This window comes from Thermoactinomyces sp. CICC 10522, assembly GCF_016055075.1.
Taxonomy (GTDB): Bacteria; Bacillota; Bacilli; order Thermoactinomycetales; family Thermoactinomycetaceae; genus Thermoactinomyces_A; species Thermoactinomyces_A daqus.
In genome coordinates this window covers 115344-210917 of the sequence record NZ_JAECVY010000005.1, presented here as the reverse complement: position 1 = coordinate 210917, position 95574 = coordinate 115344, and the positions used below count along the sequence as shown (strand labels likewise).

Genomic DNA, 95574 nt, shown 5'->3' with positions numbered 1-95574 from the left:
CCATCATCTTTTGAATCTTTCAAAAACAGGTGATGCAAAATCTCTGAATCTACGGTAATCTGGTATTGAGCCATTGTGAAACCCTCCTTGTTTGGGAATATTTGCCAACTACTATTCTAACCGAAGAATTTCACCATGGCTCAATTATTTTTCGCAGCTTCCATTTTTACACAATTATACGGACTTAACTGGGGATTTTGCACGATTGGAGGTTCACAGACTCTTTCCACTTTAGTTATAATGAAAAATAATTGATATTACTGATGTTCACACACGGGTTTAGTTGCATCCATACTGGGATTGAAACTTCGTAATTGCTGTACACGATGGCTGTCCTGAAAACGTTTAGTTGCATCCATACTGGGATTGAAACTCGGTCATTGACTTGGTATGTTGGGTTTGTGTAATCGTTTAGTTGCATCCATATTGGTATTGAAACACTACGATGATGATCAGACACGAAGAGATGAGCCACGTGTTGAATCGATATCAGGATTAAAAAGGCATCCGTACCTTATTATTCCAAATATATCAAAAGAATAAGACTGATATTCTTACGTGGCTGATTTCGCCCCGGCCAATCTAACAAACCAGGGTATTGCGCCCTGGACTCTTCATTCAGCCTCTTGGTTGATCATTAAGTGTCCAAGTATACCAAAGCTGCTCGTTTATTTCCGTTGTAGAACGGATGAACTTGTACAAGTGATTGCACTAATGCTCCATCATTCCTTGTATGATTGCGAATATTTCGACTTGAATGTCGTTCGTACAGCTACAGGGAACAGGCGATCATCAAACATGCCCCCGCTTGCTCTCCTTCCCCGAAATCTCACAAAAAGACCAGGGAAACAGATCACCCCTGGTCTTTTTATCATGCAAGAATCTGCATAACTATAATGCAATCTCTGTTTTACTTGATCTTCTGCCTAGAGAAGGTCTTGCATGCACCGATATTTCAGTTATGTACATAGAGATCTTACGATCAAGCGTGATCGTTCATAATCTTGGTCACACTCTATTTCACCCTAAAAGGCAAATCTGAGCAGCAATCCAATCAGCCCCTCGTCGGGTGCCTGTTTTCTTTAATAATACCTGTTTGTCGGTTGTACATAACGCACTTTATAGTGATCCAGATTATCCAGATCAACCTTCGTTAAATCTCCCGATATATCGTATCTTTCCAACAGATATTTATATTGACGTTCCGAATCAGACGTTATTTCCGGGTAATGCTTTAGTTCGTCAGTATAAACAAATACCTGTATCGAAGCATTATGAAAGGTTTTCTTTAGCTCTCTCAAAAGATTACTTATATCTTCCGGTGCCTTTCCTCCATGCTGATAAACTTCCAAAACCAAATTCAGCGTAAAATGCTCCCCTTTCTTGCTACTTAAGACATGATAGAAAGAGGGGATGTGCTTCCCATACTTCTGGCCAATATTCCCTTCCAAATCGTCATAATCAATCTTCTCTGTGTCTATACTCCTCAAGCTCACATTCTTCTCCAGCAATTTCTGTATATCTGGCTGCACTTGATTTAACCATATCGTCTGTACATAATCATCTCTAAACTCACCGGGAGGGTCATAAATAACCGTTATTTTGGTGCCATCCTGTACTGCACCTTTTATCTGATAATAAGCCCCAAAGATTTCATCTTTCCATACTTCATCTACCCTAAATGCCTTATGATATGTTTTCTCTACATAATCCATAGCCAATTTTCCTACTCTTTTCTCTTCTGAAGGGCTCATCTTCGAAAGATCCACATACTGCTTCTCTTCCATTTCATATTCTGAGTAAGAAGAACAAGCTATCAAAAAGCTGCAAACAAGTACCATAACAACCAACATTACACCCAACTTCTTATATAATCCCATCACAGTTTACTCCAACCTCGTCTTATCTTGATAACTTTGCGGATCTAAAGTCTGTAAGTACCAAAATGTGGTCTCCACATCATAAGAAACCTTATCCATAGAAATCGTATATGAGTTCTTCCCATACTCAACATTCAATCTAAACAACTTGAGTTGATCTTCAGTTATCCCTTTGGCCAGGAGCTTTTTCTTCAGACTTACCAAGGTTTCCGCTTCTTGCCTCCACCGTTCCGGGGTTAAGGGATGCTTTGGTGCCGCATCCATCTTATTCACATTCCCATTCTTGGTTACATAGATTCCTACATCTTCAACCCAGTGATCCAGCTCATCTCTATAAGATGGAAATGTCTTAGGGTCTTTGAACGGAGTGCCTTTATTGAAAACCTCGATAGATACCTGATCCCGAGTGCTCAAGCCCATTGCCAGTTCTACATCTCTGGATAAGTCATCATCTGCCTGACTATCCCAAACTCGCTCAAGATAATCGTCGTTACAAAACTTGTCTTTAATCCCATAAAAGACTGTAAACGTCACTCTCGGGTAGTCTTTATCGTAGGGAGTAACACTCACATGAAGACTGTCGCACGGCCCCGCCTCAGAGCATTTGGGTCTCTCAATCTCTTCAAACATAACATCTTTGATCCCATACTTCTTGCTCAAGTAATTCGAGACATCATGTTTCACGACATCTGGATCGTAGGGCGGAATCCAGATCTGGACACAAGAATAAACCAGGAATGAAATTAGTGAAGCAGATGCCAGAGCAGGTAGTAACAAGAGTATAAACTTTTTCTTCTTAGACAATTTCTATCCTCTCTTTCCTTATTAAATATAACTTCTCAGTAAAGATATAACTTACACCCCCGGAAAAGAATCCCGGACGATTCAGGAAATCGACTAGGCTGGGTATATCATATCGGATCCGGCACTGAAATTGCCTCCAACATCGGACAAATCAGCCGGATCCATTAATAGTATTGGTTTGATCATCGTTAGTCAGCAATGCCAGGATCTTCTTCATTACGCCATCCCATGATACCAGCCAAAAGCTGAAGTTTACCGGGAGTACCATTTTGCTTTCATCCCTGCCGGAGATGTATTTACTGATTCGTCAAAACCGTTTGCTATGTACTCCCTGTTTCAATTCTCTTACCAAAGAATTGATCCTCGAAGATGTCGTATTGCCGAATTTTCGCAGGCAGTTTCAATCCTTCTGCCTGAGGTGTATTGATTGAGACCCCGAAGTCGAAGAACATGTGGTAAATCTCGCAAGTTTCAATCCTCTTGCTTGAGGTGTATTGATTGAGACGTGTTAGATGCCTCATTAGGTACCTTGTTAGTAGTCAGTTTCAATCCTCCTGCTTGAGGTGTATTGATTGAGACTCCGCTAATTCCTCTGCTGATTTGTAAAACCATCCATGTTTCAATCCTCCTGCTTGAGGTGTATTGATTGAGACGGCGTTCGCTGAAACCTTCAACGTCTTTATCTCCCTCCGGGTCTTTCCGAACATCTCCTCGATTCGGCTGAGTTTCGGGCTTTGTTGACTGGATTACCTCCGACCTAAAAGTCAGATCCCCCTTTGTTTTTGCGGACTTTGGCGTTTCCGAACACCCCTCGGGTCTTTTTCGAAGCTTCCGGTGTTCGCAAATGCCGAAATACGCAAATCTTCTTTTATACGAAGATCATTTTTTCGAATATAAATTTTTTCATATTTTTATCTTCAATTATAGGTTATCTATCTTATATTTTTCAACATAACTTGCTACCGATTGATAGGCTGGGGCTGATTGGCCGATTTTCTGACAGAACCCGGCGGTACATTCCCCCCTTTACTTTCACGCAGCGTCAACGTTTATGATGAAACGGGAGGGATCTCCGTGAGAAAAATGCAGATCAAGGAGATGGCGGAGCGGCTGGGAATCACGCCACGCGCCATCCGCTACTACGAGGAAAAGGGTCTGATCGCGCCACCCAAAGAACCGGACAACCGATACCGCACCTTTAGTGAGGAGGAGGCATGGCGTCTGCAAACGATCGTGACGTTGCGCCGCATCGGCATGCCGGTAAGTGAGATCAAAAAAGTGCTGGCGGAGGTGGACCGCGGCCACGAACATGTCGTCACACGCTACCTGGAACTGCAACGGGCCGCCACATTCACCGAGTGGGTTCGACTCAAACATCAATTAGAGATCATTGAGCAGATGATTCAAAACGGGGAACAAAACAGCGCCCCTTCCTGGGATGATTGGTACCGTCTTACACGCCATTGGCAAGAGCGGGAACAATGGAGGTTAAAGTGGCGAGACCTTTGGGCGTTTGATCAGCAGGCGGAAACGTTTGACCAGCGTGTGGAGCGAAATGATCCGCTGGACCTGTATGCGGAGTATGACCACGCCTTGCAAACGCTGACCGAGTGGATTGATGCCCGTCCGGAGGAAACCGGCTTGGATCTGGGAGCGGGAACAGGCAATCTAGCCGGACGGTTTTTCGCAAACGGAATCCGGATGGCAGCCGTGGAACAGTCGGCGGAAATGCTGAGACGCTGCCGGGAGAAATTTCCCGCAATGACGACCAAACTGGGCAATTTTTTAGCCATCCCCTTTCCTGATGATGCTTTCGACTTTATCGTCACCAGCTTTGCATTTCATCACTTGCGCGAGGAACAAAAACCGCTGGCACTGGAGGAGATGCACCGGGTTTTGCGTCCGGGTGGCAGAATCGGTATTGTCGATTGGATGATCGAGAGCAACGAGACGTTTCACGCCTGGAAAGAGAAGATCCGCCGGGCAGGCAGAACGGATGTGCTGAAGGAGATGGCGTCGGAATACTATGTTCACCTGGAATGGCTGTGCCAATGGTGGATATCCCGGGGATATGACGTTCAATACCGGTCGTTGACACCCATGTTGCACGTATGGATGGCGAGACCGCGCGACGATGTGAGGAGGATACCATGAAAATTTTTATTAAGGATCCGTTGATTTTAGATTATAAGGATCAGGAAAAACAATTTCATCCATATCGAGCCAATATCGTTATCGAAGATGATCAAATTGCCGATATCACCAACGATCTTCCCGCTGATTTGTCTGTTTTTGATGAAATCATTCATGCGTCTCATTGCGTGGCGCTACCGGGATTGATTAATGCGCACAACCATTCCCCCATGAGTTTACTGCGCTCCTTCAGCGATGATTTGCGGCTGATGGAATGGCTCAACCGAAAAATGTTGCCTGCCGAAGCAAACATGAATCAGGAGGATATTTATTGGGGGGCGTTATTGGGAATTGCCGAGATGATTAAATCGGGAACCACCGCTTATGCGGACATGTATATACATATGGATCAAATTGCCCAAGCTGTACATGATTCCGGCATCAGGGCATCTTTGACCCGCGGTCTGGTGTTTCTCGATGATGATGGCGGACAGCGTTTGAGAGAGGGGATTGATTTGGTTAAATCCTGGTCCGGAACAGCGGATGGCCGTATCACGACGATGATGGGCCCCCATGCTCCGTATACATGTCCCCCGGACCAATTGAAAGAAGTGATGGAGATTGCCAAAGAGCTACAGGTTCCGATTCACATCCATTTAGCGGAAACGCAGGAAGAGGCGGAAAAAATCAATCACAAATACGGAAAGAGCCCAACCGAATACCTATACGATTTAGGCTTGTTTGACGGTGATTATCATGTGCTCTTGGCCCATGCCGTTCACCTTGATGACCATGACATTGCATTATTGCAGAATATGAAAGGCGGCTTGGCACACAATCCTTTCAGCAATATGAAGTTGGGTTGTGGTATCGCCCCTGTTTATTCATTTTTGGAAAAAGGGATTTTGGTCGGATTGGGTACCGATGGTGCAGGAAGCGCCACTTCCCTCGATTTGTTCAAAGAAATGAAGATGGCATCCGGGCTACAGAAATTAGATCGGTTTGATCCCGCGATCATCGATGCACATACGATTCTCCAAATGGCCACGATAAATGGTTCTACACTCTTGCAAATGGATCATCAGGTTGGAAGGATTGAGGTTGGGAAGAAGGCTGACTTAATTCTGGTGAATATCCATCAACCACACTTGGTGCCGCATCATGATTTGGTCTCGCTGCTGGTATATTCCGCTTTCGGTCAAGATGTGGTGACAACGATTGTGAATGGAAAGATCCTGATGAAAAACAGAGAACTGTTGACGATTGACGAAGAGAGACTGTTGTACGAGGCGCATCAACGGGCAAAACGGATTGTGGAAGGAATTTAATGCTTAAATCAACAGAGGCAGAGCCAGCATCCGGCGACTCGGTTCTTTCCAATAAACAGAAATGTTTTTGGATTTTTCGACTTATATGCCCTAGGTTAGAGAGGCGATGGACGCCTCTTTTTTTTGGCAAAGGCAGGCAACAATTCTCAAATATGGAGCCATTTTCCCTTCGTATCGGAAACAAACTGAACAAAAGTCTGTCAACCCCCGGGTTTTTACGGTGCTGGAAGTTGACAGACTTTTTTGTTTTAGTGACTAACGCAGTACGATGGTCTCCTGAAGTTTATTTATTGATTCGGTGTTACCAGAAGCAACGTCAGCCGATTCTCGACACGTTTCAATCCTCCTACCGGAGGTGTATTTATTAATTCGAAACCGGAAATCCCGAAAGGAGACGAAGCGGAAACGTTTCAATCCTCCTACCGGAGGTGTACTTGTTGATTCTCTGGAAGTCGTCCGCAAGAGCTACAATCCTGACTTGTTTCAATCCTCCTACCGGAGGTGTACTTGTTGATTCCTCAATGCGGTTCCAGACCGGATGCCCCGGCGCTGGCGTTTCAATCCTCCTACCGGAGGTGTACTTGTTGATTCTCCAAGAGGAAAGCGGGATAATCGAGTTTCAGGCGGGCGTTTCAATCCTCCTACCGGAGGTGTACTTGTTGATTCAGCGTTCACTGTACCCTTTGATTTTATTGAGTTTGTATGCGATTTTCCGAACATCTCCCCGATTTGGACAAGTTTCGGGCTTTATTGATTGGATAACCTCCATCCAAAAAGTAGTGTTCCCTCTTATCTTATGCGGGCTTTGGCGTTTCCGAACACCCCCTGGGTCTTTTTCGAAGCTTCCGGTGTTCGCAAATGCCGGCGAAAATTTTTCATATTTTATCTTCAATTATAAGTAATCCATTTTGTTGTTTGCAATACAGCCTGGTAACTAGTTAGTGAGACGAACCGCCCATGTATACTCCAGGATTGATATATATGACAGCAGCAGGACAACCGGCACCTGTATTAGAAGAAATACAAGAGATTCACACTGTCTATACTAAAGGAGGGTATAACATGGTCAAACCAATTCATATCGATCCTGCTTTGTCAGATGCGGCCCCACAACTAAAACTGGGTATTTTGACCGCTACAGTTCAGAACACAGAATATGATGAAGAACTGTGGGGCAAGATCACCAATCAAATTTCTATAATCAAAAAAACTTATACGGGGGCTAACATCACCGGCCTCTCTCCGATTGCATCGTTACGAAACGTCTATAAAATCCTTGGAAAAGACCCATCCCGTTATCGAGGTTCTTCGGAAGCCTTGCTGCGCCGTGTACTTCAAGGCAAGGGATTGTACCAGGTCAATACTATCGTTGACATCAATAATTTAATCTCGCTGAAAACGCTGCACCCGGTTGGTACTTATGACTTATCCAAATTAGTGCCACCCTTTACGTTTCGTGTCGGTGAACCAGGACAGTCATACAAAGGTATAGGCAAGTCGAACATCAACCTTGAGAACCTCCCGGTTTTCGAAGATGAACACGGGCCTTTCGGCTCCCCGACCAGCGACTCGGAAAGGGCCATGATTTCGCTTCACACAAGGCAGATCATGATGGTGATTATCAGCTTTTCAGGTGATGGTCTCTCACCTGCACTTACTGAAGCGGAAGCCTTACTTAGAACCCATGTAAAAGCGACCGGGATCTCTTCAGTAATTGCTGAGGGAAAAAAAGAGGGAGGGCGTTGATCTATAACTCATTTTGGAGACAGTCTACCAGCAGTAACATAAAACCACTCTTTTACAGAGTGGTCCCTTATTCCTCACATCAAGATCGTCCTTTCCATATGGATTCGCATGATGATAAATAAGCGGGGTTAAACAACGGAAATCTTCGGATCATATTATCCATCCATGCGTCATTTTTGATGAGGTTTAGGATCTTGAAAAAGACGAAAAGGACGATTCCTCAGTCCATGCAAAGAAAATGAGAAGAAACGCGTGGATTTGGCGTAACGATCAGACCATTATGCATAAACCAGTGGTTGACATGACAAGGAGACTCTTTTTTGTGGAAGGTGAAAACCATCCCCTGCTTTAACTTTCATCTCCTGGGTTTTGTTTACCGGGATCTGAAGGTGTTTTCTTTCACTCCGCTCTGGTTTATAATACAAACTGGTTAAACAGATAGATCAATTAAGGGAGGCGATCACCGATGATGCCGTTTAAAGAGATGACCCGCTTGGACAAATTGATTCACGAACCAGCCCGGCTGGCGATCATGAGTGCGCTGGATGCCTGTACCATGGCCGAATTCCTCTTCTTGCAGGAATTGACCGGATTGACGAAAGGGAATTTGTCTTCCCATCTTTCCAAATTGGAAAAAGCGGGCTATGTCGCTATCAGCAAGCAGTTTGTACGCAAAAAAATCCCTCACACGACAATCCGGATCTCCCATGAAGGAAAAACTGCGCTTCACAATTACTGGGAACAGTTGGACCGCATTCGCGAAGTGACCAAGCAGTGGCAAAAGAAAGGAATCTAATTAATCCCCCGGCCCCAGTCCAAGATTTTTTGGTAATCTTCCGGCGTATTGACATTTTCCGCAAACTGAACGGGGAGTGACCGGTTCTCAAAAAAAGTTTCCTCTACATAACAACAATGAATTGAATCCAAAAAATGCTTTACCTGCCGCATTCCCTTTTGCAGCAGGCGGGAAATCCCTTTTCCGCTGTCCCGGTGGTAAATGGCATGCAGGGGTTGGATTTTTCCCTTTATGACAGGGATCACGGCGTCATATGATGACCGTGTGCGCAATTCAGCCAATGCTTGCGCCACTTCCCCGGACAGGAAAGGCATGTCGCACCCGACAATCCAGACGTCACGTTGGCGAACCTCGTCAAATGCGGCCTCCATCCCTCCCAGCGGCCCCAATCCCGGAGTGCGATCCCAGATGACCCGCACCTGTTCATCCAGGGCAAAAGAAAACAAATCCGGCTGATTGGTCACCACCAAAACTTCCGCACACACTTTTTTCATTTCCCTCAGCTGCACCTGCAAAAAGGTACTGTCCTCAAAAGGCAGAAGCGCTTTTACTCTCCCGTTCATCCTCCGGTTTTCCCCTCCTGCCAAAATGACACCCGAGAGCAATCAACCCACCTCCTGATTTGCTTCTCAGCAGATTGACGATTTCGATTTTATTCATTAATATGATCAAGAAACTTCTATCATATGGAAAGGCTGATGCATCATTCGATCGGCTCATGACTTCATGATTCGTATGTTCGCGTTTTTCATGCTGCTCAGCGGTCTTGTTACAGGATGCAGCCCTTCCTCCGGCAAAGCAACCCTGATTGTTTCCGCACCGGCAAGCATGAGCGATGCCGTTTCGGAAATCACACGCAAATTTGAAGCATCGCATCCGCAAGTGGACGTAAAGGTCAACTTCGGCGCTTCGGGTTCTCTGAAACAGCAGATTGAAAAAGGGGCACCGGTTGATGTTTATCTGTCTGCCGGCAAAAAAGAGATGGATGCCCTGACCGGCAAAAATCTGATTCTGAAGCAAACGGTCCATTCTTTCGCCGGCAACTCCCTCGTATTAATTGAGCCGAAAACAGGCAGCGATCATCTCCAGTCGCTGAATGACCTTACGGCCTCCCGTGTCAAATGGGTGGCCATCGGCGAACCCAAATTCGTCCCCGCCGGCAGGTATGCTGATCAGGCATTGCATTCTTTTCATCTGTGGGACGATCTGAAACACAAATTCGTGTTCGGCAAAGATGTGCGACAAGTTTTGACCTATGTGGAACAAGGACAGGTCAATGCCGGAATCGTGTATAAAACCGATGCGCTGACATCGAAAAAAGTGCGGATCGTCCAAACCTTGCCCGAAAACAGCCACCAACCGATCCAATACTTTGTCGGCACGGTCAAACAGACCAAACAGGCCGGAATTGCCGCGGAATATGAAAAGTTTTTATTATCAAAACGATCCATTCTTATTTTACACAAGTATGGCTTCGTGACAAAGCAGCAGTAGAGGTGTTTTTCATTGGTTGAGTCATTCTGGAGTCCGATCATTATCTCGATCCGCATCGCCTTATTGGCCACACTGATCGAGATTTTGACGGGCATTTTATTTGCCTGGATCATGGCCCGAACATCTTTTCGCGGCAAAAGTCTGCTCGAAACCTGTCTCCTGCTTCCGCTCGTCCTTCCTCCCACGGCCGTCGGTCTGTTTTTGCTGGCCGTGCTGGGCAAGGACGGACTGGAACGTTTCCTGCCGATCCCGTTTATCTTTACTTATTGGGGAGCTGTTGCAGCGGCCGTGGTCGTCTCATTCCCGCTCGTCTATCAAACATTTAAAACCGCATTTTCCTCCCTCGACCCGGAACTTGAATTTGCAGCCAAGTGTGACGGAGCGAATGACTGGCAGGTGTTCCTCCATATTTATCTCCCGTTGTCCAGGCGCGCCATGATCACTGCGGTGATCCTCGGTTTTGCACGCAGTTTGGGAGAATTCGGCGCTACGCTGCTCGTCGCCGGAAATATTCCCGGTCGGACCCAGACCTTGCCGATGGCGATGTACATGGCGATCGAATCGGGGCAAAACCGGCTTGCCCTTTTGTGGGCACTGTGTTCTGCCGCGCTTTCTTTTGCCTTGCTGCTCTTCGTTCAACACCTGCCGGGCAGGCAAAAATGATGAAGCCCTTATCGTCCTCTCCAGATCCCATTGCGCCCCCGTCCCCTGGTCAATGGGATTTTCCGTATTCATCCTCTGCCTCCTCTTCCTTTTTAATGCAAAGGATATACTTTACTTTGATGATCGGTTAACTATATCCTTAAAAAGAGACGGGAGCTCAAGAAAAATTGATCCGGCCCGCGCCACGCTTGAGAGGCCGGTTTTATCCGCAGCCCGAAGGAGGTTAAGCATGCTCACCCATTTCAACGAACAAAACCGGGCGAAAATGGTTGATGTTTCTCATAAGAAAGCGACAGAACGAATTGCGGTGGCGAAAAGCAAGGTTACCATGAAACCGGAGACACTGCAAATAATTAAACAAGGAAAAATGGCAAAAGGAGATGTCTTGGCCGTCGCCCAAGTCGCAGGAATCATGGCTGCCAAGAAAACGGCGGAACTGATTCCGATGTGCCACCCCATTTTTACGACCGGAATCGACCTCCGGTTTGATTTTCTCTCCGAGCAGGAAATTGAGATTATCGCGACAGTCAAAACGGTCGGCGTGACGGGTGTGGAAATGGAAGCCTTAACGGCTGCCAGCATCGCCGCCTTGACCATTTATGATATGTGCAAAGCGATTGATCCTGAGATGGTGATCGGTCCGACTCATCTGGCGGAAAAACAAGGCGGAAAAAGCGGGCATTTTCAATTTGACGGAAAGACAGGTGACGGCAGATGAGCATTCGCGTGGGGATCGTCACTGTCAGCGACCGGTGCGCCAGAGGAGAACAAGACGACAAAAGCGGCGCATTGTTGAAAGAGTTATGCCGGGATTGGGATTTGTGTGCTTATGAAATCGTCCCTGATGAACAAGCTCAAATCGAACAAACATTGAAAAAATTGGCGGATGAAACCGGATGCCAGCTCGTCTTCACCACCGGCGGTACCGGGTTTGCCCCACGGGACGTCACACCGGAAGCCACCCGGGCCGTCATTCATAAAGAAGCGCCCGGACTGTGCGAAGCGATGCGCATGGAGACGCTGAAACAGACGAAATTCGCCATCCTGTCCCGCGCTGTTGCCGGAATCCGCAATCAGACCCTGATCATCAATCTACCCGGAAGTCCCAAAGGCGTGGAAGAATGCTTTGCAATCATCCGGCCCGTACTCCCCCATGCCCTTGCCCTGTTGGCCGGCAACACCAATCACGATTGAAAAAGGAGGGGTTTTGTGCGTTTTCAGCGTGAAATTGTCAAAGTAAAAGAAGCCAGGGCCCGGCTGCTTCCGCATATCAACGAACTGGACACGGAAATTCTCCCCTTGTCCCAGTGTCACGGACGCACCCTGGCCGAGGAGATCACCGCACCGATTCCGCTTCCCCATTTCCGCCGCTCGAGTATGGACGGATTCGCCATCCAGGCGCGGGCCACGAAAGGGGCCACCAAAGAAAATCCCGTCTGGCTGAAAGTATTGGAAACAATCCCTTGCGGCAACGTTCCGCGCTGTGAAATCACCGACACCACCGCATCGAGAATTATGACGGGGGCAGCTGTTCCGGACAGCGCCGATGCGGTCGTCATGCTGGAGATGACACAAACGGCCGTAAAAAACGGCGAAACCTATGTCGGTGTCGAACGGGAAATCGCCCCGGGCACCAATGTGGCTGCGATCGGGGAAGAACTGGAGCAAGGAACCCTTCTGTTACATAAAGGCCGGCGGATCGGACCAGGTGAAATCGCCTTGCTCGCGACGTTTGGCCATGCGCAAGTAAAAGTTTACCGCAAACCCAGAGTTGCCATTTTTGCCACCGGTTCGGAACTTTTGGAAGCAGATGCGCCCCTCGAACCCGGGAAGATCCGCAACAGCAACAGTTACATGTTGTACAGCCTGCTCCTTGACTGCGGCGCCGAACCTCTCATGCAGCCGATTTTGCCTGACGATGTCTCCCAAGCGCAAACCGCCATTTTACAGGCGACGGAAACAGCGGATCTCGTGATCACCACCGGCGGGGTGTCTGTCGGTGATTACGATATCCTCGTCGACATTTTTGAACGCTGGGACGGACAGATGCTTTTCAATAAATTGGCCATGCGCCCGGGAAGTCCCACGACTGTCGGCGTGAGAAATAATCGGTTCCTGTTCGCGCTTTCCGGAAACCCGGGTGCCTGCTTCGTCGGGTTTGAGCTTTTTGTTCGTCCGGTGATCCTGGGGATGATGGGGAAAACGGAGTTCGACTTGCCGCTGATCACAGCATCCATGGCTGTCGATTTTACCAAGCCTTCCGGCTTTGAGCGGTATGTCCGGGGAATTTATCAGATCGAAGACGGCCGGGTTTACGTGCGACCAGCCGGGTTGGAAAAATCAAGCGTTACGCTGACCATCCGCGACACCAACTGCCTGATCATCGTTCCGCCCGGCGGGCGCGGTGTCAAAAAAGGGGATCAAGTGCAAGTGCTGATGCTTAAAAAACTGGAGTGATATTGTGACGAAGCGAATCATCCAAGTTGTCGGTTTCAAGAACGCCGGCAAAACCACTTTTTGTTGCCGCCTGATTCAGGAATGGACCAAACGCGGCCTTCGTGTCGGCGCAATCAAACATGACGGGCATGACTTCACTTTCGACCGGGAGGGCACCGATTCGTGGAAATTGAGCCAGGCCGGTGCAGACCCGGTCAGCATCACTTCCGCATCGCAAACGGCTGTGTTTTCAAGGCGGCCGTCTGCCCTTGCCGACCTGATATCCTCTATGGGTGAAGTGGATCTCATCCTGGTTGAAGGTTTTAAACATGAAAATCATCCCAAAGTTGTATTGATTAACACAAAGGAAGAATGGGAGCAATTGAAAGAACTGAACCGGATTATCGCTGTGCTCACCCGCGTTCCGTTGGATGGGGCCATCCCGTGCCCGTATTGGTTCGTCCATGATCAGGAAAAGTGCATTGAATATTTGCTCAGGATTATGGGAGTGGAAGCAACATGAAAAATTTTTCGGTCACCCGCGAAAAAATCGAACTTTCTCCTTTGATTGAATGGGTTCAGGATCGCAATTGCGGCGCGATCACCACCTTCATGGGAACGGTGCGCGAACTGACAAACGGAAAAAAAACGATCTTTCTCGAGTATGAAGCTTATCAGGAGATGGCAGAAAAAATGCTGCAAAAAATCGGTGAAGAAACACTGGAGAAGTTTGACTGCAGCAAAATCGCGATCGTCCACCGCATCGGACGGCTGGAAATCGGCGACGTGGCTGTGGCCATTGCCGTTTCCTCTCCCCATCGCGATGCTTCGTTCAAAGGTTGCCGGTACGCCATCGAAAAAATAAAAGAACTGGTACCGATCTGGAAAAAAGAGCACGGTGAAGATGGCTCCTTCTGGGTTAGCAGCCAATCAGGGGCCAGGGGGGAAGAGAGGAAATGATCCGCATTTTGTGTTTTGCTGAAATCGGGGAGAAACTGGGGAACTCGATCAGTATTACCGCCGTGGAAAACATGACGGTCTCTGCCCTTCGCCGCGAGCTGGGCCGGCAGTATCCCGAATGCCGGGAACTGATTGAGACTTGCATGATTGCCGTCAATCAGGAATACGCCCGTGAAGAGACAATCATCGGAACGAAGGATGAAGTGGCCTTGATTCCGCCGATCAGCGGCGGGTGAGCCGCTCAGGTAAAAGGAGATGAAAAAATTGAAACCCATCGTCGATTCGCTGGGTCGCCCTCTGCGGGATTTGCGTATTTCCGTGACCGACCGTTGCAATTTCCGCTGTCGCTATTGCATGCCGGAAGAATTGTTCGGTTCGGGATTTTCGTTTCTTCCGAAAGAAAAATTGTTAACGTTTGAGGAAATCGTCCGCTTGGCACACATCTTCACGGAACTGGGCGTTTCCAAAATCCGGATCACCGGAGGCGAACCCTTGCTCAGGCAGGGAATTGTCCACCTCATCGAAATGCTCGCCGACATAAAACCGCTGCAAGATCTCGCCATGACCACCAATGGCGTTTTACTGACGAAATTCGCTGCCCCGCTGAAACAGGCCGGTCTCAAGCGAATCAATGTCAGTCTCGACACATTGCGCGATGATACCTTTCATCGGCTGAACTCCCGAAATTACAGTGTACGCGACGTATTGCAAGGAATCGAAGCCGCACAGAAGGCAGGGCTTTCGGTGAAAGTGAACATGGTGGTGATCAAAGGAGTGAATGACACGGAAATCGTTGAGGTGGCCCGATATTTCCGCGAACGGGAATTGGTTGTCCGCTTTATTGAATTTATGGATGTCGGCAACAGCAACGGTTGGAATGCAGACCAGGTAATCTCCAAGCAGGAAATCATCAGTCGCATTCATGCCGAAATGCCGCTTGAAGCGATCAACCCCGCTTATTTTGGCGAAGTTGCCACGCGTTACCGCTATCAGGGAACCGAAACCGAAGTCGGAATGATCCCTTCGATCACCCAGCCTTTTTGTTCCTCCTGCACCCGACTGCGCCTCTCTTCCGACGGTTTTTTATACACGTGCCTCTTTGCGACGGAGGGCTTCAACCTGCGGGATTTCATGCGGCAAGGTGCAGACGACGAAAAACTTCGCCGGTTTATCGAAAAACTGTGGGCAAAACGGGCAGACCGCTACTCTGAAGAACGATTCCTGACCGGTGATGGGAAAAACAGAAAAAAAATCGAAATGTCCTATATCGGCGGCTGAACCGGGAAGACGCGATTTCCGGATCACCAGACCAGCCCGCAGCCTGTACGGAGCGGGCTTTTTTCTTTGCTTCATGCCTTGCCATTGTCACATCCGACCGGGGTGACCGGATTCCGGAAAAGCCGCTTTTCACTTGCTTTCCTGTTTTCGATAAAATTCTTTTAAAAAATCCTTTATTTTCGAGAAAATCCACTCTCTTTTTTCTTTGGTCAAACGCTCTCTGACATAGTCCTCCGGAACATTCAAAAATTTCGAAATCACCTTGGTTGTCCCTGTATCCCGTTTCTTTTTTTCTCTGTTGTCATACGACATGACGCTATTCCCCTCCCGGCTGCGAATTTCCGTTTTATTTACATTTTATACAAAATAAGTAAAATTCCTGCCGGGATGGAGAAATAGCCTGACCACATTTTAAGCCTCCTGATCTTCCGCTTTCTGCCGGTTGATGAAGATGGGGAGCAGAAACGATTCACTTCTGCTCCTTTCATTTCTCTTTTCATTTTACGATTTCATTTCCCGCAGTTGCTTCACTTCTTTTAGCAGCGCCTGGTACCGCTGTTCGAGCTGTTCCACGTCATCCTCCTTTTGCGGCATGGACAAGCGGCCCAGGATCTGCGTCAACTCCGTTTCCACCTTTAGCAGACGCTCTTTCAGGCTTTGTTCGGAATGGAGTGACTTCCGGTTCAGACGGGTTTGATATTCGTCGTATCCCTCGGCAACGTACATCGCTTTTCCATTGCGCAGAATCAGCATGTGGTCGGCCAGCTTCCGGATCAATTGACGGTCGTGGGAGGCAAAGAGGATGGTTCCCGGATAAGCCTGCAAAACCGTTTCCAGCTGTTCACGGGTGAAGATATCCAAAAAGTTGGTCGGTTCATCGAGCAACAACAGATTTGCATCGCTTAAAAACACCTTGGCCAGTGCCACTTTTACCTTTTCTCCCCCGCTCAGCACACCAACCGTTTTATAAACTGCTTCGCGCTGAAACAAAAGACGTGCCAGAACAGTGCGAATCAGCTGTTCAGAATAAGGGCTGCTCTCTCTCACATTGTCGAGAATTGACTTCGTTTCATCGAGATTGGCCAATTGTTGATGGAAGTAGCCGATTTTCGCCGAAGGAGGAAGGTGAACCCCGTCTGCCCCAGATGCAATCATCTGAAGCAGGGTGGATTTGCCAACCCCGTTTTTGCCCAAAACAGCCACTTTCTTGCCGTTGGGAATGGTACAGGTAAGCTGGTGAAACAACACTTTTTTCTCAAAGCGTTTGCTCATGTTTTCAATCCTGAGCGCATTTTTCCCTTTAATGGGACGATAAACATTTAAATCGAACTGAACCGTCGGCAGTTCCACCGGCTTTTCCTTTTTGGCAAGTTTCTCGATCCGGGACTCGATCGCTTTCGCTTGTTTTTCCATCTTTGCCCTGGCTGAATTCGCCTTTCCTTTGTTGGATATCAATCTTGCCTCAGACGCGCTCATTCCCTTGGGCGGCTTTTCCATCGAACGGGCTTTCTGCTTCTTCTCAGCAACCACCTTCGTCAGCCTCTTTTTTTCTGCCACATACTGTTCATATTCAAAACGGGCACGTTCCAGCTCCTCTTCCTTCTGCCGACGATATTCGCTGTAGTTTCCGTGATACAGACGAACCTTTCCGTTTTCCACCTCGATGATTTTGGTGCAAACCGCATCCAGCAAAGCGCGGTCGTGGGAAATCAGGAGAACGGCTCCCGGATATTTGATCAGTTCTTTTTCCAGCCATTCCACCGACTCTGTATCCAGATGGCTGGTCGGTTCATCGGCAAAAAGGAGCTCCGGTTTCTCCGCCAGTGCACGGATCACCTTTCGCCTTGTCCGTTCCCCGCCGCTCAAAGCAGATGGGCCATCCTCCAAACGCTCCTGTTCCTCCATTTGCCGAATCCAGCCCGTCGTCCCCTGGGACAACACCTTGCCCTCGTCGGGTGGCAACTCCCCGGACAAAACCCGGAGCAAAGTGGTTTTGCCCGCACCATTGACCCCGACAACCCCTATTTTTTGCCCTGCTTTAATCTGCAAGCGCTCCAGGGAGAAAAGCAAACGATCCGCCACCCACTTTTTCAGTTGATAAGTCTCCAATACAAACACAAAAAAACCTCCCTATTTCCAGAGAGGCATTCGTATCCCAAATACGCCAAAAAACACAAGGTTTTAAGGCGTTGACATATGGCACAAAAAAAGGCACATCGAACTATGGGCATACGAATCCTGCTCCGGAAAGCAAATTTCTGCAAATGAAATTTCGCTTCAACCAAGCAGAATTAGTTGTCCATCGCTCGAAGTACCGTTCCTTTCCACATTATTTATTGCTTTTATTCTAAATTCGATTGCATCAATTGTCAAATCGGAAACGTCTCAGATGAAAAGCGGATCGCTATGTAATCTCCAGGTCCAATTCTTTGATCCGCTTTTTGATATACTTTCGGTCTTTATGCGCATGGAACGTTTCCGCCTTTTCCAAAACAGCGGCCGCGTTGTATTCGGGGATGCCGGCAAACTTTTCGTAAACGCCCTTGGGAAAAAGCACATTTCCTTCAGGCCAGTGCACTTCAAGATTTCCCGCCTTGATTCGCGCAAATTTGGCCCGTCCGTGAAATATTCCATACGCGTTGTGGACGACAACCGCTTCTCCCTCCGCAATGCCAAGGCTTCCGGCATCGTCGGGGTTCATCAAAACATCGTAGCGATCAGCATCGTTAAAAGGATCCCTCGTGTTATAAATCATGGAGTTAAACTGTTTCCCCCGGCGTGAAGTGACATAAAACTGTCCCTCCTCCTTTCTACGCTCCGGCAATTCGATCGGAATCAATCGGCCGCGTCCGTCGGGGGTGGGACATTCTCCTCCCTCGCACAGCCAGGCTCCGCCCCACTGAAAGACATCGCCCTGCTTCCGGAGGTTTTGAATCCCCTCATAATCGGGCGCCGCCTTGGCGATCTCCTCCCGAATCTGCGAAGTCGTCTCAAACCAAATCAGCCGCTTCTGCTCCGGACGGACAAGCGCCGCCAGATCCCGGTAAATTTCCCACTCCGGCCTCGCTTCTTCAATTCGGGGCCCTTCAATTTCCGGAGAAAAATAAACCATCCGTTCCGTCGATGTAGATGTCACCCCGCCCGGAATCTCATACCGGGTCATCGCCGGCAAAACAAGAACCGCTTCTTTGGCATCGGTCAAAGTGGAGGTGTTCAAAATAATATCATGATGCACGCGGACTTCGATATTCTCCAAACACTTTCTCATAAAATCGGGGTCCGGCATCGTTTCCAGGAAATTGCCACCGGAGGTATAAAAAAGCTTCAGCTTTCGCTGATGATCCTCCGGCAACAGCGCATTTTCCAATGATATCCCCACGATATCCCCCTGCCAGCGAGGGAGCGGAAACCCCCAGATCCGTTCGATTCTGGCCACGTTTTCATCGGAGAAATCGCCGCCGGGCAAACTGAAGGGATCGGCTCCCATCTCACCTGACCCCTGCACGCCGGAATGGCCCCGGATCGGCATCACCCCGCAGTGTTCCCGGCCGATAAACCCGCGCAGCAGAGCCAAATTGACGACTTGGGAAACATTATCGGTACCGAAGCGGTGTTGCGTCAGTCCCATCGACCAGACAAAAACAGCGGAGTCCGCTTTGGCCAACAATTCGGCAAACTCTTTCATCCGTTCGCGCGTCAATCCGGACGACTCCTCCAGCACTTCCCAGCTGTATTGCTGTACATGCTGTTTCAATTCCGGCAGACCGTTCACATGCTCGCGCACAAAATCATGCCGGATCGCAGAGCCGGGATTTTTTTCTTCCATTTCAAACCAATGCTTTATCACGCCGTTCATAAAGGCAATATCGCCGCCGATGTTGACCTGGTAAAAATCATCCGCAATTTTTGTCCCAAACAGGGCGGAATCAGGAATCGACGGAATCCAGTATTGATCCATCGCCGGTTCGTGATAAGGGTTAATCACGATGATTTTGGTCCCTTTTCGTTTGGCAGCGTACATGTATTTGGTTGAGACCGGTTGATTATTGGCCGCAACGCTCCCCCAGAAGACGAGCACATCCGTCCCGATCCAATCCTTGTAGCTGCAGCTGGATGCCCCGATTCCGAGTGACCGCTTCAGGGCTGTCTTGGAAGGAGAGTGACAAATCCGAGAAGCGTTGTCAATGTTGTTGGTGCCCAAAAAACGGGCGACTTTGGCGGCAACATAATAAGTTTCGTTGGGAATCCCCCGTGAGGTCAAATAAAACGCCATCTGCTTCGGATCAATCGCCTTCACCTTCGCCGCGATGTACCGTAATGCTTCATCCCAGCTGATCCTCCGAAACGAACGCTCCCCTTTTAAACGGAGCAGCGGATAAGGAATTCTTCCCAGCTTTCGCAGCGCCGTACTGTCCAACTTACGTAGTTCGTCAATATCGCGATGAAGGACATCGGGCCGGATCGCCGGCATCGTATTGAGTCGCAGCAGATTTAAACGCGTTGTACACAGATGCATGCCGGTCAATGTCTGATCTCTCAAGCCGGCCACTCCCAGCGCACACCCGTCGCAGACGCCCTTGGTCAAAATGCGCGCCGCAAACTCCAGCTGGTCGCGATTTTCCCAAACCACTTTCAGCGTATCCCGCAAATGGTGCGGTTTCAGCTTTCCCAATCCAAAAGGCATCGGGCTGACCCACAATTTGGGATCAGGCCATTTCGGCAGCTTGACCGGCCCGGTATGTTTTGTCTCCCCCACTGTTCTCCCCTCTTTTTCCTGAAATGTCTCATCATTTAATTTCCGGTTGTCAAAAGACTAAGGTTTTTCCCAACTGAAAAATTTCATTAGAGATACGATATAATCATTATAAAATGAGATATTTTATTTCTCAAATGATTCAACTTTTATAAAGGGGCGTATGGTTATGGAGCAATCGATCCGCCGTCCGGTGATTCGCTGCCATGAATCAGAGCTGGAACCTGTGGAAGATGATATTGTCGTGGAATATCCGCTGACCATCATGCTGAATGGAATTGAATTTGCCACCATCGTCTGCAGTCCGGTCGATGTGGAAGATCTCGTGTACGGATTCCTCGCCGCCGAGGGTGTGATTCGGGCTTCATCCGATCTCAAAGCACTTTCACTCGATTACAAAGGCGGGTTTGCTTATGCGGAAACGAGGAATCCATCCCCTCAAGCCCGAGAATTTTATTCCAAACGCTTTATCGGCTCCTGTTGCGGCAAGAGCAGACAATCCTTTTATTTTCACAACGACGTGAAAACGGCAAAAACCGTAACCAGCCGGGCGGTCGTTACGCTGGACGAATGCTTTCAGCTGATGGAGATGATGCACAGCCGGTCCAATTGCTTTCGACAGACCGGCGGAGTTCATAATGCCGCATTGTGCGACCGCAGTCAGATTCTTGCCATGCGTACGGACATCGGGCGGCACAATGCACTGGATAAACTTTACGGCCACTGGCTGCGCTCCCCGATTCCGCTTCATGATAAGCTGGTGGCTTTCAGCGGGCGCATTTCATCGGAAATCCTGTTAAAAGCAGCCAAAATCGGCGTCGGCATCCTGTTGTCCAAATCCGCCCCCACCGATTTGGCGCTCACCCTGGCTGATGAGCTAGGAATTACGACCGTCGGATTTATGCGAAACCGCAAATGCAATATTTATACTCATCCTGACCGGATTTTGCCTCATTAATATTCCAAATCGCCCTCTTCCCCTGCTGATCCTATCTGCTTGAAACGGAGGCGGCACCAAAAGGCAGAGCGGGCATAATCCCAATGGTAGCGGCTGAATTCGCCGTTCGGGTGGAAATATTGCCAGACTTCAGGAAAATGTTGCTTCAGTTCCATTAATATCTCCCGCCTGCGCTTCTCAATCAAATGCTGGTCATGCCTGAATCTGGCCCCGACCGCCTCCAGCGCTTCCGTCACTTTAAGCGGAACCTGCCGCCAGTTCTGCTTCCATTCCTCATAGGAATCAATCAGATAATGGATCGTCATCTCCGCATCATCGTACAAATCGTACAATAAATGTCCCGGAAGCGCTTCTCTCATTTTTACCGTCATGTTCCATTTTCCTTTCCTTTTCAGAAGATTACGGTTTAATCTTCAAAACAGCCGGGTATTGCCATATGTAATGCGAGTTGGCCTGAGCTTGGGCCAACCGTTTCTGTTTTGAAAAAGATTCCAGCAAAGTAAATATTTTTCGCCCGTGATAAAAACACCTTCTTTTTTCTTTCGGAAGTTGATTTGCATCAACATACCTGTTTTCCTTTGGCCTATACCCTTCCATTTCATTTCCATATAATGCATTAATCCACGCAAGGGAGTTTTGACAATGAAGATCCTGAATGATTTGCCATTGGGAACTTTTGATCTGCATATTCATACCACCGCATCAGACGGGCGTTACCGGCCGGCAGAAATCCTTGATCTCGCGACCAAAGTCGGGTTAAAAACGATTTCCATCACCGATCACGATACGCTGGACGGCCTCCGTGAAGCGATCAGCCTGGCTCCGGCTTATGATTTGACGGTAATTCCCGGGGTGGAGATATCCACCCGCTGGCAAAGCCTGAGCATCGATATTTTAGGTTATAACATCCGCGATCTGGATCTGCTTCACTCGCGTTTGGCCGAATTTCGCGAAAACCGGGAAGAACGCGCCAAGAAAATCATCGAAAAGTTTTGCCGTCTGGGCATGCCGATCACCCTGGAAGATGTAAAAAAAATCAGCGGGAACGGCATCATCGCCAGACCGCACATCGCCCAAGCCATCGTGGTCAAAGGTTATGCCTATGATACAAAAGAAGTGTTTAATCACTATCTTGGCGATGGCAAACCCGCCGATGTCAGCAAAAAAGAACTCCCGCTCCCCGAAGGCATCCGAATGATCCGCGAAGCAGGAGGGGTCGCCGTTCTGGCTCATCCTGGATACCTGAAAAACCATGAGCTCATTGAAGAAATTATCTTGATGGGGATCGACGGGATCGAAGTATGGCACCGCCAGCATGGCAAAAGAGAAGCCAAAAAATTTTTGCAAATGGCAGAGCAACATGATTTAATCGTGACGGGCGGTTCCGACTTCCACCATGACGAACACGCTTTGGGCCATTTCAGATAAGCCCAGCAAGAGCGATGCAGCGGGTAAACCCCGTGCAAATGAAGGGATTTACCCGCTGCATCGACAAGCGCTGTATTATTTTTCTCCCCTTTTATACCCTCCGAACAAAGCATGTCCGGCTTTCACCCAAAAAGCATCGACTCCCGTAAAACCGGCCTCTTGCAGCCAACCGAGCTGTTCCGGCAACGTGGATGGTTTATCCACCGCCGGATCCGGATAATGAAATAAATTCCACTTCTCTTTCTGAAACTGGTTAAATGCCTGCAAATTCCCCTCAAAATCCAGGGAGCGGCGGGCGGTCTCCTCATCCCAAGCCCGTCCCATATGAATCCGCGCATATTCACTTGTTTCTTTCATGATGTCGGCTATGAGCAAAGCGCCGCCCGGCTCCAAAACCGAATATAACCCTTTAAATAACGCTCGCTTTTGCTCTCCGTCCAGATGATGGATCACCAAGCTGCTGACAAAACAATGGATCTTTTCATCAAACATCCGGTACCACTCGTAATCAAAGAGATTAAAGAGCCGGAATTCAACGCGATCCCCGAAAGATTGCAAACGCCGGCGGGCATGCCGGATCATCTGCTGAGAACCGTCGAGGGCTATCACTTTGCTGTTCGGGTACTGAGTCAGAATGGTTTCACTTAACCATCCGCCTCCGGCCCCGATCTCCACCGCGACGAAAGATTCATCTCTTTCGAAGGGAATCAGGTCCGTGAAAGTACGGCCCCATTCTTCACGCTCGGGAACAAAAATATGCCCGTATCGCAGAAATAACGCTGTATCACGATCTTGCCATTCTCCCCGCTGCTTTTCCTGTTTCATGCTCCCAGCTCCTTTGCATATGAAAAACTTTTATTTTATATCCATCATATTTTCTATTAAACTATTTTTATAAGAAATTCCATTTGGAAACAGAAAGGTTCGAGCGACTATGAATTGGCGAAATCTGTCCCTTTTATTCTCTCTGGCCGCTTTGTGGGGGGCTTCCTTTTTATTCATGCGGATTGCTGCACCGGTGATCGGCCCGATATTCCTTGTTGCCCTCCGCCTTGGATTCGCTTTTCTGGCCCTGTTCCTCTACGGTCTGGTCATTAAAAAAGGGCTTGGATTTATCGGCAGCTGGAAAAAATATATTGCTCTGGGAGCGGTAAATGCGGCGATTCCGTTTGTGCTGATTTCGTTTTCTGAAGTATACCTGCCCGCTTCGTTCGCGGCCATTCTCAATGCAACCACCCCGTTGTTTTCTGCGGTGATCGCCCGCATCTGGATTAAAGAACCGTTAAACGCAAGAAAAATCCTCGGCCTTATTACCGGTTTTATCGGCGTCATCGTTTTGGTGGGCTGGACAACGATCCAGCTTCACTGGCAAACCGTTGTCGCGATCGTCAGTTCCTTGATGGCCGCTTGTTTTTACGGGATCGGTTCCATTTATGCCAAGAAAAATTTCAACGCCACCCCTCTGGAACTCTCCATCGGCCAGATGTTCGGTTCTGCCGTGGCCATCTTGCCTTTTGCCTGTTTTACCATACCCGGGCAGATTCCATCGATGGCCGTCATCTGGTCCGTCCTGGGATTGGCCCTCCTTTCCACTGCCTTTGCGTACTTGCTCTATTTCCGGCTGTTAAAAGAGGTTGGTCCGACCCAGACCTTGTATGTTACCTTTCTCGTTCCGATCTTCGGCTGCATCTGGGGAGCGATCTTCCTCCGGGAACGAATCGGACTGGCCACCTGCTTCGGACTTTGTTTGATTATTTTCAGCATTCTTCTCTTGACGAACCTGCCGCTTGGAAGAAAGAAAAAAGTGCAGGCCTGACTTCTGGCAAACCTCCGTCCTTTCGGGGAGACGGGGGTTTTTGTTTTTATGCCAATCAATCCATCTCCTCCGCTTCGACAAGTTCGGTGAGAGCATTCAGATCCGCATCGTCCGGAATCCCCGGGTACGGATTCATGGCGTTGGCCGCGGCACAAGCAACCCCCAGTTGCAAAGAAGGCCTGATTCTCTTTGTTTGCACATACCGCGAAACAAATCCGCCCAACAACGTATCGCCGCAGGCAATGGGGTTAACGGCCGCGACCCGCGGGGATTTCAGGAAAAAGCACTCCGTTTGACCGGCGTAGAGCAGACCTTCTTTTCCCAATGTCACTACCATGTGTTTCACGCCTTGATTTATCCAGTTTTTCATTTCCTGCAATATCGTCCGGCGATCCGCATTTTCAGCCACTCCCGTCAGTTCTTGAAACTCTTCCAAATTGGGCTTGACGAACCACGGATTTACCCGCATCGCCTCTTGAAGCGCCTTTCCGCTCGTATCCACAATAATTTTTACGGATTTTTCCGTCAATTGTCTGGCCAGTTCGGCATAAAAGGAACTGGAAACACCGCCGGGAAGGCTTCCGGAAAAGATCACGATGTCACCTTCGCGGATGTCGGAATAAAGCTTCTGTTTCAAGTCGCTTTGTTCCTCCCCGCTCACTTCCGGCCCGGGTTCATTGACGACGGTAACCCGGCCGTTTTTCTTTTCTACGAAGATGCTGCAAATTCTCGTTTCCCCTTTGATTTTGGTCAAACGGTTGAAAATTCCCGGGATCCAGCAACCTTCCTGCACCAGCTCTCCCGCCATTCCCCCAACAAATCCGTAGATCGCCACAGCCATCTGAAAATGGCGGCAGGCACGGGCCACATTTACCCCTTTTCCTCCGGGAACAACACGGAAATCGGTGGCCCGGTTTACCTCATCATAGCACAATTCCGGCAACAGAATCGTCCGATCGAGAGCGGGATTTGGACAGACGATGCGAATCAATGCATTCACCTCGCAAGGATGGATATCTTTGCAAAATTTTCCTCTGTATATTACATTAATAATATATTGATAATTAACGATCAATTCTTAATTTATTGAATAATAGCCCGATCGGGAGGGAACGCGATGGGTCGCCTGATGACCGAAGAAAAGTTTTCCTTGCTCTGCTCACTGGCCAATGAACGGGGAATTATTACGGCTACGGCGATGGATCAACGCGGATCACTGAAAAAGGCACTGGCTCAGTACAGTCAAAACGAGGTAACGGAAAAACAGCTCATTGCCTTTAAAACCTTGGTCTCGGAAATCCTTTCTCCCCATGCGAGCAGCATCCTGCTCGATCCCGAATACGGATGGCCGGCCGCGAAACAGCGCGCTGACAATGCAGGACTGATCATGGCTTACGAGCAAACCGGGTACAGCGCAGAAGACGAAAACCGCATGCCCGATCTGCTCCCCGAGTGGTCGGTTCTGCGCTTAAAACAGAGAGGAGCACAGGCGGTAAAACTGCTCGTTTACTATGATCCCGATGACCGGGAAGAAATCAACACCGTCAAGCAGGCGCTGATTGAACGGGTGGGCCTGGAGTGCAAAGCGTTAAATCTTCCGTTCTTTTTGGAACCGTTATGTTACTCCCGGCACATTCCCGACAGCAAGGGCATCGAATTTGCCAAAGTCCGCCCGCACAATGTAAGGAAAATGATGAAGGAATTTTCACGGCCGGCATACCATATCGATGTCTTGAAAGTGGAAGTGCCCGTAAATGTCCACTATGTGAAAGGACTGAAAGCGAACGAAGGCCATCCCGTCGCATACACTCTGGAAGAAGCGAAAACACTGATGCAGGAAGCCGCCGCAGCCGCCGAAGTGCCTTTTATCTTTTTAAGCGGCGGGGTGACGGATGAAGTTTTTATCGAAACCCTTGAGTTCGCCGGTGAAGCACAGATTCCCTTCTCCGGTGTTCTCTGCGGCCGCGCCTCCTGGCAAGACGGCATTCCCGTCTACGCCCGCCATGGGGAAGCAGCCCTGCGGGAATGGCTGTTAAACGTGGGAGTAAAAAGAGTGCAGAAGCTGAATGACGTGTTGCAAAAAAATGCCGTCGCCTGGTGGAATGTTTACGGAGGAAAAGAACGGTTAAACATTGTTGCCGGTTAATCCGTTGAAGAAGAGATGACCTGTGAGCGGCTTCCGTCAAAGATGCACCGGTGCCGGTATATTTTTTCTCACTTCGGCCATCATAGTACAACGGAAAACTTAAGGTTCAGCTGTCACGTAATTTCTCACCCCTTGAAAAAATCAAAATCGGCTAAAGTGAGGGTGTTTTTCCTGTGAAAAATGAGATCGAACTTCACGGCACCGTCTTTTTTGAACCGGCCACAGGAACATGGACCAGCTCCGGAACGGGATGGTGGATCGAAAAAACTTCGGGGCCTCACGCCAAAATCAGATTTGAAGAACGAATCAAATTTGCAAAAAATTTGGCCGACCCGCTGAAAACAAACAGCTACAGCCTATCTCTCAGCAACATCAGCCAAAACGGTCAGGTTGATGCTTACAATATCGATGAAGACGGATTTATTCTCAGATGGAAAGATTATTCCGCGGCCCCGTGCATCGCTTCTTTCTCTGTCGCCGGCAGCAAAGTCTCCTATGTGCCCAATGACCGTGCCCTGAGCAATGAAGACAGCGTGGCGGATATCTATGCCGCCGGGCTGTTGTTTGATTACGAGGCCAAGTACGGGGTTGTGACTGTCATGGGATCGGCCAGCATTTCATCTCACGAAAAAATCGACACCAGTCTGGAGATCCTGGGCCAGCACGGGAACAACTGGAAATCGGCGCTGGAAAATGAGCAGGACGAATTCAGCCGGCAACTTCTGCAAGACAAACTGGATCGGCTGCAAGTCAGAATGGACCGGCATCGGAAGATCAAGGAAAAAAGCGCCTCCTATTGGTATTCGGCCAAAAAGTTCGGCGAATTGTGGGGCAGGTATGCGGCGACGGAACAAGAGAAAGCGTTAGGTGGTTGCTATGTGCCTGTCTGTACGGGAGGAGGCCCCGGCATCATGCAGGCTGTCGCAGAGGGAGCGAGAAGCCAGAACGCGCATGTCATCGGGATTGACTGTCAGTTTGGCTATGACAATTTTTTCAACCTGCGCGACAGTTATTCCATTTACTCCAATCAACGGCTCAGAATGAACAATTTCTCCATCCGCGAAGGGGTCCTGATCAATTACTCCCACGTGATCCTGTTCTGGCCAGGCGGCTACGGCACTGCTTGGGAAGTGTTTGAAACCTTGTCCAAAATCTCCACCAAACATCTGAGAAGACACCGGACAAAAGTGATTTTTGTCCACCGGGAATATTGGGAACCGCTCTTCCGTTTAGTCGACCACATGCGGGAGTTCGGCACAATAAACAGCTATGGTGACCGAATCAAAATCCCCGGTGTGGATGACCGGTTGCCGGATGAAGCTTATATCGCCGAAGTCGTCGATACGCCCGAAGAAGCCTTTGCCAAAACGCGGGCATTTGTCGAAGAGCTTTACCGGCGGAATCAGCTGAGCTTGCGCAGTTATTAGGATAAAAAACAAAAAACGAAACACAGGGGTGCACCTGCGTTTCGCCTTTTTATCGCGATTAATTGTTTTCCGCTTTCCTGCGGCTGGCCAAAGCGAGGTAAATTCCCGCCAGAATGGAAATGAGAATGACGATGGCCGCCGTCCATTGCGCCGCTGTCCAGTGAAAAAGATAGCGCGGCGAATCCCCCCGCAGCATTTCCAGACAAAAACGGCCGGCATTGTACAAGATGCTGTATAGGAGGAAAAGATAACCTTTGGGCATCTTCTTCTGCATGAGGATGAGAAGCAGGGCGAAGATGATCACATCCATCTGCCCTTCCCACACTTCGGCCGGCCATAGCGGCTGATCCCCGTAAGTAGCCCGGGCCACGGTCCCCTCGGGATAAACCAGCCCGAAGTCTCCCCCGGTCGGGTCGCCAAAGGCATCTCCATTCATCAGGTTGGCGTCCCGGCCGATGCTCTGGCCCAGAATGAGCCCCGGAGCGCACAAATCAGCCAATTCCCAGAAAGAAAGCTGATGCTTGCGCACATACCAGAGGCCGACCAGAAGCGCCCCGACAACACCGCCCTGAATCGACAAGCCTCCATGCCAGATGGCCGGAATCTCCCATAAATTATTTTTATAATAGCCCCAGTCAAACAGGAAAACATGCCAAAATCGCGACCCGATGATCGCGCCGAACAGAACCGGAACAATCATATCAAGCAATGGCTCGATTAGATGATCCTTTTTTTGCAGTTTGGCCAGGGTCACCGTCACGCCGAGGCCGAGCAAAATCGCCAGCAAAAACAGGATGCTGTAGGAACGGATCGGAAAGGAACCGATGTGCCCCAAATATTGGTGCAATGTTTTCTCCTCCTTCTTTTACCTGGATCAAGGTGCCACGATTGCCTCGTTTCCCATATTAACACAGTGCCGGTCCCATTCTCATCCTTATTATTTGATCTGCCCGCCACAAACGGCTTCCGGCTGCAATCACAACTTATGTTCAAGCCGATTTCACAGACGCGCCGGCTTCGAACGGATCCCTTTTAATTGCGGATGGTTTCGCAACAGATGGAGCAGGAATTTCAACCGCATCACATAGGTGTGATCCTTCAGTGTACGGCGGTATGCGTTGGCCGCCATCTCCTCTCTCTCTTCATCATGGTGCAGGTAATAGCGGATTTTTTTCCGTAAATCATTTAATCCGCGGAATGTAGCCATTTCCGTTTGGGGATCGTATAACCTCTGCATGTCCTCGCGCCATGTGGCCAGTTGGAAGGCCCGGCAGGCCGCGATTTCAAACGTGCGGTTGTTGGGAGTGTGCGCCGGGATGTTTAACGGATTATCCTGACGGTCATTGGATGTGCGATGTATATTAAGTACAATTTTTGCACCATTGTAATATTTGACGACTTCCGAAGGGGGAATCGGCCGGTTATGGATACAGGCTTTCAGTTTGTCGTAGTTTTTTAATTTCTCCCACCACTGTCCGATGATCACCGTTTTGTGCCGCAGCAACAGCGGTGTCAATGTATCGAAAAAGTGGATGCGGACAGGGAAAGCGCTGCCGACAAAACAGATGTCGGACCGATATTTTTCCGGGACTTCCTGCGGGCAATATTTGTCCGGATTTACGGCCAGCGGGAGGTGAACTGCCGGTTTCCCCCTGTTTCGATAAAACCGGACGCTGTTGCTGTCCTGAGTCACCACAAAATGATAAGGCTTTACCAACTGTTCATGTGTCTTTAACCGGTAGGGATCATCCACCACCCAGACTCCGATCGGAATGCGGTATGAGCGCAACCGGGTGACTACTGACGCAGGCAGATTCGCTCCCCGGAAGGATAAAATCACATCAGGCCGGAAATTGCGAATCCGTGAAAAAAGCAATGAAGGATGCTCACGACGCAGCAAAAAGGAAGAGAAACGGAAATTGGGGAGGCTTTTTTCCATCTGGCGAAAAGCTTGAATGATGTTTTGATCCTCATCGGACAAATGATTCTGGAATGAAAACCCACATCCCGAAGAAATATAGAAAAGGCGCATTCATCTTCGTCCCTTTCCTTTCTATCTCATAAGCTAACATCATTTTATTTTCCCGCCACTCAAAAAGTGCGCTCCATCCTTGAAAATCCTCTTTTGTCCAGGGGTTCCCCTTCTTGCTTGTAATTCGCGGCCGGGGCAGAGATCCAGAAATCTCTCTTGGTGTCTCCTATCATCTTATGCTAATATTCACAAGTATCCTATAATAAAGAGAAGAAATTCAATATATAAAAAAGACGCCCAACTTGTGAAGGAGGTCAACATGATCAGCATGAAACAGCTCATTACCGCGATGGCCGCCTTTCTGGCACTTGGTCTGACCGCCTGCAACTCTTCCCTTCCTGCACAATCCGCAACTCCCCCCAAGGCTAAACCGGCGGCGACAATCAGCAGCCAACAGTTGTTATCCGACCTGTGGTTTCAGACTTCCGGGGAAGCAAAAGCGCTGTATTACCAGGGTTACAATATCGGAACGATGAGATTGGATCAGGCTCTGGACAAAGGGACAGAGAAAAAGCCGGCTGTCGTCCTGGATTTGGACGAGACGGTATTCGACAACAGCCCCTACCAGGCGTATACGGCAAAAGAGAATAAAGAATATCCCGACCAATGGGACAAATGGGTTGCCAGTGCCAAAGCAAAAGCACTGCCGGGTGCAATTGATTTTCTCAACCATGCCGACAAAAAAGGCGTTGATATTTACTATATTTCCAACCGGAAAGAATCGCAGAAAGAGGCGACGATCAAAAATCTTCAACTCATCGGCGCCCCGCAAGCGACGCCTGATCACGTTCTGTTGCAACAGCCGGAAGAGAAAGGGAAAGAAAACAGACGGCAGCAAGTTGCCAAAAATCATCAGATCCTGTTGTTCTTTGGCGACAACCTGAGCGATTTCAGCGGTTTTGAAGGAAAGGAGCTGACCGAAAGAAACGCGATGGTGGAGCAAATGAAAAGCCAGTTTGGCGACAAGTTGATCATCTTCCCCAATCCGATGTATGGCGATTGGGAAGGCGCCATCTATCATTTTGACTATAGTAAATCGGACGAAGAAAAAGATCAGCTCCGACGCAATCATTTAAGCGAGTTCCAACCTTAACTTTCCTCGTCCGGCCCGCAATGCATTTCCACAGAAAACCAGCCGATTTCCTTCGGGACTGTCCGGCTGGTTTTCGTTTTTAAAACACGCTGCCACCCGGATGCCTGATACGATCCCACCTGAATCCAAGGATTACCTGTATCGCGAATTGTCGCATTCTTAATATATATAATTTTATTAACAAAATGAATTTCGCTGACAAATTTTTTACTATTTAGAAAATCGAGTCGCAAAATTATATATTTTTCAAACAGTTTATGTATAATGTAGAGGTGTAAGCTATTTAAGAAAAAGGTGATGCCATTTGGAAGGAAAGCAGTTGGGTGGAAGGTATGAAATCCTTCAACACCTGGGCGACGGTGGCATGGCAAGTGTTTACAAAGCTAAGGACGTGCTTTTGAACCGGCACGTGGCCGTTAAAGTATTAAATGACCAATTAAGCAAAGATGAAGGATTTGTGAACCGTTTTTTACGCGAGGCGCAAATGGCCGGAAAAATGTCCCATCCCAATATTGTCAATGTCTACGACGTGGGACAGGAGGCACAAACTTATTACATCGTCATGGAATTTGTCGAAGGGCTTACCTTGGACGAGCTCCTGCGGATGCGCGGCCCTCTTCCCTCTGCCGAAGCGATGAAAATCGCCATGCAGATCTGTGACGGATTATCTCATGCGCACAAACACGGGATCATCCATCGTGACATAAAACCTCACAATATCATGAGCACACCGGACGGCCGCTATAAGATCATGGATTTTGGCATCTCCCGCCTGCTCGGTGCAACGACGCACTATACAAAAACGGGAACGGTTCTCGGCTCCGTCCATTATCTTTCTCCGGAACAGGCATCCGGTCATAAGGTAAGTTATATGTCCGACTTGTATTCGCTGGGCGTGGTTTTGTATGAACTGGTGACCGGACAAGTTCCGTTTGATGCCGATGAAATTGTGGCCATTGCATTGAAGCATATACAGCAGCCTGTTCCTGATCCAAAATCAACCAATCCACAGTTGCCCGACCCATTGTGCCACATCATACATAAAGCGCTGTCCAAAAAGCCGCAGCACCGTTTTCAATCAGCCGACCAAATGAAAAACGCCCTCCGGGAAGCTTTGCATGGCACATACCAGCCGGAAATTCCTTCGACAGACCGTGCAGGGGTGCAACGGCCGGCCAAAGCGAAGAATAAGAGAAAAGTGTTGCTGAGCGGTTCTCTCCTGTTTGTCATCATCCTGCTGTTCTGTTTGGGGTTCAACTTTGTAAACACCGATAACAACCCCCGTAAGCTCGGGGTAATCGCCGCTCCGTTTATCAATAATGAGGACACACAAAAAGTGGCAGAAGCCGCTCATAAAAAAATAAAATTTTCCGAAGAAAAGCCAAAGCACAAAACAATTGATGATCCAAACGAGACCAAACCGCAGCCGAAACAAGACGATGTGGATCCCCCTTTTTCGGACAAAGAGCCGCAAGCCCCCAAACCGCCTGAGGCCTCGCCACCCAAAAATCCGGACAACGACCAGGAACAAGATCCGCCACCTGCCCCGCCGCCGGAGGAACAAATTCCTGCGGTCAAGTATGTCGTGATCGCCGGCAAATTTGATAAACAGGAAGATGCGCAAAACCGGGTTAATCAGTTGAAGGAAAAAGGAATCGACTCCCGACTCTATCAGAAGAAGGAAAATGGACAAATCGTTTATTATGTAAACGCCGGCATATATGACAAACGGCCCGATGCGGATGCGAAAGCAGAACAAATCCATCAAGCCGGCTTCAGCGATGCCTACGTGAAAGAGATACGGACGCGTTCGGGTCATCCCCCGGCAAACAGATCTTGACACACGGATCAACACCTTGCGAAAGGAAACTTTCTTCACCATGTACAAGGAACCCACCTGATCTTGCAGATGGGTTCCTTCCCTTTAATACCCGAGTTCGCTTAAACGCTGTTTCACTTTCTCTTCATCCGCCACTGTCGCGCGGTGCAGTTTGACCTTTACCCCTTGTGCCAACGGATCTTTGCGCCTGTATTTTTGCAGCATTTGCTTCACCCATCGCTCCATCTGTCCCCTCAATTGTTTCGCCACCTGGGGATGTTGTGCGATCACATTTTTTGTTTCACCCCGGTCTTTTTTCAAATCATACAATTCCCATTTCGGATTTCCGTAAACATCCTTCTCATAGGAGCGGATCAGTTTCCAGCGCAAGGTTCGGATCGAGCGCTTCAGCTGCCAGTTGGCCTCACAGGAAACGACAAAGGGGCGAATCTGCTTCACTTTTCCCTGAATCAACGGCAACAGTGAACGCCCGTCAATCCTGCCGATCCCTTTCGGCTTCCTGATCCCGGCCAGATGCAAAACAGTGGGGAATATATCCGCATGCTGACAAAGAGGAGTAATGCGTTTATTCTTGGGCAGCCGTTTCGGGTAAGAAATGATGCAGGGAACATGAATTGTCGGTTCGTACAATCCGTGATGATCAAAGTAGATCCGGTGTTCCCCCAAACTTTCCCCATGGTCAGCGACTGCGATCAGCAACGTCTCTTCCAGCGTCCCCGTCTCTGACAACACCTTGATAATATCTCCGATCGAGTCATCCACCTGCTTCACGCTGCCATCATAGCGCTGGCGAATGCTGCTGGCCGGGAGACCGCTTTTATTGTATTTGTTTATAAAACTCCACAGTGGTTCCCGCATCACGGCTTTCAGGGAAGGTTCCTTCCGCACTTCCGAGACCGTGGCAGCATGCTTTTCAGCCCATTTGGCATAAGGCGGTTCCGGCATATAGGGGTAGTGCGGGTCCCAATAATGTAAAAACAGGAAAAAATCCGGTTCATGTGCGTGTTTTTTCAACCATGCGACCGCTTTTTGGCTGACCTCCCGCGCGGGCAAAGTCAAATGCGTTTCCTTATCCTCCGCCGGATCGATATACGTTTGGTATCCTTTTTTAAACCAGGCGCTGTTTTTGCCGGTGATGCGGTGATTGCAATCAACTGCGGCGGTCGTATAACCGTGTTTTTGCAAGATTTGCGCCAACGGAACCAACCGCGCGGGAATCGGAACGTGCTTCATATTGACAATCCCGTGCTGATGCGGATTTTTTCCCGTCATGATCGTGACGAACGAACTGCGGGTTACATTGTTTTCCGCGATCATGTTCTCAAACAAAACTCCCTGTTTCGCCAGGGAATCCAGATGAGGAGTGAGAGACGGTTTCCGGTTGTTGTAGCATCCCAAACGATCAGCTCTAAGCGTATCGATGGCAATCAAGACGATTTTCATCATCTCACCTGCCTTTAAGGTCGTTTCCCTTTTCTTAGCATATGAGTAACTGTCCAATTCGGTGTCGTTCCACGGGAATAGGCATTGGTTAGTTTTGCAGGCCGGCTAAACCGTCACGGCTTTTCCGCGCATTCCCGGCAGCGGCTTCAGACCGAATTGGGCGAGCAGGGTAGGCGCCACATCGGTAATGCGGATCGTTTCCAATCTGCCAGCCGAACCCGTTCCATTCCCTTTTTGTGTCATGATAAAAATGCCTTCATAATCATGGTTGGCTCCATCCGGTCCCGTATCATTTTCATAGATATAAACCTTGCCCAATCCAATTTTGCCGACGGAACGCCAGTAAAGGTCACCAAAATAGATGAGCAGATCGGGAGGAATATTTTTGGTGGCAACATAGCGTTTTTCCGGCCGGATCACTTTGGTGTGAAGCGGATTTCCTTCTTCATCAGTCAATTTTTTCAACTTTTGCACGATTTCTTTTCGCAGGGAGGGCAATTTTCCCGGAGGAATGATGCCTTGCGGCTCCCGGCCTTTGACGTTGAAACACAACCGGCCGTAATAGCCGCCGTAACCCCAGGCAACCGTCCTGCTCCAGTCGACGAGATCCGCAGAAAGCTCAGCCGGTCTGTGCACGGGTTTCCTTAATGTCAAATAGCCTTCCCGGATCAGCCATTCATTGATGCAAAAGCCGCCGTCCATCCGTTTCGCCCCATGGTCAGAGACGACAAAAATCCGCGTCCCTTCCGGAACCTGGTCAAGAAGTTCCCCGATCTTTTGATCGACAAAACGATAGTAATCCAATATCGCATTTTGATAAGGGGACTCTTGATAAAGCACATGGCGATCGTCCATGTATTGCCAAAAAGCGTGATGGATACGGTCGACCCCCATTTCGACCATCATCATAAAATCCCAGGGTTTATTGTTGATAAGCCAGCGGGCAGTATTGAAACGGGTGTCCGTCATCTGGTAGATCTGTTCAAGCAAGTCATCTCGCGGGCTGGTGCGAAAATTTTTCACATCGAAGCGATATTCTCCCACTTGTTCCTCGATCTCCCGTGCCAGTGAGGCCGGATAAGTGTAGGTTTCTGCATTTTCCGGTGTTAAAAAACAACTGATCAAATGACCGTGGATCGGTTTTGGCGGATACGACGGCGGAACTCCGATGACAATCGATTGATACCCGTTCTTCCCCAATATATCCCAGACACACGGCTCCTTTAACGAACTGCTGTCCACAATATGGATATCGTCATAGTCATGGCTGTTGCGGTTGCGAAAACCGTAAAACCCCAATTGCCCCGGATCTTTTCCCGTCATCATCACCGCCCACGCCGGCACGGTGATCGGCGGGTCGCTGCTTCTCATGCGTGCGAAAACGCCGGTATTGATCAATCGTTTCAAATGAGGAAGCACATTGAAATACCGGTCAAATACCAACGACGGCTCAGCGCAATCAAGTCCGATGACGAGAACTTTGGGCCGGGCCGTCATCCTCTCTCACCCGCCATCCGCGCCAGCAATCCTTTCTGCTCCAAAAAAGCAAGGACGCGATGCTTGCTTTCTTCCGGCGATTCCCGATCTGTTTCCAAAACCAGATCCGGATTGTCCGGTTCCTCAAAGGGATCATCCACTCCGGTGAAATGCTTGATTTCCCCGGCCAGCGCCCGTTTGTACAATCCTTTGACATCCCGGCTGATACAACGGGAAAGGGGGCACTTCACATAAACCTCCAGATATTCGGCAATGTTTTGGCGGCAATAATCCCGCATTTCCTGATATGGCGTGATAAAGGATGCCAGTACGATCACGCCATGTGTATTTAACAGATGGGCGATAAAAGCAGCCCGCTCGACATTGCGGAAACGGTCCTCCCGTGAAAAGCCCAAATCTTTGTTGATCACTTCTCTGAGCAAATCCCCGTCCAACAGTTGCACTTTCATCTGTTCCATTTGTTGCAAATGATTGGCAACCAGTCGGGCAACAGTCGTTTTTCCTGCCCCGGAGAGGCCCGTCAGCCACAAGGTAAAGCCTGTCTGTCTCATCCCTTCACCTCCGTTTCGGACTAATATATGAAAAAAACCTCCCTTCTGAAACGCCCTTCGCCCAGAATGGAGGAAGTTTAAGGAATGAAAACGGCCAGCCGATTCAAAGCAAATTTCACCTCACCAGTTTCAGTATTTGTCGCAGGCGGTGTTCATACTGATGCTCTTTTCGCGTTCGTTCAAAAGCACGGTGGGCAATCTTTTGACACAAGTGCGGCCGAGGGAGGTAAAAAGCGATTTTTTCCTTCAGCTCTTCCAGCGTCCGGTACGTAATGATTTCCTTTCCGGGCTGAAATAGCCGGCCCAGATCTTTTCTTTCATCCACCAATTGAAACGCCCGGCATGCCGCAATCTCAAACACCCGGTTATTCGGCGTGTCTGCCTTCACCTGATGCGTATTTTTTTGCAAATACGGATCATCATACGAGCGATGAATATTGAGAACGATCTTCGCGCCGTTGTAATATCTTCGTACTTCGTCCGCTTCCACCCATCCCCGGCGGACGGAAATGTTGGGCAGGTGCTGAAGGCGATACCATCCCGGACCGACCAGTCTGGTTTTGTAACGGAAAAGAAACGGAGACAGCTTGCGCACATCCTGCAATCGATTTTGAAATGCAGAGCCCACCAGCGCCAGATCACTGCGATAGCCTGAGGGAACCGTCTTTTCGGGATAATAGAGTTGGAGCGGTGCGGCCAGCGGCAAGTGAAATACCTGTGCCCTGGTTTTCTGTTTATACAGGGGGACAGCCTGGCTCTCATTGGTAAAAATCAGGTCAAATGCACCGGCTGTTTGCAAAGAGGAATCAATCGCATAAGGATCGTCTGTATACCAGATCGCCTTGGGAACGGGCAGATCCTGAATCCAGGCGGTTTCTTCCGGGCCCAGCCTTTCACCGAGCATGGCCAGTACCAGCCGGGGATCAAAGGGGCGCCGCTTCCAATCTTTTGTCAAACTTCCCGGCTTCAGCCAAAACAGCTGGTGTTCCATTTTTTTTAAAGCAGAGACAATGGCTTGATCAATCACGGAAAAAGGCTTTTTGACCGCGGACGGAATATAAGCGATCTTCACCCCGTCATCCCTCCCCCTCGGGAATCCGCTGCCACTTATCAATATAATAGCGCCGGTTTTGCGCCAGAATTTTGCGAAACTCATCATAGCCGTTTTTTCTGAAACTGGTGCTTCCGAAATGGTGAACATACGTATCCCCTGCCACCACCAGCCGGTAACCTGCCTGGCGCACGCGGTAACAATAATCATCATCCTCATAGGTTCCCAGACCAAAGCGCTCATCGAGCAAACCCACTTTTTGCAGGACTTCCCGCGGATAAACCAGGCAGAAACCAGATAAGCGAAGCGTGTCCCGCCAGCGATCAGGGTCAGTCCGATTAAACTGCCGGGAAAAGCGGAGAATTTTATCCACCGATCGCAGCGAAACGGCAATTTTTTGTTCAGGGATCACGCGGTTGGACACCGGGCCCACCAAACCGATCGATGAATCGCTCCGCAAAACATGGAGCAATTGAGTCAGCCAGCGGTACGACGGAAGCGTATCGTTATTGAGCCAAACCAAATACTCCCCCTTCGCCCTTTCCAGCCCCTGATTGATGGCGGCTGCAAAACCACGATTCCAATTATTTCGGATCAGGCGCAGAAACGGATACTGCCGGATCACCTCAGGGACTTTGGATGAACCGTTATCCACCAGAATCACTTCGCAGCTCTCCCTGGTAAACTTGCGGATCGCCTCAAGACAGCGGCAAGTCATTTTCCATTCATCTTTGTTCGGAATAATGATACTCGCGGTCGGTTTTTGTGCTTGCATCCCACTTCGCTCCAATTGTTTTTTGCACCAAATCATGCCCGTTTTGCCGAAATTGCTCCAGCAGCCCCGGATTGCGTGCCAGTTGGCAAAAGTAGTGGCGCAATTCCCTGAAAATGTTTTTTTTATCAAGCAATATTCCTGAATGAAGATGTTTTACCCATTCGCCGTGATCCCCGGTGTCATCCGTCATGACGGGAATCCGTTGGTACAAGGATTGAATATGGAGCGGTGCCAGGGACTGGCCAAATCCGCCAACCGTCAGCAACAGATCGGCAGCCAGCCATAATGCTTTCTCCTTCACCCGGCCGGAATGGACGGAAACAATCCGGTTCTTGGCAAATGAAGTGCGATCAGTGACCCATATCGCCTTAAACCGGCCATTCTCCTTTAATGCTGCCTGCAGTGCCTGAAATAACGACAAGCGGAAAGAAGCGGGAACCAGATTTTCGTCCACCCAGACACAAAGACGTTCACCGGTGCGGAGCAGTTTGCGCGCCGCCTTTCTGCCGGTCTTTCCCCTTTGCATCGCACGAGGCAGCGGATGAACCACCTTCGCTTGAACCCCGTTCCGGCGAAATATCGTGCCAAACGAAAGCGACGGGACTTGAACTTCATAAAGTTTAAGCAGGGGGAAAACCTTGCGTGCGGGCAGGCGATCAAAGGAAATCGTTACAGGAGATGATTGTTCCCGGCAGAGCTGCAAAACAGATTCGGGCGGGTTGTGCAAATGGAAACAGCCCGCTTCGGATTCCCTGAAGCGCATCGCCATCTCTTCGGCGGTATGCACGGAGAAGTGAACGGTTTTATCTCCCGACGGCGGGATAACTGGAAAACGGGCGGGCTGAAACGAGGGCGCAATGGATGATAAAAGGATCAAAACCGTTTGTTTAGCCTCCTCCATCTTCCCCACCCTCAGCGAAACTTGGTTTTCCAATCAAAGCCGATCGCAGGATCATCATACGGCAAGCGATATTCATCGGGATGATCGGGACAATATGCTTTGGTCGTAAAGTAAACGATAATGGCCGGTTTCGTTCCCAGCACGCGATAACCGTGAGCAACGCCGGATGGAATCAACAAAATCGACGGATTTTCCTCTCCCATGTAGAAAACGGCCGTCTCCCTGTAGGTCGGGGAATCCTCCCGCAAATCGTGCAAAACCACTTGTGCGTTTCCACTGGGAAAGAACCAAAGATCATCCTGCTCTTTATGATAATGAAACGCTTTCACCACTCCGGGATAGGTCATGGACATCGATGCTTGACCAAACCTCCGCAGCAGGCCCTCATCCTCGCGCACGATTTCCATAAATGTTCCCCTGTCGTCGCAATATTTATTTAACTTTTTCGACACAACCCCTTCAATCACGGCTTTAATTCCCTCCATTCCTCGAAGAATTGTGCCAGCCCTTCTTTCCAGTGAGGCATCGGGAGCATCCCCCATTTTTCCATTTTCTCTGACCGAAGTACCGAACAGGCAGGGCGAATCGCCTTGCGCGCTAACTGTTCGGAGGATATCGGTTCGATTTTGACATCGTATCCGCCCAACCGGCAGATCTCCACGGCAAAGTCAAACCAGGAGCATTGGCCGCGATTGGCCACATGAAAAATCCCCCGGGCTGAAGAAAACAGAAACTGTTTGATCCTCTCCGCCAGATGACCTGCATAGGTGGGACTACCCACCTGGTCGCAAACCACGGCCAACGACTGTTTTGCTTCCGCTTTTTGGATGATTGCAAGAGGAAAGTTGGCCCCGCCGATGCCGTAGAGCCAGGATGTGCGCAAAATAAGATGGTCAGGGCAATACTCCATCGTCCATTTTTCGCCCAACCGCTTGCTTTTTCCATAATGATTGAGCGGGTTGGGCAAATCGGATTCGGTATACCCCTCTTCTCGATTCCCGTCAAAAACGTAATCGGTGCTGATGTAAATGAGACGAATTCCTCTTCTGCCGCACTCCGCGGCGAGATTGCGCGTGGCTTCTCCATTGATTGCATAGGCCACATCCGGATGGATCTCACTCTCATCCACCCGGGTGTAAGCGGCACAATGGATGATGACATCCGGCATCTCCCGATTTAACAGACGTTCGGTCTGATCCGGCTCGGTCACATCCCATTCCTGTCGGGTAAAGCCGGCAACGTGAATCCGGCTGTCATTTTCCAGGCACCGAATCACCTCCTGTCCCAGCTGCCCGCCGGCTCCGGTCACCACCGCTTTCACCCTTAATCCCCCCTTTCGCTTCTCCGCCGTTCAATCGACTCCCACCATTCGGGATGAGAAAGATACCAGTTGACGGTTTTTTCCAATCCTTCCCGAAACGGGACAGAAGGCTCCCAATTCAATTCACGCCTGATTTTATCGGTATCAAGCGAGTATCTGAAATCGTGGCCGGGACGATCTTCCACAAATTGAATCAATGAAGTGGATTTGCCCATCAGCTCGCATAAGCGCCGGGCCACCTCCAGATTGGCTACGGTATGTTCCGCGCCGATATGATAAATCTCCCCGCATTTTCCCGCTTTTCGCACCTTCTCAATCGCCCGGCAATGATCGCCGACATAAAGCCAGTCCCGTTCCTGCCTGCCGTCACCGTAGAGGAGGAGCGGTTCTGAGCGAAGCAAGCGCCGGATAAAACAGGGAATCAATTTTTCCGGATATTGATTCGGCCCGTAATTATTGGTGCATCGGGTGATGACCACCGGAAAGTGGTAGGTATGAAAATAAGACAAGCAAAGCAGATCCGAGGAAGCTTTGGAGGCCGAATAGGGATTGGAAGGGGCCAGCGGGGCATCTTCACCCGCTTTTCCCGCAGGGATGCTGCCATACACTTCGTCCGTGGAAATGTGCACGAATTTTTGAACGCCGGCGCGCCTCGCTTCCTCCAATAAATTAAAAGTGCCCAGCACATTGGATCGGATAAAAGGTTCAGCACTTTTTATGCTTTGATCTACATGGGTTTCCGCCGCAAAATGCACAATAAAATCAATCTTGTATCCAAACAGCTCCCGCACTTGCCGGCGATCTGTCAAATCAGCTCGCACAAACCGGTAGCGGGGATCTTTTTCCACTTCTTTCAGATTCAACGGATTGCCCGAATATGTGAGTGCATCGGCATTGATCACCTCGATAGCCTCTTCCCGATGCAAGAGATGGCGAATATAATGACTTCCGATAAAACCGGCTCCTCCCGTCACCAAAACCGTTTGCTTCATGGTTCCCGATTCCTTTCACCAAAAGACGTTTTAAAGTTCATAGCGGACATTGGCCGCAAACTGATTTGCACGAAGCAATGATTCCTGTGTCCCTGCATCCGTCCACCATCCCTCCAGCACATCAAAGGTAAGCGCTCTTTGCCGGATATAAAGATTGTTCACATCCGTGATCTCATACTCCCCGCGGCCGGAAGGAGTCAAGGTGCGGATAAAGGAAAAGACTTGCGGATCATACATATAAATCCCGGTCACACACAGGGAACTTTTCGGCCTCTGCGGTTTTTCCTCGATGGAGACAATCTGATCCCCGCAAATTTCGGCCACGCCAAACCGCTCCGGGTTGTTCACTTTTTTCAGCAAAATCTTGGCTCCCGAACCCTGACTGGCATAAGCTTCAACATAAGGCTTTAAGGAATCTTCAAAGACATTATCCCCCAGCAAAACCACCATGCGGTCTTCCCCGGCAAAATCTTCGGCCAGCGACAGCGCTTGCGCAATCCCGCCGGGCTCATCCTGCACCTTATAGGTAAACCGGGTGGAAAATTGTTTTCCGCTGCCGAGCAATCTCACCACATCCCCCATATGTTCGACACCGGTCACGATGAGAATATCGCGGATGCCGCATTCGACGAGTTTATAAACAGGATGATAGATCATCGGATAACGCCCGACGGGCAATAAATGCTTATTGGTGATCTTTGTCAGCGGAAATAATCTTGAACCCGTTCCACCAGCTAAAATGATTCCTTTCATCCGTTCCACGTCCTCAACTTGTAATGTTCTCCCCTGTAAATTATTCGCCTGCCCGTCAAAACGTCACATAACAAAAAACACCGGGCCGCTTTTCGCCCGGTGTTCGGTTTCTTATTCAGATCAGGCATGAAGCTTTTCCTGCGCAACATCCCTTTACTCCTGCCTGGACAGAACATGCCCCTGTTTTTCCAATTCCAGCTGCTCCCGCTCATCCTTCTCGCGCTCCAATCGAATCCACTTGACAAATACGAGCCCGATGGCAAAGATATACACGATTTCCTGGACCACTTTCATGATCACGCCGCCAAGCTGCTGGTCATGGAGGGGGGACATGAGCGGCAACATGTGCGACATCTGGGAATACGTCGGGTACAGGATGCTGTCCGTAAAGGTGATCATGGCGCACGGAGGTGTCAACAAAACGCCGTTTCCAAAGATCAGCGCCAGCTTTAACAGCGGCTTGAGGCGATCCATCCCGGGCACCGGTCCGATGATCGGCCACCACATGCACAGGGAAGCAAACAGAATCAGCGCATGGGCAGCGTTATGTCCGGCGTGGGATGACATGATTGCTTCAAAGATGGGCGGCACATGATAAATCCACATCAGCCCATTAAAGAAAAACATCGAGATGACCGGTCGGGTAAAAAAGGCTATCAGCCCGTGAACCCCCGGAAGGCGGACGACCGGATCAAGCAAATACGCCGGAATTCCCAGGAGCAACAATGGCGGTGCGACAAAAAACATGAGCGACATCTGGAGCATGTGCATGCTGAAAAGCTCATGTGTCAACAGATCCAGCGGACTTCCCAGCGAAAAATAAGTAACGATCAGCCCCAGCAAAAAGCAGATCTTTTTCCAGACCGGAACCGCTTCTTCTCCTTTCAGCCTGTTCCGGAAAGGGCCTGTCAGCAATAAATAAGCCACGGCGATCAGCAAAAAGATGAGGTTTAATGTATAATCCCAGTTTTCGGGATAAAGAAATATTTGAAAAAAAGTCTCCTCAGCCGTCATCGCTCCCACTCCGTTTCAACGATGCTATAACCTATCTTACCACAAATTCTTTTTCTTCACCCCGCTTTCCTCATTCCTCTGCCAGCTTGCCGCTCAGCCAAAACTCCCCGCAGACGATGCCCTCCTCAACGGGCACACCCGCCATCAGTTCCGGATCTGCCACAACATCGATGGTTCCGCCCAACGTTTTGACGAGCAGATACCAAAACTCTGCTCCCGTCTCGGGATTTTGTTTTTTCTCAGCCTCAAGCACTTTTCCGCTGAAAAAGGCAATCGCTTCCGGGTCCTTGTCATTTTCGACAAACATCCCGATCGGAACGAATGATTCCGCTGCATACATCAGCCCACCGCTTTCCTGGGCAAGAAGATAATCTTCTTCATCGATAAAACATTGCAACCGATGGGCAAATGCAGCAATTTGTAGATTGACCGACCTCGGAAACGGTTTCAGAGCCAAAAACGAACCATATTCCGGCGGATCAAACACAAAGGGAAAATCGCCGGTCATCTCGCCGAAATGGCTGATTTCATGTTTCACCCAGGCGAGCAAAGTAATATCGAGCGGGTATTTCGACCCCGGATAAAAATGTTCCAGTGTCGCCTTCATGCGTCCTTTCCCCGCAAAATGCGGATGGCAGGCGAATACCTTTCCTTCCTCATCCAGGGGCAAAATCAGCTCAATCTCTTCCGACACCTTCCATAAAAGATAGCGGCTCTGTTCATTTTCCCTGCTTTCCGCCATTTCATTACAACGCTCCAAAAGCTGAACCCATTCTTCATCACTTTCCACACAAAAACCGATACTGCTGTAATGGCTGGCCATTCTTATTCTCCCTCTAGTAATGTAAAAATATAAAGTCCGATTCTATTTTAACATGGAAATGGCATAATAAGGTCATTATTTGCAAAATTTATCTTGAATTCTTTGCGACTTTAAGAGGATCCGGGTTAGCCGGAGAACCCCATTGACCAGAGAGCGGTTCTGACTCACTCGGAACCAGCCGGGCAATGGGGTTCGAAACCTGTTTCACATCAATCCCGGGCAGCGGTAAGCCTATTTGTTTTTTTCAGCTCTGTCACATCGGCCACACCGATCCCAAACATGGCCAGTTTCAACTCCAATTCGATCTTTTCCAGACGGGCAACCATGGCATCAGCCGATTTCCGTGCTGCTGCCGGCAAAAGCGACCGGCCGAATCCGGCCAGATCTGCTCCCAGCGCGATCGCTTTGGCCGCATCCACCCCGGAAGAGAGTCCGCCGCTGGCAATGAGGAAACCTTGCGGGACTTTTTTTCTGATTCCGATCAGACAATCGGCTGTGGGAATGCCCCAATCAAGAAAGGATTCTGCCGCTTCTTTTAACAGCGGTTTTTTAGAGCGGTATTTCTCCACCTGGATCCATGAGGTTCCCCCCGCGCCTGCAACATCGATAAACGCCGCGCCCGCATTATAAAGCTTAACGGCCAGATCTCCATCAATGCCGCTCCCTACTTCTTTGATTCCCACCGGCACCTCAAGCGCCCGGCAAACCTTTTCGATTTTGGAGAGCAAGCCGCGAAAGCGGGTATTTCCCTCAGGCTGAAACACTTCCTGCATCGGGTTAAGGTGGAGAATCAGCGCGTCGGCTTCAACGATCTCCACCAACCGCCGGCAATCGTCAACACTGACGCCATAATTCAGCTGAACCGCACCCAAATTGGCCAGCAGCGGAATATCCGGCGCGACCGAACGCACCTGAAACGTCTCCGCCACCTCGGGATATTCAATGGCCGCCCGTCCGGAGCCGAGCCCCACCGCCCATCCCCTCTGCTGGGCGGCCACAGCCAATCTCTTGTTGATTTCGCCTGTCTCTTTGGTTCCTCCGGTCATGGAACTGATCAGCAGCGGCGCCTTCATCCGTTTGCCGAGGAAGCGGGTCGAGAGGGAGATTTCGGAAAAATCGATTTCCGGCAACGCCTGATGCAGAAAGCGGTACCTCTCAAATCCGGAAGTCACCTTTTTCCCGGTTACGTCCTTATTTAAAGCGATTTCGATATGTTCATTTTTGCGTTTTGGCGTTTGTTTCTGCTCCAACATGAGAATAATCCTTTCTAAACAACCTTGTATTTCTTTGCTATTGTACGTCAATTTTCGGGGCAAAACAAAATATGTACCCGCCTGGCCTCCCGCCTTTCTGCAAAATCTCATCCTTGGAGGAAGAAACATGGAAAAACAAGGACAACATACACTGCCGGATATTCAGCATACTTCCGTTTTCAATGCTCCGATCAATAAAGTATGGAATGCCGTCGCTACATCGGAAGGCCTTGCCGCGTGGTTTATGCCAAATGACTTCCAGCCCGTGTCAGGCCATGAATTTCACCTGAATGCAGGGCATTTTGGCATGTCCCCTTGCCAAGTGACGGAAGTGGATCCTCCTCACCGCCTTTCTTTCAACTGGGGCAAAGACTGGAACATTACTTTTGAATTAAAAGATCTTGACGGTCAAACCGAAGTGACGTTGATCCATTCCGGCTGGGATGCCGATCAGGTGACCGAATTCGGGGAACCGCACACGATTGTGCGCAAACGTATGGATCAGGGGTGGGCCCGGCTGTGCCAAAAATTGGGTTCGTATGTTGAGGGGTGAAATCACGATTTCCCCCGTGTCTGCGCTGAGGGGCGCGCTTCATCTCCTCCACTTGAAGTGAAGCCCCGGAACAATGCGAAAAAGCCGGGGCAACCAAATCACATTGGAATATGACGAAAATTCAGGTCTTAATCTTGATTGATATTTAGGGAAATGCCCGGCAAATGTAAAGGTAACTTTACATAAAGGCTGCTTTGTAATATCATGTTTAATAACGGGAAAGCAGTTAGGTGATGTTATGAAAAACCGACTTAGGGAACTGAGGAAGAAGCATAATCTTTCGCAAGAAAAACTGGCACAGTTAGTCAATGTTTCAAGACAAACAATTATTTCGATTGAAAATGGAAAATATAATCCATCGCTGTCTTTAGCCTTTTCACTTTCTAAGGTGTTTGGTTGCTTGATTGAAGAAGTATTTATCATGGAGGAGGATAAATTTGGATAACAGAAAAACTTATCAGTTCCTCTTTGGTTTATTCGCAATTATCATTATCTTCGGGGGGAATTTTAGAGGCCATAAACGAGATTCGGGCTTCTATTTTACCGCTTTCTTTGGGATTCTCTCTTTTGTTTTATACGTTTGCCAATGTTAATCTGGCTCATAACGATGAAAGAACTCAATTCATTAAGGTTAAAAGCGGACACCTGTCTTATATTATCGGGCTGATTTGTGTCGGACTGATCTACCTGATTTCTTTGAAACTGCATTTGATCAATCTCGATCTCAGTATCTTAATCGCTTTTTCGATCCTCATCATTTCTTACCCCTTGCTCCTTTTCGTGTACAGTCGCTTGTTTTAGACTCCGAATACTGAATTATATATGTTGAATAATCAGCACAGCATCTCACAAGATTTTGAAGGCTCAAATGACCGAACACTTGCTGCGGAGCCATACGAGCCTCAGAGCACCGCCAAGGCTACGGGAACAGCTCAACCAACCACCCAAGCAGGAACGATCACACTTCATGTGCCCCAGATCAGGAGCGGAAAGTTACGGATTGAGCTGTTTCCCTGCCGGAGTGTCTGAAAAAACCACAATTGCCCCCCCTTCCCCGGATCGAGTCCAACCGCTTCCACTTTAAATCCAAGTGTATCATTGGCAAATGTTTGGCTTTTTCAGCCATGAAGAACCCCTGCCGGTATGGACGCACTAGCCTGACCCTCCTCGCCTCAGCTTACCGAGATGGCCTGCCGTGAGAAAAGATACCGGCCGGATCCCGAACTGCCCGGAACTAAAGCGGCGGAAACTTGTTTTGAAATCGGGAAAACAAGCGATCTGCACTCTCTTCCATATTTCTCCTCTCTCCCGGGGTAGATACCCATTCCTCTTTTACCCATTTGGAATAAGATAAAGCAACACATGGCCTGGGTGGCTATTGATCAGTGATGAAACCAGCCTAGGGAGGAAACGGGAATGAAAACAATCTCGCTCGGCAAAATGGCACAAGTGATGGACGGAACACTCATCCAAGCCAATCCCGCCAAACTTGTTCAATCCGTTAATTTTGGCAATCCCAAATCATTAAAACCCCATCAAGTTTACTTTTTCAGCCGGAAGGTCAATTGGGAAAAAAAGCAGCTGCCCGCCATTCAAAGGATCAAACCGATAGCTGTCGTGCTTCCGCCATATGTTTCCAGCCATGCTTTGCCAAAGGAAGTCGGTCTGATCCGCACGCGTGATGCTTTCGCCGCCTTCTGGAAAATCGCAAAATGGAACTGGGAACAATGCAAACCGCTCCGCGTGATCGGCATTACCGGAAGCGCCGGCAAATCGACAACGACTGAGATGGTCGCTTCCATCCTGAAAAATCACGGTCCGATGGTAAAAACGAAGGACAACCTGAACACATTCGTGTTCCTGCCTTCATATTTGACTCGGCTGAACCCGAACACAAAACTCCTCTTATTGGAAATGGGCATGAAATCGCTGAACAACATCATTCGCCAGTGTAAGATAGTCAAACCCGAAATCGGTGTCATCACCAATGTAGGGGAGGCACACGCCGGCGCCTTGGGCGGGATCGACCTGGTTGTGAAAGCGAAACAGGAAATGGTAGACGGAGTGCGCCCGGGCGGAGTGTTGTTTTTAAATGCTGACAATGCCCGTTCCCGCAAACTGAATCTCAGCCGTTTCAAAGGAACCGTCTATACATTCGGTATTGAAAACCCCGCCGACATCAGAGGAAGCAACATCCACTACACCCGAACCGGCATGAACTTTGTGGCTTCGATCGGCAACGAGTCGTTTCCCGTTTGGATTCCCACCTTCGGAACCCACAATGTCTATAATGCCCTGGCCGCCATCGGAGTCGCATGGGCTTACGGCGCGAGCAAAAGCGAAATTCAAAAAGGACTTGCCACTTTCCAGGCTCCCAAGATGCGTTTGCAATTTATCCGCGGCCGGTATGGGCGCATCTTGATCAATGACGCTTGGAATGCAAATCCGACGGCGATGAAAGCAGGATTGGAAGTATTAAAAAATGTAGGGGGAACAAGGCCGAAGATCGCTGTCCTCGGCAATATGCTGGAGCTGGGGAAATATACCCGGGCGGCGCATGAACTGGTGGGCCGATATGCAGCCACCATGGAACTGGATCAATTGATCACGGTCGGCAAATACGGACGATTCATCGCAAAGGCCGCCGTGGAAAGCGGGATGAACAAAAACAAGGTATTTAACTTTACAAAGTCGAGTCAATTGCTCCGTCACTTGGCCCGTTCTCCCAAAAACGCAATCATCTATTTCAAAGCCTCGCGAAATCTGCATTTGGAAAAGATCGTGAAGAGATTGAAATAACTCCGCAGATGCAGGCCATTCTTAAGAATACAGGGGGATGAATTGAAGGATTGGTGGAACCGGCTGTTTATCCGCATGTTTCGGCCGGGACACTTGCCCGTTTCAGCCATCCGTGGCAAAAGTCGCTGCCGGTCTGAGGAATTTCCACTCCAATTCCTTCGTCGCGTTCAAGCGGTTGTGAGAAAATCCCCCTGTTGAGAGTGGTCCTTTTTGTGGTTTTTCGTTTGCGTAGCAAACTTGTTTATAACCATGCACATTATTGACAACAATGCCTTCTTCTTTCTATAATGAATGAATTAAAAATCGCTTTTGACGATTTTGGGTTGGGAGAGGGGCTACAATGAGGAAGGAAATGAAGTGGAGGCGTTACAAGCACGTTTAAATAAAAACAAATGGAAAACAACGGCCAAACAAGAGATCATGGCCGGGGTTCTTTCGTTTTTTACCGCTGCTTATATTATCGTTGTCAATTCTTCGATCCTGGCCGATGCCGGCATTCCGCTTGAAGGCGCCATCATCGCAACGGCGCTTTCCAGCTTTGTCGGCTGTTTGCTCATGGGCTTCTGGAGCAATACGCCGATTTTGCTCGCCCCCGGCTTGGGGATCAATGCCTTGTTTACCTATACGTTGGTCAAATCGATGGGATTGTCTTGGCAGGCGGCACTGGCATCCGTGGTGGCCGCCGGGTTGATGTTTGCCCTGATTGCGTTCAGCAAGCTGGCCGATCTGGTCACAAAAGCAATCCCCGATACGCTGAAAAATGCGATTACTGTCGGGATCGGACTGCTGCTTACGTTTATCGGCCTGCAAAAAGGCGGCGTGATTCATCCCGGTAAAACCACGTTTATCGAATTGGCCGACTTTCGCTCACCAGCCTTGTTGGTCACCCTTCTGACCCTGGTGATCACAATTTTCCTGTTTGTCAAAAACGTTCCCGGCAACCTGCTGATCAGTATCGTGGCCGGCACGATTTTGTCCTATGCCTTTGGTGCGGCGAAAGTGGAACATTTCTCCTGGGAGGGGCTCAACTTAAACAGTTTTACTTCCGTTTTTATGGCACCATCCTGGTCCGGGGTTTTGTCCGTTCCCTTCTGGGCAGCCGCTTTTTCGTTGGCATTGGTGCTGGTGTTTGAAAATATCGGCTTGATTCACGGACACTTGCACATGCTGGGCCAAACGGACGCCCATCTCTTTAAAAAAGCGTTTCAGGCCAACGCCCTTTCGGTGATCACCTGCGGTTTTTTGGGAACCAGTCCCACCGTCGCGACCGTCGAGAGCGCAGCCGGGATTGCTGCCGGCGGGAAAACAGGCTTGACGGCGATCACAACCGGAAGCTTATTTCTGCTTTCGCTCTTTTTCATCCCGGTGATCAAGTTGATTCCCGATCCGGCGATCGCCCCGATTTTGATCCTGATTGGCGGGCTGATGCTGGAAAACATCAAAAATATTCCCTTGAATGATCTGACTGAAGGTTTTCCCGCTTATATCATCATCGCGTTTATTCCGCTGACGTTCAGCATCGAAAACGGGATTGCCTTCGGATTCATCGTTTATCCGGTGATGAAACTGTTTACGGGGCGGGCAAAGGAAGTGGCTTTTCCGCTCTATATCATTGCCGGGCTGTTCCTGCTGCACTTTGTCAGCCAGGCATTCCAGTAAAAATGCAAACAGAAGGCTTTTACTTTGCAAAGCAACCTGCAGGGTAAAAGCCTTTTTTACTTCCGCCGTCTTCGGATGAATTGCAATTGAAACGCGAAACCGCGGGTTTGGTGCGAAACCGGTTGGGCAAATGCCCCGTCCTTCCACCTTGAAGCGATTTGTTTTCCCTTCCTCCGGGAAAATAAGAAAAAGATCCTGCTACAAGGGGGCAGATGAAATCTGATGAAAAGTGTTCAGGAGCTGGAGCGAAAGTTGTCCGAACCTTCCGTAAAATTGACGGAGACTCTGGCTAAGTTGGATGGAGATCTTCTCATCCTCGGCGCCGGAGGCAAAATGGGACCCAGCCTGGCAAGATTGGCAAAAAACGCCATTGATGAGGCTGGCGCAAAGAAAAAAGTATTTGCCGTTTCCCGCTTCTCATCGGGAAATCTGCGGGAGGAATTGGAAGCATCCGGAATTGAAACCATCGCCGCCGACCTCTTGAACGAAGAGCAATTGCAATCATTGCCGGACGTAAAAAACGTCATTTTTATGGCGGGAAACAAATTTGGCACAACGGGTCGGGAATATTACAGCTGGGCGATGAATGCTTATCTCCCCGGGCGGGTCGCCGAGAAGTACCGCCATTCCCGGATTGTCTCCTTTTCCACCGGAAATGTATATCCGCTTACTCCCGTTTCCATGCAGGGCGTCACCGAAGATCATCCCACGGCCCCTGTCGGGGAGTACGCGCAATCCTGTTTGGGACGGGAACGGGTTTTTGAGTATTTCTCCCGTCTCCACAAAATCCCGATGGTGCACTTTCGCCTGAATTACGCAAATGATCTGCGGTATGGGGTGCTCCTGGAAATCGCCCGGTCTGTCTATGAAAGAAAACCCATTGATCTGCGCATGGGTCATGTCAATGTAATCTGGCAGGGGGATGCCAATGAATTCGCTCTGCGTTCCCTGGCCATTTGCGAATGTCCTCCCCGCATTTTAAATGTAACCGGCCCGGAAACCGTCTCCATCCACTGGCTGGCGAAAGAATTTGCCAAGCGTTTCAATGTCGAACCGGAATTTCATCATGATGAAGAAAATACGGCTTTGTTAAGCAATGCATCAGAGTCCCATAAGCTGTTTGGTTATCCCCGGGTTACTCTGAAGCAAATGATCGACTGGACGGCCGACTGGGTTGCCTCCGGCGGTGAAACGCTGGATAAACCCACCCACTTTCAGGAACGAAAAGGAGCTTTTTGACCATGAACAGCGGAAAAGAATGCAGACCGGAAATCAAAGATGCCTTGCATGAAGGTGTGGTGATTCCGGCCCATCCGCTGGCATTGAATCGTTCAAGACAGTTGGATGAACAGCGGCAGCGGGCCTTGACGCGATATTACATGGCGGCGGGAGCAGGAGGAATTGCCGTTGCCGTCCATACAACGCAGTTTGAGATCAGGGAGCATCATCTGCTGGAACCGGTATTGCGCCTGGCTGCCGAGGAAGTGGAACATGCCGGGCTGAACCGGCCTTTCATCAAAGTAGCCGGCATCTGCGGGCCGGACGATCAGGCCCTGCGGGAAGCCGAATTGGCAGCCGGACTCGGTTATGATCTGGGTCTGCTCAGTGTGAACGGTTTGCAGGAACTGTCCGAAGAAAAACTGATTCAACGGGCGGAAAAAGTGGCAGAAATCATTCCTGTATTCGGCTTCTACCTTCAGCCTTCGGTCGGCGGAAGATACCTCAGTTTCGACTTCTGGAAAGCATTCGCGGACATCCCCGGTGTGATGGCAATCAAAATCGCCCCCTTCAACCGTTACCAAACGCTGGATGTAGTCAGGGCAGTCTGCCATGCGAAGCGATGTGAGGAAATCGCCCTTTACACCGGCAATGATGACAATATCGTCGCAGACCTGCTGACCACTTATCGCTTCCGGGTCAACGGGAAGTGGACAGAAAAGAAAATCGCCGGCGGCCTGCTCGGACACTGGGCCATCTGGACCAAGAAAGCCGTCGAACTCTTTGAAGAAATCAAATCGATCCGCGACAACCGGCAACCGATTCCGCCCCGTCTTCTGGAGCTTGCAGTGCAGATAACCGACTGCAATGCCGCCTTTTTTGACTCCGCCAACCGCTTTGCCGGATGCATCGCCGGAATTCATGAAGTCCTCCGCCGCCAGGGACTGCTGGAGGGCCGCTGGTGCCTCAACCCCGATGAAGTCTTGTCACCGGGGCAACTGGAGGAAATTGACCGGGTCTACCGCGAGTATCCGCACTTGAATGACGATGCATTTATCGCCCGGCACAAAGAGCAATGGTTATCTCCAAGGAGCAGGAATAACGGAAGCGGGGCATAGAGATTGACAGTGACGCGGGAAAGGTAAGGGTGTAAAGATGAAAATCAGCAAAATCGAAGTTTTTCCGTTAACATTGCCGATGAAACAAAATTTCTTTATCTCCGGCGGGAAAGTCGGGGATCTGGGACAAGGTGCACCCCATGTTTATGTCAAAATCACCGATGATGAAGGGGCGGAAGGTTGGGGGGAAGCCCGGCCCAGCCACCGCTGGAGCTATGAAACCCTTGAATCGGTCACCACGACAATTGAACATTATTTAAAACCGGTTCTGCTCGGCGAATCCGTCCGCGATTTGAACCGGATTCACCGGTTGATGGACCGGAGTATCGCCGCCGGATTCAGCAAAGGAATGCCGATCGCCAAAGCAGCCGTCGACATGGCCATTCATGATCTGCTCGCCAAACACCATGGAACCCACCTCCCCGGGCTCTGGATGGGCACCTTTAAAGACACGATCCGCCTTTCTTACCTGATCAGCACCAACGATCCTGACCAGGCCTGCAAAAAAGCACGAGAGGCCAAGGAAAACGGATACCTGGCCATTGACGTCAAAATCGGGTTGAATCCAAAACTGGACGTCCAAATCCTGGAGGCGGTTAAACAAGCGGCACCCGAACTCTATTTTCGGGCAGATGCCAATCAGGCCTACACTTTGACAGAGGCCGTGCGCTTATCCCGGGAAATGGAACGAATCGGCGTTGACGTGTTTGAACAGCCCCTCAAGGCAAACGATCTGACCGGACACGCCGAATTGCGCAGAAAAACCGGTACCCCGATCGCCTTGGATGAAAGCATTTGGTCAGCTGGCGATCTGATCCAGGCGATCCGCACCGAAGCATGTGATATGGTCGTAATCAAAGTGACAAAAACGGGCGGGCTCAAAGAAGCAAGGTTATGCGGGGAAATTGCCAAAGAAGCCAACTTGGGTTTGCTGGGAGGAGGACTGACGGAATCGACGCTGGGCTTGACCGCCAGCGCCCATCTGTTCAATTATCTCGATCTGCAAATCCCGGTGGATTTAAACGGGCCGTTCTTTCTTGCCGATGATCCGGCAGCGGACGGATTGCAGGTGCGGGATGGAACCGTCCATTTGTCCGGCCGGGAGGGGATCGGGTGTACAATCGCGGAGGAAAAAATTCAGAAATATGCGTTTAAACGTGAATAGACCACAAGCGAGACAGCGGGGAGAAAGGTTGGGCAATCCGCCATTCTCCCCCGATCCTTTTTTGATCACAGTGCCGGTGGACAAAACCCGTATCAATAAGGACTGAACAATAGAGATAAAAGCAGCTTCCCCATATCCGGATTCCGTGAAATGAGAGAAATGACTCGTTTCATTTTAAAATCCACGATAGGAAGCGCCTTGATTCTTGACTGATCTGCGTGATGAGTAAAAATTTCGGGCAGAATCGATACTCCTAAATTTGCCGAGATAAAGCCGATGATACTCTGTCCGAAATCAATTTCAGAAGAGATTTTCAGATCAGCGTTATGAATTTTAAATGCTTTTTCCAACAATATCCGAACGTCACAGGAAGGGGGCAGCACCACGAGAGATTCATCCTTAACATCATTAAAATAAATGTGATCCCGTTTAGCCAGGGGGTGTTGACGGTGAACAAATAAATAAAAAGGTTCGCTAAAGAGTTGTTTCGACCAATAAGGGTGTTGTATTTCCCTGTCATCCAATAATGCGACATCGATGATTCCTTCACGCAAAAAACGCAAAATCTCCTTATAGCTATAAGAAACTTTAATGCTGATTTCCCGATCCTTATGGCTTTTTTTAGCCGCGGCCAGCCGATCCGGAAGATAAAAAGCAGCAATACTCGGCCAAGTGCCTATCTTGATCCCCGTTATTCCTTTCGTCATTAAAATATCCTTACGGATCGAATGGATTTTACGCAAGACAGGCTCGATCTCTTCAAACAAAATTTTTCCGGCTTCTGTTAATTCCACTCCCGTTGCAGAACGTATAAACAAAGTTGCGCCCAGATCCTCTTCCAATTTTCTCATTTGCTTGCTCAATGCCGGTTGAGTCATGTGAAGTTGTTCGCTTGCCTTTGTCAAGCTCTTAGCTTTGGCCGTTATTAAAAAGGCTTCAAGCCATTCTACATTCATTCCGATCACCCATAACCATTTGTTATACCCTTAAGAGAGAAAGGAAGTACTTAATCAATTAAATCCATGATAATCTAGGGGTATCTTCAGAGCAACAAAGTCATCTTGGATCAAAAGGAGGCCATTCCATGCATCCTGATAAAATGTACATCAACGGTCGATGGATTGATGCCATCAATAAAATCGACGTCATAAACCCGGCTACAAAGAAGATCATAGGATCTGTTCCCAATGGAGGGGCAACAGAGGCCAAAATGGCAGTAGAAGCTGCTTACCCAGCTTTTCAAAAATGGTCCAAGCAACCTGCCGGAGAACGCGGCAAATTACTTATGAAATGGTTTGATTTAATCGAGAAGCATAAAGATGAACTGGCGGAAATCATGACACTGGAACAAGGGAAACCTCTGCAGGAAGCAAGAGGAGAAATCACCTATGCGAATAGTTTTATTTCTTGGTACGCAGAAGAAGGAAAACGAATTTACGGTGAAACGATTCCGGCTTCTTCTCCTGATAAACGGATCTTTGTCCAGAAACAGCCCGTTGGTGTCATCGCCGCTATCACTCCTTGGAATTTCCCCGCGGCAATGATTACAAGAAAAGTGGCACCAGCCCTCGCCGCCGGGTGTACCGTTGTATTAAAACCTTCTGAAGAAACCCCTTTTACAGCATTGAAACTGGCCGAACTGGCTGACCAAGCCGGCATCCCAAACGGGGTGCTCAATGTCGTAACGGGAGATGCAGAATCGATTGCAAATGCTTGGCAAAAAGACAGCCGGGTCCGCAAACTAACTTTTACCGGTTCGACACCAGTGGGAAAAATCCTCATGCGGGGAGCAGCGGATACGGTAAAAAAAATATCTCTTGAATTGGGCGGACACGCTCCCCTGATTGTCACAGCCCAGGCTGATATAGATAAAGCCGTGGATGGTGCCATTGCTTCCAAATTCCGCAATGCCGGACAAACTTGTATCTGTACCAATCGAATCTTGGCAGATGAATCAATCGCTGAAGAATTTACGGTGAAATTGGCAGAGAAAGCAGCAAAACTGAAAGTGGGTAATGGATTGGAAGAAAGCACCGACATTGGGCCGTTAATTAATGAAGAAGCGGTTAAAAAAGTCATAAAGCATATTGAAGATGCGAAACAAAAAGGCGGCCGGGTCTTGACCGGCGGAAACAGATTAACGAATCAAAAGGGATATTTTATCGAACCAACCGTGATTGCCAATGCCAAAGATGACATGCTTTGCATGGTTGAAGAAACATTTGGTCCGCTCATTCCCGTCGCAACGTTCAAAACCATCGATGAAGCAATCGAACGCGCCAATAACAGTTCTTATGGTCTGGCGGCCTATGTGTATACAGAAAATCTCAGGGAAGCCGTTTATATCTCAGAAGCATTAGAATATGGCATTGTTGGGGTGAATGATGGCGCACCTTCAGCAGCACAAGCACCGTTTGGCGGATTTAAAGAGAGTGGATTGGGCCGTGAAGGAAGTCGTTATGGCATCGAAGAATTTTTGGAGATAAAATACATTTCACTCGGTTTATAAGGCATTCCGTTACAATCAGCCCCTTCAAAAACGCGGGGCTTTTTTTGTGAAGCAAATCAGCAAAGGGGGAGCACTGATGAATATCAAAGCGAAAATCGAAAAGACAGGATCACTGCTCACCTCGATCGGAGTTACGTTACCCATATTCAAGACAGCTCTCGCAGCGGGAATATCGTGGTGGTTAGCGACTTTATTTCTGCCTCATTTTTTTCCTTATTTGGCACCTTTAGCTGCTGTATTGGTGTCCAATGCCACCGCAGCTGAATCCCTTGAAAAAGCGAAAAATCGCATATCCGGGGTAATTGGCGGAGTCATGCTAAGCATTTTGATCGCACACTGGATTCCGGTTTCGGGAGTTGCTGTTTTCCTCAGTGTTTTGATCGGGCTGGCACTTGCAACACTTTTGAAACTGAATCAAGAGATTGCAAATCAGATCGGCGTGAGTGTGATCATGGTTTTGGCCTTTATAAATTCTCCGGGATATGAATGGGCGCGAATTTTGGAAACGATATTCGGTTCGATCATCGCCATCTTCATCAATGTAATTTTGATACCACCAAAAACCTTATCCAGCAAAATAAAAAAGATGCATCGGATGAAGAGAAAAAAGAGAAGCCTGATCACTGATTCTCCACACGGCTGAATCCATGGAATTCCCGTTCTTCCGCCGCAAAGGCCACTGCAGAAAAGACCTCTTGCAGGGTTTGAAAATGAGGTTTGTCGACCGTCTGAAACCCGGCAATTCATACGCCGGGTTCAGCTTGTTGACCAAGTCCGTTTTTCTCCGGTCGGCAAGCTTCTGTTTTGATAACGCCTCTTGCCGCCATGATCCTGAAGAGGTTGATCAATCGCGCACCACCCGGTCCCCTTTGCTCGTCGGTTGGGAAATCACCAAAAATTCGATCTCCTGTCCAGACTTATTCATCATGTGATGGGGCACTCGCGGCGGAATCTCGATCCCTTCCTGCTCATGCAACTGAATCACTTCCCCTTCAACCTCGATGGTGGCCACTCCCTTCAAGACAAAGAAAAACTGCCGCGCCTGTTCATGATAATGCCTGACTTCTTCCGTACCGGCCGGCATTCGCTCATGGATCACGCTCAATTCTTCCCGTTTCACCAGATGCCATCCGTCACATTGCTGTCCCCAAATATAATGTTCTGCCGTATTTTTGCTGATCTTCATCGGTTTGCTCCTTTCCCGTCAAGTTTTCGGCCAATATCACGATTCCTCCGTTTTTTGTCCCTTTGCTCGCATGAGGCCCATTCATCAGCCGCCATCATGTTGGATCAATTCGGGAACGGTAAAAAACCCCTGCGACCCATCACAGTGCAGGGGTTTTTTCGTCCTCCGGCTTTACAGGGACATTTTCAGGATTTCGTAGACGTCTTGTTTGGTCAGTTCTCTGAAACGGCCAACCGTACCGTTGGGGCTGACCGCTTTTTCCGCCATGAGCTCCAGTTTGGCGTCGTCGATCCCGTAGTCGGCCAGACGATTGGGGGCGCCGATCGAATTCCAGAAACCGCGCAAACGGTCAATTCCTTCCTCGGCAACCTGACGGTCCGTTTTCCCGGTCGGATCAACGCCAAAGACGCGAACAGCCAACTGCTTCATTTTCGGCGTGGCCACATCCAGGTTGTAACGAATCAGGTTCGGGAAAATGATGGCCAACCCGCCGCCGTGCGGAATGTCATAGACAGCGGAAACAGCGTGTTCGATGCCGTGTGTTGCCCAATCTCCCTGCATCCCCTGATTGATCACGCCGTTCAGAGCCATCGTTCCGCAGAACAGGATCGTTTCCCTGCTTTCGTAATCCTCCAGGTTTTCAAGGAGTTTGGGGGCTGTTTCCATCACTGTGGTCAAAAGCGACTCGACCATGCGCTCATTATAGGGCACATTGGGTGCATGGCTGAAATAGTGTTCCAGCGCGTGGGACATCATGTCCACGATCCCGTAAACGGTTTGGTCGCGTGGCACGGTAAAGGTGTGAACCGGATCGAGAATGGAGAAACGCGGGAAAGAGTATGGGCTGCCCCAGCCGATTTTCTCTTGCGTTTCCCAGTTGGTGATGACGGAACCGGCGTTCATTTCCGAACCGGTTGCAGCGAGGGTGAGCACCGTGCCCAGAGGAAGCGCGCCCTTTGCCTCCGCCTTCTTGGTAATGATATCCCAGACATCTCCGTCATATTCAGCCCCGACAGCAATCGCTTTGGTCGCATCAATCACGCTTCCGCCGCCGACGGCAAGCAGGAAATCGATCTTCTCTTTTTTGCAGATTTCAATTCCCTTGTTCACAGTGGACAAGCGGGGATTTGGTTCCACTCCCGGCAGTTCAAACACTTCTGCGCCGATTTCATCCAGGAATTTACGGATGTTATCATAAATCCCGTTTCGCTTGATACTGCCGCCGCCATACACCAGAAGCACTTTTTTTCCGTACTTTGGCACTTCGTCTTTTAAAGCGGCCAGTGTCCCTTTACCAAAGATCAATTTGGTCGGATTATGAAAAACGAAATTCTGCAAAGAAAACACCTCTTTTATTATGTAAAATGGAATCCGCCTTTCTATTATAAGCGAAACAAAATCATTTCGCGACCCGAAAGAACGGCAATTTTTGCCGCTGTCTCTTACGTAGTCAGATAAGGCTTTAATCGGTCTATCACTTTTTCCAGTTTGGCGGCACATTCTCCGTACATCGCTTTGACGTCTTCCCGCTCGGTTGACAGAGCGAACATTTCCAAATCGGCTTCGCATTTTTTTAGAGTCGCCAGGAGCGCCGGTTTTTCTTGCGGTTTCGCCAGTTGGAGCTTGTCATCATACACATCGAGATACAGCTCGCCGCTGGAGTCGACTTGCCCGACAAATACATTTTCCAACTGCACCCCCTGCTTTTCCAGCTGTTCCTTGAGCCAGCGCCGATTACGGCCCAAGCGGAACAACGCTTCATCCAAAATGCTGCCATCCATAATCACGATTTCCGGTTCCCGTTCCTCCGCAACCTTCAGCCCCAGCATCTTGGGCGTCAGCGGAAGGCATTCCTTTTTCAGCATGACATCGATAATCCCGTTCGGTTCCATCACCGCAAACTCGACATCGGACAGCTTGAACACATTTTTCTTGCGCAGCTGGGACATCAACTCATCGATGGTGATTCTCTCTTTTTTCAGGTTATCCTCGAGCACTTTTCCCTCTTTGATCAAGACAGTGTCTTTGCCGTCCAGCCAGTCGCGGGCCGTCTTGCTCTTCAGCTGCAAGAAATGAATAAACAAAATGACCGCCACCCAGACGAGCAGGGAAATAAAACCCAAATATCCCTCTTTCATTTCCAGAGACATGTGGGCCGCCAGATTCCCGATGGTGATCCCGGTGATGTACTCAAACAGGGAGAGTTGGATAATCTGTCTTTTTCCCATCAACCGGGTCAACACAAACAAGACGACCACGGTTATCAATGTTTGTACAATCACTTGAATCCAATCCGCCATGTCGCAATCCCCACTAACTTTCAGTAATTTTTCTCTGTATAGTATGGAAGCATCCCAATCGGCCTATTCATCCCGATTTTTGCGCATATTAACAGCAGAAAGGAGTTTTGCTTATGACTGTTGCAGCCAAAGTAAAAACCTGCCTGGCTTCCCTTCGCAGTGCACAAGCAGGTTTGGAGCAGTTTTCCGTGGAATCGCAAACGCAGGACGCCAAAAAAGTCTTCTCTGAAGCAGCACAGACGGTGCTTGAGATCATTGAACAGGTAGAGCGTCGCGTCGGAGAGCTGGAACGGGAAGAACCGGAGTACAAAGGGTTTTGAGGAAACAATCGTCTCTTTTCAGCGCGTCACGGGAAGGAAGACTAAAAATCATTCAAAAAAGGGGCGAGGTCACCTTCCGAAGAGAACCCCGCCCCTATTTCCATTCCTTTCTGCTCAAAGCACTTTTTGCCCCGATTCCCAAACGGTTTCACGACGATCCGGTGCTTCAACCCGGTTTACGGGAAACGGCAGACTGATATATCCGTAACGGCCGTGCTCGCTTAAATCCAACCCGTTCCGTTCTTCATGTTCGGATACGCGCAATCCGATCACCTTCTCCAGAACCCACAATGCCGCAAAGGAGGCTGCAGCCACAAATGCCATCGTGACAACAATCCCGAGCGCCTGGACAGCAAGCTGTTCCCATCCTCCGCCATAAAAGAGACCGGCTCTCCCAATTCCAACATTTTTCACCAGGTCGGGAGCAGCAAAAATCCCGCAGGATAACGTTCCCCAGACTCCTGCCGCCCCGTGGACAGAAGCGGCCGAGACCGGGTCATCGATTCCTTTTCGTTCAAACCATTTTCCTGAATAATATCCGACGGTTCCGGCAACCGCTCCGATCACCACCGCCGCCCATGGCCGGACAAAGGCGCAGGGGGCGGTAATGGCCACCAATGCAGACAGCGCTCCGTTTAAAGTCGCGGAAATATCGGCTTTACCGGTAGTGATGCGCGAGATGAAGTACATGGTCAAGGCTCCGGCGGCAGCAGCGAGGTTGGTCGTCAAGGCCGCATAGGCAAACAGTCCGTCCTGAACATGTGTGGCGCTGCCCGGATTAAAGCCGAACCATCCAAACCAGATGACAAAAACCCCCAACACCGTGTAAACCTGGTTATGACCGGGAATTTCAACGGACATTCCGCGTTTGTCAAATTTGCCCAGTCGCGGCTTCAACATCATCGTGGCCACCAGCGCCGCGACTCCGCCTTGGAGATGGACGACGGTGGAACCGGCAAAGTCTTGTTTTCCCAACAGATGGAGCCAGCCGTGTTCCCCCCAAACCCAATGCCCCACGACAGGGTAAATGAAGATGGAGTAAATGGCTCCAAAGACAATATAAATCCCCAGTTTTCCTCTCTCAGCAAATCCACCCCAGGCGATGGCCAACGAAACGGCCAAAAAAGCAAACTGGAACAAGTAGGAAACCGAAATCGGCAATGCCCCCGAATCCTGGGGCAAATGCAAAAACCAACCCGTTGTGCCAATCCACTTGCCCTCACCAAAGGCAACCGCATAGCCGGCAACCCAGAAAGCGAGAGCGGCGACCGAAAAACCGATCACCTGTTTCACGGCGATATGCCCGGCATTTTTCGCTCTTGTCGAACCGACCTCCAGCAAAACAAATCCAACCTGCATCAGCATGACTAAAACGGCCGCCAGCATCATCCACATTGAGTCAAGTGCTTGATCCAGCCTCATGGTGATCCCCCGATTCCTCAATTATGTTATAATACCTTACATTTGTTTTGTATATTATCATACAGAGAGATCACCAACCACAATGATGTCAGATTTTTTTACAATAAAAAACTTGAGCAGATCGCTCAAGCCAACCGGTGATAAATTTCGCTTAATTCTTTGGCTCCTTTACTCCAGCCAAAATAGTTTTCCGCTCTTATGCGCGATTTTTTCCCCATTTCCTTCAGCTGATCCGGCCGGTTCAACCACTCGACCAATACTTTGGCAATGCGCTTGCTCAAACCCGGCCCCGGTGAGACCAAACGTCCATTCACCCCGTTTTCAACCAGTTCGCCAATCCCCCCGGTCTGCGTCGCCAAGATCGGCAGCCCGGTCGCCATCCCTTCCACTGTCACCAATCCAAATGCCTCTTTGCCAACTGACGGAACGACCAAAACATCAGCCAGTTGATAAACCTCAGGTAACCCCTGGTGCGGAATATGAGGCCACCAACGGATCTGTTCACCGTGCTCGCGCCCCAGCTGGCGGCATTTTCGCAAATAGCCGGTCTCCACGTTCCGCCCGTAAAAGCTGCTGCCGACGATTAACAGAACGGCAGCGGGATGCACCTCCCGCACTTGTTTAAAGGCTTCGATCAGCAAGTGCAACCCTTTTTGCGGAATAATCCTTCCGACATAGAGAATGACCGGGCGTCCGTTTAATTGATGCCGGATTCGCTCTTCAATCCTTCGCCGGCGAACGGCAGGATCGTGAATGGAAGCAAATTGGTGCAGATCCACCCCGAGCCAGATTTCTTTCAGCTTATGCATAATCTGGGGATACTCTTTTTTCAGGCAATCGGCCATGTATCGGCTGTTGGTCAAAATGAAATCATAGCGGGGCAGCAACTTTCTCAGCGCTTTGCGATTGGCGTACGGAGGGTTAAGGTAAGTGTGCGAATGCACAAAGAGGACTTTTTTGGCATTCGGAGCTGCTTTGGCCAGACGGTTTAAAAGGAGAGGCCGGTTTTCCACCTGGATGATATCCGGTTTCAGAAACTTGAGCGACTGTTCCACCCTTTTGTAATATTGCTGCGTCACGGGAGCTTTCAAGTCGAGCGCCGTCGCATCCGCCATCTCTTCCACCTGATTTCCCAGCAGCAACACATGATGGTTTTTTCCCAATTCCTTGGCCCAGGACCGGGCCACAATCTCAACAGAGCCGCTTTTTCCACCGTGAACAGGCAAATTTCCGGGGGTGATCAGGGCCACGGTCGGTTTTCCCGGCTTTTCTGCCGGCGGCTGGCGGTAAAGATAAGCGGCATATTCCATCGGTGCGGCAAAAGTGCGCCGCCACGATTCCAGATCACCGGCTTGATGGAAGGTAATGCGCAAATCACGTCCGTTGATTTCGATGATCCAGATATCTCCTTTTTCATCAATCGCCAAATCGAGACCCAAATCAGCCATCCCGGGAATGCTTTTTTCCAGCGCTTTGGCTGCCATCACCGCAACCCGCTCCATCTTTTCCCGCACCGATGCCGGTTTGGTAAATCCAGCTTCGACCATTACTTCGTCAAACCTGCGCGCTTTGCCGCCGACCGCCACATTGGTGGCCACGGCATTCTCTTTTCCTACCTTGGCTACGATACCGGTAACCAGCCACTGACCCGTTCCGTCTTTTTGAACAGAAACACGAAAATCGACGGGCCGCCGGTTGATCGTGAGCAGAGAAATCGGTTGCTGGACAATCACAGGAGCGTGAATATGTTTGTGAATCCAGGCCGGAAGCTGATTAAACGGAACTTCTCCCTTTGCCCCTTTGGCATCCTCAATCCAGATGGCCCCGTTTTTGTGCATCAGGCGGCAAACGCCGATCCCCAAACTTTTGTTCCGCGGCTTTATATAACAAGCACCGAAGCGGTCAAACATCTTCTGCAAAACGGGCTGTTGATAGAGAAAGGTTTCCGGGAGGTGCGGCTTTAACTCCGGTTCCCGCTCAAGAATCTGCGCCACTCTCCACTTATCCATGCGGTTATCCCTATTAAAGATGATCAATCCGGGCAGGGCTCGGAGAAGTTGATACTTCATCTGAAAGACGGCGGGTTTGATCCGGTTATGAATCACTTTGGGAAGAGGGTGGCGTTGTTGATGGTAACGCCCGTCAGGTTCTCTGGTAAATCCGTCTACGGTACGATCAGCCAATCTCACATGCTCAATCGTAAAGAAGATTGGTTTTAATCCCACTTGGCGTGCGGCCTGATCGTAATGGGGAAATACTTCGTACGGCGTGCGATCCCGGATGCAGTCGGAAAAAATATGGCGGCTTACCAAAACCCCTACCGTATCAGCCACAAACGATCCCCCCTTTCTCTCTAAGTGTATGCAACAAACAAATGCCTTAAAGAGGATAGCTGTCCCGGCGACAAAAAAATAGACGAAAGATTTCGCTCTTCCGTCATTCTTGATTCACCCAGTTATAAAAAGAGAAGCCGCTGGCCCGATGTTGTTTTTCTCTGATTCCGGACTGGTATAACATACCTTTTTGTCTGAATTTGCGCGAATACTCCACTGCTTCCTCCGCTGTCCGCACATTATTGCGCTGCCATTCAAACAAAATCCGGTCGATGTACCGGAAATTCAGCTTGCTGCAAAAGACCGCTTCCCGCAAGGCGGATTCAATCAATTCTTGCGAATATCCGTCTTCATCAATCCATCTCGCCAGCATTTGGCATTCCATCGGTGACAAAGGCCGGCCAAACTCTTGTTCAAACAGCTGGAAAACTCGATCGTATGTCTCCCCATCCAACTCTTCCTCCGCCGAATCCCGGTCAATAAATGAGGAAACCAGCTGTTGCATCAGCGGTACAAGGGAATAGCGTTCACTGCGGACTCCGTACTCGTTCACCTCATGTTCAATCCGCAAATAACCGCCGCGCACCAGCCGCTGAATCATATCGACGATCTGTTCCTGTGTGAGATTCATCCTCATCTCCAATTCACTAACCGTCGGAAACAGCTTTTGTTCCTTCTCCTGAAAGAAAAGAATATGAATCAATAACATAACTTCCGTTTCAGATAATCCGACCCGTTTATACTCCGTCAATAAGAGAACGGGCAAAGAGAGGGAGCCCTGCTGCAGGAGTTGAACCAGAGCCGTCTGCACTGATCCTTTTCCATCCATGCTTATCCACCTCGCTTGTCTTTCTACTATACCACAGGAATTTTGGCGTAAAATAGACTTGAAAAATGGAAAAGCATCGGTTTGAACCGATGCCCCTCACTTGATCCCGATTCTCCTTACGGGTATAAACGGTTAAGCATACGCGGAAACGGAATGGTTTCGCGAACATGATCCAAGCCGCAGATCCACGCCACCGTCCGCTCCAGTCCGAGACCAAATCCCGAATGGGGAACAGTCCCGTATTTTCTGAGATCCAGGTACCATTGGTAAGCTTCGCGCGGAAGATTGTGAGCTTCATATCGCTTTTCCAGCAATTCGGGGTCGTCGATGCGCTGACTGCCCCCGATGATCTCCCCATATCCTTCCGGTGCAATCAGATCGGCGCATAACACCACTTCAGGGCGGTTGGGATCCGGCTTCATATAAAACGCCTTTACTTCAGTCGGGTAATGGGTGATAAATACCGGCCGGTCAAAGCTTTCCGCGATTTTAGTCTCATGCGGCGCCCCAAAGTCGTCCCCCCATTTAAAATCGGCAAAGCCTTCTTTATGCAGCAGTTCAACCGCTTCGTCATAGGTGATGCGCGGGAAAGGCGCCTTTACTTTTTCAAGGGCGGAGATGTCACGATCCAATGTTTTAAGCTCTGCCTGACAATGATCCAAAACGGATTGCACCACGTGGGCAAGCAGTTGTTCTTGGATCTTCAGGCTCTCCTCGTGATCGACAAAAGCCATTTCCGGTTCAATCATCCAAAACTCGATCAGATGGCGGCGCGTTTTCGATTTTTCGGCGCGAAACGTCGGGCCGAACGAGTACACTTTGCGCAGGGCCATCGCCGCCGCTTCCATGTACAGCTGACCGCTTTGCGTCAAATAAGCATCTTCATCGAAATACTTCGTGTGAAACAGATTGGTGGTTCCTTCACAGGAAGAAGGAGTCAGAATCGGCGGATCCACCCGCGTAAAGCCGTGTTTGTCCAAAAACGCCTGCACCGCCCGGATAATTTCCGCGCGGATGTTGAGGATGGCCCGCTGTTTCGGGGAACGAATCCACAGATGGCGGTGATCCATCAGAAAGTCGACACCGTGCTCCTTTTTGGCAATCGGATACTCGTCGGCAACCTGAATCACCTCGATCTTGGTCACGTCCAACTCAAAACCGCTCGGAGCGCGTTCATCCTGCCGGACAACGCCCCAAACATACAAGGAACTCTCTTGGGTCAACTTTTTTGCATCTTCCCAGATCTCGGGAGATACTTGATTTTTCAGCAAAACTCCCTGGATAAAACCAGTTCCGTCACGCAACTGCAAAAACATGATTTTTCCGCTCGAGCGTTTATTGTAAAGCCATGCGCCCAGTTTTACCTCTTGTCCGACATGCGCGGCTGCCTCTTTAATCGTCGTTAACACCTATGTACCCTCCATCCGAAATTATGACACTGAATTTTATTATACAACCGCGTATTTTAAACAGTCAACGAATCAGCGTCATTCCGTGTTCCGGAGTGAAACAAGCAAAAGACCCGGGCATCTCTTCCCGGGCCGAAAATCTGCTGAAACCCAAGCACTTCCGCAAAAGAAAGATCACAACGCGGCCTGATCAACGATCTACAGCTTTTTGATCCGTCCTTTGAAGCGATCAATAAACCGCGCATTGGCCTCGTCGCCGCCAGGGGCGTTTCCGCTCATCCAGATCGGCGGTGTCACTCCCTCCAGAACCAAAAGCTGTACCGCTTCCGCCATCAGACTGTTCAACAGGTAAGCATTGGCAAAAGTGGAAATCGCCGCGACACGCTGCTCCAGACCGGGAATGCTGACAACCGCATCTCCCACTTCCACCTTGCAGTCCAAAACAACATCGACGAGTTCATACAGATTTTTCTTTGTCGGATGGCGGGCCGGATGGTTTTCCGGGGTCATGGCGGCATGTTGCACCGAGGTTACGCCGATCGTGGTCACCCCCCGCCGTTTTGCTTCCAGTGCCGCGTCGATGGTCGCCGCATTGATTCCGTAAGCATTGACGATGATGAGCAGATCACCGGCCCCGAGCTGGTAATCATCGATGACGATCGCTCCGTATCCCGGGGTGCGTTCGATCGCCATCGAGCGCAGGGCCCCCCCGCTTAAAAGCGTGCCTTCATCGAGAATCGCGCTGATGTGCATAAGCCCTCCGGCCCGGAAAAAGATTTCCTGCGCCCCCAGATTTGAATGGCCTCCGGGTCCGTAAACGTACACGATCTTGTCCTGTTTGACATGATCCGCGATCAATCGCGCGGCACGTTTGACCGCGTCCGCTTCTTCCCGCAACCTTTCCAGATGAGCCACGATTTTGCGAAAGTACTGCTCCATGACCGTTTCCGCCACGCACCACTCCTCCTTTTCCGGTTGTCACCCAGTTTCATGCAGGACGCAACCTCGTTTAATCGTCCGGAAAATGCGGATTTCCCCGGCTGTCTGTTTAAAGACGGCCAGATCTGCCGGGGCTCCGGCCGCCAACCCCCGCAGCGCCGGCAACCCGAGGTAAGCAGCAGGCCTGACTGAGGCCATATCCCAAGCTTGGGGCAACTTGCAGAGTTGTTTCCGGATCAAATAGGACACACTCTGACGCAAAGTCTGCACCGAACCGGCCAACAGCTGCGGCTGCTCTTTCAGATGCAGTTTTCCCTCCGGCGTCAACACCACTTTCCCGCCGATATGCGTTTCATACTCCCCCGGTTCGCGTCCCCCGAGACTGACGACATCGCTGACCAGCATCGCCTTTTCCTTTTTCATGGCAAGAAAGACCTTCAACACGGAATCGGGCAAGTGAAATCCGTCACCGATCATCGTTGCCAGCAATTGATCTTCGGCGAGCTGATCCCAAATGTAGTTGGGGTGTCTCGGCAACATCGCATGTGCTCCATTGCCGAGGTGCGTGGACAGGCTCGCCCCCGCACGAACGGCAGCAGCGATCTGTTCTGTACCGGCTGCCGTGTGTCCGATCGCGACGCGTACACCGGTTCGGACACATTTTTCGATAAAATCGATGGCATCCGGCCACTCCGGCGAAAGCGTAACCAGGCGGATACGCCCGGCAGCCGCGTTTTGCCAGCGTTGGAACAGCGCCCAATCCGGGGGTTTTACATAAGCCGGATCATGGGCTCCGCGCGGTCCGTCTTCCGGCGAGATAAATGGCCCTTCCAGGTGAATGCCCGGAATGATCCGTTCGAGCAGAGGCTCTTCGCGGATTGCCGCCGCAATCACCCGCAGCGCTTCCTCAATGGCTTCATCGCTGTTGGTAATGACGGTTGGCAAATAAGCCGTCACTCCTTCCGCCCATAACATCCGGGTCAAGGAAAACAGCGCTTCAGCGGACAGCGGCAACGCATTCAGATCGATTCCGGCAAATCCATTCACTTGCAGATCGACGAAGCCCGGTGCCAGCCACGGTAAATCGTCACTTCTCTTGATATTGCGAATGTCGCGGATCCTGCCGTCCTCAATCTCAACGGCAACGGGAGATCCGGTTCGATAGTCCACCCCTTCAACCAGCCGGAGCTCAGTTTCCTGCATGCTGACTCCCCCCGTAAGACTCCCCGTCCAAATACAGAATACAATCCCCGTGTGTCCGCAGGATTGATGCCGGACAATCCGGAGAAACCGGACCCGTGAGCGTCCTGTGCACCGCCTGGCGTTTTGTGGGCCCCGGGACAACACAAATGAGATGACGGGCTGAGACGAGCGCTGGTACAGTCAGGGTCAATGCCGTTTTCGGAACAGAGGCAAGATCGGGAAAACATCCGTCGTGAACCTGCTGCTTCCTGCATGCCTCATCAAGCTCGACGGTTTTCACCACAACAGGATCGGCAAAATCGGCGACACCGGGATCGTTGAAAGCAATATGTCCGTTCTCTCCGATTCCGAGGCAGACAATATCAATCGGCGCTTCATTCAGCAAGCGGGCATAGCGGATGCATTCCTGCTCCGGATCATTACCCGGGTTCATCAGGTGAACCGTGCCCGGTTGAACATGGCGAAACAAATGTTCCTGAAGGTATCGGGAAAACCGTTGCGGCGCATCCTCCGGCAGTCCGATGTACTCGTCCATGTGAAAGGCCGTCACACGCGTCCAGTCCACTCCGTCCGCACGGCAAAGGTGCTCAAGAAATTCATTTTGCGAGGGCGCCGCGGCAAAAACCATGCGCACTCTGCCCTGCCAGAACAATGTTTCCTTCATCTTCTCCACCGTCTTTGCCGCAGCGGCCATTCCCATCGCATTCCGATTCTCGAACACATGTACCTGCAAAGTATCCACCGTTTTCTTGATCATCGGTTCCAATCCCCGACTCACGGAAGCCTCCTCCTTCCTGTTTTTCCGTTTGCCGGCCATCATCCGGGCGATTCTGAATCCCCGGAATCCCCGCTGAGGACTTCCATCATTTGCTCCACTTCCGGGCGGCGGTTGCGGGTACACCAGCCCGTCACCGCAAAAACGATGGCCGATACCAGCACCGGCAACCCTTGTTGTGCCGCTTCACTGACGTCAAAGACGGTTTTGTCGAGCGCAAATGTGAACACTCCGGCCATGAGCGAGACGATGGCGGCTGCCGGTCCGCTGTTGCGAAACGCGGGCAACAACCCAAACAGCATGGCGACTGAGACCGGCCCGACCAAGGCCCCAAACCAGGAGACCAGGAGTCCCAGCACCCCGCCAAATGCTCTCTGTTCCACAGCCACGATCATGGTCAGCAAAACAAGCACCAGCGTCGTCGTGCGGGCGACGATCAACTCGCCCCGGCTGCTCAGCATGGTCCACTTGCCGCGCAGCCTCGGAAAAATATCGCGTGTGAAAACTGAGGAAATGGCATTCGCATCAGACGTGGTCATGGCCATCGTGTGGCTGAACATCCCGGCGAGAACCAATCCGGTCAGACCGTGCGGCAAAAACTTCGTCGCCAGCAAAGCATAAGATTGGTCGGGCTGCTTCAGATGCGGGAAGAAAATCGGCGCGGCCCACATCGGATAAAACAGAACCAGGGGCCAGAAGAGATAGAGGATACCGGAGAGAAGCGCAGCCTTACGGGCTTCGGAACCGGACGGTGCTGCAATATATCGTTGGGCCAGGTTCCACGTGCCACCGTTGTAGCTGAAAAAATCGATCAGCAGAAACGCCAGCGCAAACCAGAGCGTATACGGCCCGGCAAACAAGTCCGAATGCCCCGCCGGCAACCGGCTCCACATCCCGGCAATCGCGCCGATCCCTCCTAGATTGGCCAGCACGATCACAAACATGGCAATCCCGGCGGCCAACTGGATGAGGAATTGTGCGAAGTCGGTCAAGGCATCAGCCCACAGCCCGCCGATCGTCGAGTAAATGAGCGATACACCACCTGAGAGCAGAATGCCGGCAGAGAGCGGAAGACCGGTAAACACTTGCAGGAGAATGGCAATCGCCGCCCACTTGGCACCGATATCGAAAACTTTTAACAAAATGCCGCTCCATGCCATGAGCTGGTGCGTCGGGACATTGTAACGAGTGGACAGGTATTCCAGCGGCGATCCGATTTGGTAATGCTCCCTTAAGCGCGTCCAGCGCGGAGCAATCGTAAAAGCCCCGGCAAAAACGGCAATCGACACCGGAACAGCCCACCACACGTAGATCGTGAACCCGTACTGGTAGGCAACGGCCGCATATGCCACAAACACGGCAGCACTGTAGCCGGACATGTGGTGAGACACTCCGGCGAGCCACCATGGCATTTTTCCGCCGGCCGTAAAATAATCCTCCGCATTTCCTACCCGGCGATATGACCAGACACCGATTCCAATCATCAACAGGAAATAGAGAATCAGGACGAGCCAGTCAATTGCCGCCATATATTGGCCCCCTTTTTTCAGTGATTTGATCCGCATGTCCGGTCGGATGGGTGCCGCGACCCTCCCCATTTTCAGGGCTTCACCCCCGGTGGCTTGCCGAATTTTCGCTCTTTGTACCCGCCGTCTCCAGTCCAGATAAGCTAGTTTTTCAACAAGACCACTTTATCCAGATTTCTCGGCCTGTCGGGATTCAGCCCCAAATCCAGCGTTCGGTAATAAGCCAGCAGCTGCAAAAACGGCAGATAAAGGACACCCCGGGCGAGATCTGTGAGGCCGCTGTTCAGTTCAATTTTGATATCGCATTGAAAATCTTCCAGCCGATCGCCGATGACCAATGCATTGGCACCAAATTTCCGCACATCATCGACAACATCCCGTTCGTAAGGCCGGATCGACTGGCTGCTCAGCAGGATGACCCGGCATTTTTCATCTAACACGGAAATCGGGCCATGCCGGAATTCGAGCGGATTAAATGTCTCGGAAAAAAGTTGCGTCATCTCTTTCAACTTCAACATTCCCTCATTGGCCAAGCCGAACTGTGCCCCCATCCCCAAATAAATATAATGGCTGAAATTCCGGTCTTTTCCGATATCCTTCGCCAGCGGCTCCACCCTGGCGATCACGTCTTCCCCGATTTCCGGCAACCGTTTTAATTCCCCCAGATATGCTTCATCTCCCGGCAGAATCCCCGCCAGCAGCTGTGCTGCCAGCAACATATTGGTAAAAGAACCAGTCATCACCACGCTGTTTTCCTGCACGTGCGACAAATGAAACACCGTATCCGCCTTATCGGCCAATTGGCTGGAAGGCCGGGTGGTGATGGCGAAACAATGGGCCAGCTTGTTCTGCCGTGCAAATTCAATTGCCCGGACAACTTCGGTAGTATTGCCCGAGCGGGAGCAGCCGACCAGTATCGTTTTTCTTTTTTTGGAAAATACGGAACCCGGGTTGAGAAACACTTCCGAAGCAGGCACCGACCAGGCGGGAAGTCCGGTTTTTTCCTGAAAAGCAGCCGCGGCGGCGATCGAAACATAGTAGGAGGTTCCGCAACCGGTAAAAATCACTTCCTCGGGCTGAAGTGCGGCAAATGTTTGTTTTACCTCATCCGCCCGGGACAATGCCATCCCGATTGTCTGCCTCCACGTCTCCGGTTGCCGTTTAATCTCTTGATAAGTGTGTGTTTGCACCATCATTTCTCCTCCCTATTTCCATTTCGGTGATGCTGATGCAGCTGAGCGGGTGATGCCTCCTCCAATCTTTGCCTGGCAAGAAGCCCGCTGCCGATCACCCCGGCATCATCCAGCAATGTGGCCGTCCGTATGGTTAGACGCGCCCAATATCCTTTGTAAACAAAGCGCTTCAACTCCTCCCGGGCCGGGTGCAACAACCGTTCTCCCGCCCGGGCAACTCCCCCGCCGATCACGATCACATCCGGACTGAACAACGACACGGCATACGAAAGCGCCTTGCCCAATAACTTCCCGGTATGCTGCAGTACCTCGACTGCCACGGCATCACCGGCATCGTATGCTTTGGACACATCGGCCGCCGTGATTTTGCACAGATTTTCACCCGGAAACCACGACTGCAAAAGGCTTGATTTTCCATTGGCAATCGCCTCGCGAACCTGTCTGACGATGCCGGTGGCCGACGCAACGGTCTCCAGGCATCCGTACATGCCGCAAGCACAGGGAGCCTGTTCTCCGTCCATGCGAATATGACCGATTTCGCCTGCCATAAACCCGCTGCCGTAATACATCTGCCCCTGGTTGACCATCGCTGCGCCGATCCCGGTTCCGAGGGTAATGGCCAGCACATGATCATAACCCCTTCCGGCGCCTCTGATCGCTTCACCAAATGCGTACATTCTCACATCATTGTCTGCGAAAACCGGAATATTCAGTCTGTTTTGAAGCAACTTCACCACTTCGACATCCCGCCATCCCAGATTGCCGGCGAACCGCACCAGCCCGCGATCCGGATCGACCAGGCCGGGATTGCCAATGCCAACGGCCAGCACCTGTCCGGGAGCGATTTGTTCCGATGCCAGAAGCGACTTCACCATCCGGGCGATCTTGTCAATCACCTGTTCATAACCCAGATGCGCTTCGGTAGGCTCCTGGATTTTGTGAAGAAGATTGCCTCTGCCGTCCAACAGGCCACAGACGGTATTTGTGCCGCCTGCATCGATCCCCACCAGAAATTTCACGGTTTTATCCTCCTGCCCGGAATCCTTTACAGGAAATGAACTCCCCCGTTTATTTTTCTTCTATCAGATTGAGAATGGCCGAATAAATCTCCTCTTCGATCGAAGGGGCAAACGGAGCGGGCAACCCGAAGTACAACAGCGAATCCCGCGCTTCATAGCCCCCTTCCGCCACCTGCCCGGCTGTCGGCACATAACCGATCATCCCGTTACTGTATGGAACAGGCAGCACAGAACCGCCTAACTGCCGTTTGACAAACAGCCCGTATTCCACTACGATCTCCGCGTTCATCGTCAACAGTGACAATCCTTCCACAAGCTTCAGCCAATTGATCTTCAGCGGGATGCCGGGGCGAATCCGTTCCGGTTCCTGCAACAGCAATCTCGCCCATTCCCCTATCACGGTCGGCTGATCTTTCACCTGCTCCAACTCGGCCGTTGTCGGTAACTTCTGAAAAGGCAAAGAAATGCTGGCCGTTCTTCCCGTCAACCGGCAAGGCCGAAGCGATTCCATCGGTTGCTGCAAAAGGCGGATCGCCTCATTGGCAAGTGTGTTCCCCAGCATGGCGACTTCTTTCCTGCTTCCCCGATAAAATCGCCCTGACCTGACCAACACGGGACGGATATCCCCGCAACATCCCTGCAAAAAAGCGGCCACTGCCTCCGCGTCCAAACTGCGCTCGATTTTTTCCATGGCCACGCCGGGATACTCGGGAGAAACGAAATTCTCTTCCGTTGTGGTCGGATGACAGGTAAAGTGAACAAGCACCGCTTTCGTCTGCCCTGACCGGGTATAAAAGCGCACCACATTCACTTCGGGATCAGCCGGCCCGTCCGGATTGGGGGCCATTTCCATCCTGCCGCCGATCCGTTTGCGGCGATGAATGCCGAAATGACACTCCCCTCTTCCCCGTTCCGCCATCACGGGTTCGACCCTGCCGGCTGCCGCTTCAATTCCCGCGAAGACCCGTTCTTCCAGCCTTTCCATATACCCGGAATCAGGTTTGCCCAACGAAGGGGTAAAGCGATAAGTGGTCTGCGGGGCGGAATGGGTATGAGTGGCATGCAGGATCACAAACGGTTCCCGGATTCCCCACCTTTCTGCCAACCGGTGTTGCAACCTTGCCGTCAATTCCTGGCCCCACCAGATAATGTCCGCCGATACGAGCACTGCAGCCCGTTTCCGGCCCAGGATCTCCTCTTGTTCAAAAAACAAAATTCTGGCGTAGAGGGGCTGCGATATTCCGTCAAAAGGCCCGGCCCGTTTCATAAAACCGGCCAAAGGAACCGGTTTGAGCGGAGTGATGTCCACTTTGGCCGTTCCCAGTGCCAGCATCGCCCTCATTCCGTTTCTCCCGCGCCGACGTTCCCGCCGCCCCTCATCCTCTTGATCGGCGCAGCCCCCTTGCATTCATTTCCCATGGCGCTACAATTCAGAATCATTCCGCTCCCCCTCAATGCGCGTACCAAGATGCCACTTTCCCAACCGCCTCAATCATCTCCTCGATATCCTGTTCGCTGAAAAACTCACTGATGCCAACGCGAATCGCCGTTTGCAAAATCTGCTCCGCCGTCGGACAGAGCCCCCTAGGGTAAGCAACATCGGACAGGTCAAACGGGAAATGACTGTTCAGGTAAGCCTGCCTCTTTTGAAATAGCGGCTGTAAATAAATCACTTCGGGAATATAGCCCGGCTGGTTGGGAATCCCTTCCGCTGCCAATGCCCGGGAAAACTCTTCGCGGCTGCAGGAGAGAGCTGACAGATCGAGGCGGAACATGTAAAACCAATAGCTGGACCAGCCGCCTTCGTAAACCCGGGGAGCCTGCACCCCCGGCAAACTGCGGATGCCTTTGCTGAGACGCTCCCCATATTGATGCCTTCTCTCACAAATCCAGGGAAGTTTCCTGAGTTGGGCGACACCGACCGCGCCTTGCAATTCGGTCATCCGGTAATTGGGGGCCAGATAGGACAGATCCCGCTGCACCTGTCCGGCGAAACGCTGATAATTCTTGTCGGCAAAAGCGTGAACGACGCGATACTCCTCCTCATCTCCCGAGTTGACCGTCACGATTCCCCCGTCTCCCGTTGAGATATGTTTGAAATCGTTCGTGCTGAAACATCCGTAATCCCCGATCGTGCCGACCAGCCGCCCTTTGTACCGGCTCAGATAGCTTTGTGCGCAGTCTTCAATCACCTTCAAATGGTTTTTGCGGGCAATTTCCATAATCGGATCCATATCGCAGGGATTGCCGGCCAGATGGACGACCAGAATCGCCTTGGTCCGTGAAGTGATGCGGGACTCGATTGATTGCGGATCCATGTTGTACGTATGAGGATCGACATCGGCAAACACCGGAATCGCATTCTGATAAAGAATCCCGATTATCGTGCCCTGGTCGGTAATCGGGCTCGTGATCACCTCATCTCCCACGCTTACTCCGGCCGCTCCCAGCGCCACGTGGATGGCAGCCGTACCGGAAGAGGTGGCCACACTGTATTTCACGCCGTACAATTTATTAAAATCGCGCAAAAACTGCTTTACTTTTTTTCCGTGATGGTAAAACAGCGTATTTTGTTCCAGCGCCTCCATCAGCTCTTTCTCTTCTTCCACGCCAAAACGTTTGCCTGTGCCAAACGGCGATGTCTTCACTTTCGGTCCGCCGTGCAACGCCAACCTGCGTTTATTCATCGCGGATCTCTCCCATCTTTTTTCGTTGTCTCACCGGCTTTGATTTCTGCCCCCCGCTTTGACAGTCACCACTCTCCTGACGCAGGGTACCCCGAATTTCATTACCGCAGATCCGTCTGAACGGCGTAGATGAGAGCGGGGAAGAGGAACCCATATCACCAGATCGTCCAGGTCGGTGTCACTGGACAGGCAAACAGAACCGTCTGCGTTCATGCCCTCGATCCGGACTCTGCGGCGGGCCCGTTCCCAATCGTTGATCTGTTTGCCGGTCAAGAAGACGAATCCCCGTTGTTTTGCCTCGGCGACCACTTTGCGCAAGGCCTCGCGCACCAGCGGCTGCCGGTAAATATGAACCTGATGGAACAGAAAATGGGCCACCCCCTGCACACGTCGCACCTGCTCGAGAAACGGGACGATCAGGCTGCTGTCAGCCAAACGGAAATGATCGAGATCCTGTGTCAGGAAGCCGATTTCCAGCACGTCATAGATGCGGTTTCTCTCATCTGACCAGGCGATCGGAAAATAAGGATGGCATGTGCCAAACAAGAAACCGACGTTTCCTTTTTTGCTGGGCCCCCTCGTCTGATCGGACATAATGCCGCAGGCTTCGCACCAGCGAAACAATTCTCCCCAGCCTTCAAAACGGGTATAGTGATTCTTATTGGAAGTGACCGTCTCAAGACCCGTCTCCTCTTTCAACCAGCGGAGCTGACGCCGGAATTCCGCTTGATCCCACTTGCCACCGTCCTGCTCCAGCGCGTTGTAATGAAAGGCCAATTCATGATCGGCCGCCCGCACCTTTTGATAAATACGAGGGCTGTATCCCGGTTCGAGCATGCACCATGTGGATTTCACCCCACACTCCTCAAGCACGGAAAGGGTGACTTCGGCCGACTCATCCACATTCAGGTCACTGTCATGGGAAAGCATCGCCACATGCGAGATTCCGGCGGGCCAGTACCCGAGAAAAGGCAATGTCATCCCCCGGCCAGTCACTCTCCTCAACAAATGGCTGATCAGGACTTCTCTCCACCAATCGGCATACGGCCAAGCAAAATAAGGAGTTCCGGATTCCGTTCTCCGGCGGTCCAACTCCCAGTCCATTTCACTGCGGTCGTCCGCTTTCAGGATTCCGTCATCAACAGAACCGGTTCCGTCCGGGGCGGGAATTCCGTCTTCGATCACCGGCCCTCTCCCCTGCTGAAGCCCGACAACCGTCTCTCCGATCTCCACGGCCCAGCGATCGATCACACCTTTGCCCACCCGAAATTGGAGCAAAGCGGCCCCGCTTTCCTCTCCATGCGGCTCATCCCTGAAAACCCGGCCGATCCCGCGGCAAAAATGCTCATTTTTTTCCACAGCGATCCAGGGAGCAGCCTGCAAAAACCTCAGCGGCCTCATGGCCCCCCATTCCGCCGGCAACTGCACATAACCCGGGCCCAGCGTCCTTCCTTCGGAAAACCCAAGCCGTCCGGCAAGGCAGGAAAGCCTCCCGCAGGCTATCACCGTCCCTCCCCGTTCGGCAAAATTCCAGATCCCGGAAGCAGTTTCTGCATCTTTGCGTTCCAGGGCGACAATCAAAACATCGAGAGATTGTTCAGACAGCTGTTCCACCCCGTCCACCCATTTGAACGGGATCCCCGCATGAGCCAAAATTTCGCCGATATAGGCCTGAAAAACATTCAACCCGTATTCCCACCGGCGCACAGCCGCCTTCCGGTCCAGTAACACTCCTACACGCGCCATGTTCATCGCCAAATCCACCTTTTGCATGAAATTAACATCGGCAAGCCGAACCGGGCCCCTCTTCCCGTCCGAGGCTCCCGACAGTTGATCCGGTTCCTTTTCTCTCCTGATTTTGTTTGTCTTTCCGTGAGTTATATCATTCTGTAAATATCGATTTTATACAATAAATTAATACATGTATTATACTTGTATTATAAAATTAAGAAAATAAATTGTCAATTTATTCAGAATTATAAAGATTCCAAATCCACCTGTCGTGACAAATTCTGCAAAAGAGAGACTTCTAAAATTCGGTAAGTTTTCCCGGCTTCCGTGAAAAGCGGCATGAGCGGCCTGGGACTGAAACATCTCCTTCCGCGCCTGATCTCATGTACGCTCTTTTCCGCCGATTCCTACACATAGTTCAGCCCGCCGGCATAGGGAAACGGAACCGGGAACAATTTCTGCACGGCCGATCGAAAACCCGGCTTGCCCGTATCATGCGGTTCGGGGTCAAACAACAGCGACGCGAACGAGCGGATATCGAGAACATCATCCTGACCGTTGCAGCTGATCCTGATCCGGCCGTCCGGCTGCTGCCAAACCCGCAAACTTTCACCTGAGCGCCGGTCTTTCTCACACAAATAAGGCCGGAGCTGACTGATCAGCCTTTCCGGATTGATGATGCGGACGGTTCCCAAATTTTGCTCGGATTGATGCTGCGCGGGAGACAAGGCCTCAAGCAGCTCCGTTTCGTACCATGGAACCGGTACATCCAACCGGCCGATTTGTTCAGACCGGAACACATGAGCAAGCGTTCCTGCAATCAGACGGGGGTGACCCGCCCATTCGATGGCAAGCGCCGGCTGCTCCGGATTTGGTTGATCAGGAACGCCCACTGTGACAAAAGCGTCCGCCCGCCCTTCCCGCTCTGCGACCCACACCTTGTGATGTAGCTTCAGGCAATCGGCCATCGCCCGGGCCTGGATCAGGTTGGCTATATCCCAAAGGCTCTGCTCGTAACAAACTTCGCGCAGCCCGGCCAATCTTGCCAACGAAAACCAATCCGCCGGTTCCAGTTCCCTGAACCGGACATTTGCCATCTCCGGTTTCCTGGCGATGACAGCTGCGGAATCCGGGTCGATGGTAAAACGGGAAACCGCTCCGAAGCGAACACAATCCATTCGCCTGTACAACGGGCCATAGCCGGACACCAGCAACAGGGAAGCTCCCGCTTTGTCTACATGAGACAAAAGGCAATGCAAAACCGCACCGGCATAGCCTTTCCCGCGATATTCCGGGTGCGTGCAAACCGAACCGGCAGAATACACGGACAATCGCGCCGAACCGATCCGGACTACGGAAGGAACCAGCCCCACAAATGATACCAGTTTCCCCTCCGCAAACGCACCGAACGACTGCCGGAGGCTGGAAGAAAACACCTGGGGAAACGATTCAACCATCGACCTCCGGCCGGATTTGCGGAAGATCCGGTCGGAAAGTTGAACAGCCTCTTTCAGTTCATCCGTTTGGAGCAAACGAATATCCGGCATGGAAACACTCTGCTGCTCCTCCGCCTTTGGCAGCAGATTTTCACCTCTTTTCCGAAAAATTTGCAGGTCAGTATGCGGGATTTTTTTCCCGAGATTCAATGTCAGAGATCGCCGATCAGGCGGTCATAATCGGCCGGCTCCAAACTGTACAGCTCCGTGTTTTTCTTTCGGGCTTCCGGGTGCAGCTCGCCGGCATCCCGAAAACGGAACACCCGGTTCAACAAATTTTCCACTTTTTCCGACTGTCCGGAGCGCTTCAAAAGCTGCATCAATTCATAATCCCGAATGCCTCTTTGCAGCCATTTGTAGCGAAGTGAAAGCAACGGTTTTCCGGCAGCACCGGGATAGACGAAGTTCATGTCGCCGGCTTTCCAGCCCGGAGCGCGATAGGAGAGTTTCTCCAGTGGACTTTCCGGCCAAACCGTGTAATTCCAGCGCAAAAAGCCGTCCAGCTGCAATTTCTCCACCAACCAGGGGATCACTCTGCTTTCCAGTGGCGGAGAGGAGAGAAAGGTGTTGGGAAAATCAGGGTAACAGCAAACGTAGAAAAGTATCTTTCCCGGAAGTTGCCGCTTCAGATCCAGCAGACGGGTGTATTCGGCAGCGACACAATTCAAGATCGGGACATAATCATGAATGGGTCCCGGATTTTTTTGAATAAACTCGGTGCGATGAATGGCCAACTTATAGCGAAAAGACGGAGCTGCTTCCTGCAACGCGGCCAATTGCTTCTGAAAGAGGGCAAAATCTTTTGGCTCGTCGGCCAGGACACGAACCCGTTCGATCCACCCCTTGTCGATCAAATGGTGATGCAGGGCCTGAACATATGCGTCAAAATCGGCCCGTTTGCGGATAAAGCGGAAGGTGCACGAGCTTTGGTCATAATAACGGATCCGCACTCCATCCGGGTGATCCGCCATCACCGACCCGTAGCCCGCCTCCTCGTCCTGCCAAATGCCCAGCAACCCGAACAGTTCGATCTCCGCGGCAATGCCGTGTTGTTCCGCCATTTGCACATAACGATCCAACGCGGAAAAATCATAAGAAAACCGACCATTGGTCTCCCGAGTGATCCGCACCATGCTGTACTCGAACAAATCGGCGGGTTCCCGATCCCGAAAACTGTATTGCCCCGACCATGGGATTTCCGAAACGACCGCCGTGACCGCCTTCTGTCCCAGCTGGGCCAGGCTGTGCAAATAACGATCCAAAATGGCAAAATGTTCGTCCGACCAAAGAGGCACCTGATACCTTCTGGCAATGTTTGCATTATGTTGCCACAGGTCAAGATAAAATTGGTATTCCTTCGGTTCAGGCAACATCCAATCTTTCACAGTGAGGGAAAAGGAACATTCACCGGCCGTCCTTTCATCTTCAAACAGAGTGTGGCTGTACAAACGGATCTTCCCATGATAAATTCCGGGCCGGGTATCCTCCGTCGCGTGGCACTCCACCCACACAGCCTGAATTTTTCGCCGCTCCACAAATAACGAACTTTTCTCCAGCAACACGTCAGATTTTAAACAGCGGTCATCATCTTCGACCAGGCCGATCAATTTAACTTCCAGTTGCAACGGGGCATCCAGTTCGACATCAAGCCGGATGACCGGCAGCGGTCCTCCTTTCCAAAACTGGGGATCTGTGCTGACGGTAAGAAGAAACGGCTCATCTGCGGCGACCAAAACCTGAAAAGCCGCGCTGTCCCTCCGGCAGCAGGCAAGATCCACGTGCCGGACGGCCGTATCCCGTTGCGCTTCCAGCCAATCATTATGCCCCCAACTGTATCGGTAGAACATCGAAGCCAGACCAAAATTCAACAACACTACACCGCCTCCCCTTTGCCGCCATGGATCAGGTGTCCGTTATAATGACACCTTTCTTCCTGTCTGCCGGCTTTCATTCACTGCCTCAATAAAGCGGATTATCTGCCACGTCTCCTCCGGGTCGACAGGCGGCTTCCCCGTCACAAACATCTCCATGATCCGCTCAAGCAGACTGGCATAATAAGGTTTTGCGCCGGAGTTCACATCGACGTACTGCGTTCCCGTCTGACGGTGAAGCAAGGCGCCAAATCCGTTGTTTCCCTTGCGGTTGCCGCGAACGGTGCCGATGCGGCCGTCCTTCCAGAGTCCCACCGCCATCTCTTGCCCGTCATTGCTGATCGCGGTGACATCGAGGCAACCTTTTCCCAGGATGGCAAACAGCATCTCAACCGGATGAATGCCGTACCAGAAGAGTCCCGGCTGTGTCGGTTCCAGCGGCATCGGCCCATAGCAATCCGCTCCGAAAACGGCTTCTTGCCCGCCGTCAGCGAGCGCAGTCGTCAACGCTTCCGCGTAGCGCAGGGCAGAACAGCTCATCAGTGGGACGCGATGTTCTGCGGCCAGTTCAAGCATGGCACGGGCATCAGCAGAATTGAGGGCCAAAGGCTTATCAATGAAAACCGGTTTCCCGAATGGCACGATTTTTTTGAACTGCTGCAAGTGCACCCGCCCATCGACAGACTCCAGCAAAATGGCATCGCACTGCTCGGCTGTGGCTTCCGGCGTGGCGGTGATGCGAACGCCAAACTGATCGCGAAGTTGACGTGTGTAACCCCCGACGCGCGAAAAACTGAGTTCAAAATCGGGCGAACCGCCCGGAAAAGCTGCGACCACCCGGCCTCCCGGCACATGATGCGGATGATCCGGATCATTCAGCAATTGGGTGAAGGCCGTAACATGTGAAGTATCGAGGCCGATGATGCCGATTTTGATTTCAGGCATGACCTTTCCCCTCCCCGGAATCGTGCGCGCGAACTCCCCCTGGCCAGAGAATCGGCTGAAACGTATTGGTCCGCGCAGACTCCCGTGCTTTCAGGCACATCCATGCGCTGAGCAAACCCGCATCTAGCGGGGCGCTCGACTTCGCCTTTCCCTTCATCACCTCGATGAAATTGCGGGCCAGTACCGCATCGCCGCCAAAATGACCTGCCTCTTCGGTCAATTCATAAGTTTCAACCCGCGGTGAATGGTGCATGTAAACCTTAATCGCATTGGCATAAAAATCAAACTCCAGCGTCCCTTTATAGCCAAGCAGACGGGCACCCCGGCTGGCAGCCTTTCGCCGGGCATAGAAATTTTGCGTATAGACTGCGTGCATCCCCGTCTCATACCGGATCAGCGCGCTTCCGGAATCCTCGTTTCCCGTATCGACGGCAAAACAGCAGTATTCGCCTGCCGGCGTTTCGTGCGGCAACTTGCGGATATGGACCGTACTGTCCGGGCAAATCTCCCGTTCATCGCATTCGGCACATTTCAAACCGGCCGGTTTGTTCCCCTTGAAAACCTGTTTGGACGTCATGGCGCAAACCATCGTCGGCTGCAACCCCAGCAGATAGTTGATATAATCAAAATCGTGGGTGGCCTTCTGCAAAAAGAGCCCGCCCGTTTCCTGCTCGTCACGATACCAGTGGTGATAATAGACACCGCCGTACGGGACATTGTTCACCGCCTGCACGTGTTCGACCGTACCGATTTTTCCCGAATCGACAATCTCCTTCACCAACTTGAGCAAAGGCGCTGCCCGCAGCGGAAAAGAGACGACCACTTCGGTTGCCGAAGACTCAAACCCCTGCTTGAGCCGGAGCAAATCCTGCTCATTGGTGGCCACCGGCTTCTCCAGAAACAAGGGAATTCCCTTCGGCAAAACGCGCAAGGCCATCTCCGCATGACGGGAACAGCGGGTCCCGATCAGGATTCCGTCCAGCTCCGCCTCCTCTGCCATCGCTTCCGGGCTGTCAAAAAAAGCAATGCCTTCCGCCCGGTCTCCCATCTGCTGTTTGATTTCACCGTTGCGAATATCGTTGATGGCCACAACGCGGCAGCGTGGATCGATTTTGCCGATTTCGGCCAAGATGTTTTGAATTCTCCTTCCGTACCCGATCACTCCCAACCGCAAGCTGATTCCCTCCTATTGTTTGATCGCACCCTGCATTCCGGAAACGAAATAGCGCTGCATAAGCAGATAGAAGACGATAATCGGAACCAGGGAAATCACCGTTCCAGCAGCCATCGCCCGCACATCATCGCCAAAGGTGCCGGAGAGGTAAGCGAGTCCCAACGCCAGCGGATACAAATGATCATTCTTCAGAACGATCAACGGCCAGATGAACGAGTTCCAAACAGAAATAAAGGAGAAGACGCTCAATGCCGCCAGCGTCGGTTTGGTCAGGGGCAACATGATGCTCCACCACAGGCGCAACGGTCCGCAGCCGTCCAAAATGGCCGCTTCCTCCAGCTCTTTCGGAATGGTGAGATAGGCTTGCCGCATGAGAAAAACGGAAAATCCCCCGACCAGTCCCGGAATGATCAACCCCCACCACGAATCAATCAGTCCCAATTTTTGCACAATGATAAACAACGGCACCAATTTTCCCTCTTCCGGAAAAAACATGGTCCCGATGATTGCGTAAAATATCAGGTTCCGGCCCGGGAATGTCATCCTCGCCAGCGGATAGGCCGTCAGAGAGGTCAGAAACAGATGGGCGGGCACCATGATCACAATCAGGATGAAGGTGTTCAGCAAATATCTCGGGAACGGAATGACCGTCAACGCTTCCACAAACTGATCCCAAACCGGCGGCTTCGGAATCAGGTCGGGCGGAAAGGTGAAGACATCCTGGCCATTCGATTTGAACGCGGTTGAAAGAAGCCACAAAAAAGGCCCGATAAAAATAACCGCGATGACGGTCAGCAGAAGATACATCAACGTCATTTTCACGGCACGCAGCCAACCGCGCCTGCGTTTCACACTCATCAGACCTGCCCCCCTCTTGACAGTTTGAAATTGATAAATGTCAAAATCATCAAAATCAGCCAGAGCACCATGCCCATTGCGGTCGCATAGCCCATATCCAGTTCGACAAACGCTTTTTGATAAATGTAGAGCGGAAGCGACAGGGTGCTGTCAAGCGGCCCGCCACCGGTCATGATGTAAATACTGGTAAACATCTGCACACTGCCCAATGTGGCCAGCACCAGAGTGACGGCGATGGTGGGCCTCAGCTGGGGCAAATACACATGCCACAAAACGCGCAACCGGTTGGCGCCGTCGATCCTCGCGGCCTCAACCAGTTCCTGAGCGATCGACTGCAACCCGGCAAGGTAAATCACCATGTAAAACCCCATCGATTTCCAACCTTCAAGCAAAGCGACGGCAGGCAGGGACGTGCGGGGGTTTAACAGCCAGTTGACCGCTTCTTTTTGCAGGCCGAGCTCCTGAAGAATGGCATTTAACAACCCCGCCGGGTGGTATAAATATTTCCAGACGATCGCCACGGCCACCATCGAGGTGATCACCGGCAAATAATAAATCACCCGAAACAGTTGAATCCCCCGCAATTTCTGGTTGACGAGAATCGCCAGGAACAAGGGAAGCGTGATCAGCATGGGAACGATGATGAGAAAATAGGTCATTGAATTTTTGGCTGCGGTCCAAAACCGCGGGTCGTGCAGCAGCGTCCGGTAATTTTCCAAGCCCACCCATTCAGCGGGGGAGATCACGTGAAATTCGGTGAAGGAATAGTAAAAAGCACTGAAAATGGGCAAATAGTCAAAAGTGAAAAACAAAGCGAGTGCCGGCAACAAAAACAGGTAAGGAAGCAGAGGGATTTTCTTTCTCTTTTTTTTCGAGCCTGAATATTCAGGAGGCGGAACAGTTTCAACGGCCACTTTATATCCCCCTTTCATGGAATCAGGCAGCAGATCGACCTATTCTGCTGCCTGTTCTCTGTTGCAAGGTTATTGCTTGGCCAGGGCTTCATTCCAGTGTCTGACTGCGGCGTCCAGCGCATCTTTCACTGATTTCTTTCCGAGCATGGCCGCCCGGATTTGTTCCAGGTAAAATTCGCGCAATTCTTCCCCTTTGGGAACACCCGAATAGGACAGTGTCATGTTCGGGGCGTATTGAACCATCATTTTGCGGGCCTGGTCCTGGATGGTTTTCACCTCAAAATCAGTGAAAAAGGGATCCTGCAGCGTCGCTTTGGTTGACGGAAAGATCGGCACCATCTTGCAAAACTCCAATTGCTTCTTCGCACTGGTCATAAACAGGGCAAAGTCGGCCGCTTCTTTGGGATGCTCTGATTTTTTGGGAATGACGAAGAGCTGGATATCTTTTACTGCCACCTTGCCTGTTTTGGTCACTGGCGGAACCACTTTCAGTTTGGGAATGACGCCGGGCGCGTTTTTCTCATAATTGTTCAACTGGAAAGACCCCGCCAAACCAACTTGTGCCGTCAGCTGATTGTCGATGGTTTGTTGCAACTGGCGATCATCCTTTACAATCGCTCCCGGGGCAATGGCTCCGTCTTTGTACGCACGGACAAATTTTTCCACAAAGGCCACGTGCTCCGGGGAATTGAACACCGCCCTTTTCCCGTCAGGGCTTAAAATCGGCAGCCCTTCGGTGACCATTGCCTCAAACACGGGCAAGTCGTTCGATCCGTAGACATTCGGCAGTTTTTGGTGAATCTGTTTGCCGTATGCAAACAGTTCATCCCAGGTTTTCGCCGGTTTGTCCGGATCGAGTCCTGCTTTTTTATACAGTTCGGTATTGATCAAGCCGATCGGCGGGCCCGCATGGTACCAGGGAATAGCCATTACCTTTCCGTCTCGGTTGGTCACGCTTTTGACCAGACCGTCAATGTACGGAGTCAATTTCTCTTTCCCCACCAAATCGGAAATTGGTTCCAATGCGTTATAACCTTGCAACATGGACATCCCGTCTGTTGTCTCATTGACCACATCGGGGGCTTTCCCGCTTGACAACGCCGTAAACAATTTTTCCGTCACATCCGCACCGGGAACATCCACCCATTTGATTTTGACTCCGGGGTGAGCTTTTTCGTATTCCTGAATGGAGCTTTCAATATAGCCGGAGAAATTTTTCTTCAGATTGATCGTCCAGAATTCCAGCTCAACCGTCCCCGACTTGCCGGCAGGTGCGGCAGAGTTTGAACACCCTGCAACCGTTCCCAGGCATAACAACAAAATCAGCATCCAAGCGGCCACCTTGCCTGTTCTCATCTTCATCCCTCCTGATCCGCTCATTCCAATTTCAATCGGTAAAGCTGCTTCAGCCGTTCGATCTTGTCGATCCAGCTTTCCGCTGTTTTCCTTGGAATCTGTCTGCCGGCCAGAGCATGTATCTCATTGGACAAAGCGTGGAGCATCAGGATCGCCGTTTGGTTATACTCGGCAAAATAGGCATCAATCGCCTTGTCTGCCTGGACGAGCAGGCTCTGCCTGATCCCGATGTTGAGATTGGAACGGGCGACTTCATCATACAAAGCGCTGGAAACGTAAGCCGCTTCCACAGCCTCAAACGCCTTCTGCCGACGGTTCGGGTCGTAAATGAGGATTTCGCCGATCATCCCGTGATAATTGCTGGAAATGTCCCAGCCGCCTTTCCATTCAAAATCCCCGTTCTCCAGCGTGAACCCATTCGGCTCAAAACGGTCGAACCCGACGTTGTCCCAGTAATTGGTGACACCGTTTTTCTCATAAAGACGAATCGTCAGCTTGGCCCATTTCTTGCCTTTGAGATAAGGAGTGAGATCGAGCTTCACGTTGTCCCACTGACCGTTGACCGGGTTTTGCGCCACATCCTGCTCCCAGACCACCTGGTCATCCACCAGCACTTGTCTGAAATGATAGCCGGCCAGCTTCGGGCCTTCCGCCATCGTCCGAAACGACAGCTCATACTTGCCGGAACCGTCCGGATGGATGATTTGCGAAGCAGAGACGCTGTTTCCCGCGCTCGTGCGAACCGCTGCGGGCACGAAAAAACTCATGTACCCGTCACCGTTGAAAGCTTTGTGGTCAGCCAGTTCCTGAACAAACTCCTTCTCCAGTTCGTACGTGATCACTCCCGCCAGCTTGCCCGTCCGCAGATTTTTCGCCGCCGTCTGCACCGTTTCGCGGACATATTTTACCGACGGATTGGACGGGGTGCTGGTCAGATAAGAAGTATAGACCATCCAGATCAGCGGCATATGATAAGGTTTCAACACGTTGTACGCCGCGTCGATTTGTTCCTGCTCCGTCGACCAGATGGAGGTGTTGCGGTACGGATCATCCCGGTAAGCGATGATCACCCCGTCAATGTAATCCCCCCGCGTTTGCATAAAATCCTCCGTCAGGGCCGGGAAATACATCACCGGCATAAACGACGGCATAAACCAAAGGTTGGGATTGATGATTTTGGAGGCTTCCCGCATTTGCGCCATATATTCAGGAGTGAAAGTGTCCAGGTTTTGGTTAAAATCATCGATGCTCCACCCGATGAGATTGGGGTACTTCAGGGAAAGTTCGGCAATCGCCCTTGCCCATGCCACATAGTCGGTGGTATAGGGATACGATTTCCGGCTGCCTGTCGACTCCGAAGGGGGAACCAGGTACAAAACAACGTTGATGCCGGCATCTTTGGCAGCTGGCAAAAACTCATCTTTGAAGTCGTCCCAATCGGTCGGTTGATACCAAAGAAGGTAGTAATACGTATTCACATTTAATACTTTCAGTTTTTCAATCATCGCCGGAGTATCCACGTGCCGGATCCCATCGGCCCGGGGCTGGGCTTCCCGTATAAACCCGGAATAATCAGCCAATTTAAAAGGCTGATTGCTGCTGGCCGGCGGGGTTTTCGCTGCTGCTTTCAAGGGCGGACGAATGTTCACCACCATCCCGAGAATGACAGCCATTATAAACAGCCAATAAAGTCCTTTCCTCATTCTGCTCTCCCCTGTCCGTAAATTTTATCTTGCAACCTGGTAACGACAGAAGATCAGAACAAACATGAGAGGAATCCCCCCGAAGCAACAAACAGTGTTTCCATGGCAACAACATCGCCGGCCCCGGAGACTGAAAGGATGAAGCGCCAGCCTTTGCATGGGTCAAGACAGAGTCGGAAACCACGACTCTTCCGCCTTGGTTCAGCGAGATTAGCTCTGTGAAACAACGACGTATTGCGTCTTTCAAACAACCGGCACCGTACTGGAAACAGGGCGGATTTGGGCAGGAATATCACATCATGAAAGGGCTTGCAAAGTTCATAACACAGTATTTTCTTCCTGATCAGTAAAACTTGTATGCTACTTGTATCTATATATAATTCAAAATATCATGAATTTTTATGTTAGTCAAGATAATTGTCTTGATCAATCTGTCCCCTCCCAATGAATCAATCCCGGCAAGATCCGCTTACTGTCCTGAACTCCCTCCGTTTCATGCCCCGTCGAAATTACTCCGGAAAAAGAAGAAGCGTCATCATACAAGAGAATCGATTTCCGCAGAGAATGATAAATTTTCAAAACCTTGTTTGCATTTCAGGTGCAGGAATGATACAACTATGATAGCAGTATCATAGCTGTATTATTTCTTTTACCCAGACTTTTTCAGAAAGAAGAATTGGCATGCGCAGAGAAAAAGAATTTCGTTACCTGAAACTCGCAAACATTTTGCGGGAACAAATTTTGTCCGGATACATCAAACCCGGTGAATTTCTGCTCTCCGAAAATGAATTGTGCAAATTTTATGGATTAAGCCGTACTTCGGTACGGAAATCTCTCGATGAACTGCTGAAAGAAGGACTGATTGTCAAAAAACCCGGCCAGGGAACCATGGTCTCCCCTGATCTGGAAATTACGGAAAAACAGCGGAGAATTCTTCGTATTTTGGCTCCTTCCCCCTCTTTTTTTGTCGATAACGGGTTGCCGGTCATTATCGAACGTTTTTTGCAGGAACATCCTCATGTTGATGTGAAAGTGCTCAGCCTGCCTTCCTTTTATTTCTGGGAATCGTTGCGGACAAGCAGGGAAATGGGGCTTGACCCCGACCTCGTTTTCGTTTCCGACCGGCAGTTCGCCGAGATGGACAATCTAGATTCCTTCGCTGATCTGGAGCCTCTCCTGGCCAATCGAATACCGGCCATGTATCCCAAAGTGATTCAGGCGTTTCGCCGTCAAAAAGAGATCAAAGCCGCCCCGGTCACCTTTTCGACCGTCTATTTGGCATACAACCCGGAATTGTTCAGACGCTACGGAGTACCCGAACCGGCATCCGCCTGGACACAATCCGAATTTGTAAATGCGGCAAAAAAAATGACACGGGACACCAATGGTGACGGAATTATCGATTTATACGGAATTTCCCTCTCTTCCTCGTTCAGCCGCTGGCCGGTGTTCGCCCTGCAAAAAGGAATCAGCCCGACAAACCCGGCGGAGCATCCAGAGCGTCTGGTCGAAACCTTCGACTTTCTGCACGACTTGTTGTATCGCGACCGGGTGGCGACCATTCATCAGACGGAAACACACCATCCCAACTCAGATGCGTTTGTGCGCGGAAAAACGGCGATGGTTTTGACCACCACCCTGGAGATGGCCGGCTGGCGCAGCGAACAAATGGATTTTGAACCGCAAGTGGCTCCTTTGCCTTTCGGTGACAATCAGGCGACTCTGCTTTTGGCCAACATGTTGATCGTCCCCACCGCCTGCAAATCGGCCGACCTGGCAAAAGAGTTCATCTCGACTGCACTCCGGTCCGATGTACAGGAGAAGATGAGCCGCACTGCCCATTTTCTGTCCGTGTTGAAACATGTAAACGAACAGGTCTGGGACCGTCCGTTTCTGGAATCGATCAATATCACCAACCGTCAGGTGGAAAACAGCTACTTCCTGCATGAACTCTTTCCGGATGCCGGTGTGATGGAAGAGCTGGAAACGGAGATGAAACTGTTTTGGGCCGGGCTGGAGTCGGCCGCTTCGTTTGCACAGACGCTGCAGCGGATGATCCGGGTAAAAAGTAAGTCTTAGGTCTGAGATTGAATCCTACTTTGGCAGGTTCCAGCAGGGTTCCCGTTCCTTTATGATGGATTGCAGAACCTTGTTACGGGAATCAGAAGTACAAAAAACGGAGGATTCAATCATGGCTTATCGACTTAATCTGCGGAAAAAGAACTTACTGGTCACGATCCATGTCCTTTCCGTCATAGCCTGGTTCGGCGGGGCGATCTGCATGCTTTTGCTGGGACTGTACATGCAGAAGGCGGAAGACGGAGAACAGCTTTATTATACGCTGGCCAACATGCATCTCATCGATGCCACACTGATTCGCTATCCGGCTCTGGTGGCCTTCATCTCCGGCATTCTGCTGTCAGTCTGGACGCAATGGGGCCTGTTCAAACACTATTGGGTTGTGATCAAGTTTGCCTTGACCCTTTTTATCATTCTGATCGGCATCTTTTTTTTGAATAATTGGCTCTCTTTTCTCCTGGAACATGCAGCCCTCTTCGGTCTGGGCTCCTTTCATCATCATCAATTTCAAACGACAAGTTTGTCGCTGATCAATGTTTCCCTGTTCAATATTCTGGCGATGGCCCTCATGACCTTGATCACGTATTTTAAGCCTTTAGGCAAGATCAGAAAACGGTCATGACCCAAAAAACCGGCCCGGAGATGAAAGTGTCGGGATACTCGGGAGAGACGGTGTCCCTTTGACCGGCCAATTCACAATAAGCGAAAGGGCTCGGTGACAACCGCCAACTTTGCCAAAAGCATTATTTTGACCGCGATCATGCGGTCTTTTTCATTGCTGCAGTCGGACACCTGATAATTTTCGACAACAAAAATATTAGAAAATCGAAGTAATCGCGGGTTAATTATGCTGATACTATAAATACAGTCTATTTTTGAGAAATAGTTTACTTTGACGTGAACGTTAAAAATCGATATAGTAGGAGAATGTTGAGGGGGCTGGACATGAATTGGTACAAAATTGACGATGTCGCAAAAATCACCGGTTTGACCAAACGCACCTTGCGCTATTATGAGGAAATAGGGTTAATCCCCCCACCCGAACGGAGCGATGGCAAGATCCGCCTATATACGGATGAAGATATCGAACAAATCCGCAGAGTACTCATCGCCAAAGAGGTTTTGGGTTTTTCTTTGCAGGAGTTGCAGCAGTTTCTCCATCTGAAGAAAATGATTGAACAAAATCATACGGAGTATGGCAGCTTTGGCCCCGAGGAACTGCTGGAGATCAAAAAACATTTGTCCGGGCAAATCCACATGCTCCACGCCAAAATCGAGCGCATGCAAAAGTTCACTCAGGAACTCACTGAGTTGCAGCAAAAAATCAAAGTCCAATTAAATCAATTTGCAAAGGAAGATGAGTGATATGGAGTTATCGGAGCAAAAACGAAAGCGGGCGAGAAACATCACCGTGTTCGGCACGTTTCTCGCCTTTATGGGAATTGGCGTCGTCGACCCACTGTTGCCGGTGATTGCCGACCAGATTGGAGCAAGTCACTGGCAGGTCGAAATGCTTTTCACCGCATATATTTTTACAATGGCTTTCATTATGATTCCTGCCGGGCTTTTGACCGGAAAACTGGGCGACAAAAAAATGATGATCATCGGGTTGGCCATTGTGACCGTCTTCTCTTTGGGTTGCGCCCTTTCCGGCACCATCACGCAATTATCCATTTTTCGTGCCGGCTGGGGATTGGGGAACTCTTTCTTTTTCGCCACAGCCATGACTTTGCTCATCGCATTGTCCAGCGACGTAAGCAAAGCAGTCGGATTATATGAAGCCGCAATCGGACTTGGCATGGCCGGCGGTCCCCTGGTCGGGGGAATTCTCGGTGGTTTCGGCTGGCGGTTTCCCTTTTTTGCCACCAGTATCCTGATCTTTTTAGCCTTTTTGCTCGTCTCTTTTTTCGTTTATGAACCGTCGAACATGGAACGCCGCGGAAAAGCCGGCTTAAAAGAGCTGGCCCACCTGCTTTCCTTCCGTCCGTTTTTGCAAGCCGGCATCTCAGCCATGCTCTATTACTACGGTTTCTTTGTCGTTTTGGCCTATTCCCCGCTGGTGCTGAACCTTTCTGCGATCCAGTTGGGACTGGTCTTCTTCGGATGGGGGCTGTGCTTGGCTTATGGATCTGCCGTACTGGCTCACAAATTGGAAGCAAAATACTCTTACAAGTTTCTTCTCCGTTACAGCTTAATCGCGTTTGCAGTCTTCTTGCTTTTGCTCTTTTTCATCAAAAATATCTGGATTGAAATCATTCTCGTCATTCTCTCCGGTTTGGCTTCGGGACTGAACAACGCGTTATTCACCAGTTATGCCATGGAAGTTTCTCCTTATGAACGGGGTGTGACTTCCGGGGTGTACAACTTCGTGCGCTGGCTCGGTGCAGGCGTCGCTCCGGTCTTGTCCGGTGTACTTCACGCCATCAGCCCGACATTCCCCTTCGGAGTCGCGTTCATTCTCGCCGTGATCGCGTTCGTCATCATTCTGCTTCCGAGCCCCGGCCGGCAAAGCAGCACCGCGCAGCAACAATAATCATAGATGGTAAAAAGCCGGTTCCATGGGTTTGGAGCCGGCTTTTTCTGCAAGTGTATACTCTTCCTTTCCTCGTTTCCCCGACACCCCTGTCTGATAAACCACATATAAATCGAACAAAACGGATCACTCCTGCCACAAAGGAGGCAACGTAATGCTCATGCTCCTGTTTCAATTTGTCACCATTCTGCTCTCCGTGTTTTGGGGAAACATTTTTAATTTTTTCTGATCTGTTTGATCATCCTCTTTTACGGCATGCACTTTGTTCCCGCCCTTATTGGGCCGTATAGCCTCCGTCGATGACGACTGCTTGTCCAGTTACTCCTTTGGCCCGCTCGCCGGCTAAAAAGAGCGCGTAATCGGCAATTTCCTCCGGGTCAAGCAAGCGCTGCTGCGGAACAAGCGGAAACAGCACTTCTGCCATTACCTTGTCCAACGGAACGTTTCTTGTCTTGGCCAGATCCTTAAGCTGATTTTGTACCAGCGGCGTATCGACATAACCCGGGCATAGTGCATTTACCGTGATCCCATGCGTGGCCCCCTCCAACGCAGCCACTTTGGTAAGGCCGATCACGCCGTGTTTGGCGCTGTTGTATGCCGCTTTTCCGGCAAACCCCACCAGGCCGTTAATCGAGGCCATGTTGATGATGCGGCCGAATTTCTGCTCCTTCATGATGGGAAACACTTTTTTCGTGGCGATAAACGGCCCGATTAACATGATCCGGATCAATTGTTCAAACTTATCCGTCGGGAAATCTTCCAGATTGGAAACAAATTGAATGCCGGCGTTATTGACCAGGATATCCAGACGGCCAAAACGGCTGACAGCGCGCGAGATCATCGTTTCCACCTGGCTTTCATCCGTCACATCGCAGGGAACCGCCACTGCTGTAAAGCCTTGTGCCGCGAGATTGTCCGCCGCCTTTTCCGCGGCTTTTTCATTAATGTCGGCAATCACCACTTTCGCTCCGGCCCCGGCAAATTTCCGGGCAATCGCCCAACCAATTCCACTGCCTGCCCCCGTTACAATTGCTGTTTTCTGATCCAATTCTTTTCGCAAAATTCATCCGCTCCTCACCAAAACCTTTTGCAATCCGTTTTCCATCGGTAAAATAGGTTCAATAAGACATGAACGATAACAACCAGGAGGATCGATCGTTGGACATACGCCAATTAAAATATTTTCTCGCTGTAGCCAAGCACAAAAGTTTTACCAAGGCCTCCCAGGCACTGCACCTGTCACAACCCTCCATCAGCAAGATGATCAAAAGTTTGGAAGATGAGTTGGGAGTCACCCTGATCGATCGTTCGACCAAACAGATCGAACTGACCGACGCCGGGGAAATCGTTCGCAAACAGGCGCAGCAAATCATCCACTCCATTGATGATCTGGCCCAATCGCTCTACGATTTGATGCACCTGAACAAAGGGCACGTCACCCTCGGACTTCCGCCGATTGCCGGAACCATCTTCTTCGCTCCGATCATCGAGAAGCTGCACCGGCACTATCCCGGCATCCAGCTGGAGTTGATGGAGTTTGGTTCGAAAAAGGTGGCACAGGGGATTGAAAGCGGAATCCTCGATGTGGGCATCGCCATGCTTCCGGTTGATTCCTGTAAATTCGATGTGATTCCTTTCGTCTCCGAGGAAATGAGGCTGATTACTCACCGCCGGCATCCTCTTGCCGGCAAGTCCGTCGTCTCTTTGTCCGAGCTCAAAGACGAATCCTTTATTTTTCTCAGCGAAGAATTCGCCCTGTACGAGCGGATCTGGCACGAATGCACCAAAGCCGGTTTCAAGCCAAAAATCACCTACAAGAGTTCGCAATGGGACTTCATCGCCGAACTGGTTGCCACCGGCCTAGGAATCGCGATTTTCCCGCAATCGCTGTGTGCCAAATTACCAACGGAACGGCTCCGCATCATCCCCATAAATCCGGCCATCCCGTGGAACCTGGGGATCATCGTCAAAAAACACCGCTATATCTCCTATGCGGCGCAAACCCTAATCAACCTGATCAAAAATCATCGTTTCAATCATAACTAAAAGGCATAGTTATAATAAAAGATGTATTCTTTACGAATAGATTTATTCTCGTTACCTTATAAGTATGATCTTTCCACAGGAGCTGACTCAGCTCCTTTTCTTATGCATCAGAAAGGTGAAGATTATGAGAATATGGATTGTCTTAGGCCAGATCTTGCTGATCAATCTCGTTTATCTGTGCGGGGAAGGCATTGCGCATTTGCTCAGACTGGAAAAACTGCCCGGCAGCATAATCGGTTTGGCTCTTCTGTTTCTCCTGCTCAAACTTCGCATCATTCGCCTGGAATGGGTCGAAGAAGGCGCAAAATGGCTGTTGGCCGAACTGCTGCTCTTTTTCATTCCTCCCACGGTCGGCATTATCCAGTTTCCGCAGATCATGGGTGTGGAAGGGCTCAGGATGGCCGGCGCGGTCTGGATCAGTTTAATCGCGGTCATGTGCATTACCGGCCTAGTCGCCGAATTTTTGCAAAAGCGGAAGAAGGGAAAAGCCTGATGAATGAAATTTTGCTGAAGATATTTTTACTCGTCCTCACCATCTCGATTTTCGTGGCAAGCCAAAAAATCAGCTCCAAGCTCACATTCGTCCTGTTTTCACCGGTGATTGTCACACCGCTCATCCTGATCATCATCCTGGAGACTTTCCATATTTCCTACTCCACCTACGCTTCGGGAACCTGGATCTTGACCTACATGCTCGGCCCCTCCACGGTCGCTTTCGCCGTTCCCATGTATAAATACCAGGATCTGCTCAGGAAATATTTAAAAGAGATTTTGATCAGCTTGAGCATTGGCTCATTTTTGGCTGTCATCACCTCAATCTTGTTCGCCATCCTGTTCCAGCTGAGCAAAGTGATGGTGATCAGTATCATCCCCCGTTCAGTAACGACACCGATCGCAATGGAATACGCCAAATCCTTGCACGGCAATCCTTCCCTGACTGCCGTCTTTGTCATGATCACCGGCTTGTCCGGGGTGGTTCTGGGCCCGCTGCTAATTCGTCTGCTCTCCTTAAAATCCCCGATTGCCAAGGGGTTGTTGATGGGAATGGGCGCACACGGCACCGGCACCTCCAAAGCATTTGAATTCGGAGAGCTGGAAGGAACTTTCTCCAGTTTGGGCATGATCATAGGGGCCTTCATCACCCTGGTGTGGGTGTTGTTATTGCCGAGTCTGACCCCGCTGCTCTGATACCCGGGAAAACAGGGGCCAAACCTCCGTTTTCCCTTTTTTATCCGGTGTTAAAGGTATTTTAAGACCGCCACCGAACAGACATGCGGAACGCTGATCGGTTCATCGGGATAACGGATCGCCAGCAATTCTT

The 95574-nt window shown here is 50.5% G+C and carries 90 protein-coding genes and 1 CRISPR repeat array (1 of these 91 cut by a window edge); of the genes, 38 read left to right on the top strand and 52 right to left on the bottom strand.

Annotated elements, in window-relative coordinates:
- Positions 1–637 precede the first annotated feature (637 nt).
- The 3 genes from I8U18_RS18210 to I8U18_RS09970 all read right to left on the bottom strand — a co-directional run bounded on the left by I8U18_RS18210 (position 638) and on the right by I8U18_RS09970 (position 2684).
- Entirely contained in the window at positions 638–712 is a 75-nt protein-coding gene (locus I8U18_RS18210; protein ID WP_370589285.1) for a Fic family protein, read from the bottom strand.
- 370 nt (positions 713–1082) lie between these two features.
- Complete coding sequence (locus I8U18_RS09975; RefSeq protein WP_198064733.1) at positions 1083–1880, bottom strand: hypothetical protein; 798 nt, start codon at positions 1878–1880, stop codon at positions 1083–1085.
- A 6-nt stretch (positions 1881–1886) separates the two neighbouring features.
- Complete coding sequence (locus I8U18_RS09970) at positions 1887–2684, bottom strand: hypothetical protein (protein WP_198059913.1); 798 nt, start codon at positions 2682–2684, stop codon at positions 1887–1889.
- A gap of 1083 nt (positions 2685–3767) precedes the next feature.
- On the opposite strand from I8U18_RS09970, the gene I8U18_RS09965 reads away from it, so the two are divergent.
- The 4 genes from I8U18_RS09965 to I8U18_RS09950 all read left to right on the top strand — a co-directional run bounded on the left by I8U18_RS09965 (position 3768) and on the right by I8U18_RS09950 (position 8687).
- Entirely contained in the window at positions 3768–4838 is a 1071-nt protein-coding gene (locus I8U18_RS09965) for a MerR family transcriptional regulator (RefSeq protein WP_232336360.1), read from the top strand.
- Entirely contained in the window at positions 4835–6145 is a 1311-nt protein-coding gene (locus I8U18_RS09960) for an amidohydrolase (RefSeq protein WP_198064731.1), read from the top strand. Before I8U18_RS09965 ends, I8U18_RS09960 begins: the two co-directional genes overlap by 4 nt.
- 334 nt (positions 6146–6479) lie before the next feature.
- Positions 6480–6811: a CRISPR direct-repeat array (repeat unit 37 nt; unit sequence GTTTCAATCCTCCTACCGGAGGTGTACTTGTTGATTC).
- A 396-nt stretch (positions 6812–7207) separates the two neighbouring features.
- Positions 7208–7891: a B3/B4 domain-containing protein gene (locus I8U18_RS09955; RefSeq protein WP_198055804.1), complete on the top strand. Its 684-nt coding sequence runs from the start codon at positions 7208–7210 to the stop codon at positions 7889–7891.
- Between the two features lie 466 nt (positions 7892–8357).
- Positions 8358–8687 (top strand): transcriptional regulator, encoded by a 330-nt coding sequence (locus tag I8U18_RS09950; protein WP_033099930.1) that lies wholly within the window; start codon positions 8358–8360, stop codon positions 8685–8687.
- Here the strand turns inward: I8U18_RS09950 and mobA are convergent.
- The gene (gene mobA / locus I8U18_RS09945) at positions 8684–9274 is read right to left on the bottom strand and encodes a molybdenum cofactor guanylyltransferase (RefSeq protein WP_255518409.1); all 591 of its coding nucleotides are present in this window, start codon (positions 9272–9274) and stop codon (positions 8684–8686) included. The two genes, I8U18_RS09950 and mobA, sit on opposite strands and share 4 nt — an antisense overlap.
- A 139-nt stretch (positions 9275–9413) precedes the next feature.
- Here mobA and modA point away from each other — a divergent pair, with 139 nt between their 5' ends.
- The 9 genes from modA (at position 9414) to moaA (ending at position 15518) form a co-directional block, all read left to right on the top strand.
- Entirely contained in the window at positions 9414–10181 is a 768-nt protein-coding gene (gene modA / locus I8U18_RS09940; RefSeq protein WP_198064729.1) for a molybdate ABC transporter substrate-binding protein, read from the top strand.
- A 12-nt stretch (positions 10182–10193) separates the two neighbouring features.
- Positions 10194–10844, top strand: a complete 651-nt coding sequence (gene modB / locus I8U18_RS09935) for a molybdate ABC transporter permease subunit (protein ID WP_033099928.1) — start codon at positions 10194–10196, stop codon at positions 10842–10844.
- Between the two features lie 229 nt (positions 10845–11073).
- Positions 11074–11562: a cyclic pyranopterin monophosphate synthase MoaC gene (gene moaC, locus I8U18_RS09930; RefSeq protein ID WP_198055801.1), complete on the top strand. Its 489-nt coding sequence runs from the start codon at positions 11074–11076 to the stop codon at positions 11560–11562.
- A complete protein-coding gene (gene mog, locus I8U18_RS09925) occupies positions 11559–12038 on the top strand; it encodes a molybdopterin adenylyltransferase (RefSeq protein ID WP_198055800.1) in 480 nt (159 codons plus the stop codon). The genes moaC and mog overlap by 4 nt, the downstream gene beginning before the upstream one ends.
- A gap of 15 nt (positions 12039–12053) precedes the next feature.
- Positions 12054–13301, top strand: coding sequence for a molybdopterin molybdotransferase MoeA (locus tag I8U18_RS09920; protein WP_198064728.1), 1248 nt, complete (start codon positions 12054–12056; stop codon positions 13299–13301).
- A gap of 4 nt (positions 13302–13305) precedes the next feature.
- Positions 13306–13803, top strand: coding sequence for a molybdopterin-guanine dinucleotide biosynthesis protein B (mobB, locus tag I8U18_RS09915; protein ID WP_198055799.1), 498 nt, complete (start codon positions 13306–13308; stop codon positions 13801–13803).
- Positions 13800–14240: a molybdenum cofactor biosynthesis protein MoaE gene (locus I8U18_RS09910; RefSeq protein ID WP_198059219.1), complete on the top strand. Its 441-nt coding sequence runs from the start codon at positions 13800–13802 to the stop codon at positions 14238–14240. Before mobB ends, I8U18_RS09910 begins: the two co-directional genes overlap by 4 nt.
- Positions 14237–14476: a molybdopterin converting factor subunit 1 gene (gene moaD, locus I8U18_RS09905; protein ID WP_033099922.1), complete on the top strand. Its 240-nt coding sequence runs from the start codon at positions 14237–14239 to the stop codon at positions 14474–14476. Before I8U18_RS09910 ends, moaD begins: the two co-directional genes overlap by 4 nt.
- 28 nt (positions 14477–14504) lie before the next feature.
- Entirely contained in the window at positions 14505–15518 is a 1014-nt protein-coding gene (gene moaA / locus I8U18_RS09900; protein WP_033099921.1) for a GTP 3',8-cyclase MoaA, read from the top strand.
- 129 nt (positions 15519–15647) lie between these two features.
- Here the strand turns inward: moaA and I8U18_RS09895 are convergent, their stop codons facing one another.
- The 3 genes from I8U18_RS09895 to I8U18_RS09885 all read right to left on the bottom strand — a co-directional run bounded on the left by I8U18_RS09895 (position 15648) and on the right by I8U18_RS09885 (position 20274).
- Entirely contained in the window at positions 15648–15830 is a 183-nt protein-coding gene (locus I8U18_RS09895; RefSeq protein WP_198064727.1) for a hypothetical protein, read from the bottom strand.
- Positions 15831–16019: 189 nt separating this feature from the next.
- On the bottom strand, positions 16020–17636 hold the full coding sequence (gene abc-f, locus I8U18_RS09890) for a ribosomal protection-like ABC-F family protein (RefSeq protein WP_198055797.1): 1617 nt from the start codon (positions 17634–17636) through the stop codon (positions 16020–16022).
- Between the two features lie 286 nt (positions 17637–17922).
- On the bottom strand, positions 17923–20274 hold the full coding sequence (locus I8U18_RS09885; protein WP_198064726.1) for an FdhF/YdeP family oxidoreductase: 2352 nt from the start codon (positions 20272–20274) through the stop codon (positions 17923–17925).
- Positions 20275–20440: 166 nt separating this feature from the next.
- On the opposite strand from I8U18_RS09885, the gene fdhD reads away from it, so the two are divergent.
- On the top strand, positions 20441–21229 hold the full coding sequence (fdhD, locus tag I8U18_RS09880; protein ID WP_198064725.1) for a formate dehydrogenase accessory sulfurtransferase FdhD: 789 nt from the start codon (positions 20441–20443) through the stop codon (positions 21227–21229).
- On the opposite strand, the gene I8U18_RS09875 is transcribed toward fdhD, so the two are convergent.
- Positions 21226–21600: a hypothetical protein gene (locus I8U18_RS09875; RefSeq protein ID WP_033099917.1), complete on the bottom strand. Its 375-nt coding sequence runs from the start codon at positions 21598–21600 to the stop codon at positions 21226–21228. The two genes, fdhD and I8U18_RS09875, sit on opposite strands and share 4 nt — an antisense overlap.
- Before the next feature lie 271 nt (positions 21601–21871).
- Between I8U18_RS09875 and I8U18_RS09870 the strand changes: the two genes are divergently transcribed.
- A complete protein-coding gene (locus I8U18_RS09870) occupies positions 21872–22657 on the top strand; it encodes a PHP domain-containing protein (RefSeq protein ID WP_033099916.1) in 786 nt (261 codons plus the stop codon).
- Positions 22658–22732: 75 nt separating this feature from the next.
- Here the strand turns inward: I8U18_RS09870 and I8U18_RS09865 are convergent, their stop codons facing one another.
- A complete protein-coding gene (locus I8U18_RS09865; RefSeq protein WP_033099915.1) occupies positions 22733–23482 on the bottom strand; it encodes a class I SAM-dependent methyltransferase in 750 nt (249 codons plus the stop codon).
- 109 nt (positions 23483–23591) lie between these two features.
- On the opposite strand from I8U18_RS09865, the gene I8U18_RS09860 reads away from it, so the two are divergent.
- Positions 23592–24473, top strand: a complete 882-nt coding sequence (locus tag I8U18_RS09860) for a DMT family transporter (protein ID WP_033099914.1) — start codon at positions 23592–23594, stop codon at positions 24471–24473.
- A gap of 55 nt (positions 24474–24528) precedes the next feature.
- Here the strand turns inward: I8U18_RS09860 and I8U18_RS09855 are convergent, their stop codons facing one another.
- Positions 24529–25464: a 1-phosphofructokinase family hexose kinase gene (locus tag I8U18_RS09855; protein ID WP_198064724.1), complete on the bottom strand. Its 936-nt coding sequence runs from the start codon at positions 25462–25464 to the stop codon at positions 24529–24531.
- Positions 25465–25590: 126 nt separating this feature from the next.
- On the opposite strand from I8U18_RS09855, the gene I8U18_RS09850 reads away from it, so the two are divergent.
- Together I8U18_RS09850 and I8U18_RS18205 are read left to right on the top strand one after the other, a co-directional pair.
- Complete coding sequence (locus tag I8U18_RS09850) at positions 25591–26619, top strand: tagatose 1,6-diphosphate aldolase (protein ID WP_033099912.1); 1029 nt, start codon at positions 25591–25593, stop codon at positions 26617–26619.
- Positions 26620–26792: 173 nt separating this feature from the next.
- On the top strand, positions 26793–28046 hold the full coding sequence (locus tag I8U18_RS18205) for an LOG family protein (protein ID WP_198064723.1): 1254 nt from the start codon (positions 26793–26795) through the stop codon (positions 28044–28046).
- 58 nt (positions 28047–28104) lie between these two features.
- Here the strand turns inward: I8U18_RS18205 and lgt are convergent, their stop codons facing one another.
- Positions 28105–28893, bottom strand: coding sequence for a prolipoprotein diacylglyceryl transferase (gene lgt / locus I8U18_RS09840; protein WP_033099910.1), 789 nt, complete (start codon positions 28891–28893; stop codon positions 28105–28107).
- A gap of 153 nt (positions 28894–29046) precedes the next feature.
- The gene (locus tag I8U18_RS09835; RefSeq protein ID WP_198059228.1) at positions 29047–30078 is read right to left on the bottom strand and encodes a CgeB family protein; all 1032 of its coding nucleotides are present in this window, start codon (positions 30076–30078) and stop codon (positions 29047–29049) included.
- Between the two features lie 262 nt (positions 30079–30340).
- On the opposite strand from I8U18_RS09835, the gene I8U18_RS09830 reads away from it, so the two are divergent.
- The gene (locus I8U18_RS09830) at positions 30341–31171 is read left to right on the top strand and encodes a 5'-nucleotidase, lipoprotein e(P4) family (protein ID WP_033099936.1); all 831 of its coding nucleotides are present in this window, start codon (positions 30341–30343) and stop codon (positions 31169–31171) included.
- A gap of 304 nt (positions 31172–31475) precedes the next feature.
- Positions 31476–33011, top strand: coding sequence for a protein kinase domain-containing protein (locus I8U18_RS09825; protein WP_198059229.1), 1536 nt, complete (start codon positions 31476–31478; stop codon positions 33009–33011).
- Positions 33012–33095: 84 nt separating this feature from the next.
- Here the strand turns inward: I8U18_RS09825 and I8U18_RS09820 are convergent, their stop codons facing one another.
- The 13 genes from I8U18_RS09820 to fni all read right to left on the bottom strand — a co-directional run bounded on the left by I8U18_RS09820 (position 33096) and on the right by fni (position 45385).
- Complete coding sequence (locus I8U18_RS09820; protein ID WP_033099909.1) at positions 33096–34454, bottom strand: sulfatase family protein; 1359 nt, start codon at positions 34452–34454, stop codon at positions 33096–33098.
- A gap of 105 nt (positions 34455–34559) precedes the next feature.
- Positions 34560–35951 carry an alkaline phosphatase family protein gene (locus I8U18_RS09815; RefSeq protein WP_033099908.1) on the bottom strand — a complete coding sequence of 464 codons (1392 nt, stop codon included), beginning with the start codon at positions 35949–35951 and terminating at the stop codon, positions 34560–34562.
- The gene (cysC, locus tag I8U18_RS09810) at positions 35948–36502 is read right to left on the bottom strand and encodes an adenylyl-sulfate kinase (protein WP_033099907.1); all 555 of its coding nucleotides are present in this window, start codon (positions 36500–36502) and stop codon (positions 35948–35950) included. Before cysC ends, I8U18_RS09815 begins: the two co-directional genes overlap by 4 nt.
- Before the next feature lie 115 nt (positions 36503–36617).
- Complete coding sequence (locus I8U18_RS09805) at positions 36618–37574, bottom strand: CgeB family protein (protein ID WP_198064722.1); 957 nt, start codon at positions 37572–37574, stop codon at positions 36618–36620.
- 4 nt (positions 37575–37578) lie between these two features.
- Positions 37579–38328 (bottom strand): glycosyltransferase family 2 protein, encoded by a 750-nt coding sequence (locus I8U18_RS09800; RefSeq protein ID WP_033099905.1) that lies wholly within the window; start codon positions 38326–38328, stop codon positions 37579–37581.
- Complete coding sequence (locus I8U18_RS09795; protein ID WP_033099904.1) at positions 38279–39229, bottom strand: glycosyltransferase; 951 nt, start codon at positions 39227–39229, stop codon at positions 38279–38281. The genes I8U18_RS09800 and I8U18_RS09795 overlap by 50 nt, the downstream gene beginning before the upstream one ends.
- An 11-nt stretch (positions 39230–39240) precedes the next feature.
- The gene (locus I8U18_RS09790; protein WP_033099903.1) at positions 39241–39714 is read right to left on the bottom strand and encodes a dTDP-4-dehydrorhamnose 3,5-epimerase family protein; all 474 of its coding nucleotides are present in this window, start codon (positions 39712–39714) and stop codon (positions 39241–39243) included.
- Positions 39693–40550: a dTDP-4-dehydrorhamnose reductase gene (gene rfbD / locus I8U18_RS09785; protein WP_033099902.1), complete on the bottom strand. Its 858-nt coding sequence runs from the start codon at positions 40548–40550 to the stop codon at positions 39693–39695. Before rfbD ends, I8U18_RS09790 begins: the two co-directional genes overlap by 22 nt.
- 2 nt (positions 40551–40552) lie before the next feature.
- On the bottom strand, positions 40553–41542 hold the full coding sequence (gene rfbB, locus I8U18_RS09780) for a dTDP-glucose 4,6-dehydratase (protein WP_198064721.1): 990 nt from the start codon (positions 41540–41542) through the stop codon (positions 40553–40555).
- Between the two features lie 30 nt (positions 41543–41572).
- On the bottom strand, positions 41573–42295 hold the full coding sequence (locus tag I8U18_RS09775) for a sugar phosphate nucleotidyltransferase (RefSeq protein ID WP_033099900.1): 723 nt from the start codon (positions 42293–42295) through the stop codon (positions 41573–41575).
- Positions 42296–42448: 153 nt separating this feature from the next.
- Positions 42449–43309: a cytochrome c oxidase assembly protein gene (locus tag I8U18_RS09770; RefSeq protein ID WP_052153991.1), complete on the bottom strand. Its 861-nt coding sequence runs from the start codon at positions 43307–43309 to the stop codon at positions 42449–42451.
- Between the two features lie 70 nt (positions 43310–43379).
- A complete protein-coding gene (locus I8U18_RS09765) occupies positions 43380–44132 on the bottom strand; it encodes a hypothetical protein (RefSeq protein ID WP_033099899.1) in 753 nt (250 codons plus the stop codon).
- A 209-nt stretch (positions 44133–44341) separates the two neighbouring features.
- The gene (gene fni / locus I8U18_RS09760; RefSeq protein WP_198055788.1) at positions 44342–45385 is read right to left on the bottom strand and encodes a type 2 isopentenyl-diphosphate Delta-isomerase; all 1044 of its coding nucleotides are present in this window, start codon (positions 45383–45385) and stop codon (positions 44342–44344) included.
- A 127-nt stretch (positions 45386–45512) separates the two neighbouring features.
- On the opposite strand from fni, the gene I8U18_RS09755 reads away from it, so the two are divergent.
- The 8 genes from I8U18_RS09755 to I8U18_RS09720 all read left to right on the top strand — a co-directional run bounded on the left by I8U18_RS09755 (position 45513) and on the right by I8U18_RS09720 (position 53897).
- The gene (locus I8U18_RS09755; RefSeq protein WP_198055787.1) at positions 45513–45938 is read left to right on the top strand and encodes an SRPBCC family protein; all 426 of its coding nucleotides are present in this window, start codon (positions 45513–45515) and stop codon (positions 45936–45938) included.
- 238 nt (positions 45939–46176) lie between these two features.
- Entirely contained in the window at positions 46177–46383 is a 207-nt protein-coding gene (locus tag I8U18_RS09750; RefSeq protein ID WP_033099897.1) for a helix-turn-helix transcriptional regulator, read from the top strand.
- A 122-nt stretch (positions 46384–46505) separates the two neighbouring features.
- Positions 46506–46739 (top strand): hypothetical protein, encoded by a 234-nt coding sequence (locus I8U18_RS09745; protein WP_198064720.1) that lies wholly within the window; start codon positions 46506–46508, stop codon positions 46737–46739.
- A 615-nt stretch (positions 46740–47354) separates the two neighbouring features.
- The gene (locus tag I8U18_RS09740; protein WP_033099895.1) at positions 47355–48737 is read left to right on the top strand and encodes a UDP-N-acetylmuramoyl-tripeptide--D-alanyl-D-alanine ligase; all 1383 of its coding nucleotides are present in this window, start codon (positions 47355–47357) and stop codon (positions 48735–48737) included.
- A gap of 357 nt (positions 48738–49094) precedes the next feature.
- Positions 49095–50396, top strand: coding sequence for an NCS2 family permease (locus I8U18_RS09735; RefSeq protein ID WP_033099894.1), 1302 nt, complete (start codon positions 49095–49097; stop codon positions 50394–50396).
- Positions 50397–50618: 222 nt separating this feature from the next.
- Positions 50619–51635, top strand: a complete 1017-nt coding sequence (locus tag I8U18_RS09730) for an NAD-dependent epimerase/dehydratase family protein (RefSeq protein WP_198055785.1) — start codon at positions 50619–50621, stop codon at positions 51633–51635.
- 2 nt (positions 51636–51637) lie between these two features.
- A complete protein-coding gene (locus tag I8U18_RS09725; RefSeq protein WP_198064719.1) occupies positions 51638–52732 on the top strand; it encodes a dihydrodipicolinate synthase family protein in 1095 nt (364 codons plus the stop codon).
- Between the two features lie 37 nt (positions 52733–52769).
- Positions 52770–53897, top strand: a complete 1128-nt coding sequence (locus I8U18_RS09720) for a mandelate racemase/muconate lactonizing enzyme family protein (protein WP_033099891.1) — start codon at positions 52770–52772, stop codon at positions 53895–53897.
- Between the two features lie 92 nt (positions 53898–53989).
- Here I8U18_RS09720 and I8U18_RS09715 read toward each other — a convergent pair whose 3' ends face one another.
- Positions 53990–54853, bottom strand: a complete 864-nt coding sequence (locus I8U18_RS09715; RefSeq protein ID WP_198055782.1) for a LysR family transcriptional regulator — start codon at positions 54851–54853, stop codon at positions 53990–53992.
- 128 nt (positions 54854–54981) lie between these two features.
- Here I8U18_RS09715 and I8U18_RS09710 point away from each other — a divergent pair, with 128 nt between their 5' ends.
- Positions 54982–56406, top strand: coding sequence for an NAD-dependent succinate-semialdehyde dehydrogenase (locus I8U18_RS09710; protein ID WP_198064718.1), 1425 nt, complete (start codon positions 54982–54984; stop codon positions 56404–56406).
- 76 nt (positions 56407–56482) lie between these two features.
- Positions 56483–57049, top strand: a complete 567-nt coding sequence (locus I8U18_RS09705; RefSeq protein WP_198064717.1) for an FUSC family protein — start codon at positions 56483–56485, stop codon at positions 57047–57049.
- A gap of 201 nt (positions 57050–57250) precedes the next feature.
- Here I8U18_RS09705 and I8U18_RS09700 read toward each other — a convergent pair whose 3' ends face one another.
- The 3 genes from I8U18_RS09700 to I8U18_RS09690 form a co-directional block, all read right to left on the bottom strand.
- On the bottom strand, positions 57251–57592 hold the full coding sequence (locus I8U18_RS09700; protein ID WP_198064716.1) for a cupin domain-containing protein: 342 nt from the start codon (positions 57590–57592) through the stop codon (positions 57251–57253).
- A 171-nt stretch (positions 57593–57763) separates the two neighbouring features.
- On the bottom strand, positions 57764–58930 hold the full coding sequence (locus I8U18_RS09695; RefSeq protein WP_198055781.1) for an iron-containing alcohol dehydrogenase: 1167 nt from the start codon (positions 58928–58930) through the stop codon (positions 57764–57766).
- Between the two features lie 104 nt (positions 58931–59034).
- Complete coding sequence (locus tag I8U18_RS09690; protein ID WP_033099715.1) at positions 59035–59892, bottom strand: DUF421 domain-containing protein; 858 nt, start codon at positions 59890–59892, stop codon at positions 59035–59037.
- Between the two features lie 113 nt (positions 59893–60005).
- On the opposite strand from I8U18_RS09690, the gene I8U18_RS09685 reads away from it, so the two are divergent.
- Positions 60006–60212: a DUF1657 domain-containing protein gene (locus I8U18_RS09685; protein WP_033099714.1), complete on the top strand. Its 207-nt coding sequence runs from the start codon at positions 60006–60008 to the stop codon at positions 60210–60212.
- A gap of 114 nt (positions 60213–60326) precedes the next feature.
- Here I8U18_RS09685 and I8U18_RS09680 read toward each other — a convergent pair whose 3' ends face one another.
- The 21 genes from I8U18_RS09680 to I8U18_RS09580 form a co-directional block, all read right to left on the bottom strand.
- Positions 60327–61634, bottom strand: a complete 1308-nt coding sequence (locus I8U18_RS09680) for an ammonium transporter (protein WP_198064715.1) — start codon at positions 61632–61634, stop codon at positions 60327–60329.
- A gap of 125 nt (positions 61635–61759) precedes the next feature.
- A complete protein-coding gene (locus I8U18_RS09675) occupies positions 61760–63967 on the bottom strand; it encodes a YheC/YheD family protein (protein WP_198064714.1) in 2208 nt (735 codons plus the stop codon).
- Between the two features lie 103 nt (positions 63968–64070).
- Complete coding sequence (locus I8U18_RS09670) at positions 64071–64796, bottom strand: DnaD domain protein (protein ID WP_033099712.1); 726 nt, start codon at positions 64794–64796, stop codon at positions 64071–64073.
- 116 nt (positions 64797–64912) lie between these two features.
- The gene (asnS, locus tag I8U18_RS09665; RefSeq protein ID WP_033099711.1) at positions 64913–66205 is read right to left on the bottom strand and encodes an asparagine--tRNA ligase; all 1293 of its coding nucleotides are present in this window, start codon (positions 66203–66205) and stop codon (positions 64913–64915) included.
- A 198-nt stretch (positions 66206–66403) separates the two neighbouring features.
- The gene (locus I8U18_RS09660; protein ID WP_235281594.1) at positions 66404–67159 is read right to left on the bottom strand and encodes a sugar isomerase domain-containing protein; all 756 of its coding nucleotides are present in this window, start codon (positions 67157–67159) and stop codon (positions 66404–66406) included.
- A 24-nt stretch (positions 67160–67183) separates the two neighbouring features.
- Complete coding sequence (locus I8U18_RS09655; protein WP_198059237.1) at positions 67184–68347, bottom strand: N-acetylglucosamine-6-phosphate deacetylase; 1164 nt, start codon at positions 68345–68347, stop codon at positions 67184–67186.
- The gene (locus I8U18_RS09650; RefSeq protein WP_198064736.1) at positions 68334–69104 is read right to left on the bottom strand and encodes a glucosamine-6-phosphate deaminase; all 771 of its coding nucleotides are present in this window, start codon (positions 69102–69104) and stop codon (positions 68334–68336) included. The genes I8U18_RS09655 and I8U18_RS09650 overlap by 14 nt, the downstream gene beginning before the upstream one ends.
- A gap of 59 nt (positions 69105–69163) precedes the next feature.
- The gene (locus I8U18_RS09645) at positions 69164–70651 is read right to left on the bottom strand and encodes a sodium:solute symporter family protein (protein ID WP_198064713.1); all 1488 of its coding nucleotides are present in this window, start codon (positions 70649–70651) and stop codon (positions 69164–69166) included.
- A gap of 140 nt (positions 70652–70791) precedes the next feature.
- Positions 70792–71841: an SIS domain-containing protein gene (locus tag I8U18_RS09640; protein WP_198055778.1), complete on the bottom strand. Its 1050-nt coding sequence runs from the start codon at positions 71839–71841 to the stop codon at positions 70792–70794.
- Entirely contained in the window at positions 71841–72860 is a 1020-nt protein-coding gene (locus tag I8U18_RS09635; protein WP_052153960.1) for an ROK family protein, read from the bottom strand. The genes I8U18_RS09640 and I8U18_RS09635 overlap by 1 nt, the downstream gene beginning before the upstream one ends.
- 49 nt (positions 72861–72909) lie before the next feature.
- The gene (locus I8U18_RS09630) at positions 72910–74202 is read right to left on the bottom strand and encodes a neutral/alkaline non-lysosomal ceramidase N-terminal domain-containing protein (protein ID WP_198064712.1); all 1293 of its coding nucleotides are present in this window, start codon (positions 74200–74202) and stop codon (positions 72910–72912) included.
- Positions 74203–74311: 109 nt separating this feature from the next.
- Complete coding sequence (locus I8U18_RS09625; protein WP_198064711.1) at positions 74312–75547, bottom strand: DegT/DnrJ/EryC1/StrS family aminotransferase; 1236 nt, start codon at positions 75545–75547, stop codon at positions 74312–74314.
- Positions 75548–75577: 30 nt separating this feature from the next.
- Entirely contained in the window at positions 75578–77299 is a 1722-nt protein-coding gene (locus tag I8U18_RS09620) for a polysaccharide deacetylase family protein (protein WP_198055775.1), read from the bottom strand.
- A gap of 386 nt (positions 77300–77685) precedes the next feature.
- On the bottom strand, positions 77686–78825 hold the full coding sequence (locus tag I8U18_RS09615; RefSeq protein WP_198059241.1) for a GNAT family N-acetyltransferase: 1140 nt from the start codon (positions 78823–78825) through the stop codon (positions 77686–77688).
- A gap of 101 nt (positions 78826–78926) precedes the next feature.
- Positions 78927–80648: a DUF4091 domain-containing protein gene (locus I8U18_RS09610; RefSeq protein ID WP_370589383.1), complete on the bottom strand. Its 1722-nt coding sequence runs from the start codon at positions 80646–80648 to the stop codon at positions 78927–78929.
- Between the two features lie 39 nt (positions 80649–80687).
- Entirely contained in the window at positions 80688–81590 is a 903-nt protein-coding gene (locus I8U18_RS09605; protein ID WP_198055773.1) for a Gfo/Idh/MocA family protein, read from the bottom strand.
- A complete protein-coding gene (locus I8U18_RS09600; RefSeq protein WP_198055772.1) occupies positions 81583–82764 on the bottom strand; it encodes a Gfo/Idh/MocA family protein in 1182 nt (393 codons plus the stop codon). Before I8U18_RS09600 ends, I8U18_RS09605 begins: the two co-directional genes overlap by 8 nt.
- A 12-nt stretch (positions 82765–82776) precedes the next feature.
- Positions 82777–83622, bottom strand: a complete 846-nt coding sequence (locus I8U18_RS09595) for a carbohydrate ABC transporter permease (protein ID WP_033099706.1) — start codon at positions 83620–83622, stop codon at positions 82777–82779.
- Positions 83622–84536, bottom strand: coding sequence for a carbohydrate ABC transporter permease (locus I8U18_RS09590; protein WP_052153956.1), 915 nt, complete (start codon positions 84534–84536; stop codon positions 83622–83624). The genes I8U18_RS09595 and I8U18_RS09590 overlap by 1 nt, the downstream gene beginning before the upstream one ends.
- A 69-nt stretch (positions 84537–84605) precedes the next feature.
- Positions 84606–85892: an ABC transporter substrate-binding protein gene (locus tag I8U18_RS09585; RefSeq protein ID WP_033099705.1), complete on the bottom strand. Its 1287-nt coding sequence runs from the start codon at positions 85890–85892 to the stop codon at positions 84606–84608.
- A 20-nt stretch (positions 85893–85912) separates the two neighbouring features.
- Positions 85913–87595, bottom strand: coding sequence for a hypothetical protein (locus tag I8U18_RS09580; RefSeq protein WP_033099704.1), 1683 nt, complete (start codon positions 87593–87595; stop codon positions 85913–85915).
- A 681-nt stretch (positions 87596–88276) separates the two neighbouring features.
- Here I8U18_RS09580 and I8U18_RS09575 point away from each other — a divergent pair.
- The 4 genes from I8U18_RS09575 (at position 88277) to I8U18_RS09560 (ending at position 92207) form a co-directional block, all read left to right on the top strand.
- Entirely contained in the window at positions 88277–89674 is a 1398-nt protein-coding gene (locus tag I8U18_RS09575) for an extracellular solute-binding protein (protein ID WP_033099703.1), read from the top strand.
- A gap of 112 nt (positions 89675–89786) precedes the next feature.
- On the top strand, positions 89787–90296 hold the full coding sequence (locus I8U18_RS09570; RefSeq protein ID WP_033099702.1) for a hypothetical protein: 510 nt from the start codon (positions 89787–89789) through the stop codon (positions 90294–90296).
- A gap of 323 nt (positions 90297–90619) precedes the next feature.
- Entirely contained in the window at positions 90620–91039 is a 420-nt protein-coding gene (locus I8U18_RS09565; RefSeq protein WP_033099701.1) for a MerR family transcriptional regulator, read from the top strand.
- 1 nt (position 91040) lies between these two features.
- On the top strand, positions 91041–92207 hold the full coding sequence (locus I8U18_RS09560) for an MFS transporter (RefSeq protein WP_198064710.1): 1167 nt from the start codon (positions 91041–91043) through the stop codon (positions 92205–92207).
- Between the two features lie 274 nt (positions 92208–92481).
- Here I8U18_RS09560 and I8U18_RS09555 read toward each other — a convergent pair whose 3' ends face one another.
- Positions 92482–93267: a 3-hydroxybutyrate dehydrogenase gene (locus tag I8U18_RS09555; protein WP_370589227.1), complete on the bottom strand. Its 786-nt coding sequence runs from the start codon at positions 93265–93267 to the stop codon at positions 92482–92484.
- 98 nt (positions 93268–93365) lie between these two features.
- Between I8U18_RS09555 and I8U18_RS09550 the strand changes: the two genes are divergently transcribed.
- The 3 genes from I8U18_RS09550 (at position 93366) to I8U18_RS09540 (ending at position 95441) form a co-directional block, all read left to right on the top strand.
- Positions 93366–94253 (top strand): LysR family transcriptional regulator, encoded by an 888-nt coding sequence (locus I8U18_RS09550; RefSeq protein ID WP_198059244.1) that lies wholly within the window; start codon positions 93366–93368, stop codon positions 94251–94253.
- A gap of 124 nt (positions 94254–94377) precedes the next feature.
- Positions 94378–94746, top strand: a complete 369-nt coding sequence (locus I8U18_RS09545) for a CidA/LrgA family protein (RefSeq protein WP_033099699.1) — start codon at positions 94378–94380, stop codon at positions 94744–94746.
- Positions 94746–95441 carry an LrgB family protein gene (locus tag I8U18_RS09540; RefSeq protein WP_033099698.1) on the top strand — a complete coding sequence of 232 codons (696 nt, stop codon included), beginning with the start codon at positions 94746–94748 and terminating at the stop codon, positions 95439–95441. Before I8U18_RS09545 ends, I8U18_RS09540 begins: the two co-directional genes overlap by 1 nt.
- A gap of 50 nt (positions 95442–95491) precedes the next feature.
- Here I8U18_RS09540 and I8U18_RS09535 read toward each other — a convergent pair whose 3' ends face one another.
- On the bottom strand, positions 95492–95574 hold the end of the coding sequence (locus tag I8U18_RS09535; RefSeq protein ID WP_198064709.1) for a class I SAM-dependent methyltransferase. 706 nt of this gene lie beyond the right edge of the window; only the last 83 of its 789 coding nucleotides appear in the window; its start codon lies off the right edge, out of view — the gene reads right to left on this strand; its stop codon occupies positions 95492–95494.

Bases quoted from the DNA above. Each gene is read 5' to 3' on its own strand.
- I8U18_RS09800 (WP_033099905.1), bottom strand. From the start codon at position 38,328: ATGCAAGCACAAAAACCGACCGCGAGTATCATTATTCCGAACAAAGAT.
- I8U18_RS09655 (WP_198059237.1), bottom strand. From the start codon at position 68,347: ATGCAGGAAACTGAGCTCCGGCTGGTTGAAGGGGTGGACTATCGAACC.
- I8U18_RS09910 (WP_198059219.1), top strand. From the start codon at position 13,800: ATGAAAAATTTTTCGGTCACCCGCGAAAAAATCGAACTTTCTCCTTTG.
- mog (WP_198055800.1), top strand. From the start codon at position 11,559: ATGAGCATTCGCGTGGGGATCGTCACTGTCAGCGACCGGTGCGCCAGA.
- I8U18_RS09750 (WP_033099897.1), top strand. From the start codon at position 46,177: ATGAAAAACCGACTTAGGGAACTGAGGAAGAAGCATAATCTTTCGCAA.
- I8U18_RS09730 (WP_198055785.1), top strand. From the start codon at position 50,619: ATGAAAAGTGTTCAGGAGCTGGAGCGAAAGTTGTCCGAACCTTCCGTA.
- I8U18_RS09975 (WP_198064733.1), bottom strand. From the start codon at position 1,880: ATGGGATTATATAAGAAGTTGGGTGTAATGTTGGTTGTTATGGTACTT.
- I8U18_RS09705 (WP_198064717.1), top strand. From the start codon at position 56,483: ATGAATATCAAAGCGAAAATCGAAAAGACAGGATCACTGCTCACCTCG.
- I8U18_RS09565 (WP_033099701.1), top strand. From the start codon at position 90,620: ATGAATTGGTACAAAATTGACGATGTCGCAAAAATCACCGGTTTGACC.
- I8U18_RS09765 (WP_033099899.1), bottom strand. From the start codon at position 44,132: ATGGCCAGCCATTACAGCAGTATCGGTTTTTGTGTGGAAAGTGATGAA.
- I8U18_RS09770 (WP_052153991.1), bottom strand. From the start codon at position 43,309: ATGACGGCTGAGGAGACTTTTTTTCAAATATTTCTTTATCCCGAAAAC.
- modA (WP_198064729.1), top strand. From the start codon at position 9,414: ATGATTCGTATGTTCGCGTTTTTCATGCTGCTCAGCGGTCTTGTTACA.
- I8U18_RS09865 (WP_033099915.1), bottom strand. From the start codon at position 23,482: ATGAAACAGGAAAAGCAGCGGGGAGAATGGCAAGATCGTGATACAGCG.
- I8U18_RS09835 (WP_198059228.1), bottom strand. From the start codon at position 30,078: ATGCGCCTTTTCTATATTTCTTCGGGATGTGGGTTTTCATTCCAGAAT.
- I8U18_RS09955 (WP_198055804.1), top strand. From the start codon at position 7,208: ATGGTCAAACCAATTCATATCGATCCTGCTTTGTCAGATGCGGCCCCA.
- I8U18_RS09715 (WP_198055782.1), bottom strand. From the start codon at position 54,853: ATGAATGTAGAATGGCTTGAAGCCTTTTTAATAACGGCCAAAGCTAAG.
- I8U18_RS09605 (WP_198055773.1), bottom strand. From the start codon at position 81,590: ATGCCTGAAATCAAAATCGGCATCATCGGCCTCGATACTTCACATGTT.
- I8U18_RS09700 (WP_198064716.1), bottom strand. From the start codon at position 57,592: ATGAAGATCAGCAAAAATACGGCAGAACATTATATTTGGGGACAGCAA.
- I8U18_RS09575 (WP_033099703.1), top strand. From the start codon at position 88,277: ATGCGCAGAGAAAAAGAATTTCGTTACCTGAAACTCGCAAACATTTTG.
- cysC (WP_033099907.1), bottom strand. From the start codon at position 36,502: ATGAGACAGACAGGCTTTACCTTGTGGCTGACGGGCCTCTCCGGGGCA.
- I8U18_RS09615 (WP_198059241.1), bottom strand. From the start codon at position 78,825: ATGCCGGATATTCGTTTGCTCCAAACGGATGAACTGAAAGAGGCTGTT.
- I8U18_RS09755 (WP_198055787.1), top strand. From the start codon at position 45,513: ATGGAAAAACAAGGACAACATACACTGCCGGATATTCAGCATACTTCC.
- I8U18_RS09540 (WP_033099698.1), top strand. From the start codon at position 94,746: ATGAATGAAATTTTGCTGAAGATATTTTTACTCGTCCTCACCATCTCG.
- I8U18_RS09850 (WP_033099912.1), top strand. From the start codon at position 25,591: ATGGGTCGCCTGATGACCGAAGAAAAGTTTTCCTTGCTCTGCTCACTG.
- I8U18_RS09795 (WP_033099904.1), bottom strand. From the start codon at position 39,229: ATGGAGGAGGCTAAACAAACGGTTTTGATCCTTTTATCATCCATTGCG.
- fni (WP_198055788.1), bottom strand. From the start codon at position 45,385: ATGTTGGAGCAGAAACAAACGCCAAAACGCAAAAATGAACATATCGAA.
- I8U18_RS09875 (WP_033099917.1), bottom strand. From the start codon at position 21,600: ATGACGGTAAAAATGAGAGAAGCGCTTCCGGGACATTTATTGTACGAT.
- I8U18_RS09740 (WP_033099895.1), top strand. From the start codon at position 47,355: ATGAAAACAATCTCGCTCGGCAAAATGGCACAAGTGATGGACGGAACA.
- I8U18_RS09895 (WP_198064727.1), bottom strand. From the start codon at position 15,830: ATGTCGTATGACAACAGAGAAAAAAAGAAACGGGATACAGGGACAACC.
- I8U18_RS09580 (WP_033099704.1), bottom strand. From the start codon at position 87,595: ATGAGGAAAGGACTTTATTGGCTGTTTATAATGGCTGTCATTCTCGGG.
- I8U18_RS09585 (WP_033099705.1), bottom strand. From the start codon at position 85,892: ATGAGAACAGGCAAGGTGGCCGCTTGGATGCTGATTTTGTTGTTATGC.
- I8U18_RS09790 (WP_033099903.1), bottom strand. From the start codon at position 39,714: ATGGAGGGAATTAAAGCCGTGATTGAAGGGGTTGTGTCGAAAAAGTTA.
- I8U18_RS09630 (WP_198064712.1), bottom strand. From the start codon at position 74,202: ATGAGGGCGATGCTGGCACTGGGAACGGCCAAAGTGGACATCACTCCG.
- I8U18_RS09545 (WP_033099699.1), top strand. From the start codon at position 94,378: ATGAGAATATGGATTGTCTTAGGCCAGATCTTGCTGATCAATCTCGTT.
- I8U18_RS09815 (WP_033099908.1), bottom strand. From the start codon at position 35,951: ATGACGGCCCGGCCCAAAGTTCTCGTCATCGGACTTGATTGCGCTGAG.
- I8U18_RS09620 (WP_198055775.1), bottom strand. From the start codon at position 77,299: ATGAACATGGCGCGTGTAGGAGTGTTACTGGACCGGAAGGCGGCTGTG.
- I8U18_RS09640 (WP_198055778.1), bottom strand. From the start codon at position 71,841: ATGGTGCAAACACACACTTATCAAGAGATTAAACGGCAACCGGAGACG.
- I8U18_RS09690 (WP_033099715.1), bottom strand. From the start codon at position 59,892: ATGGCGGATTGGATTCAAGTGATTGTACAAACATTGATAACCGTGGTC.
- I8U18_RS09860 (WP_033099914.1), top strand. From the start codon at position 23,592: ATGAATTGGCGAAATCTGTCCCTTTTATTCTCTCTGGCCGCTTTGTGG.
- I8U18_RS09775 (WP_033099900.1), bottom strand. From the start codon at position 42,295: ATGAAAGGAATCATTTTAGCTGGTGGAACGGGTTCAAGATTATTTCCG.
- I8U18_RS09645 (WP_198064713.1), bottom strand. From the start codon at position 70,651: ATGGCGGCAATTGACTGGCTCGTCCTGATTCTCTATTTCCTGTTGATG.
- I8U18_RS09960 (WP_198064731.1), top strand. From the start codon at position 4,835: ATGAAAATTTTTATTAAGGATCCGTTGATTTTAGATTATAAGGATCAG.
- I8U18_RS09820 (WP_033099909.1), bottom strand. From the start codon at position 34,454: ATGAAAATCGTCTTGATTGCCATCGATACGCTTAGAGCTGATCGTTTG.
- I8U18_RS09570 (WP_033099702.1), top strand. From the start codon at position 89,787: ATGGCTTATCGACTTAATCTGCGGAAAAAGAACTTACTGGTCACGATC.
- I8U18_RS09670 (WP_033099712.1), bottom strand. From the start codon at position 64,796: ATGGATGGAAAAGGATCAGTGCAGACGGCTCTGGTTCAACTCCTGCAG.
- moaC (WP_198055801.1), top strand. From the start codon at position 11,074: ATGCTCACCCATTTCAACGAACAAAACCGGGCGAAAATGGTTGATGTT.
- I8U18_RS09950 (WP_033099930.1), top strand. From the start codon at position 8,358: ATGATGCCGTTTAAAGAGATGACCCGCTTGGACAAATTGATTCACGAA.
- I8U18_RS09965 (WP_232336360.1), top strand. From the start codon at position 3,768: ATGCAGATCAAGGAGATGGCGGAGCGGCTGGGAATCACGCCACGCGCC.
- I8U18_RS09560 (WP_198064710.1), top strand. From the start codon at position 91,041: ATGGAGTTATCGGAGCAAAAACGAAAGCGGGCGAGAAACATCACCGTG.
- I8U18_RS09595 (WP_033099706.1), bottom strand. From the start codon at position 83,622: ATGAGTGTGAAACGCAGGCGCGGTTGGCTGCGTGCCGTGAAAATGACG.
- rfbB (WP_198064721.1), bottom strand. From the start codon at position 41,542: ATGAAGCAAACGGTTTTGGTGACGGGAGGAGCCGGTTTTATCGGAAGT.
- I8U18_RS09680 (WP_198064715.1), bottom strand. From the start codon at position 61,634: ATGAGGCTGGATCAAGCACTTGACTCAATGTGGATGATGCTGGCGGCC.
- I8U18_RS09650 (WP_198064736.1), bottom strand. From the start codon at position 69,104: ATGATCAAGAAAACGGTGGATACTTTGCAGGTACATGTGTTCGAGAAT.
- moaD (WP_033099922.1), top strand. From the start codon at position 14,237: ATGATCCGCATTTTGTGTTTTGCTGAAATCGGGGAGAAACTGGGGAAC.
- I8U18_RS09685 (WP_033099714.1), top strand. From the start codon at position 60,006: ATGACTGTTGCAGCCAAAGTAAAAACCTGCCTGGCTTCCCTTCGCAGT.
- I8U18_RS09625 (WP_198064711.1), bottom strand. From the start codon at position 75,547: ATGAATAAACGCAGGTTGGCGTTGCACGGCGGACCGAAAGTGAAGACA.
- fdhD (WP_198064725.1), top strand. From the start codon at position 20,441: ATGGAGCAATCGATCCGCCGTCCGGTGATTCGCTGCCATGAATCAGAG.
- I8U18_RS09720 (WP_033099891.1), top strand. From the start codon at position 52,770: ATGAAAATCAGCAAAATCGAAGTTTTTCCGTTAACATTGCCGATGAAA.
- I8U18_RS09870 (WP_033099916.1), top strand. From the start codon at position 21,872: ATGAAGATCCTGAATGATTTGCCATTGGGAACTTTTGATCTGCATATT.
- I8U18_RS09725 (WP_198064719.1), top strand. From the start codon at position 51,638: ATGAACAGCGGAAAAGAATGCAGACCGGAAATCAAAGATGCCTTGCAT.
- I8U18_RS09710 (WP_198064718.1), top strand. From the start codon at position 54,982: ATGCATCCTGATAAAATGTACATCAACGGTCGATGGATTGATGCCATC.